The following is a 115,343-nucleotide window of genomic DNA, read 5'->3' as shown; positions in this document are numbered from 1 at the left end:
CCACTTATTTCCAAGCGTGCGAAAGAGCGTGTGTTGAGCTTGATCGAAAGCGGCGTTCGCGAGGGCGCCAAGCTTGAGCTGGATGGTCGTGGCATTTCGGTACCGGGCTTTGAGGACGGTAACTTTGTTGGGCCGACTCTGTTTTCCGGTGTCACCACCGAGATGCAAATTTATACTCAAGAAATCTTCGGCCCCGTGCTGGTGGTTCTGGAAGTCGACACCCTTGATCAGGCGATTGCCTTGGTCAACGCCAACCCGTACGGCAACGGCACCGGCCTGTTCACCCAAAGCGGCGCAGCAGCGCGCAAGTTTCAGAACGAGATCGACGTCGGCCAAGTGGGCATCAACATTCCAATCCCTGTGCCGGTGCCGTATTTCAGCTTCACCGGGTCGCGCGGCTCGAAACTCGGCGATCTGGGTCCGTACGGCAAGCAAGTGGTGCAGTTCTACACCCAGACCAAAACCGTCACCAGTCGCTGGTTTGATGACAGCAGTGTGAACGATGGCGTCAACACCACCATCAACCTGCGCTAAGCAATCACCTGTAGGAGCCAACGTGTTGGCGAAGCATTTTCCAGCGCACCGCATCAAGCGGCCTCGCCACCACGTTGGCTCCCACAGGAAAAGGAGAAAAACATGAAAATTGCATTCATCGGTCTCGGTAATATGGGTGCGCCCATGGCGCGCAACCTGATCAAAGCCGGTCATTCACTCAACCTGTTCGACCTCAATAAAACCGTACTGGCGGAACTTGGCGCGCTGGGCGCCACCGTCAGCGCGTCACCCAAGGACGCGTCCCAAGGTGTCGAGTTGGTGATCACCATGCTCCCCGCCGCTTCCCATGTGCGCAGCGTTTACCTGAACGACGACGGCGTGCTGGCCGGGATTAGCGGTGGCGTACCGGCAGTGGATTGCAGCACCATCGACCCGCAGACCATCCGTGAGGTGGCGGCGGCGGCGGCCAAACAAGGCGTGGTTCTCGGTGATGCACCGGTGTCGGGCGGCACCGGCGGCGCGCAAGCTGGAACCCTGACCTTTATGGTGGGCGCCAGTGCAGAGCATTTCGAAGTGCTGAAGCCGGTCTTGGCGCAGATGGGCAAAAACATCGTCCATTGCGGCGACGTCGGCACCGGGCAAATCGCCAAAATCTGCAACAACATGCTGTTGGGCATCTCCATGATCGGTGTCGCCGAGGCCATGGCATTGGGCAACACCTTAGGGATCGATACTGGCATTTTGGCCAGCATCATCAACAGCTCCACTGGGCGTTGCTGGAGTTCGGAGGTCTACAACCCGTGGCCGGGCATCGTCGAAACCGCTCCGGCATCACGCGGCTACACCGGCGGTTTTGGTGCGGACCTGATGCTCAAAGACCTGGGCCTGGCGACCGAAGCGGCGCGGGTGGCTCATCAACCGGTAATCCTGGGCGCGGTCGCCCAGCAGCTGTACCAGGCAATGAGCTTGCGTGGTGAAGGTGGCAAGGATTTTTCGGCGATCATCGAGTCCTATCGCAAGCCTGAGTGAACGCGGAGTTTTAAGGCCCTCAATAGGCGGGTATCATTGCGGCTATTGGCCTCGATCCCGGTGCCTTCTTGTATGTGTAAAGCCTGAATGTCGTTGAAGTTCTGGAAGTCGATGGGCATCAAGCACAGCTTGAAGCAAAGGATCGTCATGGTCTTTGCGCTGATGAGCGTGCTGGTGGCCGGGGTGTTCGCCGTAGGCATTATCGCGACGGTGCACGTCGTCGAGAAACGATTGACCACCGCCAGTCTCGGCCGGGATTTGCACCGGCTAATGGTGATGGATAACGTCGAAAACTGGAGCCACAAGCCAGAAAAGGAAGAACTATTTTACGTCGACGGTGGCGCCGGCGAGCTTGCCATGGTCGGCGATTTGACCGAGCTGACACCGGGCTTTCATGAAGTGTACCGCGGCGAAAAAGCCTATTACGCCATGGCCGAGATAGTGGGCGGTCGTCGTTATGTGCTGCTGCGTGACCAGCGCAACTTTGAAAAGCGTGAAAAAATTCTATTTGGAATCGTGTTCGTCGGTTTCATCCTCAGTATTCTGCTGGCGATCCTGTTGGGTCGACTGTTGGCGCGCCGCGTGATGGCGCCAGTGGTCAACCTCTCACGCCAGGTTCGCTACCGCGACCAAATCCTTGAACTCGCCCCGGCGTTATCGCCTAACTATGCCCGTGATGAAGTCGGCGAGCTGGCGGTGTCGTTCGACGCCACCTTGGGCCGATTGCACGCGGCGCTGGTTCGGGAAAAACTGTTCACCAGCGACGTCAGCCATGAGCTGCGAACGCCTTTAATGGTGTTGGCCAGTTCGTGCGAATTGTTGTTGGAAAGTTCTTTATTAGATGATCGGTCCCGCAATCAGGTCAGGCGCATCGCGCGGGCCAGCGCCGGGATGAGTCAGTTGGTCGAAACCTTCCTGATGCTGGCGCGGGTCGAAGGCAACGAAAGCCGGCACGGCCCGCGCTCGACGCTGTTGGACATTGCGGAAGAACTGGTCGACCTGTGGCGTAAACCGATAGCCGAAAAAGGCCTGGAACTGGTGTTCGATCCCGGCAAAACCTTGCCCACGTTGTTCAACGCAACCTTGGTGCATTCGGTGATGGGCAACCTCCTGCGCAATGCTTGGCATTACACCGACGCAGGCTTCATCCGACTGACGCTAAATCCTCATGGTTTTACCGTTGAAGACAGCGGCATCGGCATCCCCGAAAGCCTTCACGAAGCTATGTTCCAACCCTTCGTCAGAGGCGATGAACAACGCGGCGAAGGGCTTGGTCTAGGTCTTTCACTGGTACAACGTATCTGCGACAACCAGCACTGGAGTGTCACCCTCAGGAGCCTGGAGCCGAGCGGGTGCTGCTTTGAAGTTGTGCTTGATCCGGTTCCGGCTCCTTTGGTTGCTCCGGTCAAGGTGGTTTAGCTCAAGCTCGTGTGGGGTGGTCGGCCTCTTCGCAGGCAGCCTGCTCCCACAGATTTCGGCATATTAGAAGGACTTCCACAATCTCTGTAGGAGCCAACTTGTTGGCGAAAAGCCTCTTCGGTGTGCCTGGTCGACCGCCTCGCAACACGTTGTCTTCTACAGATATGCGCCTACCACAGACGTAATCGCTGCTGTTTTAAGGTTTGGCTATCAAGCAAAAACAAAATACTTCCTGACCGTCTCAACCACTTCCCAAATCCCTTTCATACCCGGCTCAACGATAAAAATATCGCCCGCACGCAGGTGAATAGGCTCCATGCCGTCCGGGGTGATGATGCAGTAGCCTTCTTGAAAATGGCAGTATTCCCACTTCACATAATCCACGCGCCATTTGCCTGGTGTGCAGATCCAGGTGCCCATGATTTTGCTGCCGTCCTCGGAGGTGTAGGCGTTGAGGTTGACGGTGTGCGGATCACCTTCGAGCTTTTCCCATTTGCAGGCATCGAGTATGGGCAGCGGGTGAGTGTCGCGAAGGACGGTAATCGGCGTAGGCATGGCAACTCCAAAAGGTGGGCGCGCGATTGATAGCGCGCGCACACCATAGGACGGTTGCCTGATCGTCAGTTGTCTGTGCTCGACATCGAGGTATCCAGAAACGCGGTGGTCAAGTCGTTCAATAACGTTTTGGCATACCCCGGCAGTACGTTGAAATCTGCCGCACAAAGCAGCAGTTTTCGATCAGCCCACGGGTCGCTCAACGGCACACTTTTGAGGTGATGGGCGTGTTGCCAGCGGTCTACCGCCGCTTGCGGGACAATCCCGAGCCCGGTGCCGCGAGCGACCATGCGCATGACGCCGGAAAATCCTTCGGCCCGCGCCCGAATGCGTAGGCGTTTGCCAGCATGCAAAGCCTGTTCTTCAAGGTAAATCGACATCGCGTTGTTGGACGCTAGCGCGATGTGATCGTAGTCCAGCGTCTGGGCAAAGCAAAGGGCTTGATGACTGCTTAGCGCATGGTCCAGTGGCATGACCAACGCCAGCGGGTCGTCGCGAAATGGCACTGTTTGCAGGTCGCTGGCATCCACTGCATCGGAAATGATACCGATGTCTGCTGCGCCCTGACGCACCGCTTCCAGAATTCTCAGGCTGGGGTGTTCTTCCAGATCAACATCGATGGAAGGATGCTTAATCAAGAAGTCAGCTAACAGTTCTGGCAAGTACTCGGTCAGCGCTGAGGTATTGCACAGCAGCCGGACCTGACCTTTGAACCCCTTTGCGTAATCGGTCAAACAAAACTGCATGCGATCAACCTGCTGCAAGATCAGCCGGGCATGCCGCGTCATTGCTTTGCCCGCTGGAGTGGGCGTAACGCCACGTCGTCCACGCTCCAGCAAGGGCGTCCCCAGTGACGCTTCAAGCGCCCGAACCCGTGCGCTAGCGGATGCCAACGACAAATGGCTGCGCGAGGCCCCGGCGGTTATGTTGCCGCTCTCGGTGATATTGAGAAATAGCCGAAGGTCAATCAGGTCGAAGCGCATGTGAATTTACCTGTAAAGATCAGCCTCCGTCTTTGCCTGAGGCAGCCTCAGTATATGGCAACTGTTCAGATACCCTCGGTCCCGCCAACATCGGCAGATGAAAACATTTATCGAAATCTACCAGCACCTCGGATGGGCGTTGTCCTTGCTGGTGCTGTGCGTCTTCATGATAGCTGGCGTAGTTAAGGGTGTGATCGGTCTTGGCTTGCCCACGGTCGCCATGGGGTTATTGGGTTTGGCTATGTTGCCGGCGCAGGCAGCGGCCTTGCTGATCATTCCGGCAACAGTGACCAACCTTTGGCAACTGGCAACTGGCGGGCAATTGCGAGCATTGATCAAGCGATTGTGGCCGATGTTGTTATTGATCTTTCTAGGGACGGGGTTGGGCACGCTCTGGTTGGGCATGGGTTTGGATCAGTCAATGAGTCGCGCGTTGGGTGGGGGCTTGGTGCTGTATGCGCTGATTGGATTGTTTCTGCCGCCGCTGCGCATCGCGCCGAGATTCGAGCTGTGGCTTGGGCCGCTGTGTGGATTGATTACCGGGTTTGTGGCGTCCGCTACCGGATTATTTGTGATTCCAGCCGTGCCTTATTTACAAGCGTTGGGCCTGGACCGCAACCCGTTGGTTCAAGCACTGGGTTTGTCGTTCACCGTATCGACGCTGGCATTGGCGGCGGGCCTGTATTGGCGCGGAGCGCTGGGCGGCGGTGAAATGGGCGCCTCGCTGTTAGCGCTGGTGCCGGCGTTATTGGGGATGATGCTTGGCCAGTGGTTGCGCCATCGCATCAGCGCCGCGCTGTTCAAGCGTGTGTTCTTTATTGGAATGGGATTGCTTGGATTACACCTGTTTTTTAATTAATGATCGGCAACAATCCAGGTTGATTCGTGCGTATTGATCAAAAGTATTTTGGCCGGTCAAGGGTTATTCCGTCGTTTACGCATCGGTATTCTGCCGTCATCCGATTTCCACTCTTCTCGATGAGAACCCCATGAAAAAGATTCTGCTATTGAACGGCGGTAAAAAATTCGCGCACTCCGATGGTTTATACAACGCTACCTTGCACAACGCCGCACTGGCCTTTCTCGACCACTCGGGCTTCGACGTTAAAGAAACACAGATCGATGCCGGTTATGACGTGGTTGAGGAAGTGGCGAAGTTTGTTTGGGCTGACGTGATCATTTATCAGATGCCGGCATGGTGGATGGGCGCGCCGTGGATCGTAAAAAAGTACATCGACGAGGTGTTCACCGAAGGTTATAGCAGCCTGTACGCCAACGACGGTCGCACCCGCTCCGACGCTTCCCAGCGTTATGGCAGTGGTGGTCTGTTGCACGGTAAGCAGTACATGATTTCCGCTACCTGGAACGCGCCACAACAGGCGTTCGACGACCCGGCTGACTTTTTCGAAGGCAAGGGTGTGGACGCGGTATATTTCCCGTTCCATAAGGCCAACGAATTTCTGGGCCTGGCGGCGCTGCCGACATTCCTGTGCGTAGACGTGATGAAGGTCCCGGCCATTGAGGCGGATGTGAAGCGTTATGAGGCGCATCTGGCAAAGGTGTTTAGCGTTTAAATCTGTGGGACCGAATTTATTCGGGAAGCGGCTGGCGCGTTTTCCTGAAATACCGCGTTGGTGCCTTCCCGAAGAAATTCGGTCCCACGGGTTTGGCGACACACGATCTTCTGTAGGCGCTGCCGAAGGCTGCGATCAGATGTTCAGTGCCTACTCTGCCGATGTCTCTGTGGGCTTGCCAACGAAAGCGTCAACGCAGCGCCCCAGTTTTCAGGTCGACATCAGCGGCGCGATTACGGGCCTCTTCGCAGCCTACTCCCACAGGATTCGTGGCTGCTTGCTATCAACCGTGTCAATGACCTCAGGGCATGAATGAATTCGGTCCCATTGGGAATCTGGCTCCACAGAAAGGGCACCGTTCTTTGGGCAAAACAACGCTAATATCTAGCCAGTTTTGAGCGGAGAACAACAGTGAAAGCCAGATCCGATGAGTTGCAGGTGTTTGTTTCTGTGATCGAAAGCGGTTCGATATCAGCCGCCGCCGAGCACGTCGGGCAAACCCCTTCGGCGATCAGCCGCACGTTGTCGCGGCTTGAGGCGAAGCTGGAAACAACCCTGATCAACCGCACCACGCGGCGTATGGATTTGACCGAAGAAGGTAAATTTTTCCTCGAAAAAGCCAAACATATCCTCGCGCAAATGGACGACCTTGAAGAACGCTTAACCCTGCGCCAACAAACCCCCGCCGGGCGCTTGCGGATCAATGCGGCGTCGCCGTTCATGCTGCACGCCGTGGTGCCCTATGTGCCCGAGTTTCGCGCGTTGTACCCCGATATCCAGTTGGAGCTGAACAGCAACGACCTGATCATCGACCTCCTCGAACAAAGGACAGACGTCGCGATCCGGATTGGCACCCTGGCCGATTCAACCCTGCATGCGCGCTCGCTGGGCAGCAGCCCGTTGAACATTCTCGCCAGCCCGGCGTACCTCAAAAAGCACGGCACGCCGACCACGGTTGAAGCGCTGGCCAATCATGCGCTAATCGGTTTCACCCAGACCCAAACCCTAAATCATTGGCCGTTGCGGCACGCCGAAGGGGATCGGCTGCAGATTCAGCCAGCGCTTTGTGCTTCGAGCGGAGAAACCCTGCGCCAATTAGCGTTGGCCGGGGAGGGCATTGTTTGCCTGTCACACTTCATGACCCACGAAGACATTCGCCTCAAGCGCTTGCAGGTGATCTTGCCCGAAGCCAACAGCGGTTATCGGCAGCCGATTCACGCGGTGTACTACCGAAACTCACAGTTAGCGCTGCGTATTCAATGTTTTCTCGACTTCATCCAGAAGAAGCTGGCAAATTACGCCGCGTGAGGCTGAGCCTTTACCGATTATTTACTGTACCGGGCTCGTTGCATGAAGCCGGTGCGGTTAGGCTTGCTCGCTATAGCCGAGCCAACTGATAGGGATGGACCTGTGGGGCGCATGAATTTTCAACCGAGACATTGGCTTGCTGTGAGTGTGCTGCTTGGCACAATAGGTCTGACAACCGGCTGCGCTAGCGACCCAGCGGAACCGCACATCAAATTTATCGAGCAGGTGAACAAAGACCTGACCACCGGGTATCAACCGGCCCATAACGAAATCACCAGTTGGGATGATACGTGGAAGTTGGGCCGGCAATCGGTGAGTGTCGCGTGGATAGCGCCCGTTAGCCATGAGCGTTTACCGCTGATTATTTATCTGCCGGGCCTTGGTGAGTCAGCCTCAGGGGGCGAGCAATGGCGCAATGCTTGGGCGCAGGCCGGGTATGCCGTGTTGTCGGTTCAGGGGCAAGCTTACGGTCCGGCGCTTTACTTGACGGGGCAAGCCCAGGCGGGCGTGTTTCGTGAATTGGCGGCTGATCGCTATTCCAACGCTTCTTTGCGCGACCGGTTGAGCACGCTGCAAAAAGTGCTAACCGAAGTGCGGGCTCGGGCGGCTAAAGGTGATGCGCAGTTAGCGTCCATTGATTGGAACCAAGTGACCGTGGCCGGTTTTGATTTGGGCGCGCAAACGGCGGCTGCGGTGGCGGGGGCGGGTCAAACCGACAGTGCAACCGGCGTTGATGTGCAGCCCAAAGCCGTACTGCTGATCAGCCCTTATGCCGAAATCCAGGCCAGGCCTGAGACGTTCGCTCGCATCGCTTCGCCGGTCTTGACGATCACCAGCCAAGACGACGAAGACCCGTTCAACTGGGTCAGCTCTAATCAGCAGCGCGAAATGGTGGGTGCGGCGGTGACCGCTGCAGGCAGCCATCGCCTGAGAATGTCGCGTGCAACGTACAAGACCTTGTCTGGCTCAGATTTGGTGCCCATTCCCACCGAAGGAAAAGCGCTCAAGGCGCCACCGAGCGAGGATCACACCCCAGGCGGGAAATCCCACGCCAAAACCAAACTCGTCGGGTCGGGCGCTCACAGTCCTGTCGGGGCTGAGCCTGTTCCAGACCCGAAACAAGTGGCATCGATTCAGGCGGTTAGCCAAGCCTTTCTCGACAGCCGCGTGAAACACAACCCGGCCGCCAGCGATTGGCTGCAGAAAACGGCACCGGGCTGGCTGGGAACTGCGGGCTGGTTGCAATAGTACATCGCTGTACGAGCCAACTTGTTGGCGAGAGGTTTTACGCGGTCAACCTGACACGGGCGCCTCGCCAACAAGTTGGTTCCTACAGACTTGTTGGCGAGCGGCGTTGCTCAATCGTCAGTTAATGATGCTCGCGAGTCGCGCGGAATTTCACATCGGGCCAGCGTTCTTCCATCAATGCCAGGTTAACGCGGGTCGGTGCCAGGTAGGTCAAGTGACCACCGCCATCAACCGCCAGGTTTTCCACGGCTTTGATCTGAAACTCTTCCAGCTTCTTCTTATCGCTGCAATCGATCCAACGCGCTGACCACACGGTGATTGGCTCGTAAGCGCATTCGACTTTGTATTCTTCCTTCAAACGGCTCGCGACCACATCGAACTGCAGCACACCGACGGCGCCGAGAATGATGTCGTTGCTGCGCGTCGGGAAGAACACCTGAGTGGCGCCTTCTTCGGCCAGTTGTTGCAAGCCCTGACGCAACTGCTTGGACTTCAGCGGGTCCTTCAGGCGTACGCGGCGGAACAGTTCCGGTGCGAAGTGCGGGATGCCAGTGAAGCCCAGGTTTTCGCCTTCGGTGAAGGTGTCGCCAATCTGGATCGTGCCATGGTTGTGCAAACCGATAATGTCGCCGGCAAAGGCTTCTTCCAACTGCTCACGCTCGGAGGAGAAAAACGTCAGCGCGTCGCCGATCCGCACTTCTTTGCCCAAACGCACATGGCGCATTTTCATGCCCTTGTCATAACGGCCGGAACACACGCGCATGAACGCGATACGGTCGCGGTGCTTGGGGTCCATATTTGCCTGGATCTTGAAAATAAAGCCGCTGAATTTCTCTTCGTTCGGCTCCACGGTGCGCTCGTTGGCGACACGGGCCAACGGTTGTGGCGCCCAGTTCACCACCGCATCAAGCACGTGATCAACCCCGAAGTTACCCAGCGCTGTACCGAAGAACACTGGCGTCAGTTGGCCGTCGAGGAATTCCTGTTGGTTGAATTCGTGACAGGCGCCTTGCACCAGTTCCAACTGATCGCAGAAGCGGTTGTACTCGTCACCCAAGTGGGCGCGGGCTTCGTCGGAATCGAGCTTTTCAATGATTTTGACGTCGGTGCGCTCATGGCCATGACCGGCGGTGTACACAATGATGTAATCGTCGGCCAGGTGATAAACACCCTTGAAATCGCGGTAGCAACCAATCGGCCAGGTGATCGGCGCCGCCTTGATCTTGAGGACTGCTTCTATTTCGTCGAGCAGTTCGATCGGGTCGCGGATGTCGCGGTCGAGCTTATTGATGAAGCTGACAATAGGCGTGTCACGCAGACGGCAAACGTCCATCAAGGCGATGGTCCGTGGCTCGACGCCTTTACCGCCGTCGAGCACCATCAGTGCTGAATCCACTGCGGTCAGGGTACGGTAAGTGTCTTCGGAGAAGTCTTCGTGGCCCGGGGTGTCGAGCAGGTTGATCATGTGATCGCGATACGGAAACTGCATGACCGACGTGGTGATGGAAATGCCGCGTTGCTTTTCCATCTCCATCCAGTCAGACGTCGCATGGCGGTCGGACTTACGTGATTTCACCGTGCCCGCGATGGAAATCGCCTTACCCATCAACAGCAGTTTTTCCGTGATGGTGGTCTTGCCCGCATCCGGGTGGGAAATGATGGCGAAGGTGCGGCGTTTCGCGACTTCGGCGGCCTGGTTGGTCATGGGAAATCGCCTGGCAGGTGATCAAAAAAGGGGGCAGATTATAGCTCAATTGGATGCAATAACCGAACCGTTCAGTCGACGCAAGGTGGCCAATTACTATCTTATGTGGGAACCTTTCGCACTGTAGAGACGTCCACTCCCCCGATACGGCCAGTATCTGGGGCTGATAAATCAACACGTTAGCTTGACGAAGCTACGCTAATGGCTTGTGTTTTCGCCGAGGTTAACCCCTTACCGGCGACCCACCCGCTGCTCTTCGCGAACGTTATTGCACTTATCAGTGCGGTCAGAAATGACCTGTTACGGCAACGCGTTCGCCGACGTAAAAAAGGAGTCCGCCTGTGGCTAATCGCTATGGCAAGGGGCTATTGGGAGGTGCAGTTGTTATTGCGCTTCTGGCCCTGCTGGTCCATTGGATCGGCATCAGTACCATCGTAAAGTACCAAGACGACCTGTGGTTCTACCTGCAAGCGCATTTGATTTTGGTCGTGGTTTCAATGTTGGCGGCACTGGTGGTCGGTATACCGGCCGGTATTGTCCTCAGCCGACCGAGCATGGTTCGTAGCGCTGAACGCTTCATGCAAGTTTTCAATATTGGCAACACCGTTCCTCCTCTCGCCGTGTTGGCCATTGCCCTTGGGATCCTCGGCATTGGCAGCGGACCCGCCATCTTCGCGCTGTTCCTCGCCTCGTTGTTGCCCATTGTGCGCAACACTTATGAAGGCCTGAAAAACGTTCAGGGCTCTCTCAAGGAAGCGGCCGTCGGAATTGGCATGACACCGCGCCAAGTGTTACTGCGCGTTGAGCTGCCCAATGCTGTGCCGATCATTATCGGTGGCGTGCGGGTCTCGCTGGCAATCAACGTCGGCACTGCGCCGCTGGCGTTTTTGATTGGCGCGAACAGTCTGGGCAGCCTGATTTTTCCCGGCATTGCGCTGAACAATCAGCCGCAACTATTACTCGGTGCGGCCTGTACCGCTTTGCTCGCGCTATTGCTTGACGGTGTGGTGACGCTAGCCAGCCGTATCTGGCTGGAACGCGGCCTGGCCCGCTGAGAGAGGAAAAACCAATGAAAAAATCATGCTTATTCATAGGCTTTGCTTTATTGCTCTCAGGTTTGGCCAGCGCCGCTGACAAACCGGTGATTCGTATCGGAGCTCGGGTATTTACCGAGCAAACGATCCTTGCGCAAATCACCGCGCAGTACCTCAGGGCCAAGGGTTATGAAGTCCAGGTTACCGGCGGGCTGGGCAGTAACCTGGCACGTAGCGCCCAGGAAAGTGGCCAATTGGACATGCTCTGGGAATACACCGGTGTGTCGTTGGTGTCTTACAACCACGTCGCTGAAAAACTCGACAGCGAGCAATCCTATGCACGGGTGAAAGAGCTGGACCTGAAGAAGGGTCTGGTTTGGCTGGCACCGTCCAAGTTCAGCAATACCTACGCGCTGGCATTGCCGAAAAAGATTGCCGACAAATACCCCCAGATAAACAGCATCAGCGACCTGACCAAGGTCTTGAAAGACGAGGCGAAGGAAGATCATATCGTTGCGCTGGATACCGAGTTCGCTAACCGCTCCGACGGCTTGGTCGGCATGGTCAAGGACTACGGCATGAACCTGAGCCGGGAGAACACCCGCCAGATGGACGCCGGGCTGGTCTACACCGCGCTGCGTAATGGCCAGGTGTTCGCCGGATTGGTCTACACCACCGACGGTCGTCTGAACGCGTTTCACCTCAAGGTGCTCGCCGACGACAAGCACTATTTTCCGGACTACACCGCGGCCCCGGTGATCCGCAAGGATTACCTCGACGCTCACCCGGACCTGGCTGCGCAGCTCAAACCGCTGGCGGAACTGTTAGACGACGACACCATGCGTGCGTTGAACGCTCGGGTGGATGTGGACCACGACAGTCCCTCCCTCGTTGCCGCAGATTTTCTGCGCGAACACCCACTTAACTGATCAAGGAGAAGACATGAACATCTTGAACACCTTCTCCCATCTGGACTGGTCGCTGATCCTGCACCTGACTTTGCAGCACATCACGTTAGTCGGCGTGGCGGTGACCTTGGCGATTATTGTCGGCGTGCCGCTGGGCGTCGTGATGACCCGCTTCCCGACGCTGGCCGGACCGCTGCAAGCCGGCGCTACCGTACTGCTGACGGTGCCGTCGATAGCACTGTTTGGTCTGTTATTGCCGTTCTATTCAAAATTCGGCCAAGGGCTGGGCCCGATGCCGGCGATCACCGCCGTATTTCTGTACTCACTGCTGCCGATCATGCGCAACACCTATTTGGCACTAACTGGCGTCGAGCCGGGCATCCGCGAAGCCGCCAAAGGCATCGGCATGACTTTCAGCCAGCGCTTGCGCATGGTTGAGCTGCCGATTGCGGTCCCAGTGATCCTCGCTGGGGTGCGCACGGCCGTGGTGATGAACATTGGTGTCATGACCATCGCCGCCACCATTGGCGCGGGCGGTTTGGGTGTACTTATTCTTGCTTCAATCAGCCGCAGCGATATGTCGATGCTAATCGTGGGCGCGGTATTGGTCAGTCTTCTGGCCATCTTCGCCGACCTGCTTCTGCAATGGCTGCAACGCACGCTGACTCCAAAAGGATTACTGAAATGAACAGTCCCAAGCAAATGATCGAGCTGCAGAACCTGACCAAGACTTTTCACACCAACGGCAAAGACGTCACCGCCGTGGATTCAGTGAGCCTGACCGTCAACGAGGGCGAAATTTGCGTGTTCCTCGGGCCGTCGGGTTGCGGCAAGAGCACCACGCTGAAAATGATTAACCGTTTGATCATGCCAACCTCCGGCACGGTGCTGATCAACGGCGAAGACACCAGCGGTCTGGACGAAGTGACCCTGCGCCGTAATATCGGCTACGTCATTCAGCAGATCGGCCTGTTTCCGAACATGACCATCGAAGAAAACATCACCATCGTTCCGCGCTTGTTGGGGTGGGACAAACAGAAGTGCCGCGACCGCGCTATCGAATTAATGGCGATGGTCAAGCTTGAGCCCAAGCAGTACCTGAGCCGCTACCCGCGAGAATTGTCCGGCGGTCAGCAACAACGGATCGGCGTGATCCGCGCCTTGGCCGCAGACGCGCCACTGTTGTTGATGGATGAGCCGTTCGGCGCGGTTGACCCGATCAACCGTGAGTCGATTCAAAATGAGTTCTTCGAGATGCAGCGGGCGCTAAACAAGACCGTGATCATGGTTAGCCACGACATCGACGAAGCAATAAAGCTCGGCGACAAAATCGCGATTTTTCGTGGCGGCAAACTAATTCAGGTCGACCACCCCGACACCTTACTGGCACACCCGGCAGATGACTTTGTAAAAAGCTTCGTTGGCCAGGACAGCACCCTCAAGCGTCTGTTGTTGGTAAAAGCCGAAGACGCGGCGGACAACGCGCCGTCGGTCAGCCCTGAAACTCCGGTCGCCGAAGCGTTGGAACTGATGGACGAGCTTGACCGCCGTTACGTGGTAGTCACCGATGCCGAAAACAAAGGCCTTGGTTACGTTCGCCGTCGCGACTTGCATCGTCAAACCGGCACCTGCGCGCAATTCTTGCTTGAGTTCAATGCCACGGCTGCTTTCGATGAGCATCTGCGGATTCTGCTGTCGCGCATGTACGAATTTAATCGTTCCTGGTTACCGGTATTAGATGCGCAGAACGTTTTCCTGGGCGAAGTCACGCAGGAGTCGATTGCCGAGTACCTGAGCTCCGGCAAATCCCGTGGGGGTAAAACCAGCATCGTTTCGCCGGCTGAGTTGGTCGCTGAAGCCTAGCTGTCTGTAGGAGCCAACTTGTTGGCGAAGGGCCATAAGCGGCGCGTCAGGGATGATGTCTCGCCAACGAGTTGGCCCCTACAGGTGTTGTATGGAGTCTCGGTAGGGAACATCAACCTGTCACACGGGGCGGTTACACAGGTCAATGCCTGACCCCTTGCGACGGACGTGTGCAAAAACGCGACATTTTTTGTTGATCTCAAGGCTATCAAGTCCTAAAGTTCGCGCCGAACGTCCATGCTGGAAACGATCCATCCGGCTCAAGTACTGACGACGAGACAGCAAGGCCAAGGGAAGCGCTTTTTTCCCATGGCCTTTTTGCTTTCGGCGATGGCCTTGGGAAGTAGGCGAACCAAAGTGGGGATACACACGGAGGACGTTCATTCGCACCCATTGATTAATCCAGTTTGCCCCGTAGGAGATCCAGCATGATCAAAGTCGAAGACTATTTTGAGCTCACCACCTTCAACAAAATGAAGGCGTTTGCCGATCAGCATGAAACCCCATTCGTGGTCATTGACACTGCGATGATCGACAAGGCCTACGATGACCTGCGCGCAGGCTTCGATTTCGCCAAGATCTATTACGCCGTCAAAGCCAACCCAGCGGTTGAAATCATCAACCTGCTTAAGGACAAGGGCTCCAGCTTCGATATCGCTTCGATCTACGAGCTGGATAAAGTCATGGGCGAGGGCGTAACGCCTGATCGCATGAGCTACGGCAACACCATCAAGAAATCCAAGGACATTCGGTACTTTTACGAGAAGGGCGTGCGGTTGTTTGCCACCGACTCTGAAGCCGACCTGCGCAACATCGCCAAGGCGGCGCCGGGCTCCAAAGTTTACGTCCGTATTCTTACCGAAGGTTCGACCACTGCTGATTGGCCGTTGTCGCGCAAGTTCGGCTGCCAGACCGACATGGCCATGGACCTGCTGATCCTCGCACGTGAGTTGGGCTTGGTACCTTACGGCATCTCGTTCCACGTGGGTTCGCAACAGCGAGACATCAGCGTGTGGGACGCAGCCATTGCCAAGGTCAAAGTGATCTTTGAGCGTCTGAAAGAAGAAGACGGCATCATCCTCAAACTGATCAATATGGGTGGCGGCTTCCCGGCCAACTACATCACCCGCACCAACAGCCTGGAAACCTACGCCGAAGAAATTATTCGCTTTCTCAAGGAAGACTTCGGCGACGACCTGCCGGAAATCATCTTGGAACCGGGTCGTTCGTTGATTGCCAACGCCGGTATTCTGGTCAGCGAAGTGGTGTTGGTCGCGCGTAAATCGCGCACTGCCGTTGAGCGATGGGTGTACACGGATGTGGGCAAATTCTCCGGCTTGATTGAAACCATGGACGAAGCGATCAAGTTTCCGATCTGGACCGAGAAGAAGGGCGAAATGGAAGAAGTGGTGATCGCTGGTCCTACCTGCGACAGCGCCGACATCATGTACGAGAACTACAAGTATGGCCTGCCGTTAAACTTGGCGATTGGCGATCGTTTGTATTGGTTGTCCACGGGCGCGTATACCACAAGCTATAGCGCCGTAGAATTCAATGGCTTTCCACCCTTGAAATCGTTTTACGTCTGACGGCTAGCGAGTCATCAAAAGCCCATGATGCTTCATGGGCTTTTTTATACCTGTCATACACGCTCAAAATCGCTAAGCTGATAAACGACTTCTTTCAAGCTCGGCACCATCATGCCCAGCGCTCGCTCAAGTTCAAGGATCGTGTTGCGTGGGTTAACGTTGACCATCAGTTGGGCTGATTCATTTAATAGCTGACTGACGCGAGTGTAATAGGCCACCATGTTGCCGGATGCCAGCATCGTATCGATGTAAAGCGTGTTTGTGGTTGCCACCGCTTTCCGTACAGATGCCAACTTCGCCTCCACGTCAGGCGTGCCAGATGTTGCAGCGGCGTGTGAGTCGGACAGCAGGTGTAAAAGGTAACCTGAATTAACGCCTTGCTGTTTAGCATAGAGCGTAGCGACCTGCTCCATAAACCTGATCGCAGGTGGCAAGATCAAGGGGACGCTGTCCAAGATGATCGAAGACGAAAAAACTCTGTCAGAATAAGCTTTCGTTGCCTCGTTAATGTGCTTCCTGATGTGCTCGATAAAGGCCACCGGGGCGGCGAGACTGAGCGTCGTTAAGCGAGCCATCAGAGAGAAGGGCGGTCCATAAAAATTAAGTTCCGAGAGTGGGACTTTCTTCTGTTCACGGCTTAATAACGTGCTGGCATGGCTGAGCTGTTCAGATACTATAATTACATCAGCCATTAAGCCGTTTAGCTTGGCATGCCGGCTAGGTAATTCTTCGAGATCAATGGGCCAGAATGTTGATCTGTTTTCAGCAACGGGAAGTAAAAAGTTCAGTGAGGGTTGTAGGTGTTGACGGTACTTTGCGTTAGACGCCATGTTTAGATTCGTAACGATAGATTCAGTCTGCTGAGACAGTGTCTGCAAAAACAGCCTGTACCGTTTCAACGTTACAGTCAAAGGGTCGCGGTTTGAGGTTAGTGTCATGTTTGAAGTTCGCGTTTGAATAGCAGTAAGGTGCGGAGGAAGGCTGCACTCAATCCTCCCTCTGCTGTGAATGATGAACCCTGAAAGCGCTGTACTATCGAATCGCGCTAAGGTAGCTCACTAGCTGCGATGCGTTATTAATAAACTGAAGGGAAGCGTCAGCGTCCTCCATCGTCGCCGCCGCGTTAATCGTCAAGAACAGGTTGACCGAAGAAACAACTTTTTTGAACTCGGCGCGGTAGAGCTTACGTTGTTCGTCCATGGTATGAACCGCGGTGAGAAACTTCATGCGCTCTATGACCAAAAGGTTACTTTTTTCGAGGACGGTAATAGCGTCAGATTTAGCGTCAATCTTTTTTCGTAGTCCATCACGCTCGGCGACCATCGACAAGTAGCTAAACGCAGCCTGTGCATCAGCTAACGTTTTTTTCATTTGGTCGAGGGCCATTTGTACCAGTGCCATTTTCGGTGGTTGCATGCCCATACCGGCGATTTTTTCCGCCGTCAAAATGGCATCTTCGCCGATGCTCATAAGGCCGACGGCCTCAAGCGTTGCCATGGCATTGGTAATGACTTTACGCTGTGCGGAAAACACGTCACGTGCTTCAGTGAGTTGCTGAATGTCAGCGATCAATTGTTCGTTCCCGCTTGCAAACTCCAACCAGTAGGCCTTTGTCTTGGCCGGGTCAAAGTGGTCACTCATGTTGCTCAAGGCTGATTCCAGTTTGCTGGCCTCTTCACCGGTTGCTTTAATGGCCCTCGCCAGGCGGGCGTTTCCACCGCTTACGGCGTCCTCTTGGTCCTCCTCGTCGTCCATTTGCGCCAGTTCTTCTTGGTAGCTGCGCACCCTTGATACGGCAAGATCGAGTTCTATGGCGATGGCTTGGCAGCTATTTTCGAGGGTGCTACGGGAGCCGATCACCACTTCGCACCATCCTCGGGATTTGGCAAGCAGGCTAGGCAGGTAATTTGTGTTTAAAGCCGCTACTTCAGCGATTGCCCGCGCGTCCCTCATCTGTTCGGTACTGCCGTTCATAACCTCCAGTTGTGGATCGTCAAATTCTGCGTTTTGTTTCATTGTAACGACGTTCGTTTTAGTGATCATTGCGTTATTCTCAGTTGTTATTAAGGCCTAAAGATTTGATTTCATCATCCGCTTCCCGGAATACATCCAGTAATGCGTCAGCGTCTTTGCCAATTGATACCCAGGGTTCTACGACGAAGCCGAAGTGCGCCGCAAATAAACGGGCTTTCATTGCGTCGTCGATTTCGTTAGCTTCTTCCAGCGATTTATTTGCATAGATCGACATCGCGTTCCAAACGGTGATCAAATTCTTAGTGGCGGTGTCAGCATCGATTACCAGTAACTCAAGGTCTTGCATATCAAGCTTGACTCTGTTCAAGTTGTACAGTGTCCTGTCTTTTATTCCTAGAGTTCCAATGTCGATTTCCTGCAAGGCTTTAAGGCGATTTCTTTCTGTTCGGATTTTTTCAGCTTCAACGCCTATGTAAATAGCCATGCCCAGACCATAGACATTCAAAGAAGACGCTGCTTTCAATGAATCCTCGACTGCTTTCTTGTATTCTTTTGTTTTCTCATCAATGTCGAGTGCTCGTTGTTCTATCACCCCAGCCAGGGATTTGATTTCCGCCGTAAGAGGTGTGTTGCTGATGGCTTGCAGTCGTTGATGAATTTCCGGGCGAACGGTTAGAGAGAGATCATTACCAAAATCGAACAGCAGCTGGTTGATTTCTTGGGCGTCTTTTTGTTTCTGTTCGACTTTTTTTAACATCTGCTTAACAAAGTGGCCAAAATCGTTTGCGGCTTCTTTGTCCGCACTGTCGAAGCCAATGTCCGGGAAGTCAGGGCCCAGTTCTGCTTGCACTCGCATCAGGTCTTCGACGGTATCAATGCCGAGGTCAGAGAGGCGCTGATTACCTTTGATTTCATCAATGGCGTTTGCAATGGCTTTGCCGAACAGCACAATATGCCCAGCAAACACTTTAAGTTCACTGCCTACTGCTTTGATCTTTACACAAATAGGGTTCCAGCGTTTCGCGTGGTTGTGGACAATGGTAAACGTGTGTTGAAAGTTTTCCAGGAGTAATCCCGGGCCCGCATAGGTTTCAAAATTGAGGTAGTTCTCTACACCCTTGAGGTCAGTGGGCAGCTGCAATCCTGCGATTTCATAGAGACGAAGCTGAACAAGTTCAGCTTTAGTCAGCGCAACACCCTTTCCTCGGGTGCTGTTTTCTGCGCGGCCAGCGGAGGCGTTGATAAAAATCTTAGGCGCGTTAATGGCATCGTCTATAAAGTCTTTAGCGTCATCGTCATAAGCTGCTTGATTCATGGTTAAGTCCTTTGTGTGAGGAGTATGCATCGATCCTGATGCAACTGGTGTAAGTGCAATGTGTTGGGTGTTTTTGGCACTTGCATGCAGACTAGGGGCTTGCTGTTAGGGCTGTCAAAAGCGAAAACAGGTCACGAGTCGTAGGACGAAATTGGGAAATATGTAGGTAATCGTCTATTACGTACTAGATACCGAAGAGGGCGTTGCGCCGCAGTGTTGTATCAACTTATGAATTAATGGCAGGCCATTAGTAAATTATTCACGGCTGTCAGGTCGTGCCGTGTTTGTGAATCGACGGATGAGAATATTTTTTGTTTAGGCGTCATAATGCGCCCCTGCGGAGTGATGAGGTCAGGTAGGAGGAAACGAAATGTAGGGTAGGAAGAGTATTTTCGTTATGACAGCGGGTGGTTATTTTCAAGACGAACAAGTTGCGCCAAACGTTCGTTATATCTTTCCGAAAATTTTCGGATTCTCTTATCTTTCGCGTCGCCCAGTGATTTACCGCTTACGCGTAAAAAATTTATATTGCCTTTTTTCAGGGCAATTTCCAGCCAGTACACGGCGCGGGTAATATTTCCTTCTTGTGCCAAAACGGCGGCGTGGCTGAACTGGCCGCGGAAGTCCCCGGCTTCAGCAGACAACTTGTACCACTCGTGAGCCGCAGGCAGGTCAAGGTCACAGTTTCGGCCGTCTTCCAGATAGCGGCCCAGCAGGTTCATGGACTTTGCATGGCCCATGTGGGCGGCCTTGCGATAACACGCTAGCGCTCGATGTTGGTCCTCAGGAATACCGCGCCCGGTCGCCAGCAGATTAGCCAGGTTATACAAGCCCCAATCTAGTCCCGCTTCGGCAGCCGTCTGGTAATGACTGGCGGCCTGTTCCCAGTCGATATCGCAACCCCAGCCATGTTCCTTGCAGCGACCGAGCATGTTGTGCGCCATGACATGGCCGTTCTTCGCGGCTATCTGAAACCACACTAAGGCCAGCGCCGGGTCTTTCTGAATGCCGGTGCCGTCCAGCAGGATTTGCCCTAGCAGCGCCTGCGCATCGACCACGTGCGACTTTGCCGCACTGAGTATTGCTTGAGCGGCTCGGGGTGGGTTTTGCGCCAACATGGCGCGAAGCTGATCGCCGTTTACCGTCTCTGTGCGTCGCAAGGTATAGGTCACCGCTTACACCTCGACCCAGCGGCGTAATAAGTTGTGGTAGGTGCCGGTCAGTTGAATCAGTGAGGGGTGATCCGGGACGTCCTGCGTCAGTTGCTGGAGTGACCTGTCCATCTCAAATAACAGCGCACGCTGGCTGTCCTCCCGAACCAGGCTCTGGGTCCAGAAGAATGAGGCATATCGCGCACCACGTGTGACGGCGTTGACCTTGTGCAAGCTAGTGCTTGGGTAAAGCACCAGGTCACCGGCGGGAAACTTTATTTTCTGAGCGCCATACGTGTCCTGAATTTCCAGTTCGCCGCCGTCGTACTCATCGGGATCGCTGAAAAACAGGGTGGACGATAAGTCAGTGCGCACTCGCTCCGGGCTGCCCTGGGCCTGGCGCACGGCGTTATCGATATGGAAATCGAAGCTGCCACCGGCGGTGTAGCAGTTAAGCAGCGGTGGAAAAACCTTGTTCGGCAATGCGGCAGACATGAACAGCGGGTTGGCCCAAAGGCGCTCCAGCAATGCGGCTCCAATCTCTTGTGCCAGCGGATGGCCTTCGGGCAGTTGCAAGTTGTGCTTGGCTTTTGCCGACTGAAAACCCGCTGTAATTTTACCGTCTGCCCAGTCCGCTTGTTCCAGTGCTAAGCGAATACGAGCGACCTCGTCGCGGTTAAAAATACCCGGAATGTGAAGAAGCATGGGAGGCGCTCTTGAGAATAAATGACGGATGCTAATGATTTGCATTGGCGTTGTAAATGCTTTTATGTATCAAATCGCGGTTTTAAAATTAAATAAGCGATCAGTTCAAATAATAATGATTCTCAATTGCTAGAGAGACTTATTTCCCCTATATTCCGCAACCTCAATTCTTTGGGGAAGGAATCCACCCATGTTGCGAAGCCCACTACACCCTTCGGCTCAGTCACCTCGGCTAGTTGCTTCTGCATTAGGCGTGGTCATGACGGCCTTCTCCGCAGCGCAACTAGTACATGCCGCCGAGGGCACTAACGATGTGGCTCTTGACACTGCGGTCTCCCTTGGCGCCACCCAGATTACCGGTGAAGGCCAAGACCAAACGGCTTATCAGGTAGAGAAGGCGTCTTCGCCCAAATACACCGCGCCGCTGGTTGATACCCCGCGCTCAGTGACGGTGGTTGCGCAGCAAGTACTCAAGGATACCGGCGCGACATCGCTGCAGGATGCGTTGCGTACCGTGCCGGGGATTACCTTTGGCGCAGGCGAGGGGGGTAACCCGCAAGGTGACCGGCCGTTTATCCGTGGCTTCGACGCTCAGGGCGACACTTACCTGGATGGCGTGCGTGACACGGGTTCGCAAACCCGGGAAATCTTTGACGTCGACTCAATCGAAGTCAGCAAAGGGCCCAACTCTGCATTCGGTGGTCGCGGTTCGGCCGGCGGTAGCTTGAATATCGTCAGTAAAGCGCCGAAAGACGCTGACTTCACGGACGGGGGCTTCACTTTCGGCTCGGATCAGACCCGCCGCTACACGCTGGATGTAAACCGGAAGTTTCTCGACACCGCAGCGTTTCGCTTGAACCTCATGAGCCACGAACAGAATGTGGCGGGCCGCGATGCGGTCAACTACGATCGCTGGGGTGTAGCGCCTTCGGTGACCTTTGGCTTGGGCACGCCGACCAGGGTCAACGTCAATTACTACCACCTTGAAAGTAACGACCTGCCTGACTCCGGCATTCCGTACGGGTACAGCTCAGCATCGGCAACTGCCGCGCACGTACACGACAAGCCAACCGATGGCGGCAACAGCAGCAACTTCTATGGCCTGAAGGACCGTGACTTCCGCAAGACCCGGACCGACATCAGTACGTTCTCTATCGAGCACGATATCAACGATGAGATGACGCTGAAGAACACCCTGCGTCATGGCAGCACCCGTCAGGATTATGTCCTCACCCAACCGGACGATAGCCAGCACAACGTCAACCAATACGGCACCGTATGGCGCCGGGCTAACACCCGGGTCAGCAGCACCGAAACCAGTACTAACCAGACTGACCTGTTTGGCGAGTTCCGGGCGCTGGGCTTCAAGAACAAATATTCAACCGGGCTGGAAGTAACCCGGGAAGAAAGTACGGTTACGGGCTACACCGTCACGCCAAACAGTAACCCGGCGGGCGGAGGATGCCGTCCTGGCGTCGTTGCCAGCGGTACCTGTACTTCGTTAAGCGACCCTAATGACAACGATGACTTCTCGGGTTCTATCGCGCGCAACTACGCAGGAACTAACACGGTGGGCAACACCCGCGCGCTGTACGCGTTTGACACCCTCGAGCTGGACCCGAAGTGGCTGCTAAACTTCGGCCTGCGTTATGACACCTTCGATACAACAGCAAAGAACACCACCACCGGCCGTACCAGTAACGAAAGTAACTTCTGGAACTGGCAAGCGGGTCTGGTCTGGAAACCGATAGAAAACGGCAGCGTTTATGTGTCCTACGCCACCTCGGCAACACCGCCGGGCTCTTCGCTGAACGAAGGGTCTGATGGCAACCCCCTGACGGCGGGTAACAGCACCCTGCAAAGTGATCTGCAGCCGGAAACGACCAAGAACTATGAGTTGGGCACCAAGTGGGATTTATTCCATGATCGCCTTTCGCTAACCGCGGCAGTCTTCCGCACGGAGAAAGAGAACACTCGGGTATTGGTGCAGAGCAATACCTACGAAAATGCCGGTGAGTCCCGTGTCGATGGATTGGAGCTGTCAGCCACCGGTAAGATCACCGAAAAATGGCAAGTCTTCGCCGGCTACAGCTACTTGAAAAGCGAGCTGGTGGATCCTGGATTGACCGGACGCAACGGCGTTGTCACCGCGAACGCGCTGTCCTCGGCGGGCAACGAAATGCCCAACACGCCGAAAAACAGTTTCAGCCTGTGGACCACCTATGAAGTGATACCAAAACTCACGATTGGTGGCGGTGCATTTTATGTCGACGACGTTTACGGTGATCCGGCCAACACCGTGTATATTCCCTCGTATACCCGCTATGACGCCATGGCCAGCTACAAGCTGACTAAAAATGTCGACCTGCAATTGAACGTGCAAAACCTCACCGACAAAACGTACTACGACAAAGCTTACGCTGCGCACTTCGCCAATCAGGCTGCCGGTCGCACAGCGCTCATGGGCGTAAATGTCCACTTCTGATACACGCTTGCTCCAACCCCGCTCACTGACGTGCGCGGGGTTTTTATATGCGGATGAGAATGTTTTCTGTTCAGGCGGCATAATGCGCCTCAGCAGATGCAACTGAGGTCATTAAGGTGTTGAAGAAAGCGCTGTTTCAAGTCCATTGGTTCTTCGGCATCAGCGCGGGTCTGGTCCTGGCGATCATGGGGATCACCGGAGCGATCACCTCGTTTCAAGATGAATTGATAGACGTGTTCAATCCCGATGCATTGCGCATTGAACAGCGTATTTCAGGGCAATTGCCGCCCTCGCAGTGGGTACAGAAACTCGAAGCCAGCACCGGAAAAGCTGTATCCGCACTCTGGGTCAGCGTGTCCGACGATAAAGCCGCGCGGGTATTGTTTACGCCACCGCCGGGTCAACGCCGTGGCGAACTGAATTATTTCGATCCCTACACCGGCATGGTGTTGGACGTTCATTTATTCGGTGAGGATTTCTTTGCGCTGATGCTGCAACTGCACCGCACGCTGGTGCTGGACGAATTCGGCAAGCAATTGACCGGCGCCAGCACCCTGATTTTGGTGTTCTTCTGTTTGTCCGGCCTCTACATGCGCTGGCCGCGCCAAGTACTCAGCTGGCGTACATGGCTGACGTTGGACTGGGCAAAAAAAGGCCGCGCATTCAAATGGGACCTGCACTCGATTTTTGGTACTTGGTGCTTGGTGTTTTACCTGGTGTCAGCGTTGACCGGCCTGATGTGGTCCTACGAGTGGTACAGCAATGGGGTGAATCTATTGCTCGGTGACGGCCCTGCAGGCGAGGTGCGCAAAGGCGGTCGTGGTGGCCGCGGACCCTCCGGGCCAGAAGGTCCGTTACCCACTGTGAATTACGACGCCGTGTGGAACAGCATTCAGCGTGTTGCGGGTCCTGAGTTGAGCAGCTGGAACTTGCGTCTGCAACCGGTTTCGGGTCAGCCCGCGACGGTCTACTACCTGTTGCGCAATGCCGAGCATCAGCGTGCCCTTAACCAGATCACCCTCGACCCAGCGACGGGCATTGTCAGCGCCCAGTCGCGTTATGCCGACAAGAGCCTTGCGGCCAGGTTATTGATCAGTAATTACGCGCTGCACGTGGGCAGCTATTTCGGGATTGTCGGGCGGATTGTCATGTCACTTGCGGCGCTGATGATGCCGTTGTTTTTTATCACCGGATGGTTGCTGTACCTTGATCGACGTCGCAAGAAACGCCAGATCGCAACCGCCCGTGGCGCGCTGACGGCGAATCCAGACAGCCGCACGCCCGCCTGGTTGATCGGTTTCGCCAGCCAAAGTGGTTTTGCCGAGCAGTTGGCGTGGAAAACGGCTGGGCAGTTGCAGGCCGCCGGGTTAGCGGTGCGTGTGCAACCGTTGGCCGAGATCACCGAGCAGGATCTACGCCAAAGCCGCAACGCCCTGTTTGTGGTCAGTACCTTTGGCGACGGCGAGGCGCCTGACGGTGCGCGCGGGTTTGAGCGGGCGTTGCTCAGTCGGTCGTTACCGCTACTGGAGCTTAATTACGCGGTGTTGGCATTGGGTGACCGGCAGTACCAACATTTCTGCGCGTTCGCTAAACGATTGCATGATTGGTTGGCGGTACACGGCGGCAGCTCGCTGTTCGCGCCGATTGAAGTTGATAGCGGAGACAGTGCATCCCTGCATCACTGGCAACAACGCCTGGAGACGTTGACTGGACGCAAGTCGGCGGCGGCGTGGCAATCGCCTGAATTTGAAAACTGGACCTTAAGCCGGCGTGAGCTACTGAACCCGAACAGCGAGGGGTCGAAGGTATTCTTGATCGACCTGATGCCGCCTGCCCTCTGTGCCTGGGAGGCAGGGGATTTGGTCGAGGTATTGCCGTGTGACAGCGTGGTACCCCGTGAATACTCCATCGCTTCGATTCCTGCGGACGGCAACTTGCAGCTGATTGTTCGCCAGGAAATACACCCGGACGGCAGCCTCGGGCTGGGCTCGGGGATGCTGACTGAACGTGCATTGTTAGGCTCATCGGTCAGTCTGCGTCTGCGGCGTAACAGCAGCTTTCATCTGCCAAGCGAGCCAATGCCGATGATATTACTGGGCAACGGAACTGGGTTGGCGGGTTTGCGCAGCTTGCTCAAGGCACGGATTGCTCAGGGGCAAACGCGGAACTGGTTGGTGTTCGGCGAGCGCAATGTAGCTCACGATTTCTATTGTCGCAAAGAGCTACAAGGTTGGTTAGCGACGGGCGATCTGGCGCGGCTGGATTTAGCGTTCTCCCGCGACCAGCCCGAGAAAATCTACGTGCAGGATCGGTTGCGTGAAGCTGGCGATGAACTGCGCAAGTGGCTGGCGGATGGCGCAGCGATCTACATGTGCGGCAGCTTGCAGGGCATGGCGATGGGCGTCGAGGAAGTGCTGGTCGAGTTACTGGGCGTTCACGAGGTCGAGCAATTGGTCGAGCACGGACGTTATCGGCGGGATGTGTATTGACTGAGCTGTTCGCTGGATCGGCGGCATGCCGAGATTAGGAAAGGCAGCAATGAGGTCTTTCTGATACACCGCGCTGCCTGCTTCCCGAATAAATTCGGTCCCACAGAGATTCGAGTCGTGCCCAAACTGGGTGTGTGGGCACGGGCTCTGTGGGACCGAATTCATTCGGGAAGCGTTCTTCCGCGACCAGTCCGAAGGGCTTGGCGAGGTGGGCCTGATACACCGCCTCGCCAGCAGGTTGGTTCTTAGAGATATTACGCGGCGTTACCCTCGACGAACTGCTCGGCGTAGTGGCAGGCAACCTGACGGTTGTCGACTACACGCAAGGCAGGTTCGTCGGTGGCGCACAGCTCGGTCGCGTAGGGGCAGCGCTTGTGGAAGGCGCAGCCGGTTGGCGGGTTGAGCGGGTTAGGCAGTTCGCCGATGATTTTGATCTTCGGCTTCAGCGGGTCCGGGTGAATGGTCGGGGTCGCGGACAGCAAGGCCCGCGTGTACGGATGCAATGGCCGGTTGTAGATCTCTTCCTTAGGGCCCATTTCCGCCGGACGTCCCAGGTACATCACCAGCACGGTATCGGCGACGTGACGCACCACTGACAGGTTGTGCGAGATGAACACGTAAGCGGTGTTGAACTCCTGTTGCAAATCCATGAACAGGTTAAGCACTTGGGCCTGAATCGACACGTCCAGCGCCGAGGTCGGTTCGTCCGCCACCAGCACTTTAGGTTGCAGCATCATCGCCCGGGCCAGCGCAATACGCTGGCGCTGACCGCCGGAGAACATGTGCGGGTAGCGGTGGTAATGCTCGGGCCGCAGACCGACCTGCTGCATCATCGCCTGCACTTTCTCCCGACGCTCTGCCCGCGACAGGTTGGTGTTGATCAGCAGGGGTTCGCCCAGTTGATCACCGACTTTCTGCCGGGGGTTAAGCGATGCATACGGGCTTTGGAACACCATCTGCACGTCACGTCGCAATTGCTTGAGTTCTGCTTTGCTGGCGCCGGTGACTTCCTGGCCGGCAATTTTTAGCGAACCGGAGGAGGGCTCTTCAATCAACGTCAAGGCGCGGGCCAGGGTCGACTTGCCACAGCCGGATTCGCCAACCACAGCCAGGGTTTTCCCGGCTTCCAGCTCAAACGACACGCCGTTGAGCGCACGAACCAGCGCGTGCCCTTTGAACAGGCCGCGTGATACTTCGTAGTGACGGGTCAGGTCGCGGGCAGTAAGAACGACGGTCATTACGCGACCTCCTGGTTCAGCGGGTAGAAACAGCGAGCGAAGCTATGGTCTTTCAGGTCCAGACCAGGACGCTGGGTCCGGCAGTTGTCTTGCACGTACGGGCAGCGCGGCGACAGAAGGCAACCTTGTGGCCGGTCATAACGCCCCGGCACCATGCCGGGCAGGGTCGCCAAGCGATCGGCGCCCATGCTGTGCTCAGGAATCGCGGCCAGCAAAGCTTCGCTGTACGGATGACCTGGAACGTCGAACAAACCCGGCACCTGGCCAATTTCTACCGCTTGGCCGGCGTACATCACGCACACGCGCTGGGCGGTTTCAGCGACCACGGCGAGGTCGTGGGTGATCAGCACCAACGCCATGTCCCGCTCTTTTTGCAGGCTCAGTAACAGGTCCATGATTTGTGCTTGAATCGTCACGTCCAACGCGGTGGTCGGTTCGTCGGCGATCAGCAGTTTCGGTTCGCCGGCAATCGCCATGGCAATCGCAACACGCTGGCTCATGCCGCCCGACAGTTGGTGCGGGTAAGCATTCAAACGGGCGGCGGCGCCGGGAATTTCTACTTTTTCAAGCAGCTCCAAGGCACGCTGGCGGGCGGCTTTGCCGTTCATGTTCAAGTGTTGACGCAAGACTTCTTCGATCTGGAAACCCACGGTGTAGCTCGGGTTGAGCGCCGTCATCGGGTCCTGGAACACCATTGCCATGTCTTTGCCAATGATGCGGCGGCGCTGGCGGTTACTGAGGGTGAGCAGTTCATTGCCGTCGAAGTTAAGCGAGTCGGCAGTGACCACGCCCGGTTTGTCGATCAAGCCCATCAGCGCCATCATGGTCACCGATTTGCCGGAACCCGATTCGCCAACGATGGCCAGTACTTCGCCTTTTTCTACGCTGATGCTCAACCCGTCTACTACCGGAATAGCGTTGGCGTCGCCGAAGCGGACGTTGAGATTCTTGATTTCTAGAAGTGACATACGAATCTCCTCAGGCGGCATTTTTGAGTTTCGGGTCCAGCGCATCGCGCAACCCGTCACCCATCAAGTTGATTGCCAGCACGCTGAGCAAAATGGTCAGGCCAGGCAGGCTTACCACCCACCAGGCGCGTTCGATGTAATCGCGCGCGGAGGCCAGCATCGTGCCCCACTCCGGGGTTGGCGGTTGAACGCCCAGGCCAAGGAAACCCAATGCCGCTGCATCAAGGATCGCCGAGGAAAAACTCAAGGTCGCCTGCACGATCAGTGGTGCCATGCAGTTGGGCAGCACGGTGATGAACATCAGGCGTGGCAGGGTGGCACCGGCCAAACGGGCGGCGGTCACGTAATCACGGTTCAGTTCGCCCATGACCGCAGCACGGGTCAGTCGCACGTAGGAAGGCAGCGACACAACGGCAATGGCGATGATGGTGTTGATCAGGCCAGGGCCGAGGATGGCGACAATCGCCACAGCCAGCAGCAGCGACGGCAGCGCCAGCATGATGTCCATCAGGCGCATGATCGACGGGCCAAGAATGCGCGGGAAGAACCCGGCCAGCAGGCCCATTAGAATCCCTGGGATCAACGACATGACCACCGAGGACATGCCGATCAGCAGCGACAGGCGCGAACCGGTGATCAGGCGCGACAACAAGTCACGACCCAGTTCATCGGTGCCCAGCAGGAATTGCCATTGACCGCCCGCCAGCCAGACCGGTGGGGTCAGCAGGAAGTCGCGGTATTGTTCGCTGGGGTCGTGTGGGGCGACCCACGGCGCGAACAAAGCGCAGAAAACGATCAGGGTCATGAACATCAGGCCGGCAACGGCGCCTTTGTTCTGCGCAAATGCGCTCCAGAATTCTTTGTATGGCGACGGGTACAGCAGGCTTTGATCGACTGCTACCGCGGGAGTAGATGTGCTCATAGGAATGATCTCAGCCGTGGTGACGAATGCGTGGGTTGGCAAAGCCGTAGAGGATGTCCACCACGAAGTTGACCACAATCACCAGGCAGGCGATTAGCAGGATGCCGTTTTGCACCACGGGATAGTCCCGGGCGCCGATGGCTTCGATCAGCCACTTACCGATACCGGGCCAAGAGAAAATGGTTTCGGTCAGTACGGCACCGGCAAGCAACGTACCGACTTGCAGGCCGAACACGGTCAATACCGGAATCAACGCGTTACGCAGGCCGTGGACGAATACCACTCGGGCAGGCGACAGGCCTTTTGCGCGGGCGGTGCGCACGTAATCTTCACGCAGCACTTCAAGCATCGAGGAACGGGTCATCCGGGCGATCACCGCCAGCGGGATGGTACCCAACACGATGGCTGGCAAAATCAGGTGGTGCAGGGCGTCGAGAAACGAACCGGGCTCGTCACTGAGCAGGGTGTCGATCAACATAAAGCCGGTTTTGGGCGGGATGTCATACAGCAGATCGATGCGCCCGGACACCGGTGTCCAGCCAAGGGTCACCGAGAAGAACATGATCAGAATCAGGCCCCACCAGAAAATCGGCATTGAGTACCCCGCCAAGGAGATACCCATGACCCCATGGTCGAACAGGGATCCTCGTTTGAGTGCCGCGATCACCCCGGCGAGCAGGCCCAGGATGCCAGCGAAAATAAGTGCCGCAATCGACAGTTCCAGCGTGGCCGGAAACAGGGCGGTGAATTCGGTCCACACGCTTTCACGGGTGCGCAGCGATTCGCCCAGATCACCGTGGGCAAGCTTGCCGACGTAATCCAGGTATTGGGCGTAGAGAGGCTTATTCAGACCCAGACGTTCCATGGCTTGGGCGTGCATGACCGGGTCAACCCGGCGCTCCCCCATCATCACTTCCACGGGATCGCCGGGGATCAAGCGAATTAAAGCGAACGTCAGCAGGGTGATGCCGAAGAAGGTGGGTATCAACAACCCCACGCGGCGGGCAATAAAACTAAACATCTTCTGGTGTACCTCATCAGCCGGTTAGGCGTGCACCGACGAAGCCCGGGTTACGAGCGACGCCGGTATTTCTTATCTACTTCACCCGTGTGGTGGCGAAGTTATTAGTGGTCAAAGGACTGATGTGATAGCCCTCGACGTTTTTGCGCATGGCAGTGAACAGTTTGGGGTAAGCCAGGCTGAGCCACGGTTGTTCTTTGTGGAACTCTTGCTGGGCTTGCTCATACAGCGCAGCACGCTCAGCAGGATTTGTTATGGCTCGGGCCTTGGAAATCGCGTCTTCGAACGTCTTGTCGCACCAGCGTGCGTAATTCTCGCCATTTTTCGCCGCATCGCAACTCAGATTTGGCGTAAGGAAATTGTCCGGGTCACCGTTGTCTCCGGCCCAGCCAGCAAACACCAGGTCATGTTCGCCATTTTTGGCGCGTTTGAGCATTTCGCCCCATTCCAGAACGCGAATATCCACCTTGATGCCAATCTGCGCCAGATCAGACTGCAACATCTGTGCCCCCACCAGCGGGTTCGGGTTCGACACTGCACCGCCGTTACGGGTGAACAGGGTCAATACCGTTCCTTCCGGCACGCCGGCTTCTTTAAGCAATGCGCGGGCTTTGTTCAGGTCACGAGGCGGGTTCTGGATGTCTGCGGCGTAGCCTAGCAGCGTTGGCGGATACGGGTTGACGCCCTCGGTCGCCTTGCCTTCGCCGAACAGTGCATGGATATAAGACTTTTTGTCGAAGGCCAGGTTGATCGCTTGACGCACGCGCGCGTCGCTCAAGTATTTATGGGATGTGTTCATGGCGACGTAGCTGGTCATCATGGCTTCCATCTCGTCGATCTTGAGATTGGGGTCAGCCTTGATGTTGGCGATGTCATCAGGTTTTGGGTACAGGGCAATCTGACACTCGTTGGCTTTTAGTTTTTGTAGTCGGGTGTTGTTGTCGAGGGTGATGGCAAAGATCAGTGCTTCGCTCGGCACTTGACCCTTCCAGTAATCCGGGTTGGCTTTATAGCGGATTTGGGCGTCTTTGGCATAGCGAACAAGGATGAACGGACCGGTGCCGATGGGTTTGCTGTTGAGGTCGGCGGTTTTACCGGACTTGAGCAGTTGGTCGCCGTACTCGGCAGAGTAGATCGAGGCGAAGGCCATGGCCATGTCGCGCAGGAAGGGTGATTCAGGGCGGGTCAGCGTAAATTTGACCGTGGAGTCGTCGACTTTTTCAACGCTCTTAAGCAGGTCGGTAAAGCCCATGCTTTCGAAGTAAGGGAAACCAATCAGTGATTTGTCATGCCAAGGGTGCTTCGGGTCGAGCTGGCGCTCAAAACTCCAGAGCACGTCGTCGGCATTCATTGTGCGGGTTGGTTTGAAATAATCGGTGGTCTGAAATTTCACGCCGTGGCGCAAGTGGAACGTGTAGGTGAGGCCATCCGGGCTGATCTCCCAGCTTTCGGCCAGGCCAGGGACCACATCCGTGGTACCGGGTGCGAAATCTACCAGTCGGTTAAGGATGGTCTCCGCTGCCGCGTCGGCGGTGACGGCGGTCGTGTATTGCACGATGTCGAAACCTTCAGGGCTGGCTTCGGTGCAAACCACCAAAGGTTTGGCTGAAACGCTGACGGCGACACTGAGCAACGCCAGTGCAATCGAGGTACGTAAAGAAAGTAATTTCAATATAAACCCTCCGCAAACATCTGAATGGTGACGCCTGTGCGGATGATCGCGGACTGCTCCGAAACCCCCGCATCAGGCGCCGTTGATGCGTTAAAGAATGTTGAATGGAATCGTGGTCACGACTCGCAGTTCCCGGATGTTGCCGTCCACCTGATTTGCCGTAGCACGGTGCGTGGTATAGCTGGCTTTGACGCTGCTTGCCTTCAACGGGCCGCTTTGCATGGTGTAAGCGGTGCCGAAACCGTATTCCTGGTGGTGTTCACCGTTCATGGCTTTCACGTCGGAATAAGCAGTGCCGGTGTAGTGAGTGCCGTCGATACCAAAACCGTGTGCCGAGTAGATGCTGAATTTCAGACCCGGTACGCCGTATTCGGCCATGTTCAACCCGTAACCAATCTGGATCGACTTCTCATTCGGTCCGTTGAAGTCGGACAGCAAGGAGTTGGCGAGGAAGATGGCGTTGGTTTCATGGGCGTAATCGAAGTACGTGTCGCCCGCGACTTGCTGATACGCAAGCGTCAAGCTGTGGGCTTGGTGAGCCAGGGTGAATGACAGGCTGTACGTATCGTTGTCGATGGCGCCGAGTTTGCTTTGGCCGCTGTCCTTGGTTTTGTAGTAGTTAAAACCAGTGCTCAGGGCCAGGACGGATGGATCGCCCAGGTCGTGGTTGACCCCGACGTAGTACTGCTTCCAGAAATCTTCCAGGTCAGACGCATAGAAACTTGCCGTCAGCGCCTTCGACGGTTTCCAGTCCACACCGGCCATGCTCAAGCGGTCGGAAGTGATACTGCGGTCAGCGTACTCAGAGCGGAACTTGGTCAGGCTTTCTTCGGTACGCGGCGATACGCGGTCGAAGCTGCCAGCCTGGAACGACAGGTTGCTCAGTTCGTCGCTCTGTACGGCGAAACCCTGAAAGCTTGAAGGCAAGGCACGGTTGCCGATAAAGGCGATCACTGGCGTATTCACTGACTGACGGCCAGCGGTCACGATGGTGTTGGACACCCGGGCCTTTATGTTGCCAAGCCCCATTTTGCTCCACTGGTCAACGGCATCGCCGCTGCTGTCTGTCAGCGTTCGGTTGCCGCCGCCGGCGATTCGCGCGTGACCTCTTTCGAGTGCGACTTCGTTGTAAATAGCGGCTTCGGTCGCGAAACCAACAACACCTTGGGTGAACCCCGAGGAGTAATCGATGATCGTGCCTTGGGTCCAGGTATTGCGGCGTGGCGTCGAGACTGTCGTGCCGTCTTTTTGATACCTGAAAAGATCGTTACGGCTACTTTCTTCTTTCGCGAAAAAGTTCTTTGTGGAACCCTTTATCGTTGAACCTTCGATGAAGCCCTTGGCGTCATCTTGAGCCTTGCTGGTGCTGACCGTTGTGCGTTCGAAATCCTGACTGACGCTTTCCGCCTGTGCCATTGCTCCCAATGTGGAGATGGACAGGGCTAATAGTGCGGTACTCGCTCTTTTCACGTTTAAGCTCCCTTACAACTTTTATAGGGCCAGTTTTTTGGTTGATCTGGCTTGGATGGTGCTCGGTGTCCGTCTCGTTCGAAGTAGTGGCAAATGCCTACAGTCAAATCGTCGGAACGGCTTTGCTCGGGACGAAGTGCTTCCTCCCGGCTTGAAACGGTTTTTATCAAGCAATAACTGACGCAAGCCCCCGAAAACTAAAGGGCTCGGGCTGCGGAGTAAATAGTCCTAAGTGCTTCAGAGTTTGTAGGAAAAGTGCATAGCGATAGTGGGCAACTGCTTTTGGCAGTTACTTGCTGAACGCTGGACAGTTTTTCCTTTCTGAAAAAATGTCACCGCGCTGGTAACAGCGCGGCGACATAGTTCTTACTTACTAACGCTCACACCGTAGAACGAGTTCAAGCCGAATGGGCTGATCTTGAAGTCCTGGACGTTGTTACGCATAGGTTGATAGACGGTCGAGTGCGCGATTGGAGTAATCGGCACGGCGTCTTTGAGAAGGTGTTGCGCCTGTTTGTACAGTACGGTGCGCTTAGCCTGGTCAGGTGTTTCTTTCGCTTGCTTGATCAGGTTGTCGTACGGCTTGTCACACCACTTCGAGAAGTTGTTACCGTCCATCGCGTCGCAACCGAACAGGGTGCCCAACCAGTTATCCGGGTCACCGTTGTCGCCGCTCCAGCCAATCAACATTGCGCCGTTTTCGCCTGCTTTGGCGCGTTTGATGTACTCGCCCCATTCGTAGGTAACGATTTTGGCTTTGATGCCGATTTTTGCCCAATCTGACTGAAGCATCTCAGCCATCAACTTGGCGTTGGGGTTGTAAGGTCGCTGAACCGGCATCGCCCAGAGGGTGATTTCGGTGCCTTCTTTGATACCGGCTTCCTTGAGCAGCGCTTTGGCTTTTTCCGGGTTGTAACCGGCGTCCTTGATGGTGGTGTCATAGGACCATTCGGTCGGCGGCATGGCGTTGACGGCCAATTGGCCCGCGCCCTGATACACAGAGTCAATGATCTGCTGCTTGTTGACGGCCATGTCCAGCGCTTGACGAACTTTCAGCTGAGCCATTGGGTTAGGTTCGTCGCTGCCTTTGATTTTTGGCATGACGTTGTAAGCGATGTACCCCAAGTTGAAGCCCGCCTGGTCAGGCATCTTCAGGTCTTTGTCGGCTTTGAGCCCGGCAAGGTCAGCTGGACGCGGGTACAGGGTGATCTGGCATTCGCCTTTCTTCAGCTTTTGCATCCGCACTGACGGGTCGGTGGTGATAGCGAAGATCAAGTTGTCGATTTTGACATCTTCAGGCTTCCAATAATCCTTGTTGCCGGTGTAACGGATGTTGGAGTCTTTCTGATAGCTCTTGAACACAAACGGACCAGTACCAATTGGCTTCTGGTTAATGTCTTGAGCCTTGCCTTCTTTGAGCAGTTGCGCGGCGTATTCAGCGGACTGAATAGACGCGAAGCTCATGGCCATGTCTTGGATGAACGCGGCATCAACCGTTTTCAGCGTGAACTTGACCGTGTGATCGTCCACTTTCTCGACCTTGGTGATGTTGGTGTCCATCCCCATGTCGGTGAAGTACGGGAATTCGGTCGGATAGGCGACGCGGAACGGATCGTCTTTGTTCAGCATGCGGTTGAACGTGAACAGCACGTCATCGGCATTGAAGTTACGGGTCGGCTTGAAGTAGTCGGTGGTGTGGAACTTCACGCCTTCACGCAGGTGAAAGGTGTAAGTCAACACGTCTGGGGAAATGTCCCAGCTAGTCGCCAAGCCTGGAATAACAGCGGTACCACCGCGCTCGAACTGACTGAGACGGTTGAACATCGTCTCGGCGGCAGCGTCAAAATCGGTTCCGGTAGTGTACTGACCTGGGTCAAAACCGGCCGGGCTGCCTTCGGAGCAAAACACCAGTGAAGTAGGAGCTGCTTGGGCGAACGGAGCGCAGGCAATTAAACCTGCGCTGAGTAGAAACGGAATGACCGCTTGTTTGAGCATGGTGGCCTCAGTTGTTGTCATTTTTTAGTAGAGGGCGCGACCTTATGAGTCGACCCTGCGGATACTTATGCAGGCGCCATACCCAAAGCAAGATGCTGGCGCCATTGAAGTGTCAAACAGTGGCACGAACGTACAGGAATGTCGCATAAATGTAATTCGACGCGCATTTGATCGTTTGCGTGGTCGTTTTTAGCAACATGGCCTGCACCGAGTAAGTGCGATCGGGCGTGTAAATTGCACCCGGTTAGAGCAAAGGTGTTACTGAATGGCTATTGGCTAAGGCTCACTCCGTAGAAGGGCGTGAGGCCAAATGGGCTGAGTTTGAAGTTTTGCACTTCTTTGCGCATTGGCTGAAAAACCTTGGAATTGGCAATCGGCGTAATGGGCACTTGTTCCTTCAAAATGTGCTGTGCTTGTTGGTACAGCTTGATTCTTTCTGCGCGATCACTGGTGACTTTGGCTTTTTTTACCAGCGCGTCGTAGGCCGGGTCGCACCATTTGGCAAAGTTGCTCCCGGTCACTGCCGCACAGCTATAAAGAACGCCGAGCCAGTTGTCGGGATCACCGTTGTCACCGGTCCAGCCATAGGTCATTACGTCATGCTCGCCGTTCTTGGCGCGCTTGATGTACTCGCCCCATTCGTAGCTGACAATCGTGGCTTTGATGCCGATCTTCGCCCAGTCGGCTTGAATCATCTGCGCAGACATTCGTGCGTTGGGGTTGGAAGCCCGTTGTACCGTCATCGCCCACAGGCTGATTTCTGTGCCCGGTGCAATGCCGGCTTCTTTGAGCAGTTGTTTGGCTTTCGTTGGATCGTACGGCGCGTCCTTGATCGTCGGGTCATAACTCCATTGGTTAGGCGGCAACGCGTTCTGCGCCAGTTGCCCGGCACTTTGGTAGACCGCCTTGATGATCGCGGGCTTATCGATGGCCATGTCCAACGCTTGACGCACTTTGAGCTGGTCCAGCGGTTTATGGGTGACGTTATAGGCCAGGAAGCCGAGGTTGAAGCCGGGCTGACTGAGGACAGTAATGTTCGGGTCTTTTTCCAGCAGTTCAATGTCTTGTGGCCGAGGGTAGCCGCTGACTTGACACTCGTTGGTCTTGAGTTTTTGCACGCGTACGGCGGCGTCGGTATTGATCGAGAAAATCAGGTTGTCGATTTTCACGTCCTCCGGCTTCCAATACGCGGTATTAGCGCTGTAGCGAATCTGCGAATCTTTCTGATAGCGCTTGAACACAAACGGTCCGGTGCCAATGGGTTTTTGATTGATGTCAGCTGCCTTACCTTCTTTAAGCAGTTGCGCGGCATATTCGGCGGACTGAACCGAGGCGAAGCTCATGGCCAGGTTTTGAATAAACGCCGCATCCACGTTGTTCAGGCTGAAACGCACGGTGAGATCATCGATTTTGTCGACGCTTTTGATCGTCGTGTTCAGGCCCATGTCATTGAAGTAAGGCGACTCAGACGGGTACGCCTTGCGAAACGGGTAGTTTGGATCGAGCAGACGGTTGAAGGTGAACAGCACATCGTCCGCGTTGAAGTCTCGAGTCGGGGTGAAGTAGTCGGTGGTGTGAAACTTTACGTTCGGGCGCAGATGAAAGGTGTATCTCAGGCCATCGGCAGAGACCTCCCAACGTGTCGCCAGCCCCGGTTCGACGTTGGTGCTGCCGCGCTCGAATTGAGTTAAACGGTTGAACACGGTTTCGGCAGACGCATCGAATTCCGTGCCGCTGGTGTATTGGCTTGGATCGAAACCAGCGGGGCTGGCTTCGGAGCAATACACCAGGGTTGTAGCCGCCTGAGTGAGCGGCGCGCAGGCTATTAAAACGGTGGCAAGCAACAAGGGTCTAAATGTGTGTCCCATGGGAGCCTCGAGTAAGTGCGGTCATCGCGTGGTCGAAAGGGCCTGACAGCCGAATAGACAACGGAGAGTACCGCACTGCTTACAGTGTTTACGGCCCAGAGTTAGTCGTGCTTGTCCGCGCGGTCCTTAACGGCGTTTAACAATGGCCCAAGCGCTGTTTGCTGACCCAGCAAGTGGTAGAAAGATTCTTTGTTTTTCTCACCCCGGAAAATGAAGTTCAGAACAGTTTTACCGTCTTTCCTTAATCGTTTTAATGCCTGCTCCGCCGCGTCATGTGCATTTTTTTGTAGATCATCCAGATCGCTTTTAGAGGTGCTACGGCGAACAAGGTAGGGGTGGTTGAAGGCCCAGTCTTTTATAATTTCGTCCTGCCATGTGCAGTCCATGGGGTGAACAAAGAACGCTGTTGCCATGGCCACTGGGTCGACTTCACCTTCGCCGTTCCAATGGGCGACCATCGCTTGGGCGACGCGTTTTACTGCTTCTTCAGCCAGCAAGGCGGCCAACTTATGAAGTGGGTGCTCCGCGTGGTCTTTGGACAGCTGCGAGTGCGATGGATCGGTGGAGCCACTGGTATTGGGGTCATCGCCGAAATGAGTCTGGGCATCGTCGATGCTGTTTCCGATCAATCCCAACATGCCTTGCATGACGGTGTTGAAAACATTGCTCAATATTCGCCCCGGTGTCCCGGTAAACCAGGCGTACATTTCGACATATTCCGATACCGGCAAACTGGCCCATTGGTCACGAGCATCCAAAAAGGCGTTGAATATGTCGAGTAGTTTCTCATCGTGATGTTCGTTTAGCAGGATCAATATGATCTGATCCCGTTCTGAACGAAACCCCGGCACGGTGGGTTTAAATCCGACGTCCTTGGTTGAAAACAAAACGTCGCCAATAGGGCCCGCCAGACTGGAAATAACATCGGTACCGCCGAAGGTGCCGGTGACTAATGGCAGGTGCCATTTACAGTCGGTTTTTGAGGTCCATGGCAGCACCGTGCTATGGCCAAGTTTGATCAAGCTCAGCTCAATGAAGTTGGAGTGAGCAAAGAAGTCTTCCAGGATGTGCAGCGCTGCACCGAACGGTTTTAAACCCTGATAATCGGGGCCCTGCGCCATCGCCTGACGCAGTTCGTCCTGCATGACCGCTACTGAGCGCTGAATGTAGCGTTTCATGGAGGTCTGTGGGTCGACCTCAAGCAGCGGGTCACCCGGCATCACCCATTGTTCAAACTCGGCATCACGCGTCGTTGGGTCAGCCGGCGTTGGGTTGGTGACTTTCGGGTTGTCGATATGTTGGCTGGGGCGGTAGACCCCCAGGACGTCTGGCGTGACCGTGTAGAACTCGGGCCTGATGGACCTCAGGTTTTTGAATTTGGCCACCGACATGACGTCCACTATCTTGGTCAATGCCTCACGGGACAGCACATTTGGAAAGTCTTTGGGCATCGTGGCGGCTCGGACGATCTTCGGGTCGAGTAATTGTGAATAATCGCGCAGCCAATTGCCGAAGTACGCCATCTGAACTTGCGACGTTTCTAGACCAACGGACCCCAGTACGGCTTCAATGGTTTGGTGGGTGTGCTTGTCCTTGCTACCGGACCCCGCCTCAAACCCTTCTCGATCACCGTGTTCATTAATAGGGCTGTTCAGGTTTGCGCTTTGTGTTTCTTGAATTCGCTCCATGGCGTTGAAGTAACAGGCGCTGATTGCAATCGGATCTGCATCGGGCGGGCAAAAGGTGGCGATCTCGATACCGCCGTCGGTCTGGTCCATTGAGCCGAAAAGTGCCATTCGATAAGCGTGACCTGAGCCTTCTTCCCGCGCTGAATCAGGGGCAACGCTAGGCGTGCCGTCGGCGTTTTTATCCGCAAGATCACCGCGCAGCACGTTATCCAGATGATGCCCGAACTCATGAAGCAAAATTGCCAGCAGCTCCCAGGAAGTGCTTGGGTCCGTTAATACGCGTTCAATCGCTGCGGGGTGGATGCGCACGGTGCGGTCCCGATTGTCATAGTCGGCCGGGTAGGTGTAAGTCGGCATGACCACATGTTTCGGGTTTTCCACGTTTCCGCTCAGCAGGGCTTTTTGAAGCGTGAAGTAAGTGTGGGCCGGGATATCGAAGCCGAACGTTTCGGCCATCATCAAGGCGAAGGCGGCTGGCGGGGTGATCCTTGCCAGGTCCGTCAGTTGATCCAGGGCGTAAGTGGTGTGCAGTTGGCCTGCCAACCCCGGCAGCGGGTGCTCGTACGGTGTGAGTTTTAGAAAACGAAGGGTCTTGTAAGCGTCGATTTTTGACGACATCAGTGTATTCATCCATGAGGTATTTAAAGCGACGTGCAGCGATGCAGCCTGTTTCAAGGCGGTTCGAAGCGCGACGTGATGGGTGGTGCGAGACAGGAGTTTACGGTTTGAGCGGCGTCTGAAAATCAGCCTTGTCAGCGGACGCTGTAGGGCGAGGGTGCAGCGTGAAGGCGCGATGTCGGCGCGAAGGTAGCGAAACGGCGGAAAGCCAGGGCCTGCCGCCGTTTTGGCGTCATTGCATCTGTACTTCGATCACGCCATCGGCGTTAACGCTGACCTGGCTTGTGCCGGCCTCAACATCCGGGGTAGGGGCCGCGTCGGAACGGGCGGCTTTCATCATCATGACCGGCGCACGCAGGTACGGTTGTGGAAAGCCTGAGGTGTTGAGGTTCAGGTTCACCAGCTTGTAGCTTTTGCCACCCAAGGCGTCGGTGACCAACTGCGCACGCGCTTTAAACGCGGTCACGGCGTCTTTGAGGAGGGAGTCTTCGCTGGCTTTTCGTGTTGGTGGGGCGATGGCGAAGTCCATGCTGCTAATTTTCATACCGTCCAGCAACGTTGCTGTGAGCTTCGACAAAGCCGCAAAGTCGGCGCTTTCAAGCCGCAGCTCGGCATGTTCGCGCCAGCCCGTGATTTTTTGTCCCTTGTCATCGTAGATCGGCGAGCTGTTGCGAGCGCCTTGTCGAATGGTCACGCCTTTGACCTCGCGAGCCTGGCCAAGCGCTTTGTTCAGCGACTCAGTAATCTCTGTGGCGAGTTTAGCCGGGTCAGTGTTCTGCGCCTCGGTAAACAACGTGACCATCATCAGGTCGCGCGGCACTTCCTGGCTGACTTCTGCGCGTACGGAAACCTGGTTGTAACGCGGCTCATCGGCCATTGCTGGGAGGCTGGCAAAGGTAACAATGCCGAGAGCAATGAGGGCAGCGGCGGGGCGAAGGCTGAACATAAAAACTCCTTGTTGAAAACATCCGAAGCGGATAGCCGTCAGACACAAACCCATCAGACTGTAAATCATCCACTCCGGTTCCTGGGGGGTATACGGACCACTGTAGAGCCAACGTGTTGGCGAAGGTCCTTCGGACCTGATCGCAGCCTTCGGCAGCTACAGAATCTGTGCATCGCCAACATCTGTGGGACCGAATTTATTCGGGAAGGCTTCAGTCCTGACACCCTGCAACCTCAAACCACACAAAGTGCCACCCAGTTTGCTGCGCGAGACAGCGCGGCGTCGAAGACGTGGCGGACCTTCCTACAGAGAGTTCGATGGGTCTGCAAAAGGGTCAGGCACGGTGATGGCACTGTGACGCTTTGACGCAGTTACGCTGTTTTTACATTTGCTTCGTTATACTGCGCGCGATTCGCCTGCATCGCTCATCAGGAGAGCTCATGCTCGCCCCGATTCAACTGCTTTCAGCCACTCGCCAGAACCTGTGGCGCCTGACCGTGATCCGTACTTTAGTGCTTGCCGCGCAAGCGGGTTCGGTAGGTGTCGCCTATCTGTTGAACCTGTTACCGCTGCCCTGGCTGCCATTGGCGATCACGCTTGGTTTTTCCATGGTGCTGTGCGTATTGACCGCCATTCGCCTGCGTACGTCGTGGCCGGTCACCGAGCTGGAATATGCCGTACAACTGGCCCTCGACATGCTGATCCACAGCGTATTGCTGTATTTCTCCGGCGGCTCGACCAACCCCTTCGTTTCCTATTACCTAGTACCGCTGACTATCGCTGCAGTGACGTTGCCGTGGCTGTATTCATTGATGCTCTCGGGCTTGGCGCTGACCAGCTACACCCTATTGCTGGTGCAGTTCTACCCCATGGGTACCTTTCCCATCGCTCGGGAGAGCATGCAGATTTATGGCATGTGGCTGAGCTTCGCATTGGCCGCTGCCGTGATCACTTTTTTTGCGGCAAAGATGGCCGAAGAGCTTCGACGCCAAGAACAACTACGTGCCGAACGTCGAGAAGAAGGCCTGCGTGACCAACAATTGCTGGCCGTGGCGACCCAAGCGGCTGGCGCCGCCCATGAATTGGGTACACCCTTGGCGACCATGAGTGTGCTAATCAAAGAAATGCGCCAGGACCATCACGATCCGCTGTTGCAGGAAGACTTGGCCGTGCTGCAAGAGCAAGTCAAGCAGTGCAAGCACACCCTGCAACAACTGGTGCGCGCCGCTGAAGCCAATCGGCGCATGGCCGTTGAAGAGCGTGACGTGACTGAGTGGCTGGACGAAGCCTTGAACCGTTGGCACTTGATGCGGCCTGAAGCCAGCTACCGCTTCCAGCTTGTGGGCCAAGGGTCGATTCCCCGACTGGCGCCACCGCAGGATCTGACCCAGGCGTTGCTCAATCTGTTGAACAATGCCGCCGATGCCTGTCCTGAAGGGTTGGAAGTGCGTCTGGATTGGGGGCTCGCAGAAATTTGCATCAGTATTCGAGACCACGGTGCCGGTGTGCCGTTGGCCATTGCCGAACAAATCGGCAAGCCATTTTTTACCACTAAAGGCAAAGGCTTCGGCCTCGGTCTGTTTTTGAGCAAGGCCAGCGTGACCCGCGCCGGGGGCTCAGTAAAACTCTACAGTCATGAGGAGGGCGGCACGCTCACCGAGTTGCGCCTGCCCCGTGACGCCCGAGGAGAAAAGCATGAGTGACGAAATTCAAGTCGAAGGCGAAGGCGAAGAGCTGCCGCATTTGTTGTTGGTCGACGATGACGCGACCTTCACCCGCGTGATGGCACGGGCCATGAGTCGGCGTGGCTTTCGTGTCAGCACCGCCAGTTCGGCCGAAGAAGGGCTGATGTTGGCGCAAAACGACATTCCGGAATACGCCGCGCTGGACCTGAAAATGACCGGCGATTCCGGGCTGGTGTTGCTGCCCAAGCTGCTGGAAATCGATCCGGAAATGCGCGTGGTGATCCTGACCGGTTATTCGAGCATCGCCACGGCTGTGGAAGCCATCAAGCGCGGCGCTTGCAATTATCTGTGCAAACCGGCCGATGCTGACGACGTTTTGGCTGCGTTGCTGTCCGAACATGCAGACCTGGACACGCTGGTGCCGGAAAACCCGATGTCGGTGGACCGTTTGCAGTGGGAACATATTCAGCGCGTGCTGACCGAACATGAAGGCAACATCTCTGCCACCGCTCGAGCCCTGGGCATGCACCGCCGGACCTTGCAGCGTAAGTTGCAAAAGCGGCCGGTCAGGCGCTGAACAGGGGCTGAACGAATGTCCTTGGACTTCGCGAAGCGCGGCGTCGATCACTTATGATCGGCCCGGCGCGTTTTTTCTATCCCAATCGAGCTTGAATAATGAATCGCAACGCCGAGTATTCTGGGGTCAATGACGCCGTTCGCGGAGAGTTCTTCCGCCGCGTCTGGAAACTGATAACGCCGTACTGGCGTAGCGAAGAAAAAGGCATGGCCTGGCTGCTGCTGGTGTCCGTGATCGCGCTGTCGCTGTTCAGCGTGGCGATCTCGGTGATGATCAACAGTTGGTACAAAGACTTCTACAACGCCTTGCAAGAGAAAAACGTAGAGGCGTTTACCCATCTGATTCTGTATTTCTGCGGTATCGCCGCCATCGCGATCCTCGGTGCGGTGTACCGTCTCTATCTGACGCAGATGCTGACCATCCGCTGGCGTCGATGGTTGACCGAGCAGCACTTTGCCAAGTGGCTCGCGCACAAAAATTACTACCAGCTTGAACAACATGGTTACACCGATAACCCTGACCAACGATTGTCCGAAGACCTGAATAGCTTCACTTCAAGTACCTTGAGCCTGGCGCTGGGCCTGATCCGCACTGTGGTCAGCCTGGTGTCGTTCTCGGTCATTTTGTGGGGTGTTTCGGGCAGTATCGTACTGCTGGGTATCACGATTCCCGGCTACATGTTTTGGGCTGCACTGTTATATGCCGCGTTGGGCAGTTGGCTGACTCACAAGATCGGCCAGCGGCTGATCAAGCTGAGCAACCAACAGGAACGCTACGAAGCTGATTTGCGTTTCGCGCTGGTCCGGGTTCGTGAAAATGCTGAAAGTATTGCCTTTTCCAATGGGGAGCCGAATGAAAATCAGCGGTTGAGTTCGCGCTTCGGCATGATCTGGACCAATTACTGGAACATCATGAAGGTCTCCAAGCGCCTGACCTTCTTCACGGCTGGTTATTCACAGATCGCCACCGTGTTCGCTTTCGTTGTCGCCTCCCCGCGTTACTTCTCGGGTGCCATCGAACTGGGCGGTCTGATGCAGATCAACTCGGCGTTCGGCAACGTGCAGGAAAACTTCAGCTGGTTCATCGACGCGTATACCTCGCTGGCCTCATGGCGCGCCACTTGCGATCGTCTGTTGAGTTTCCGTCAGGGTATGTCAGACAACGAAGCGCACAGTTCTGAGATCAAGCTGGACCGCGATGGCAATGCGCTGCGTTTTGATAACTTACAGCTGAAGCTGGCGGACGGTCGTGATCTATTGGCCGGCGCCAATCTGGACATCGCTTCGGGTGATCGCGTGATGCTCAGCGGCCGTTCGGGCAGCGGTAAAAGTACCTTGCTGCGTGCATTGGGTGGCTTGTGGTATGAGGGGCAGGGCCGTGTGCAATTGCCCGCCGAGCGCTATTTGTTCTTGCCGCAACGCCCGTATCTGCCGATTGGTACGTTGCGCGAGGCGTTAAGTTATCCACAGGCACCGGAAGCGTATCCGGCCGACCGTTATGCGCAGGTGCTGGAAACCTGTCGTCTGACTCATTTGATCCCGCGTCTCGACGAAAGTGATCACTGGCAACGCATGTTGTCGCCGGGTGAGCAACAGCGTGTGGCCTTTGCCCGTGCGCTGCTTTACGCACCGAGCTGGCTGTATCTGGATGAAGCAACGTCGGCAATGGACGAAGAAGATGAGGGCGCGCTGTATCAGGCGCTGATCGACGAGCTGCCGGGCGTGACCCTGCTTAGTGTTGGCCACCGCGCTAGCCTTAAGCGCTTCCATCGCCGGCATGTGCGGATTGATGGCGGCCAGTTGCGTGAACAACCTCAACCTGAGGCCGTCGTGTAAGAAATACTTGAATGTAACCGGGTTTTTACGCATGTTATCGTACAACCCGGTTGCGCTATCATGCGCGCTTATAAAGCTTTCTAGAGATTGATGTCGGATATGGATAATCAGAGCCCTGCGCCACGTGTTCGCAGAAAACACCGCAGCCTCGCCCAAGAGTTGGTGACTGAACTCTCCGAGCGGATCCGCGGTGGTCAACTGACGCGCGGAGACAAATTGCCGACCGAATCGGCAATCATGCAAGAACAGGGCGTCAGCCGCACAGTGGTGCGCGAGGCCATCTCGCGATTGCAAGCCTCCGGTTTGGTAGAAACCCGGCACGGCATCGGCACCTTTGTGCTGGATACGCCGAGCCCCAGTGGGTTTCGTATCGACCCGGCGACCATTGTCACGTTGCGTGACGTGCTGGCGATTCTCGAGTTGCGCATCAGCCTTGAAGTCGAATCAGCCGGATTGGCCGCGCAACGTCGCACCCCAGAGCAACTTTCGTTAATGCGAACAGCGCTGGATACGTTGATCGAAAGGGCGCAAAACGCCGCCGACGGTGTGTCATCAGACTTCCAGTTTCATTTGCAGATTGCGCTGTCGACAGGCAACCGTTACTTCGTCGACATCATGACTCACCTGGGTACCAGCATCATTCCACGTACCCGCCTCAATTCCGCGCATCTGGCCCATGACGATCAGCAGCAATACATGAGTCGTTTGAACCGCGAGCACGAAGAAATCTTCGAAGCCATCGCCCGCCAAGACTCCGACGCCGCCCGCGCCGCCATGCGCTTGCATCTGACCAATAGCCGCGAACGCCTGCGCCATGCCCATGAAGAGGCGCAAAAGCAGCAGGCTTAACTGGGCCGCGTCACTACTGTAGGAGCCGAAGGCTGCGAAGCCGGTATGGCTCTGGGATTTCATTGACACGGTTGATAGCAAGCAGCCGCGGATACGGTGGGAGTAGGCTTGCCTGCGAAGAGGCCGGTCATCGCGCCGCTGATGTCGACCTGAAACCTGGGCGTCTGCATTGACGGTTTCTTTGGCAAGCCAACAAAGACTTTTGGCAGACAAGGGAACAGTAGGCATTGAAATTCTGATCGCAGCCTTCGGCAGCGCCTATAGAAACGTGTGCAACGCCAGCATCTGTGGGACCGAATTCATTCGGGAAGGCCGCAACGCGGTGTTTCAGATAGATCGCGTTGTTTGCTTCCCGAATGAATTCGGTCCCACAGGTGCTTCACATCGATTTCGATACCTCTGATCGGCGCCGACAATCAAATTTTTAAAAGCCTATTGAGTCATTCTATTTCTAGTTGTACGATGACATACAACATCAGTTGAGAGCTGATGCGCTTCCTTCCATATTTTGCTACCCAGGGTGTTCGAATAATGAATCCACAAGAACTGAAGTCCATCCTTTCTGCAGGTCTGCTGTCTTTTCCTGTTACCGATTTCAACGCTCAGGGCGACTTCCACAAGGCCGGCTACATCAAGCGCCTTGAATGGCTCGCCCCGTACGGCGCTACCGCATTGTTCGCTGCCGGCGGCACCGGTGAGTTTTTCTCCCTCGCCGCCAGCGAATATTCCGAAGTCATCAAAACAGCGGTCGATACCTGCGCTAATAGCGTGCCGATCCTGGCCGGTGTCGGCGGCTCGACCCGCCAAGCCATCGAATACGCACAAGAAGCCGAGCGCCTGGGCGCCAAAGGCATCTTGCTGCTCCCGCACTACTTGACCGAAGCCAGCCAGGACGGCGTTGCCGCCCACGTTGAAGCCGTGTGCAAGTCGGTCAAGATCGGCGTGATCGTTTACAACCGTAACGTCTGCCGCCTGACCGCTCCGCTGCTGGAACGTCTGGCCGAACGCTGCCCGAACCTGATCGGCTACAAAGACGGCCTGGGCGACATCGAACTGATGGTCTCCATTCGTCATCGCCTTGGCGATCGCTTCAGCTACTTGGGCGGCCTGCCGACTGCCGAAGTCTACGCCGCTGCTTACAAAGCGCTGGGCGTTCCGGTGTATTCGTCGGCGGTGTTCAACTTCCTGCCAAAAATGGCCATGGACTTCTACCACGCCATTGCCCGTGACGATCACGCCACTGTTGGCAAGCTGATCGACGACTTCTTCCTGCCGTACCTGGACATCCGTAACCGCAAATCGGGTTACGCGGTCAGCATCGTTAAAGCCGGCGCAAAAATCGCTGGTTACGACGCAGGCCCAGTCCGCACGCCACTGACTGACCTCACCGCAGAAGAGTTTGAAATGCTCGCTGCGTTGATGGACAAGCAGGGCGCTCAATAATAATTACGCAGAATCAAGGCCGCTGAGCGATCAGCGGTTTTTTGCCTTTAGATTTTCGTGCCTTTTGGAGAATGTTCGTGTCTGATTCGAAACGTTTTGATAACTACATCGGTGGCGAGTGGGTTGCCGGTGCGACTTACTCCTCCAACATCAACCCATCTGATCTGTCGGATGTCGTCGGCCAATACGCTCAAGCTGACGTGGCGCAAGTCAACGCCGCCATTGATGCTGCCCGTGCCGCCTTCCCGGCTTGGTCGACGTCTGGCATTCAAGCACGCAGCGATTCGCTGGACAAAGTCGGCAGCGAAATCCTCGCCCGCCGTGAAGAGCTCGGCAACTTGCTCGCCCGTGAAGAAGGCAAAACTCTGCCTGAAGCGATTGGCGAAGTGACCCGCGCTGGCAACATTTTCAAATTCTTCGCCGGCGAATGCCTTCGACTGTCGGGTGATTACTTGCCGTCCGTACGTCCGGGCGTCAACGTTGAAGTCACTCGCGAACCGCTGGGCGTGATCGGTTTGATCACCCCGTGGAACTTCCCGATTGCGATTCCAGCCTGGAAAATTGCACCGGCTTTGGCTTACGGCAATTGTGTAGTGATCAAACCGGCTGACCTGGTACCAGGTTGCGCATGGGCCATCGCTGAAATCATCTCCCGTTCGGGCTTCCCGGCGGGTGTGTTCAACCTGGTGATGGGCAGCGGCCGTGTGGTAGGCGATGTGATCGTCAAAAGCCGCAAAGTCGATGGCGTTAGCTTCACCGGTTCAGTCGGCGTGGGTCGTCAGATCGCTGTTGATTGCATCGCGCGTCAAGCCAAAGTACAGCTGGAAATGGGCGGCAAAAACCCACAGGTCATTCTCGACGACGCTGATCTCAAGCAAGCGGTCGAGCTGTCGGTACAGAGCGCGTTTTATTCAACCGGTCAACGCTGCACGGCGTCGAGCCGCTTCATCGTAACGGATGGCATCCACGACAAGTTCGTTGAAGCCATGGCCGAGCGCATGCGTTCGATTAAAGTGGGTCACGCACTGAAATCCGGTATTGATATCGGTCCAGTCGTGTCCAAAGCCCAGCTGGATCAAGACATGAGCTATGTCGCCATCGGTCAGCAAGAAGGCGCACGTTTGGTTTCGGGCGGTGAATTGGTCACCTGCGACACCGAAGGCTACTTCTTGGCGCCAACGTTGTTTGCTGACAGCACTGCCCAGATGCGTATCAGCAAGGAAGAGATTTTTGGTCCAGTGGCGAACATCGTTCGTGTTGCTGATTATGAAGCTGCACTGGCCATGGCCAACGACACCGAGTTCGGTCTGTCGGCGGGTATTGCCACCTCTTCGCTGAAATACGCGAACCACTTCAAGCGTCATTCCCAAGCCGGGATGGTGATGGTCAACCTGCCAACAGCGGGTGTTGATTACCACGTACCGTTTGGTGGCCGTAAAGGTTCTTCCTACGGTTCGCGCGAGCAAGGTCGCTACGCGCAAGAGTTCTACACCGTGGTAAAAACTAGCTACGTCGGTTCGTAGGACCCGACGCCAATCCCTGTGGGAGCTGGCTTGCCTGCGAATGCCTCAACGCGGTTTTCCTGATACACCGCGTCGCGCTTGTTCGCAGGCAAGCCAGCTCCCACGGGATGAACTGAAACACCGGCAACTTGATTACCCGCAAAAAAAAATAATAGTGGGAGTACTGTTACATGCCACACGCCAAGCCGACTCACGTCCGCTATTTGATTCTGCTCATGCTGTTTCTGGTGACCACGATCAATTATGCCGACCGTGCAACCATTGCTATCGCGGGCTCAAGCCTGCAAAAAAGTCTCGGCATCGATGCCGTTACCCTCGGTTTTATCTTTTCCGCATTTGGTTGGGCCTACGTGGCTGGCCAGATTCCCGGCGGATGGCTGCTTGACCGGTTCGGGTCGAAAAAAGTCTATGCGCTGAGTATTTTCACGTGGTCGCTGTTCACCGTGCTGCAAGGCTATGTCGGTGAATTCGGCGTCTCCACGGCCATCGTCGCGCTGTTCATGCTGCGGTTCCTGGTGGGGCTGGCTGAAGCGCCGTCCTTTCCCGGTAACGCACGGATCGTGGCGGCCTGGTTCCCGACGGCTGAACGCGGCACCGCATCGGCCATCTTCAACTCCGCACAATATTTCGCCACGGTACTGTTCGCCCCGCTGATGGGCTGGATCGTTTACAGCTTCGGCTGGCAGCACGTGTTTGTGGTGATGGGCGGTGTCGGTCTGGTGTTTTCCGCGATCTGGCTGAAAGTTATCCACAGCCCGCGCAATCACCCGATGATCAACGAAGCCGAGTTCAACCATATTGCCGACAACGGCGGTCTGGTCGACATGGATCAGGACAAGGGCAAAGGCGCCAGCGGCGGCCCCAAGTGGGACTACGTTCGTCAGTTGCTGACCAACCGGATGATGCTCGGTGTTTACCTGGGCCAGTACTGCATCAACGGCATTACCTACTTCTTCCTAACCTGGTTCCCGGTGTACCTGGTTCAGGAGCGTGGGATGACGATTTTGAAAGCCGGCTTCATTGCTTCGCTGCCGGCGATCTGTGGGTTCATCGGCGGCGTATTGGGCGGGATCATTTCTGACTACCTGCTGCGCAAAGGTCATTCGCTGACCTTCTCCCGTAAGCTGCCGATTATCGGCGGGTTGCTGCTGTCGACGACGATTGTTGCGTGCAACTACGTGGACATCGAATGGATGGTGGTCGGTTTCATGGCCCTGGCCTTCTTCGGCAAAGGCGTCGGAGCATTGGGTTGGGCTGTGGTTTCCGATACCTCGCCAAAACAAATCGCCGGTTTGAGCGGTGGTTTGTTCAACATGTTCGGCAACATTGCGTCGATCACCACCCCTATTGTGATTGGTTACATCATCAGCTCAACCGGCTCGTTCAAGTGGGCACTGGTGTTCGTCGGCGCCAACGCGCTGGTGGCGGTGATTAGCTACCTGTTCATCGTCGGAGAGATCAAACGCGTCGAATTGAAAGAGCCGCCACTTAAGGGCCCAGCAATCGGCGATGGCGCCGAAAAGCTTTCTCAAGCCAAATCCTGAGGAAACCGTGATGAACCTGATTCAACATGCCGATTCGCCACGCTACATTCAGTTGAATGCCCTCGATAACGTAGTTGTCGTGGTCAACGATCAAGGTGTGCCTGCGGGCACCCAGTTCGACAACGGTTTGGTAACGCTGGATAACGTGCCGCAAAGCCACAAGGTCAACTTGGTGGACATCGCCGAAGGGGAGCCCATCATTCGTTATGGGCACACCATCGGTTTTGCCTTGCAGGCGATCCCGCGCGGCAGTTGGGTCAGGGAAGATCAACTGCGCATGCCGACCGCGCCGCCACTGGACAGCCTGCCGTTGTCCACCGATGTGCCGGAACAAGCCGAGCCGCTGGAAGGCTTCACCTTCGAAGGCTATCGCAACGCTGACGGCACCGTCGGTACGCGTAATATTCTGGGTATCACCACCACCGTGCAATGCGTCACCGGGGTGCTTGATCATGCGGTCAAGCGCATCCGTGACGAGTTGCTGCCTAAATACCCGAACGTCGATGACGTGGTGGCGCTGACCCACAGTTATGGCTGTGGCGTGGCGATCACGGCAAAAGATGCCTACATCCCGATCCGTACCGTGCGCAACTTGGCGCGCAACCCGAACCTGGGCGGCGAAGCGCTGGTGATCAGCCTGGGTTGCGAGAAATTGCAGCCGGGGCAAGTCATGCACGAAAACGATAGCTCGGTTGACCTCGACGATCCGTGGCTGTATCGGCTTCAGGACTCGAGCCACGGTTTCGTGGAAATGATCGAGCAGATCATGGACATGGCCGAGACCCGCTTGAAGAAACTCGATCAACGTCGTCGCGAAACCGTGCCGGCGTCCGAGCTGATTTTGGGCATGCAGTGTGGTGGCAGTGATGCGTTTTCTGGCATCACTGCTAACCCCGCACTGGGCTACGCCTCGGACCTGCTGTTGCGCGCCGGTGCGACGGTGATGTTTTCCGAAGTCACCGAAGTGCGTGATGCAATTTACTTGCTGACCTCCCGCGCTGAAACCGTCGAAGTGGCGCAAGAACTGGTTCGCGAAATGGACTGGTACGACCGTTACTTGGCCAAGGGTGAGGCAGATCGCAGTGCCAACACCACGCCAGGTAACAAAAAGGGCGGGCTGTCGAATATTGTCGAGAAGTCCTTGGGCTCCATCGTCAAATCCGGGCGCAGCGCGATCAACGGGGTGCTTGGCCCTGGCGAACGCTTCACGCGTAAAGGGTTGATTTTCTGTGCAACGCCAGCCAGTGATTTTGTCTGCGGTACGTTGCAACTGGCTGCCGGAATGAACATGCACGTGTTCACCACTGGGCGCGGTACGCCGTATGGCTTGGCGATGGCGCCGGTGGTGAAGGTGTCGACGCGCACCGAACTGTCACAGCGCTGGCCAGACCTGATCGACATCGACGCAGGCCGCATCGCCACCGGGCGCGCCACCATCGAAGACCTGGGTTGGGAGCTGTTCCACTTCTACCTGGACGTTGCCAGCGGCAAGAAAAAAACCTGCGCCGAAGCGCTGCGTTTGCACAACGACATCACTTTGTTCAACCCGGCGCCTATTACGTAATACCGGCGATTGAACAGCAGGAACGAGGGAGCACCTCGTTCCTGCATCTCCATGCCCCACCGCGACAACGCTTGATCGATGACCCCTAATAAAAATAAAGAAGGTACAACGATGCAGACCGAGACCCTCGTTCGCCCGGCAATTGCCGCTGGCGTTTCTACTGCGTTGCCGACCCGGCGGCGCTATTTCATGTTGGCACTGGTGCTTATCGCAACAGTGATCAACTACGTCGACCGCATCAACATTTCCATCGTCGCGCCGTTCATGGCCAAAGACCTCGGTTTCGACAAGATCGAAATGGGGCTGATCTTTTCCGCGTTTGCCTGGACCTATGCCTTCGCGCTGTTGCCCGGTGGCTACATGGCTGACCGCTTTGGCTCACGAATTACCTACGGCATTTCGCTGGTGGTCTGGTCCATCGCGACGGTGTTTCAAGGGGCCGTCAGCAACTTCAGCATGCTCTTCGGTTTGCGTTTGACCATCGGCGCCATGGAAGCCCCAGCGTTTCCGGCCAACAGCCGAGCGGTGACCTTGTGGTTCCCGACCCGCGAGCGAGGGTTGGCCACCAGTATCTATGTCATGGGCCAATACATCGGCACCGCCCTGTTTTCCGGGTTGTTGCTGTGGATTGCCACCACGTACGGCTGGAAGCAGGTGTTCTATGTCACTGGCGGCGTAGGGGTGATCTTCGGCGGTATTTGGTACTGGAAATACCGGGACCCGCTGGCGGACAAACACCTGAGCAAAGAAGAGCTGACCTACATCGAAGAGGGCGGCGGTCTGGCCCAGAGCAGTAAAGAACGTACGCCTTTCAATTGGAAACTGGTACGTCAGCTGTTTACCTACCGAAAGATTTGGGCGATCTGCATCGGCAAGTTCGCCAGCTCTTCGGCGCTGTATTTCTTCCTGACCTGGTTCCCGACGTACCTGATGGAAGAGCGCAAGATGACCATGGTCAAGGTCGGCATCTTTGCTGCGCTGCCCTACATCGGCGCTACCGTCGGTGTGTTACTGGCAGGCTATTTCTCGGACCTGCTGATCCGTCGCAACTTCTCGATGTCCTTCGCTCGCAAGGCGCCGTTGGTGATCGGCTCGGCGCTGGGCATGTCCATCGTGTTGGTCAACTTCGTGCAATCCAATGAGCTGTGCATCGCGATTCTGACCGTTGCCTTTTTTGCTCAAGGTGTTTCTGCAGCGTCTTGGGCGGCGGTCTCGGAAGTAGCGCCCAAAGAATTGATCGGCTTGACCGGTGGCGTCACCAGTCTCTCGGCCAACCTGGCAGGCATCGTGACCCCGATCATGATCGGCTTCATTGTTCAAAGCACCGGCTCGTTTGCCTGGGCATTCAACTTCATCGGGCTGGTCGCGTTGATGGGCACTTTGTCCTATTCACTGCTGCTGGGCCGTTTACACCGTATCGTGCTCAAACCCGTCTAAGGCTGAAACAAGCGTCGGGCGCGGCTCGACGTTATCCAACAGAGGAATTGTTTGATGGCTAATCCACGTTTGCTGCAAGTCGGCCCACTGACTGACCGATTCAATCAACAATTGGCCGCAGCCCATGACGTCCAGCAACTTTGGACCCAGGCAGACCCGGTCGCCTTTCTCAAGGAGCGCGGCGCCGAGTTCGACATCGTTATTACCTCGGCTCGCTTTGGTTGTTCAGCGGCGCAATTGGCGGCGATGCCCTCCGTGAAAGCGATTTGCAGCTTTGGTGTGGGTTATGACGCAATCGCCGTAGGCGCCGCCCATGCGCGTGGGATTCAGATTAGCAATACGCCGGACGTCCTCAATGACTGTGTTGCCGACCTGGCCATGGGCCTGATCATCGACAGCGCCCGCAAGATTGCCCTCGGCGACCGCTTTGTTCGCGACGGCTCATGGGGCGCCAAGCCTTTCCCGTTGGGCCGCAGCGTGACCGGAAAAAAACTTGGCATCGTTGGCTTGGGGCGCATCGGCAAAGAAGTGGTCAAGCGTTCCAGCGGCTTCAGCATGGAAGCGCGTTATCACAACCGTAAACCTGATGCGACCAGCCCCCTTCAGTACGAAGCGGACTTGATCGAACTGGCGCGTTGGTCGGACTTCCTGGTCCTGACCTGCGTTGGTGGTCCTTCGACCCATCACCTGATCAGCACCGACGTGCTCGAAGCACTGGGCGAAACCGGCACGTTGATCAACGTTGCGCGGGGCACGGTGGTTGATGAAGACGCATTGGTCGCCGCGCTGGTCAACGGCAAACTCGGCGCCGCCGGGCTGGACGTTTTCGACGTAGAACCTAAGGTGCCAAGCGCTTTGCTTGAACTGCCGAACGTCGTGCTATTGCCGCACATTGGCAGCGGTACCGAAGAAACCCGTTTGGGCATGGAAGCGGTGGTGTTCAGCAATTTGAAGGCGTTCCTGGAGCGCGGCGAGGTTGTAAACGCGGTCTGATGCACCGTCTTCTGTGGGATCCAATTTTGGGGGGGGCAGTTCAAATCTGTGGGACCGAATTTATTCGGGAATGGATTTCAAATCCACTGAGTCCGTGTTTGACACTACGCCTTCCCGAATAAATTCGGTTCCCACAGCGGCGGCACCAGACGCGCAGTCCAAAAGCCCGGATGCTTGTTGGCGCTCCTCCCCGCTGGTCCACGTCCCCTGAACTTTTGCCGTCGCGCTGGCTTCCCAATTTCTGTGGAGGCTAGCCTGATGCAGCCTCCCTTTTGAACACTGCATAGCTGCACACTCGGGGAGCATTCCATGCGAGCACTTACTTACCACGGCGCCCATGACGTAAGGGTTGATACCGTTCCAGATCCGGTCATACAAGATGCGGACGACATCGTTTTGAAAGTCACGGCCACGGCTATTTGCGGCTCCGATTTGCACCTTTATCGGGGCAAAATTCCTGCTGTGGAGCATGGCGATATCTTTGGCCATGAATTCATGGGGGTGGTTGAAGAAGTGGGCTCGCAGGTCACGGCAGTGAAGAAAGGTGATCGGGTTGTGATCCCTTTTGTGATCGCGTGTGGCAGCTGCTTTTTCTGTCAGCAGGATCAGTTCGCCGCCTGTGAAACCACCAATACCGGGCGCGGCGCGATTATGAACAAAAAGTCGATCCCACCTGGCGCGGCACTGTTTGGGTTCAGTCATTTATACGGTGGCGTGCCAGGCGGCCAAGCTGAGTATGTGCGGGTGCCTAAGGCCAACGTCGGCCCTTTCAAAGTGCCGGGTACATTGGCCGACGAGAAGGTGTTGTTCTTGTCCGATATTTTGCCCACCGCATGGCAGGCGGTGTTGAACACTGGAATCGGTAAGGGCTCAAGCATCGCGATTTATGGCGCTGGGCCGGTGGGGTTACTCAGCGCGGCGTGCGCACGCATGCTGGGCGCCGAAAAGATTTTCATGGTTGACCATCATTCGTATCGCTTGGAGTACGCTCACAGCACCTACGGCGTTATTCCAATCAATTTCGATGAGGACGATGATCCTGCCGACACCATCATCCGCCAAACGCCGGGGATGCGAGGCGTGGATGGTGTGGTCGATGCTGTGGGTTTCGAGGCCAAGGGCAGCACCACTGAAACGGTATTGGCCACGCTCAAGCTCGAAGGCAGTAGCGGCAAAGCCCTGCGTCAGTGCATCGCCGCCGTGCGTCGCGGCGGTACGGTCAGCGTGCCGGGCGTCTACGCAGGGTTTATTCATGGGTTCATGTTTGGCGACGCCTTCGATAAAGGCTTGACCTTCAAAATGGGCCAGACCCACGTGCAGCGCTATTTGCCCGAACTGCTGGAACATATCGAAAGCGGCGCGCTGACACCGGAAGCCATCATCACTCACCGGTTGTCCCTGGAGGATGCGGTGGAGGGTTACAAAATCTTCGACAAAAAAGAAGAAGATTGCCGCAAGGTGATTTTGACACCGGGCATGAGTTCGCATCTCAGCTAACGCCAGACCTCTGTAGGCGCGAACTTGTTGGCGAAGGTTCTAATGCGGTGTTTCTGAGACACCGCTTCGCCAACAAGTCGGCTCCTACGGATTTAGTTGGTCGCTGTCTCAGTGATACGTCGCCGATGGGGGAGAGTAGTCTTGCAGTCGTGCGCCGATGACCATTTCACTGATCCAGTTATGCCGCATCGAGCGGTAGGCGCGTCGTGCATCGACGCCGTTGAAGACGGTAAGACCTTCAATACCGCGTCGCTCTAACGTTTGTTAAACAGCCCGGGCCATCCTTCCGGTTGAGCGGTCGCATTTACCCGCTGCGAAGAAGAAAGCAGGCTCCGCTAAGTTCACTGTTGTCTGATGAGTGGATATGGCTAATTTATTAGTTAACTAACGTTGCGGCAATATGCACTGTTTGTTTTTTAAGTTGTCATGCAAATTGCACGGAGCACTTTCAAGTGGGTACGGGTAACTCATTGTTTTTATGTGTATTTAATCTTCTGTTGGAATAGGCATGGAAGATGCTAAATGCCTTGAGTGAGCAATATTGCTCTGACACTTATCAGCCCGAGCAGGCGACCCCGCATATAAGTTGCCACTTTTTCTTTGGAGAACCGTGATGAATGCTATCGACATGCTTGTTCAAGACCATGTACGGGTCAAGGAAATTCTCACTCAGCTCAGTGAGTCGTCGGATCGTGCGCTTAAAAAACGCGCCGACCTGTTAACCAAGCTGGAAATGGAATTGATTATCCATACACAGCTCGAAGAAGAGATTCTGTACCCCGCGTTTAAAGCCGCCGGCAGTAAAGAACAGGACATTATGTATTACGAGGCCAAGGAAGAGCACCGCACCGTCGACTCTCTGGTGCTGCCGGATTTAAAAGTCACCGACCCAAGCACACCCGAATTTGCTGGGCGAGTCAAAGTCGTCAAGGAATTGCTGGAGCACCACATCGAAGAAGAGGAGGAGGAAATGTTTCCTCAGTGCGAGGAGCTTTTGGGTAAGGAAAAACTCGAGGAGATCGGTAAGGAAATGGAAGTGATGAAAGCTCAGTTGAAGAAGTCGTTGATGGCGGACATGAAGGCGGCGTGATGAGCCTGATTAAAAAGGGCGTTCACGGAACGCCCTTTTTATAGGTGCCTTATTCGGACACTTTCTTCTCTATTTTTGCAGCGAGATTGCGGTCGAGGGTTTCCTCGTCGCCCAGCGCCTCATATTTTTTGCGCAACGCTCTTAGCTCTTTGTGATCCATTTTATCCAGGCTGAGAAGGGCGTTTTGCGCATCGGTGGTCGCTCGCAGCAATTCATCTATCTTGATGTGCAGCACGTCGTTATCACGATTTTGGGTATTTTGAATCACGAATACCATCAGAAACGTAATAATGGTGGTCGAGGTGTTAATAATCAGCTGCCACGTGTCGTTGTAGTGAAAGTATGGTCCCGTCATCCCCCAAATCAGAATCATCACAAGCGCCGCCAAAAATGTTTTGGCGCTGCCGGCCCACTTCGACAAAGCCTGAGAAAACGTCGAAAATTTCATGGATATAACCTTTAATTCAGAGGGGTGAATTAAAGACATCGTGCCTTGGCTGAAATTTCTCTTTAGCGAAAAAGTTCCAGGCGCCTCACCGAGCGCCTGAAACTTGCCGTGTTTCTGGATGACGGAGTGTCAATTACTCTGAATTTTCTGCATCGCCTGGGTCGTTAACGAAATGCACTCACGGGCACCGTCGTCGTTATTTCGGGCAAATGCCGCTTCGGCTCGGTGCAGCGTAGAGTCGATATCCCCCCTGACCTGATCGTTCATCCCCGGATTACTCGACTGAGCGTCTCTTACTTTTTGGAGGTTGATCTGGCAGAGACTGCTTTCGTTTCCGGCAAAAACCGGGAGCGCCAATGTGGTTGCAGTTAGGAACAAGCCAATCAGTACACAGCGCTTCATGGAAACTCCGAAGGCATGACGGCCAAATGGCCTGAACGATTTTGATTATAGCGGGTTGAGTTCGGTTCCCGTCAGAGATCTAAAGCGCGTTAGATAGAAAGCGACCCGGATTAGCGTTGGGCGCAGGTAACGCTATAGTTGTTATTTTGCGGCCCCGAGCACTTCGGGTATGCAGGCGTATTTCATGAGGCTGATCTCGCGAGGAGAAGCGACATGGCGGATATTGCGTTGATAGATACGATCTCCCAATGCATCGCAGCAGCGGCCGGACTGGGCACCGCTGCTTTTGCGTTAGTCGATACTACAAAAGCGTTCGGTGGTGGGGTCTCTAACTGTGGGTTTTCGGAGATCGAGCGTGTCGTGGCGTTATTTTTCCCAAAGGGAGAATTTAATGAAACCACTATCACGCCGCAAATGGCTTCATCTCTAGGTTCACATCAACTGATGTTAACGCTGCGTGCTAATTGGCTAAACGGCACGGCGCTGGAGGGTCAAAAAGCCATCGCGAAATCGTTGCTTAAGCTCCGGTTCAGCACCGCCACCGCTGGCGCTTACGCGACGGCGACCGGCATGAACGCCGAAGTGCTGGCCTCCTTGGCGGAGAAGATAAGCAACGGCACCGGGCTTACCTTAAGAGAAGGCGACGCATGGGCACGTTTCGATTTAATGCTCACCGCGATACTCGATCAAGGCTACGAACGCGGCGACCAAATTTACCGGAACAGTGCCAAAGCACTGTCGGTCGTGGTTTCAATCGGGTTGGCCGTCGTCGGCTTTTATGCGTACGACCAGTCCTTCAAATCTTTGGGCGTAGCACTGCTTGTGGGATTGGCCGCCACCCCGGTCGCCCCTGTCGCCAAAGACCTGACGAGTGCTATCGCTGCAGGTGCCAAGGCCGCCGAGGCGTTCCGTAAATAGGGCCAATGCCATGACGTGGTTTCTTGATTTACGCGCTGACAGCGTAGGTGGCATCCCGGCCAGCGAGGTTATCGTCCGCCAGGGATATGGGCATTACCCAAACTTCGACGAGTTAGTCAGGCAAGCGCGAGGGCACGACGTGCTATTCGCCACCCACGGTTTTAATGTGAACCGCAATGACGGCATTGAAAGCCTGACCGGGTGGGAGCGATTATTGGAGTTGGGGCCAAATACCCTGTTTGTAGGGGTTCTATGGCCGGGGGATTCACGCTGGGTGCCGGTTCTGGATTATCCCTTTGAAGACAGCGAAGCCATAACCAGCGCGGGTTTGTTGGCCGCGTTTGTCGACCGTCATTTCGGCGCCGCTACCAGCCTGTCTTTTGTTTCCCACAGCCTCGGGGCACGGGTCATTTTAGAAACCATCACCCAAATGAAGCTGCCAGTGACCCAAGCAATTTTGATGGCCGGCGCCATCAACGACAATTGCCTGAACACACAATACAAGGCGACGGCGGGCAAGTTGAAGACGCTGTCGATACTGGCCTCCCTTGAAGACCACGTACTGGCAGTCGCCTTTCCCCTCGGCAATCCCTTGGCGGGCGTGGTCGACAAGGGTCATCCCTATTGGCAGGGCGCCCTGGGCCGCGACGGCCCCGACTTGCCATGCCCCGACAACGTAGACCCCCACTGGGAAATCCCGAACGAATGGAAATACGACCACAGTGATTACTTGGGAGGAATTCCACCGAAGCTATTAGCCGCCGTGGACCTGCCGCCGGCACGGACATTTAGGCTGCAATCCAAGCCAGCTTGGTCGGCAGGGTTTGTTTCGTATCGGTTTAGGAAGGGGTTGGGGCGGTGATATAGCCCACGCATAACCGGTGATGAGAGGGAGGCGGAGATAAATCCGCCTCCCCCCGATGCAGTTAAGTGCTTACAGGAAGTTGTAGGTGTAGTTGAAAATCAGGCGAGTCTGGTCTTGGTTCGCGACCCCTGTGCCGCCTGCGTGGTAGCTACCCGTACGCAGCGTCGTACCGAAGCCCTTCAGGTAGCCACTCTGAAACACGTAGTCCACACCTGCGTCGCGTTCCCATTCTGTGTGATTCACACCGTTAAGTGTCTTATCTTTAATGTTATCGCCACGCAAATAGCTAACAAAAGCGCTCAACCCAGGGACGCCGACCCGTGCGAAGTCGTACGTGTATTGACCGAACGAAGTGTCTTCACCTGCTCGAATGAAACTGCCGATCACTGAGTTGGTGTATAGGTAGAAGCTGGTACCGCCGTTGTCTTCGCTGTTGGAACCGTTAGTTGCCAAAGACTTGCCGTTGTTGGTGACGTTACCTTGGTTCAGCATTACGAAGCCGCCGTCATCGCTGACGCTCTGATAGCCAAGCATAAATTTGCTGCCGCCCAACTGGTAAGTAAACATGGTGCTCCAGGTGACGTTATCAACTTCATTGGCGTGCTTGGCATAACCACCGTTGTTGTTGAACGCGTAACCGGCCGTGCCGCTGCTGTTTTTGCCGTCAGAGCTGCTGCTAAAGTAGCGCAAATCAGTCTTGAAGGACTGGTCGTCACCCAGTGGCAATACGTGGATCAAGCCAAAGAAGTTCTGGGTATAAAAGTCTTGCAGGTTCGCGCGGTAATACTGCACGGTCAGGTCTTTGGTGACTTTGTAGTCGGCACCCGCGTAACGGAATTGGTTGCTGCCTTCGGTTGCGCCTGCAACTGACAGCGAGGTGCTGTTGGTCGATGCACGGCCAGTGGAGTGTTCCAGTTGACCCGCGTTCAGCGTCAGGTTGTCGATTTCTCTGGAGGTAATCATGCCGCCGTCGAAGTTCTGCGGCATCGTGCGGCTGTCGGTCGCCATCATGATTGGCATCTGAGGAAACAGAGCGCCACCCACGTGTAATTCAGTTTTGGACACGCGGAATTTGACGTTTGCGTCCCCTCGGGCCACGTCGTCCTGAGCCGAGTTGTCGCTGTCACTTGGCCAGAATGAGTTACCTGTGCCTGGGTGGTGACCTGGGCCGCCATCAAGGTGCAGACCGTAGATCAGTTGAGCATCGACCCCGACCCCGATTAGCCCTTGGGTAAAGCCGGATTTATAGTCGAGCTTGAGAGTTTCAACAGTTTCGCGCTGGTTGATCCCATTAGCGGAGTGATCATCGTTCTCGTAATAATAGGTACGTGAACTGAGGGAAAGTTTGCTGTCTTCCAGAAACCCTTGTGGCTTCGCAGCATCATCTGCTTGAACGTGTAGCGACAGTGCGGCCAGTGCAATAGCTGCTGCGAGTTTTTGCTTGTTCAATGTAGTGCTCCTTTGGTCTATTTTTATAATATTTGCTGTCCGAATCTGCGTGCGGATAAGCGGTACATAAGCGTTTGGTATTTTACAGCCGCGGTTAGTTGGCAATTAAGTGTGTTGCCAACCACTCAGAGCACTGGAGGCCTTATTCGGAGAATCCACGGAACGATCAAAACCGTCGGGGATAACGCTCCATACGGTGGCTCGATAAAAGAGATGCTCGAACCAACTGCATTGGCTCGAGCAGATAACTTACGCCGAAGGTAAAGCGGAGCCTTGATTGGAACCCGTCACATCATGGTTCTGAACCCCGGGTCCAGCAGTGATTTCTCGAGCAACTGCCCAAACGATAATGGCAGCGACAATGTCAAAAATCGCCAACACCACGAACAAAGGGCTGTAGCCGATCTGTGTCACCAGAACACCGAATACCGCCGTGAATGCAGCAGCCCCCAAGTACCCAAACATGCCGCCCATGCCGGTAGCCGTCGCCACTTCGTTTTTACCGAATGAGTCTGAAGTAATTGAGTACAGCGCGCCCGAAAGCGTCTGATGGGCAAAACCGCCTACACACAGTAGAGCAATCGCGGCGTAGGCACTGTCCACCAACCCAATACAGGCCGGTCCGATCATGCAAGAACAGCCGAACAGCAAAACCATCTTCCGTGACGTAAACAGCGATACGTTGCAGTAACGATGAAACAGTGGGCTCAGGTAACCACCCAGCACACAGCCAAGGTCTGCGGCCAGAAAGGGTAGCCAGGCAAACATGGCAACTTCCTTGATGTTCATGTGCCGTTCGGTCATCAGGTACAGGGGAATCCAGGCATTGAATGTCTGCCAGGCTGGCTCCGACAGAATGCGTGCTGAGGCGATCGCATAAAAGTTACGGCTGCGAATGATCGTCTTCCAGTTCCCTTTTTTCGACGTGGCATCTTTAAAGTGGGATTCCTGCCCGGCCAAGATGTAATCACGTTCGGTATCGCTCAATCGTTGTTGATCACGCGGATGCTTGTACAGCAGCAGCCAGACGGCACTCCAGACCAGCCCCAACCCACCAACCATCAGAAATGCCAGTTGCCAGCCGCTTTGCAGAATGGCCCATACCACCAATGGCGGCGCGAGCAGCGCACCAATCGAGGATCCAATATTGAACCAACCGATAGCGACCGAACGCTCCTTGGCTGGAAACCATTCGGTGGTGGTCTTGACCCCGGCGGGTATGCCCGCGGCCTCGGTGAGCCCAAGCAAGGCGCGAACGAATGCCAGGCTCTGCCAGCCCGTAGCGAATGCAGCTGCGGCACAGGCTGCCGACCAGGCAATGGCAAACACTGCGAAACCCATCTTGGTACCGATGGCATCAAGGATGTAGCCAGCCACTGGCTGCATAAATGCGTAGGCCAGTTGCCAGGCGACGACGATGTGCGAGTACTGCTCGGTCGAGATACTTAGCTCGTTCATCAGCGTTGGAGCCGCGACCGACAGGGTGTTCCGGGCCAGATAATTGACAATCAAACCAGCCGTCACGAGGCCGACCATCCACCAGCGGATGCCTTTGATTTTCATCCCTTCACCTTAATTATTATTGGATTTGAAGTGTGCGGCATCCCTCCGCGTATCCAGGATGTCGAGTGTATGACGAGCACAATCAGGCCCCTCGCGAAGACCGCCTCAAACAGCAGGCGAGGCTCTGCGGGTGGGTAAACCGATCAGATCGAAAATTGGAAAATCGATTGGAAAAACAGCCTCGTGGGATGCATCCATGATGGGCAACACTCACTGTATTATTTTTATAATAACGGACCTGTATGTTGTAGGTCGTCGTACATCTTTGCCATTTATAGCCAATATCGTATTTATGTGTCAACTGACTTTTTGCACCTTGGATTATATAAATCCGTATTCATAGCATCAATTATGGTCAGAAAAAGCGCACTCTGCGTGTTAACGCGTCGGTTATTCGTAACGCGTTGACAACATAAGGGAGCATGTCGATAATCCACCTGTTGTACGACAACGTATGTCAATAAAAATAACTCGAGCCAATCTGCCATGACGACTTCAACGATCAGTGCGCGCCCACCTTTCAATCGTCTTCTGCTAACAGGTGCCGCCGGTGAGCTAGGCAAAGTACTTCGCAAGCGCCTGAAGCCTTTGACCAGCGTTTTGCGTCTCTCCGACATTGTTGACATTGCGCCAGCGGTGGATGAAAGCGAGGAAATCCGTTATTGCGATCTTGCTGACAAGAAAGCCGTTGATGAATTGGTTCAGGGGGTCGATGCGATTCTGCATTTTGGCGGTGTCTCGACCGAACGGTCTTTTGAGGACATCCTGGGCGCCAATATTTGTGGGGTCTTCCACATCTATGAAGCGGCCCGTCGGCATGGGGTTAAGCGAGTCATCTTTGCCAGTTCCAATCACGTCATCGGCTTCTACCCGCAGGGGCAGGGTCTGGACGCCCATTCCTTGCGCCGTCCGGACAGTTATTACGGTTTGTCCAAGTCTTATGGCGAGGACATGGCCAGCTTTTATTTCGATCGCTACGGCATAGAGACCGTGAGCATTCGCATCGGCTCTTCTTTCGTAGAACCGCAAAACCGCAGGATGCTGAGCACCTGGTTGAGCTATAACGATCTGACTCAATTATTGGAACGTGCCTTGTACGCACCGGATGTCGGCCACACGGTGGTCTACGGCGTTTCCAACAATCAAACCACGTGGTGGGATAACCGTTACGCCGCGCACCTGGGCTTTAACGCTCAAGACAATTCCGAAGCGTTCCGTAGTCAGGTCGAAGCACAACCCTTACCGGCTGCAAGCGACCCCATCATGCTTTACCAGGGCGGCGCCTTTGTTGCACTCGGCCCCTTCGGCGACGATTAAAATCCTCCGTTGGATGCCCTTCCCGAATTCGCCAATGGAACCGCCATGGACGCTGAACTGATTCTCGACGCACGTAATGCCACTGGCGAAAGCCCAGTGTGGAACTCTCGGGAACAGGCGCTCTACTGGGTTGATATTCCTGCCCGGCGGCTACATCGCTGGGACCCGGAAAAAGGTCAGACGCACAGCTGGGAAACTGCCGAGATGCTCGCCTGCATCGCCTCCACTCCCACCGGCAACTGGATCGCGGGGATGGAGAGCGGCTTGTTCATGCTCGACGCCAGCCTTGATGGAAAACTGAACAGCACCCGACTGACAGACGTGAACCACGCGCACCCAGGCATGCGCTTCAACGATGGTCGTTGTGATCGTCAGGGGCGTTTCTGGGCAGGCACCATGGCGCTCGATATGGCCACGGGTTCGGCGGCGGGTGCGTTGTATCGTTACGTGTCCGGGCAGCGCGAACCTCTCAACCCCCAACTGACAGGTTTTATGATTCCCAATGGCCTGGCATTCAGTCCTGACGGCAAGACGATGTACCTCTCCGACTCCCACCCGTCAGTGCAACTGATCTGGGCCTTCGATTACGACACGCAAAGCGGCACCCCACATAACCGCCGGGTGTTCGTCGATATGAACCAACAACCTGGTCGCCCTGACGGTGCCGCAATCGACGCCGAAGGTTGCTATTGGATCTGCGCAAACGATGCCGGGCTGATTCACCGCTTTACACCCGATGGCAGGCTGGATCGCTCCATCGGTGTGCCAGTGAAAAAGCCGACGATGTGTGCGTTTGGGGGGAGGGAGCTGGACACGCTGTTTGTTACTTCAATTCGCCCGGCTGGGGATTTGAGTGAGCAGCCGTTGGCGGGAGGTGTTTTTGCTGTGCGGCCGGGGGTTAAAGGCATGGCGGAGCCTGTGTTCGAAAGGTAGTCGCGCTAGCGCTCGAATTACAAAAAGGCTTCTACACCGCGCTCAATCCGACAGTCACTTTTGCTGGCTCGGCTAGGTATGCGTCTACGACTGTACGAATTGATGTATTTCCTCGCGCGATCTCAGCTACCTGAGTCGGATATAGGCTTCCCTTGAGCCCTGACCCCAAACAACCGGTCGGCTATCTGCCGTCCTCGCTCCAGTCCTTCCTCCGTCAACCAAATCGATTTGTTCTTGTTCACCGGGTTACTGATGAAACCAAGTTCATGCAATCGGTTCATTATCTCGAAGTCGAACCCCTTCCAAGCATTGCCTCTGTCAAAACTGAAGGTTGTCAGCAGGGCAAGCACGGTTTCTTCAATCAGTTTGTCGTCGTATTTCATGATCGTTTCTCCGCTCGTGTTCATTAGACTCTTCGTAACCCCGACAGCTTAAACCGACGAAGCCGCTGTTGGCAGCCACCCGTAGAATTCTTGGCAGTCGGTTTTGGCCGTCGCGACCAAGCTGTAAAGTGCAGCGCTGGCCTTCGCGCTTTTAGATGATTCGCTGAACAACCAGTCCTCTCTTCAGATGATGAAAGGGCGGTCCCCGCTCGGCGGCGTTGATGTCGAAACAATAAAGGGTATGCGCTGGATTACGGGGGCTTGCTGAGGAAGGCGAGCCCAATATCAAAGTCGATGGATCTCGCCATTTATCGGCATGAACCCGGATCGACTCATCCACTCTCGATGCTTCAGATGCAGCAAAGCCCGCACTGGGCGGGCTTTGATGGTGTTTCGTTTGGTGGGCCGGGGTAATCTGAACCTGTTATTTAACCTAATGATTTTAAATGATATTTTCAGTTTATTTTTTGTTGTGGAATACCCTTTGGAATACCGTTTGTCCTGTCATATCTCAATCAGCAGTGTGATGTCTAAATTGGTTCGATCACGACCCTTGTCTCGACCACGCGGGATTTGGACCGGAGACCAATGCCGATACCGGGTGTGAGAGCGCCTGGTTATCGGCTTGTGCTGTTAATCGTGGTTGTGAGTGGGGCTTTGGATAGATGAGTTTCTTTTGCGAGGTTTTTTTACCAGGCCCGTTAGGCTGATGCCTGCAGAGACTCTGGGACGATGGTCGAGCAAGTCTTCTTCTGCTGCTTGGGAATCGGGATGGGGCATGTCTTTTTCAAGATGGGACGATGCATTGTCGTGGGGAGCTGTCTCCATCCAAGTATCTGCGGAGTGAGCGTCTATGTGGGTGGGGTCCTTAGCCGTGAGTACTAAGTCAATCCGAGGGTGTGATGGAGGTTGAAGTTCCGAACCCACGCGAGGTGCACGATTAATTGCACTTTCCTGAATTCCAGTACGCGATTCTTGAGCGCTGTGGGAGGTGTCTGCCGCTCTCGCCCCTGATGCATGGCGGGTAAAATGTGTTTCCATCAAACCCCGCTCCGACTCCATCATGATAAGGCGCTCCAGGACTTGAGGTCGTTTCAGTTGGTGTTTCTTGGCGAGATCATCGAGCAGGCTTATCACTGTTTTCGAAAGCTCAACGTTAACTTGTTTCTTGCCCGCCGCCACTGTCCTCTCCCCATACTGCTGTCGGCTCCATCGCTTTCTAATCTCGTTGATGATGGCTTTTTGCTCAGCGGGCCCATACTCGGCTTGATCGAAGAACATAAGTAGTTCTTGGTAATTGCTAATAGGGTCGCGTCGTGAAAGTCCGGACGAACGATATTTTTGCAGCCACTCCCAGGCACATCTGCAGCGCTGGGGCCCTTCTTTCTTGTCTTCAAACCACTCGAAATCACAGTCCTTTGCTTTGTGCCGAAGCCAATCATTGCGAAGACGTTTGATGGCGTCTGCTTTATCCGCAATATCGACATCCCAGAGATCGAGCAAGGCGATGAGATGGTCTCTGCCAGTGAGGTGTACCAGCTGAGATAGTCTCAAACCAGTGATGCGTTTGATCCTGTCTAGCAGCCATTGATACTGGCGTTCACCTCTGTCAATCCACTGGAAGCAGTCATCTGGGACCAAGGATCGGTCTTTCCCTCTATTTATTCCCTCAAGCAGATTGGCATTGCGCTTCAAGGCGCGGGTGATGGCGCTCCTCATTGTGGTGCCATTGCAGGTGGCGGGTTCTAGCTCGACATTTTGGTAATGATAAAGGCACAGCCATATCCAAATGTCGTGACGATTATTCTGTTTAGGCTCTCTTAACAGTTTGGACAGCTCGTCGGACTTATCCGCTGTCAAGACAAAATCGCTATTTTTTTTCATTTTTAACACTATTAGTAATCATTTTTATTAGCATTATTGCTATTTGTATCTGAAATTCTAGCAAAATTCTAGGTGTATTCAGCGTTTCTTCTATGGATATTCAAGGACGAATCTCTGTTAATTCTATGAGTATTCTAGGTGTTATTTTATATTTTATAGTCAATGAATAATGGCACATTCTTGGGTTTTCGTTCTGTGTACTACCGTGATTTTTATAGTGAGAATTTGAGAGTTATCATGATGGCGTCGGTGGTGCTTTTTCGTCCTCCCGGGGGACTGCGCACTCACGGAGATTGGCGGTGCGATGAAGGCCTTTTGGTGTATTCGCAAATCAGGGTGAGGCGCGGGGATTCTGATATCGCTTACTGCCGCGATCGACTTATCTATCCGTAATATTTGACGCGCGGCTGAGGCAACGGCGTAGACAACCACTGGTCTATCTGAGGATCCGGTGAACGTAAGCGCCCGGCCAACACACCTTCCTGATCCCAGCGCTTAGGGCGATGGTGGACACCTATTTAAGTGGGCACCATTTTTAGCCTATTAAGCGGATGCGCCATGCAACAACGACACTCTTACCCCAAATCCCTCAAAGCCCAAGTCGTCCAGGAATGTTTGCAGCCTGGCGCATCCATCGCAAGCGTTGCGCTGGGCCACGGGATCAACGCCAATCTGGTGCGCAAATGGATACCGCTTTACCGTGACCTGGGTGGTGAGAACCTGCCAGCTTTCATTCCTTTAACGTTAGAGCCGAACGTCCAAACGCGTGCCTATCCTACGATCAAAATTGACGTCCCATGCGGGCATGGACAGCTTGTCGTGAGCTGGCCGGCTAACGATCCTGGAGGTTTGTGTGAGGTTCGTCCGGGGGCGAACTCGATGATCCGCATCGACACCATCTGGCTCGCCACCGAGCCCAAGGAAATGCGCGCCAGCACTGAAACCGCGCTGGCGCGGGGCGTAGCGGTGTTCGGTGCGGCGAAGCCGCACTGTGCTTATCTGTTCGCCAATCGCCGCGCCAATCGCATGAAAGTGTTGGTGCATGACGGTGTAGGGTTTTGGCTTGCCGCTCGACGCTTGAACCAAGGACGCTTCTTTTGGCCGGGCGTGCGGCACGGCTCTGAAGTCGAGTTAGATGCCGAGCAACTTCAAGCCTTGGTGCTCGGTTTCTGAGGCGAAGGCTTTATGAAGGTGTGTTGTCCAGACGGCTACGAACCAAATGTCTGCGTTCAGCATTCGCTCGAAAACAGCGCCTTGAAAAAGAACTCATCGCGGGTTTTGCTATCGCCAGCGCGTTGCAACAGCACGAGAGCTAGGACTGCTGCCAAGTTCCCACCGTGACCTGGGAGGAACCCTTCAAATTTTGCGACAGCTTGCGTTGCAGTGATCTCGCCGGACTGGGTGGACTCCCAGATGGCAATGACTTGAGTCGCCGCTTTTACGTCGCTCTGCGCATAGTGGTCTTCCAGCATTTTCAGGCCGCACATCCATGTGCCGGCCACCACTACGTTAAGTACCAGGGCCATGGCCGCTTTACGTGACCAGAAAACTTTCTTTTCAGCGCTGTTAGCCTATGGGGCTGCTGCAGCCATTACGAATACCTCTGATGGATTGGTGAGACGTCTGTCGTCACTGACCAGTCCAAATTACTGGAGGCGGAACGGGTGCGCGAGCCAAAGCATGGGCTTGAATTTCAGTACCGCACTGAGGAAGGCTGCCGCTCGAATCTCGCGACAAAATCCTGGAACCGATCAATTTGTTGCTTCAATCCATGAATGGCTCTAGCGGCGGGGTGCTTGAACATCAAATCGCCGTCATCGAAATCGTGATGAAAATCCACGTCGTTCGTTAAGCCCGTCACTGAACTGAATTCAGGCATGCTTTTAACCTCTCTGGATCCTCTCACGACCTCCCAAAACCAAGCGTTAAATTGATTGTGCTGGAACAGGTACAAGCTCCCACTTAGTTGGCGAAGCCGCCCACTCGAAGCTAACCGGATGCATTCCAAAACATCTTCGGGAACCTCGGCAATCGACGTCAATGAGTTTCTCGCTAGGCCTGACCAACAGACATGTTCCATGAACTGCCTAAGTGGCTGGAATGAAGCGATTAATAATTCTGCAGTCTTGATCTCTTCTGTCAGGTTGTAACTGCCCTGTTGCGATGTGTTGTGGCGCGAGCGCGATGACAAATTGTGCTGATACTCTGCATTCCTTTTCCACGTAGTTAGCTGACGTCCCGGAAAAAGCTCTGGGCTGCGGTCGATCATTCGATGACAGGTTGGACAAAGCGAGATTCCGTTCTCGAAGGCATTTCGGTCTGTGCCGGCGGGAAGATCGTCGTACCGAGCTGAGCCAGGGCGAAGTCCGTAAATGTGTGCCGCCTCGCTGAAATGCTTTTCGCAGCCGGTCTCTGGGTTGAAGGAATTCGTCTGGATCCCGCAGAATGGTGCGGAGCAGTAATTCCCCACGGACTGCCGTAGCTTCGTTTTCACCGGTCCACTGAAGCCAGCTGTCGTTACGATATCTTCCATTGCATTCCCCTCCAGCGTTCGGCCGGCAGTTTCTTTGGTGTAGATCAAAACCCAAGCCGAAGCCCAGCAGGCATGCCGTGAAATGGGAGATCATTGACGTACCTTTCAAATCGCCGGATCTGAAGATACAGCTCCCGCATCGCTCTCCCCGTTGAAAATGAAAAACTCAGATCCTCTGTACCATCAGAGTCAACGACCACGATCTGGTAGTGAAAATCGACCCAGTACGGCGTGTCGTTTAAGAGAGCAAACTCGGGCATGGTCCTCACCGCCTGGGCCCCTCGCACGATCTCAGACGCCCAACTCCGAAATGGAGGATGTTGAAAAAAGAACACAGGGACTTTATTCCGATACTGACCGAGAGCCATGGCTCCCGCCCGAATTGAGTTCAACACCTCGGTAGAAACCGGCAGGACCGACGTAGATCTGTTTTTACCATTCCCGCTGTAATACAGGTCGTGCATAAAAATAAGGAATGGGGCAAATAGCCCGAGGAACTCGCTCACGATCGGGAACTCGGCACGCAGGTCATAGGCCGGTGGGATCATTGATGGTGGAAAAGCTCGCGATTGAACGCTGTTCTCGTTCTCGGCTTCTGCTTTCCATAGAAAGATCAGCTCAGCCGGAAACAGCTCCGGACACCGATCAATCATCCGATGGCACACTCTGCAGAGCGATATGCCATTCGCGTAGCAGTGTGGGTCCATTCCCAGAGGGAGGAGGTGAGATCGGGCCGAGCCAAAGCCATGCCCATAGATGTGCGCAATCTCGCCTAGGATGACGACACCAGCGTTGTAATAGGTAAGAGGATCTCGGCAGAACGGGGCGGAACATTTGCGGCCGGATGCTTCGCGTATCTGTTCTTTTATCGTGTCGAGAAAGCCAGTGGCAGGCATTGTTGCTCCGAATTCGTTGCTGGGCACCGGGGGTGCCTGGGCTGATTGAATTCATTCTGCCACACGCTTGCTCGGGGTCGAAGGGCGCGCCTAGTGACGCCAGTGTCGCCAAGTACAGTGCAGGCGATGCAAGTGCTAATTCAAACCACCCAAGAGGTCTGGAACAGCTAGGTCGTTCCTGCCGCGGTGTACATAGCGAGTATCTTCTTACCCGACACCCCAATCCTCTGAACGGAATAAGAGGAGCCAGTTCATGAGGATCATTCGCCTGAAAGACGTCAAACACTCCACCGGCTTAGGTCGGTCCACGATCTACAAGTACATCAGCGAGGGAAGCTTTCCGAAGCCCGTGTCGTTGGGCGACCGGGCTGTTGGCTGGGTTGAAAGCGAAGTGACCGGCTGGGTCTTGGCCAGGATTGAGGCGCGTGATACCCACGAGTCTCTCACTGCTGTGTCACAGCTAAAGGTCGCGTGATCGACTGACGGGCCGAGCTCGCGCTCACTCATGCGGTCGATGTCCATGTTGACTGCGTGCCTCCAGGCAGTGGTTTATTTCCAGAGTATTGAAGTCATCGAAACAGTTCTATTCTTCCCGCGCTCTCTGGCAGTTTGCCACCCCACCCCCTCGTACGAGGGGGTGGGAGGTTTCGGTATAGTATTATTTATACAATCTCTTCATGTCTCACCCGTTAAGTCATAACGCCACAATACCTTCCTCTCAAAAGGTGGGTGCCATCAGCCATGCAGCGTCAGGACAAGCGGTAACAAGATCAGCGCCTAACGCTGAGCCAAGGTCTGCTCTCAGAGGCAGATCGATCGTAAAAAAATACCCAGTCCACTGAGTTTATGAACTCACTCAGCGGATCAGCCCCATGGCATACCTAAGCAAGCGTCACTCCCGCAACAGCAATCTCCACCTGCATCACGAGAAAACCTTTAGGGGGCTGCCTGTGATGAAGTCTCGCGGCCCCCTCATTACTGAATACCTAGAGCGGCTTTATGAAACCACTCAGTTGGCGCTGAGCGATCACCGCAGAGTGTTCGCGCTACGTTTCGACCTACGTTTCCCAGATGACTATCTGCCACCCGCATCAGGCAACGCCGTCATATCCAGGTTTGTGGATTCCTTGACCGCCAAGATTGATTGCGCACGAGAGCGCTCCAGGCGCCTGAATGGCACTGCACATCAGACACGGGTCCGATGGTGTTGGGTTAGGGAGATAGGTCAGGAGGGACGGCCGCATTACCACTTCGTATTACTGCTCAACAAAGATGCGTACCACACCGTGGGGCGCTTCAATTCAGAAAGAGAGAATCTATATAGCCGTCTTCAGTCAGCATGGGCGAGCGCGCTGAGAGTTTCTTTCGAAGACGCTGATGGACTGGTGCATGTCCCTACCAATCCTAGGTACTTCCTTTCTCAGGATGACCGTGTGGAGATGGAGGATTACTTTTATCGGGTCAGCTATCTCTGCAAGGCCGCTACTAAGGATTACGGCAGTCGAAGCCGGGCATTTGGTTGCAGCAGAGGCTGAGCCCTTAGTCGGACGTGACGTCCAGAGGCGCTGTTTAGCTCACCCCAATTACTCATTCACCCCATTCCTCGGTAGGTACTGCCATGATCATTTCTTTGATTGATCCACGATTTCCGTTATCTCGATCCAACGCTGCCATCGTCATCAGTCGGTTAGTGCAAGCCATCGCCCTTACGCAAGATCCGGCTTACCGTACTACCCTGGATGCGAGTGGTTGTGAGCAGGTGGCGGTGACGGTGCAATCTAGGCTGTGTGAATGCTTGCCGCGTATCAGCGAGCATTACGCCAGCTACCGTGACGATGAATATCAAGACATTTACTGGACGGCTTATAGGGAGGTTGGGCTTGAAGACAGTCCGGTAGGGCTGGTCTGCATGAACGCTCATGAAACAGGTTATCTAACCACTCCCTCGGCAATCAATGCGCTGGTCGATAGGGTTCGGCAACTGGTGGACTCTCGCGATGATAGTAGGCATGAGCTCTACTTAATCGCCTGATCGCATCGACACTGCCCCTCGTTTACAGGGTAAATTGCACCGGCGTTGCCCTGAATGCACCCATTTCACCATTGGCGCATCATAACCAGACGATGAATCGTGTGAGGCAATAATCGGCCCAGGTCCAGTCATGCTTAAGGTTCCCTGCGTTAGCAGTTTGGGCTTTATAGGATCCAGCTCGCGCTGACCACCGATTGGGCCTGCATTGGAAATTTGAGTGAGATTGAAAATAGAGAGAAATACCTTCGATGAGTTCTTGGAACATTGGTACAAAGGTGCTTTAAGAACCAAAGAATGGACCAGCCTTTCTACAATCACTTTCGTCTGCATTAGGTCAACGACCAAAGATTGTTATTTGGTCTTTATGAATCCGGCGGAGAGAAAACGCTGAGTGCGATTACTGGAAACTTTCAGATCACGCACCGGCCGCTTTGGGTCAATTCAGTTGAAAAATAGACCTCCTGTCTGGCCTGCGGCAAAACGGAATTATCGGCCATCGGGAGGAACCGCAGCATGATTGGACGATCATCGAGGGAGCGATAGAGACTGTTTACTCGGTTACCATTGACAATGACATACTGCGTCTGACGGTCAAAAAGCGAATGCGAGCAACGCTGCTGGCTATTTGTGATGAGCTAAAGCGCCGCCGTCATAAAGCCATTCGGGTTCAGGAGCAATGGCTTAACCGAATAGTCATTGGGTATTTCAATTACCACGCGGCCGGGAAACCTAATAAGTCTCGGCGGTTTTCGTTCGGCGGTACGTCCGTCTAATGGCAGCAAGCTCTCAAGCGACGCAGTCAGCGTAACCGGCTTCGGTGGTCACGCCACGGACGCCTTGCCGATCTCTATATATTTGGACCCAGGGATGCACATCCTTACCCGGCATGGCGTCACGCAGCCAAGGCAGGAGTCGTATGCGGTAGTTCCGCACATACGGATCAGTGCGGGGGGTAACTGATGGCCTACCGCGACCGTCCTATCGCAGCCGCTGCGTGACCCAGACCTTAGAGCTGCTGCAACACCTAGATCTCCTACGTCTACTGTGGGCCAGCTCTGGCGTGCCTTTGAGGCTCTATATTGATGTAAAAGCCTTCGCCTGCCGTGGCTTGGATACTAGAGTGGTATGGTCCATTGAAATCTACTATAGTGGGCAAATTTGCTAGATTGTACGTACTTCTTGGTAATGCTTTTGTAATAGATCGCAGCTCAAAATCGGTGTCGCGTAACTATAGTTAAGATGGTTAAAAATCTTTTCTAATAGAGATGTCGAATTTAAGTGTATAAGAAGCTTCGACAATTATGTTTAAAGCTCTATGAATTGTATTTTTAATTTAGGTGTATGCGTAGATGAACGTCTTTGAAGTAAAAAAAAATGAAAATGGTAAAATAGTTGATTTTCTCGATGGTGTTGAACTTGACGCAACTCCCGAAGAATTCGTCCGCCAGTCGTATCTGCGCATATTGCACTTTGAATATCAGTACCCTGTCAATCTCATGGCCAGAGAGGTTTCGATATATTACGGCAGTAAGGAACTGAAAGACCAACAGGGGCATCCCGTCAGGGCTGATATTGTTGTATATCGTACCGCAAAGGCAAAGGCAAATAAGGATCAAGGGTCAATATTTCTCGTAGTTGAGTGCAAAGCGCCAAATATAACCTCAGGCTACAATCAATTAGTCTCCTATATATTCAATACAAGCGCCGAAGGCGGGGTTTGGTACAATGGTGATGCCCCCCAATATTATAGACGCCTAAGCAGTCCGACGAATGAATTGATCGACTGGACCGGCATTCCTCGGAAGTCTGAGGCTTGGGATGCGTTAGGCCAACGGAAAAAAGAAGATTTAAAGCGCCCTATGGATATTAAGGGTATGCTACGTCAATGTCATAACAAGCTTCATGGACGCGGGGTTGATGGTGATGAAGACGATCTCACCATGGATATGGTGAGACTAATCCTCGCTAAGGCTATGGATGAAGAAAAGTCGGGTGAGTATTGTGAATTCTATTGCACTCCAGAGGAATATAGATCTGAGGAAGGTCAAAGGGCAGTAGCTAAACGAATATTTAGTTTGTTTAAAGAAGTGGTATCAAGTAACCAAGATGTTTTTTCCGAGCATGAGAAAATTTCAGTTGGTCCACGTGCCATATGCGATGTTGTAATTGAACTGCAAAGGTACCGGCTACTGAGTGATCTGAATGAATCTGATGATTGGGATATCATGGGGCATGCGTATGAGCAATATACAGCAACCTACCTAAAAAGAAAAAGAGGGCAATTTTTTACAAATAGATTAGTTGTCGATTTCCTGTGTGAGTCCGTGGCGCCGAGCTATCAGGATATAATACTTGATCCTGCGGGCGGGTCGGGTGGTTTTCTCACTGGAGCCATGCGATATGTGCGGAAAAAAATATTGTCGTCCAAGGACACTGCGATTGCGAAACAACGACAACTTGATAAGCATCGAACTAATCTATTTATGGTTGAAATTAGCAAAAGACTAGTAAAGATTGCCAAAACAGCCATGATTTTGAACGGTGACGGTCACACGGGTATGACTCAAGGTGATTCGCTCGATGATATATCTAAATTGAATGAAAACGTTCTGGCCCGTTGCGGAATGGCTAAGCCTACCGTAATTCTTACCAATCCGCCTTTTGCAGGAGCTTCTGAGGGGCGCGTTACTGATCCCCGCGTTCTTGACAATTTCGCAACGGGCATCAAGTGGACTAATAGAGGAGGGGAATACTCGCCAACCGGTGAAAGAAATACAGAGGGGGTTCCACCAGAAATGCTTTTCTTTGAGCGCTGTCTCAACTGGATTGCGCCTGGAGGTAAAATCGGAATCGTGATGCCGAAAAGCTTTCTTGATACGCAGACTTATTTTCCTGCCAGAAAGTTAATGTTTGACGGATATAAGCTGCTTGCTGTGGTAAATTGCCATAAGGATACATTTCAACCGCATACAGGCGTTAGAACGTGTTTGCTTATCATCGAGAGATTGCAGGTCGGTAAGCGGCCGTCATTTAATTATCCCATATTTCTGGCTATATCAAAGAAAATTGGCCAGGATAGTGAGGGCTTTCCAATATTTAAACGCGACAATGAAAACAATTATACCGATGAAATCGACCATGATTTCAATGACATACTCAAAGATTATGTGGATTTTAATCAGGGTTCACTAGTTGAATCAGAGTACCGGTTTTCAATTAATCGGTCAGAAATTGATCCGCAATTGAGAATTAATCCCCAGTTTTATCTGCCTAACTTAAATGAAACGATAAGGCAGATAGAGTCTATTGACGGGATTGACGGCTGGTCAGTAACAACGCTTGGTCAGATCACTAGCAATGTTAAGATTTTCAAAGGGCCCAGACTCAAGAGTGAGAATCTCCTTGTTGAGAATACAGGTGAAGGAATAGAACCTTACTACACCCCTTCTGCTGTATTGCAGGAAAAATCCGAAAGCGCAAAACTGCTCAATGTCAAATTGGCTTCCCCGAAGCAGATATCAACTATCAACGCTGTCCGGGTTTATCGGGGAGATATTGTAATTACTCGCTCAGGTACTATTGGAAGGGTCTCTTACATAACGCAGCGTCTTGATGGTGCTATTGTATCGGATGATTTGATTAGAGTTCGTATTGCTGATGAAGATGTTAGATTCTACGTATATCAGTTTTTACAGTCGACCAAAGCATTAAATCAAATGCTGAAAAATGAATATGGCGCGGTTCAACAGCATCTTGAACCGGTTCATATATCAAATATGTTGATTCCAATCCCGGATGACTGGCAAGAAGTATCTGAGATTGTCAAAAAGGCGCGCACTCAAACTACTATGCGGGAATTTCTAGAGGCGGGAAATATAGGTCTAGAGCAAGCTACTGATTTTCTATTAGAAAGTCTAATAGAGCGCGGTAAAGAAAAGCAGTCTCCTGGAAAGATTTTATAGTTGAATCTGAGATTGGTTGGTCCATAGGTGATCGCAAGGTGGTTGACGTTGCCTTGCGCTCATTTACGTCTTTGTTTGTTAATTATTAAGCTTGATTGGATTCTGATGTGATATAAATTGTTTCAGCGTGCCATTGGTTCGTAAGCGATCCATTATCTACACATTCAAAGCCGCCATTTGATAGCTGACGCTGTGCTCCCGATCTTTCAATGGAGCCAGCGCTATGCGACCCGATGCCAAAGTTGAAAAAGTCTACCTCTACCCCAAGCCAGTGGACCTCCGAAAGTCCATTGACGGCTTGCAGCTTCCAGCTCGACGCCTCTATCTTGACCTTTATATAGGCTTTGGGCTCTCGTCAATGCTGCCGACTATTGAAAATTGCTAAGAATAATGAGATATCACGGTGTGCTATCATCATACTGGGTCGAGCGACGATGAAAATGGATTATGCGAAATATATTGAAGACGTTACGGACGACATAAAAACCTGTATCGGTGATATGGCGTGTCAGCCTATTTTATTCGTGGGCTCCGGCTTTACCAAGCGTTATCTGGGCGGCCCGAACTGGGAGGAACTGCTCAGGGATCTGGCTGGACGCTGTCCGGAAATCCGGCAGTTCGCCTACTACAAGCAGCGCTACCCAGACTTCGTTGATATTGGAACTCAGTTTTCTGAAAAATTTAATGACTGGGCATGGGGTGCCGGACAAGGTCAATTTCCTCAAGAGCTCTTCGACGAAGCCAGCTCTCCTCAGATTTACATCAAGCATACCGTTGCAGAGATCTTCAAAGACCTGATTGCGTCCGGTGATCATAGGCTGGCTGGGGAGATCGAGCTTCTCAAGAAGATTCGGCCACACTCGGTAATTACTACCAACTACGATCAGTTGCTTGAAGGATTTTTCCCAGAGTACGAGGCAATAGTTGGACAGAAGATCCTTTATGCCAACCATTCGAGCATTGGCGAAATATTCAAGATTCATGGCTGCGCATCTCAGCCCGAGAGCATCGTACTGACACGGGCAGACTATGATGAATTCGTGAAGAGGAAGAAGTACCTTTCTGCAAAACTGCTGGCGTTCTTCGCGGAGCACCCATTGGTGTTCATTGGCTATCGCGCTGAGGATTCGAACATCAAAGCGATTCTCGCGGATATAGATGAAATTCTCTCGGAGGATGGCAAGCTAATCCCGAATATCTACATCTTGGAGTGGGATGATCGGGAAATGACCGAGGAGTACCCTCGACGCGAACGTCTCATTCCCGTTTCAGACCACCGCAGCGTAATTATCAAAAGTGTAGTTGCGAGGGACTTCAGTTGGGTATACTCCGCCTTCGGCGCAGTTGAAGCGCTACAAAATGTTAACCCGCGACTGCTTAGAGCGCTGCTGGCGCGCACCTACCAGCTAGTAAGAACCGATATCCCACGCAATCCGATCCAGGTGGACTATCGAGTGCTTGCGAATGTGACTGAGGCCGATGGAGAACTAGCCAAGCTTTATGGTATAGCAGATGGTGCCGATGGGTTGGCATTTAATCTCAATTTTCCATTCTCCCTTACTGCCCTAGGCCAAGCCATGGGCTACAAGTACTGGCACGCCTGTGATCGGCTCATGACAACCATCGCCGAAGCGACTGGCGTTGATATAAAGAGTTTCGACAACAAGTATCACTTCGCGATCATGAACGGCTCTGAGGTCCAATCGCACCGATATTCGGATTCCTGTAGAGAACTTTTGGACAAAGTCCGATCAGGTGACGAATATGCGTCGGAGGTCGTCCGGGAAGCTGAACAGAAGGGACGTCGGTGACAACAAGAATTCCTCATCAGTCATTTGCTAACGCCTGGCCTCCTGTCGCGGTTCAACGCATTAAGCACCGGTGAGCAACTTACAAAGACTTAACCAGTCGTCACTGTCCTATTCGCATCGTTGATCGGGACAGTGTACGATGTCCGGTATCTAATTAGGCTGCCTTCCTTCCTTACACCAACTCTCCCATTCCTCAAGTTGAGCATTGTTGATTAAAGCCTCTTCTCCCGCATCCTTGCGATAGGCTTTAGCCCAGCTCCCCTCGCATTGGTCGACTTCTGAGTCTACTGAGCTGGTGGGGACCGAGCCTTTAGCCGGCGCGACAGCCCCGCCGTTTTCTGGCCCCGTCCCCTTGAGGTATGCAACCACTCTTCCGTCTGCGGCATTACCTACGTAGTAGCCACGGTGTATCACCACAGGCGTGGAATCCATCTGCTGAATTTGTCCCGCATATTCATCGGTTGAATTCCAGAGGCCGCTCGCGCTTTGTGTCTCAAAGCCGCAAACCCCTTGGCGGCATATAACAGTTGCGCGACTGTCTAGGAGCTTTGTACTGCCGTCATCCATCTTGTAAGGCAGGCGAGCAGGAACGTCTGCCTCTGTACAGTCCAGCCAATTTTTATCCCGTTGGCTGACCGGGCAATCTTGTACTTCGTTCAATTGCCAGGAATAAGCCGCTGTGGCGCCAAATAAACTTCCGAGTAGTATCAAAGCCGAAATCCATTGTTTGAGTATCATCGCAGACTCACTAAGTTGTAGATCAGGACTGTTTGATTCGACGTGCCGTAACTCTTACGGCTAGGGCACGCAGATGGCGTCGGCAATTATAAGTGCGGACGATTGCTCTTTACGCTTGATCGATGATTCGCTCAACACATTCGTCGTAATATTTTAAAATTAATCGCTGGGTCGTCCAGCTATCTTTAAAGCTGTCTAAGATTACAGTTCGAATATAGTGCCTTGTGCTGATGAATTGCCTTGCGCACTTAATACATTTATAATGGTCTGCTGTATCGAGGATTGGAACTGAGAGGTTGTTGCATTTATTGCACGAGAGCGATTGTCGTTTAAGTAGATTAATTAATATTAATTTTGAAGGCTCCATTTTACGGCTTTGCGCTACTAGGTCGACGGCAAAAAAATTCTTTATACGTTCAAGCATACTTGGCTCAGGAAAGTCTAGGGTGTCTTTAAGCTGTTCTCTAAGTTCTTCGGAGCTTTTTTCGAATGCTTGTTCCTTCAATGCACTTACAGCTTCTCCCAAGAGTGCCTCCAAATCCTCGATGTCGGTTTGCGAAAAGAATTCTGGGGGTAAATTAATTGCATGACCTACTTTAATCAACGCATTAGCTGTTTCCGGCTTAAGGACGTGTTGTATCGATTCAATTTTAGCGTTCAGGTCAGATCCCGACGCCCCAAGATCAATTAGCAGCCATTCTGCTTCCTCAAGCCGTTTAAATATGTAGGTAAACATTCTAGGCCCTTATCAGGTCGAGGTTCTGGAGCAAGAGTGGCTGACACATGCCAGAATACCCTGCGATGATCTGGTACGTTCCCCTCTCCCTAATATGCCCACCTTTCCGTTGCAGAACCTTTGGTGACGGCGTTTCGTTTCTCGCATGAAAAATCCCTTTGCGTACTGCGGGCATAAATAGAAGGAAAACAACTCTATAGGTTGATTCTCAACCTATAGAGTTCTTCATGTCAATGAGGTGATGCCCAACCATTTAGGTCGGATTGGGAGGGCGTCGTGACAGAGATCCATCAGCAGCAATTGGCAGGTCGGGTAGGGCGTGCCATTTCTAAGCAGCGCATACGTTGCGGACTGACGCAGGAGGAGGTCGCTGAGCGGTTGGGCGTGGGCAATGAAGCGGTTTCGCGCATCGAACGAGGCGTGGTAATTCCCAATATTGCCCGTCTGATAGCGTTTGCGTCGATCTTTGGTTGCGAGGCGGCAGAACTATTGACCGAGGCCAGCTCGCGCCCGGACGATCAGGCGACCCGGATTAGCCAGTTGTTGAAACCTCTGAGTCAGGAGGATCGGCAGTTGATCGTGGATCTGGTTGAACACCTGACTAAACGTCTAGCGAAAGCTTGAACGCCAGATCTTCTCGTTTAGCTGTGGTGCGTTCAGGTATCGGTGTACTGATCGAACTGGGCACCACAGCGTAAGCAAAGATAGTTATGGTGGCCGAACTGATACTTCTGCACATCTCTTGCAAACGTCGTCATGGCTGTGTAGCCAGATGTCGCACTGGAGACGCTCTCACCTATCAGGTCGAGTAACTGCATGAGCAGGCTTTCATGTTTGATTCCTGAGTCGACCTCTGAATGTTGAATGTGTGCCTGGCGAACGCCGAGCAGAAAACTATCAATGGTTCCGATCAGCAGGACTGCCGTGCTGGCGGCATCCTTGGACAGTACAGCCTTTGACTCGCAGATTAGGCAGCGTAGGGGCATGGTGTAACTCCGTAAAGATTTAACCACTGAGATAATGCGCAAAACTTGGGAGGCATGAGCCTCCCTTTATGCTGTGAACGCTTCAGGCCACCAGTTGCAGGGCGGCGTTAAGCGCTCGATTTTTGATGGCGGCACCTTGGCCGAACCATGCGGTGTCCATCCGGTACTCGTTGTTACGAGCGCGGCGTTCGTGATCGACATATTCGGTAACCGCGTTGAGCAAGCCCCAAGCGGTACCCTTTGCCGCTTCGAGTTCAGCGCCCCGGCCATGCCCTTCATACATGCTCAGCACCTTGGTTAAGGCCCTTTCATTCGAGATGCCGGGCCGCTCTGGGTTAGCTGCCATGCCTTCACACAGCACGCTACGCAGATAGTCCTTGGCTTCATGGGCTTTGACGGGGCGGGCGGCGAGCGTACGCATGCGATACATGAAGTCGTCCCACTGAGAAACGGTGACGCCTAACTGCTGTTTAACGGCACGTGGATCGAAGCGAGTACTGTGCGGCACCTTGATCGCCTGGCTGGCGCCATTGACTGCAATCGTCAGGGTGTTATTGCAGACGACGCGGACGGTGGTCGGCGTTGCGGTAGTGGCCAGCGTGCCGTCGCAGGAAGTCGCCAACAGCAGGTATCCATTGACCACGTCATTACCCTTCAGCACGGCTGACTGTCCGGTCCGCGCCAACGCCCAGAGCTTGCGCCCGCCCTTCAGCACCCCGGCAGTTTCCAGCTCATAACCCGAGCGCTCTGTCAGATCCCGATAGAACTCCAGGACATCACGCGGCTGTACTACCTGGTAGCGTTGCGACACAACGGATAACGCGGCTTTTGTATCTGAGCGATACAGCACTTTTTGTTCGGGAAAGGTATGGATGGTGCCTAGATGGCCGGCGGCGTCAGCCATGAAATGTACCGGCGACTCTTGGATCTGCCAGCTCATGCCCGCTTCTTGCTGCCAGACTTCCAGCGGTTGTTTGGCCGAGAGCTGATTACCTAGGCCATGCCAAGGCGTTCTGCCGACGTAAGCTATTTGTTCGATGAGATGTGCCATGAAGAGCTTCCTTTACGTTTGCGCACGGCGAAGCCGCTGAGTGTTCAGCAGGGATCAGCCTGCGTGCTGGATTTGACAGAGAGGAGTTAGTGATGGATCAGGCGTGGAAGTGCAGTTGCTTCAAGCGAGGTAGGTTCACTGTAACGGGGAGATCAAGCGTGATGACGTCCGCTGAACGACAATCCACAGTTGAGACAACGGTAATTGTCTAAAACTCGCTCATCGACGACCTCGCCAAGTTTTGCACCAGCGATACATCCGGTTGCCGCTCCGGCTAACCCACCGAGAATGGCACCTGCCATCCCGCCAATGGCGACTCCTGGAGGTCCCGCCATTATACCGATAACAGCGCCAACCTCGGCCCCGGCCATGGCCCCGGTGACTCCTTGGGCGGCGCCACCTACAGTGCCGATGAGGGCACCGATTTTCCTTGCGGTATCTTTGGTTGATATTGAAGTGGAACGGCAGCGTGGACACTGGGTGATCATGAGAGGTTTCCTATAAAGAGATTGTCGAGAAAAGCCATTGCACAGGCATAGAGCTCTATAAAGCAGGTCGCTTAGGCGATCTGCTTTAGTGATGTATTGTATTGCTGAGTTCTGAGGGACTCATTGCGTGTGAATGCAGAGTCGTAATGTATGACTGAGACTTTTTTGATTCGAACGCATCAGATAGGTTGTTACCGTCACATCACATCCCTGGCCATCGTCTTCGAATACGTCCGTGATGAGCATCCAGAGAGGGCGTTGAAATAGGGCTCACCGAGGGGGGGGCGGTACTTAGCGGCGTCGTCTATTTCACGGGAAGTTGTGTGTCCGGATTAGTGCGAGAAGGTCCAGTAGGCCTGCTGCGTAATTGCATGGACTTGACCACCTGATTGCATTGCTACTGACCATTCAATTGCCCCCGTTCTGACCAAGCGTTTGCATTCGACTTGACCAGCACACGCCTTATTGACGACCGGCAGAGAACGACCCAAAGCTGCGCCTGGTGGTGCGCAGGTTGATTTGCTATCGGAGGATCGATAAACATCTTTCTAAAACTTCCCTGTTATTGATTATCACAACGCTTAGTCTTTTTCTTGCACGAGTGATGTTCTGAAATAGCATCTTAGATACGTGGTAATATGTTTGAGCTTTATAGTAAAGCTCTCCATTAAGATCATATGAGAAATATTGATCGATCATGACTGCGACGCCTTCGAATTCCTGACCTATAACTTGGTGTGATGTTTGCTTTGTGGTCGCATAATAACTTTCGTGATGCTCATTTCCATATTGTGATGGCGTAAATCTCAGCACCTCCCACCCGCAGTGATCCAAAGCTGTCAAATACCGTTTTGCATCTTCTGAATTTTCAAAATAATTGATATCTATGTTGTGTTGGTTCGATGCGGTTACGCTTCTTTTATTGTTGAATAAACCCTTTAGGAAGTTCGCTAGTTCTTTATTCGTTCGAATTTTTTCAGATAGCGTATGCGTGACTAAACCTGCAATGCTATTGATCTCGGCATCAATATTACTTTTTTCCTCCCAAGCAGACAGTGTTTGAAGCTTGTCATAGGAGAAAATGCAGGTTCCATTTGAGGCCCAGATTTTAGAAACTATATCCTTCAGTTGGTTCGGGTAAATACGCTGTGTTTCATCAATTATAATAGCATCGTAATTCGTTAAGTCGTATCGGCGGTAGTTCTTTATAGGAGTGATATTCCAACCGCATCTTATTAATTCTAGCTGCCCTGCATTTAGTTGGCCGCAATGAATGATAAGGATGCTCTTAGATCTCTCGGATAATTTTTTAAATATGTCATATACGAGCAATGTCTTACCAGTGCCTGCGCTGCCTATAATAGAAACGAATCTCGTCGTCTTCGGCTCATCGAGACGCTGTAGGATTTTATTTCTGATTTCTTCCTGTTGGTGTGTCAAAAAATACTCGTCTTGTAAGAACTTCCGAGTTGAGTTAAAGGGGGATACTAAATAGTCAGAAGGATCGAAAAGGTCGTCAACAACCTCAGTACGATCTACCTGCTGTGACTCCATTAAAGCTTTAAGATCGCTGAAATTGATTGGTGTAAGCGTTTTTTCATGAGTCAGATAATATAACGTTTTTACATCTGACACGAAGGTGAAGCAATGCACTTGTCTGCCGACGCTCGATAAATAATAATTATTTCTCACTAGCTGAGTTTTTATCTTTTCTTCTTGGCAAGTTCTCTTAAGTTCAATGTTAATTATGTAGTCTTTTCCGAATCTCAGCAGGTCAAATTCTTTACCAATCTGGGGTATTTTGTAGCTGATGTAATACGTATCGTAGACTCCGGCGCTGCCCGGCAATGAACATAGCTGCTTGATAAGATTTTTAAGATCTTCTAATTCTGATGGTTTGATATTGATCTGGTGAAGATTTAATAGGTTGGCAAATAGTGCTGGCGCCAAAGAAGTGTGAGCTTGTGCGAGAGAAAGGATATTTATGTACTTCAAGGCGCACCTCTGCTGAGTTATATGGTTTATTTTTCTCGCTAGTAAGGCTATAAGAACCTGAGTTCAAATTAGCCCGTTAAAAAGCTTTCGAGAAGCTGATCTCTACCTATCTAGTTTCACCGTCAGGACCGGTTTATCCATGGGTTTGAGGCATAGTGCCACTATGACTAATGTGAAGGTATCCAGCAAGTATTGTCGGGGAAGATTGAGAAGGTTACTCAACTGAACTCTGGTTGGTAACTAGGACTGAAAGCCGCATCCAAATGCTCAACCACGTGTGGCCCCTTTTAGTTGCAGCTGGCGCACAGATCCAAGATCTGGGAGCTGTGTCCAACGGCCGCCACTACAAACGTGGGGCTTCGGTAGCATTTTTCACATGAGACCGACCGCTTTTGGCTGATTCTGTTGAAAAAATCGGGTTTTTAAAAATGCCGAAAAGATAATCGATGATAGTGCTTTTTAGCCCGCTTCTACGTGAAATCGCGGCCTGAAAACATCTGCAAGTGATCTGGAATTTAATCTCCGACGCGTACTTTTTTCTCGTTGCCCCTAAGGCCGACTGTTTTCAACAGAATCGGCCGATATCTGCCTGCCGCTACCGGCGGCAACGAACAGCTCTCTGCGGATCTTGGTTACTAAGCATGCTGGCCAAATCCGATGCAAACGAGTGGTCAGTACCGATGCAATCAGGTGGTCATATAGAGTGCAATTTCGCAAGCTGCTACATTTCCCGTTTAACGCATCGATACTACTTTTAGACCTCTGGTCCCTTGAATGGCCGAAACTGACAAGTTGCCAGTAGCGGCATGCTGTATGTGTTCGCTCCACCAGATCATCATGGGGCGCCTTCTCTCAATGTAATCTGCGCGATTGTAGGCGCTACGCACCTCATCTTTGTCTACGTGGGCAAGTGCGACCTCGATCAGCTCGGGGTCCCATCCCTGTTCGTTCAGAATGGTGCTCGCCATGGAGCGCATGCCATGACTCACCAACCGACCTTCAAAACCCATTCGTTTCAGTGCCATGTTTGCTGTCTGGCTGTTGCAATGATCCCGTGGGTCTCTATCGGCTGGAAACACGTACTCTCTGTGTCCGCTGTAGGGCTTGATCGTTTCTAGCAAAGCAATCGAATGTTCGGTCAGCGGTATGACGTGGGCACGTCGTTTCTTCATACGCTCCGCTGGAATCGTCCAAATTTTCTTATCGAGATCGATTTCAGCCCAAGAGGTCGTGGCTGCCTCGGCGGGACGGGTCATGGTGTGAAGTTGCCATTCGATGAGGCAGCGTGTCGTTCTTTTTATGCTCGCGTTCGCGATGGCAACCATGAGTTCTGGCAACTCCTCAGGGCGGAGAGCGGCCATATTCTGCTTTTTCGGCTTCTTGAAAACAGCCCGGATGCCACTCAGCGGATTGGCAAAGATCATTCCGGAGTTCACGCCGTAGGTCATGATCTCGTTAAGGCGCTGGGTCAGTCGCTTCACTGTCTCCAGGCTACCTTTTGTTTCCAGCGGGCGTAGTAATTGGATGACTACTGGAGCGTTAACCTGCGAGATTGGTGTTGTTTTCAACAATGGAAAGACATGCAAGGTGAGTGAGCGCCAAATGTCCTCGGCATAAGCCTTGGTGACAGAGTCTTTTTTCAGTTCAAACCATGCAGACGCGACGTTCTCGAACGTGTGTTCGGTTGCCTCCCTTTTTGTTTGCTCAAGCGCGCTACGTTGTTCTTTTGGGTCTATACCCTGAGCCAGAAGTTCTCTAGCTTCGACAGTCCTCTTCCTGGCTTGCGCGAGGGAGAGTTCTGGGTAGGTGCCGAGTCCCATATTGATACGATTTTTGGTAATCGGCTGCCGATAGTTGAAGTTCCATAGCGTAGAGCCATTGATCCTCACGCGCAGCTGTAAACCGTCCCCATCACTGAGGACGTAATCCTTGTCTTTCGGCTTTACCGCTTTGAGCTGGCGGTCAGATAGGCGGGTGGCTTGAGCGCACATGAGGAGTTCCATGACATCAATTGGTATTCCAAAAATTACCACCGAAGAGCCTGGAATACCATCTGGAATACCTACGGATATAGATTCTGTCGGACATCCGCGGACGCTAATAGACGCTAAGCCCCTGTATTCACTAGATTTCAGGCACAAAAAAAGACGTCCTTGGACGTCTTTAGATGTAAAAGTGGTGGAGCCGGGGGGATTTGAACCCCCGTCCGCCAGTACTCCGCTGTCGGTACTACATGCGTAGCCGTGTCTATTAAGTTAACCCTCAGCGACCCGACTGGCAGGGTGCATTGGGCGAGTTGTGTAAGTTTTAGCCGATTCGTCCACAACGTACTGCACGGCGATCCTGTTCTGCATGACAATCACTTCGAGTTTACAGGCATCCTCTAGTGATTGCTGGTACCGAAGTAACCAGAAGCTCAGGCTCTAGTCGTCGCAATTAAGCGGCGAGTGCGAATTCCTGGCCGTAGTTTTCGTCATTGGCAACTATAAAAGTTGCAACAGTGGATTTACGAGTTCTGTTACCAACTCGGCATGCACCTAGAGTTTCGCAACCAGCGTCGAATCCTAATCGGCCCCGATAGCAACCGCGTGAGCAGTCAGGTGGCGGAGTCTACCCCAATGAACGGAGTCCGTCGACCTCTCCTGTCTGGCAGCGCTGCTGAAAAACAGGCCAGCCAGGGGCTGGCCGTGTGCGTGTGCCCAAATTATTTCGCGCCGCTACCGTCGCCATTACCGGTATCGGTTTTGTCGTTTTGTTCGATTGCTTTGGTAGTGAGTTCGATACATTTCTTGTCATCACCGGCCTTGTGGGCGGCCATGGCTGATTTTTGAGTTTCTTCAAGGTTCATCTTCTCGTCATTACCCAGGTTGGTGCTCGACGACAAGCTGTCCTTGATGGTCTGCAGATTCGCTCCACACAGGTCTTCAGCGGCGAATACCGGGGAAGCCAACAGTGCGGCAGTGAGGAACAACCCTGTGAGTACGGTACGCTTCATGTGTATCTCCTAAGCCTATGGACTCGGAATAGCCGGTCGATGAGGCCGTCCGAGGTCTGTTATAAGCCCGTTCGTAAAGGGCCTACAGAGATGGACTGTTGCAGTTCACAGGGGTTCTATTATTTCTGCTATCTCATGTGAAAAAGCCATCTTTAGACGGTTTGGCACCATGAAAGGGCGTTTTTCAGCCCCTCACGACGGTTAAAGCGACTTAGGCTGAGTCACTCGATCTACCAGATAAACCAGCCCGTGGTAATCGATGCCGCCATGTTGGGACAGCCCGATTTCACACGTGCGGCTGGTTGAAATGCCTTCGTTGCAGAACTGCACTGCTTCTTTCAGCGTACGCAACGAGTGCGCGTTCAGTTCCGGCGTGGTGAAGCCTTTGTCGCCAGCGAACCCGCAACAGTGAATGCCTTCGGGAATGACCACGTTGACGCTGCACAACCGTGCCAATTCGATCAATGCCTGACTTTCGCCCAAGTGCTGGGTGCTGCAGGTCACGTGTACGGCAATCGGCTCTTGCTGTGGCGTGAAGTGCAATTTATCCAGTAGGTGGGTGCGGATGAAACGCACGGGGTCATACAGATCCAGGCGTGTGTCTTTGAGGTCCTGGACCAGGCGCAAAGTGCAAGGGCTGGTGTCGCAATAGATCGGGTCGAGCCCGCCACGGCTGGCCGTTAACAAGGCGGTGAGCAGTTCTTGGCGTTTGTGTTCGGCCTGTTCGTTATAGCCTTTGGACGCAAACGGCTGGCCGCAACACAGGCTGTCTTGATTGTCCGGGAACACCACCTGATAACCGGCTTTTTCCAGCAAGCCTTGGGTTTTTTCCAGCAGCGACATTTGTTCGCTATCGCTGGCTGCCGGGCCCATGACCCGCGAGACACAGGCTGCCAAATACACAACCCGAGGACGCAGATCGGTCACCGGCGGACTGAAGCGAATCGCCCGTTCCGGTTGCGGCATGGCGGCGGTCCACAAGGGCACACGTCCGTCTGATGCTTTGGTCAGCGCAGCAGAGAGTTTTGCCAGGCGGGGTGCGCCCAGAAACATTCTTGCGCCGTTGGCCACGTGCAGGGTAAAGCGTGCGCCTTGCAAGGTGGTTTTGAAATGCTCGGCCAACCAATTGGCGGTTTTGCCATGGGTGGCGTCTCGACTGCGCAGCTTCTTGACCAGCTCACCGGTATTGATCCCCACCGGGCAACGTTGCGCACACAGGCCAGTGGCCGCGCAGGTGTCGATGCCTTGGTAGTGGTAGTCCCGTTCCAGCTCGGTGGTGTCGATGCCTGCGCGTTTCTTCGCTTGAATATCACGCCAGATAACGATGCGTTGCCGTGGGCTGAGTGTCAGTCCCTTTGACGGACACACCGGCTCACAAAAACCACACTCGATGCATTTGTCGACGATTTCGTCCGCAGCAGGCAGCGGCTTCAAATGCTTCAAGTGAATCTGCGGGTCATTGCTCAACACGACGTCCGGGTTAAGGATGCCGTTAGGGTCGAGCAGGCGTTTGAGTTGCCACATCAATTGATAGGCATCGCTGCCCCATTCCAGCTCAACAAACGGCGCCATGTTGCGACCGGTGCCGTGCTCCGCCTTCAATGAGCCGCCAAACTCCACGGCCACCAACTGCGTGACGTCTTCCATGAAAGCCTGATAGCGCGCGACTTCCACGGGGTTCTCAAAGCTTTGGGTGAAGACGAAGTGCAGGTTGCCTTCCAGCGCATGGCCAAACAGGATCGCCTCGTCGTAATGGTGTTTCTCGAACAGCCCGATCAAGCGCCGGACGCCAATCGCCAACTGCTCGACCGGGAAGGTCACGTCTTCGATGATCACCGTGGTGCCGGTTTTACGCACCGCGCCGACGGCCGGAAAGGTGTCTTTGCGGATGGCCCACAGGCGCGCGTTTTCCAGCGGGTCTTCGGTGAAATCGACCTGCTTCTCCACCGCAAACGCGGTCAACGAGGCCATGATCTGGACGAGTTGTTCGTGCAGCAGCAGTTGCGACGCTGCGCGGGACTCGATCAGCAAGGCGCAGGCGTTTTCCGACAGCTCACGTACGAACCCAGGCATGCCCGGTTTGTTCTGCACCGAGCGCATGCTCCGGCGATCCAGCAGCTCGACAGCGGCCACCGGCTGGGTTTTCAGAACGGTTACCGCGTTGCAGCAGGTCTCGACGTCTGGGAACACAATCAGGGCTGACGCTTTAAACGGATGATCGATAACGGTGTCGTAGGTGACGGCGCTGATAAATCCCAGCGTGCCTTCGGAACCGACCAGCAAGTGGCTGAGAATATCCAGCGGTTCGTCGAAATCCACCAGCGCATTCAGCGATAGACCGGTGGTGTTTTTCAGCCGGTATTTGTGGCGAATTTTTGCAGCTAATTCAGGGTTGGCTCGGGTCTCGCGGCCCAATCGCGCGAGGTTTTCCAGCAGGTCTGAATGGCTGTCGCGAAACGCGGCGACACTGCCTGCGTCCTCAGTGTCCACTCGGCTGCCATCCGCCAATACCAAGCGAATGCCCGCCAGGGTGTAATAGCTATTTTGCGCGGTGCCGCAGCACATGCCGCTGGAATTGTTAGCAACGATGCCGCCGATTTTGCAGGCGTTTATCGACGCTGGGTCCGGGCCGATTTTGCGTCCGAATGGCGCGAGCCAAGCGTTGGCCTGAGCGCCGATAACGCCGGGTTGCAAACGAATCTGCGTGCCTTGCCCGCGAATCTCTCGACCGTTCCAGTTGTCTCCCAGCACCAGTAACACCGAGTCACTGATGGCTTGGCCCGACAAACTGGTGCCCGCCGCACGGAATGTCACCGGAACACGTTCGGTCTGGGCCAGTTTCAGCAGTGCTACCACTTCGTCTTCGGACTCGACGCGGATCACCAGTTTTGGGATCAGCCGATAAAAGCTGGCATCGGTGCCGAAGGCGAGCGTCGACAACGGATCGTCGAAGCGCCTGTTCTGCGGGATCAGTCGTTCGGCTTCGCGCAAAAATGCGGCGGGCAGACTCATGCGTCCTCCAAAATCAGTACGATCAAGTCTTTCGGGCCGTGGGCGCCGTAAGCCAGGATTTGTTCGATGTCAGCGGTTTTCGACGGGCCGGACACCAGCAGGGCATTGGTCGGCATGTTGTCCGCCCACTGCTGCTTTTGCTGGACCTGATAAAAGTTCTCGTAAATCTCGCTGGCCTTGAGCAGGGCGAAATGCACGGGTGGTACCAAGCTCATCAGGCGTGGCTCTTCGCGGGTCGGCCAGATAATCAGGCTGCCCGTCGCGGCAATCGCGCCCAAAGTCGTCGTGAAACTGGCCGGGGTGTCATCGAACAACTCGGTTTTCCAGGCTTCTATGGGCTGGTCATAAGCCTTGAGCGGCGGCAGTTCAGGGTGGATCGACCAGTGCTCGCTGATCCGCCGACCGTGGGGCGTTTCAGGGGCTATCAGCAGGCTCGGCAATTGCCGGTCGCTGACCAACTTCCCGAGCAACTGCGGCCATGCGTTTTCGGTGCTGAGGTGGATTTCGGTATGCACCGCCTCCATCAGTTTGCGCAGTTGCGCGACCCGCAGCTCGGGGGCGTAGCTCCACGGCGTGGTGACCAGGTCTTCGTCGAAATTATCGGCAATCGGCGTCGCGCCGGTCAGGCTGTTACGCAGCTTGTTAAGGATGTTCTGTCTGGCGCTCATTATTTGTTCTCACCCTGTTTGGCCAAATGCTCGCGGGCCAGTTCATGCAATGAGCGCGCAGCCGGTTTCGGCGCGCTGTGATTTTGCGTCCAAGGGCCGATGTTGCCAGGCGTCAGGTTGCGCAAGCGGGTGGCGAAGAAACCGAATGCGCGGTAAATCATTGGCGAGCTGTTGAGCCATGCCCAAGCGTTCCAGACGAAGCGTTCTTTGCGCGAGTATTTGCTGCCTTGGCCGCGCATGACTTTGTGCGGGTCGTCCGGGGATTTGACGTTTTCTTCCCGCAGGCGACGCAACAATGCCGGGATCGGGATTTTCACCGGGCACACTTCGCCGCACGCGCCACACAGCGACGAAGCGCTTGGGTGATCCGGGACTTTCTTCAGGCCGACCATGTGCGGCGTGATGATTTTGCCGATCGGGCCGGGGTAAACCTCGCTGTAGGCGTGGCCGCCGATGCGGGTGTAAACCGGGCAATGGTTCATGCACGCGCCGCAGCGGATGCAGTTCAGCGTCTGGCGCAGTTCACTGTCGGCAAAGGCCTGGCTGCGACCGTTATCCAGCAGCACCAAATGCACTTCTTGCGGGCCGTCCAGTTCGTGGGCTTTGCGCGGGCCGGAGATCATGTTGACGTAAGTGGTGATCGGAATACCCAGCGCCGAGCGGGTCAGCAGTGACAGTAACGGCACCGTGTCGCGTAGGTTTTCCACGACTTTTTCAATCCCGGTGACGGCAATGTGCACCGGCGGGACCGTGGTACACATCCGGCCATTGCCTTCGTTTTCCACCAGCAACAGCGTGCCGGTTTCGGCGATGGCGAAGTTCACACCAGAGACCCCGATGTCCGCTTCAAAGAATTTCTGACGCAGGACCCTACGACCGATCTGGATCAGTTGATCAACGTCATTGGTGTAGTCCACGCCGAGTTTTTCGTGGAACAGGTTGCCCACTTGAACCGCGTTTTTGTGAATCGCCGGCATGATGATGTGCGACGGTTTTTCGTGGTCGAGCTGGACGATGTATTCGCCCATGTCGGCTTCCAGGCACTCGACGCCGCGAGCCTCAAGAAAGTCGTTCATCTCCATTTCTTCGCTGACCATCGACTTGCCTTTGATCACCTGTTTGGCTTCATGGGCCTGGACGATCGAGAGAACAATGGCGTTGGCTTCATCTACTGTTTCTGCCCAGTGCACGATCACGCCGTTGCGGGTCAGGTTGGTTTCAAGCAGTTCCAGCAAGTCGGGCAGTTTGGACAGCGCACGGGCTTTGACCGCATTGCCCAGCTCACGCAGGCGTTCACGTTCGTCGGCATCGCTGAAGGCCACGGCACGCTTGGTCATCAGTGAGTCCATGGCGGTGCGGAAGTTTTTACGCAACTGTGGGTCGCCCAAGGCTTTGTGGGCACGGGTGCGGAAGTCTTCTTCGACTTCGACGACAGGAATTCGCGTATGGGTGTTCATTGCCCACCTCCAGTGCGTTGCCACAGGAAACTGGCCAAGTGCTGGCCGCGCAGTGATTCCCGCTGTTTTTCCAGCGAGCCGTTGATGTTCATCAAGCAGCCGCAGTCGGCCGTCACCACTTGGTGCGCGCCGGACTCTTTCAGCGAGCGGGTTTTGTCCGCCACCATCGCCCCTGAAATGTCTGGCATGCGCACGCTGAACGTACCGCCGAAACCACAGCATTCGCTTTCATGGCCGTGGTCGACCCGCTCCACGTTGCTCATTTGCGAGAGCAGCGTTCTGACGTGCAGGTGGGTGTTCATTTCCCGGCGTGCGGAACAGGACGTGTGCAGTGCGACTTTGGTCGGTGCGCCGTTGTCGTGCAGTTGAACTTTGCACACGAACAGCAGAAATTCGGCCAACTCATAGGTGCGAGCAGCCAGGGCATGGACTTGTTTCAGTGTTTCCGGCTCGTCCTTGAACAAGTCGGGATAGTGCTCGCGCAGCATGCCGGCACAGGAACCCGACGGCACGACAACGGGATAGTCGCCAGCAAATAACGCCAGTTGCGAGCGCGCTACCTCACGGGCCTGGTCGGTATAGCCGGAGGTGTACGCCGGTTGTCCGCAGCAGCTTTGTCCTTGGGGGAACTCAACCCGAATGCCTTCGCGTTCGAGCAAGTGGATCGCGTCCATGCCGGCTTCTGGGTAAAACAGGTCGACCACACAGGTGCCGAACAGGTAAACCCGCTCGGGCTTCACGTCAGGGTATTGGCGTGGTGCGGCGCGTGGCGGTGCGACACGGGTCGCATTCGGCACGGCGTTGTAATAAAGCTCGCTCATCAGGCGGTTTCTCCGGGTGGGCCCGGTTATCCGTCCAGCGCAGCGACTGAAAGATGAATCGCTGAAACTTTCTGCCGCGTTGCAGACCGGGTTATGAATGGTTGGCGCCGGGTGGTTAGTCCGGCGCCAGGTCGTTGCAGGGTGCAGTTACGGGTGGTGCGTCTTGCTATTAATCAGGTACTCAGATCACCAACATGCCGGTGAGCCAGTAAGCCTGGATCAACGTAATGCAACCGACGATGGCAGCAAAGAACAGGCTGTGTTTGAGGGTAAACCTAAACAGGTCGGATTCTTGGCCAACCAGACCGGTAGCCGCGCAAGCGACTGCAATCGATTGTGGCGAGATCATTTTGCCGGTCACGCCGCCCGATGAGTTCGCTGCCACCATGAGCACGTCACTGACGCCTAATTGGTGAGCCGTTGTGGCTTGCAGTGAGCCGAACAGGGCATTGGAAGACGTATCGGAACCCGTCAGGAACACGCCCAGCCAGCCGAGGAACGGCGAGAAGAACGGGAACGCAGCGCCGGTAGATGCCAGTACTAACGCAAGGGTGGTGGACATGCCCGAGTAGTTCATCACGAAGGCAAACGATAGCACCATGCCAATGGAGATGATCGCCCAACGCAACTCCATCAATGTTTCTTTGAACGTGCTCAGACCCGTTTGCGGCTTGATCCGTAGCACAATCATCGACAGCAGCGCCGAGATCAAAATAGCAGTGCCGGAGGCGGCAATCATGTCGAACTTGAACACCGCAGGCATCACGGTTGGGTTGACGACGACCGGTGCGACTTTGTAGACCAGTTGATCAAGGTGCGGGACTGGAATAGCGATGGTCCAGGCTTGCAGCGCACCACCTGCGGCGAACAATGCTTTGAACGGTTTGAGCGTCCAGATAGTGACGACGACGGTCAGAATCAGGAACGGGGACCATGCCTTAAAGATCTGGCCGCCGTTGTATTCCGACGCGATTGAGGTGCGTGGCAGACCAAAGCCGCCTGGGCTGCCGACAACTACTGCCGACGAGGTTGCACCGGCCATGGTGGCACCGGCAGTGCGTTTTGGCTGCCAGACTTTCAGGAACAAGGTCAGAGAAATCAGGCTGGCCAGTGCGGACACGATGTCCGGCAGTTCTGGGCCGATGAAGTTCGACGTAAAGAACTGGCAAACCGCGAAGCTGCCACCGGCAACCAACGCTGCTGGCCAGGTTTCTTTGACGCCGCGCTTGCCGTCCATGATGAACATCAGCCAGAACGGTACGAACAGCGACAGCAGCGGCAATTGACGGCCGGCCATTGCGCCGATTTTGAATGCATCAATCCCGGAAACCTGCCCGGCAACGATGATTGGGATACCCAGTGCACCGAACGCAACAGGCGCGGTGTTGGCAATCAGGCACAAGCCTGCAGCGTACAGTGGGTTGAAGCCAAGACCGACCAACAGTGCTGCGGTAATCGCTACCGGAGCGCCGAACCCTGCCGCACCTTCAAGGAAGGCACCAAAGCAGAACGCGATGAGCAACACTTGTAGGCGTTGGTCATCGGTGATGGTCAGTACAGAACTGCGGATGATTTCGAACTGGCCGCTCTTGACGGTCAGTTTGTAGAGGAATACGGCTGCAACAATGATCCAGGCAATGGGCCACAGGCCATAACCAAAGCCATAAATGGCAGAAGCAATTGCCATGTCAGTCGGCATGTGGAAAGCGAAAATCGCAATCAACACTGACAGCAGCATGGTGATCGTGCCCGCAACGTGCCCTTTAAGCCGAAATACGGCCAGTGCCGCGAAGAAAAACACGATGGGAATGACTGCTGCGATGGCCGAAAGGCCAAGACTGCCAAGTGGGGTGTACAGCTGTTGCCAGGTTTGCATAGGTGGAGGCCCCTAATTATTGTTGGTCAGGCCCGGTGCCCTGTGTCGCTTGTAGGTCGCATGTTGATTCGGGCCAGCAGTGAGCATAGCTGCCATCGAACCGATGCTGACAAACGAGTTGCGCAGTTCACCAGTCAAACCTTTCGTTATGGCGAAAGGCATTGCGACGCCGTGGAGAGTGTCCTTCGAACGTCGGCATTGGATAATTGGTAATACCAATTTACAATGTCTGGGCGCTAGGTTAGAAGCGTTACTACGGGTGTGTCAATTTGCCCTGCTAATACTTTCGTCGATTTACTGAAAATAATCCGCTGATGGGCTGTTTTCGGTGGTTTCTGAAGGGTGCCAGCGCTGTGGCTATCGGCGAGAATAGGCAATCTCGGTAAATGTCCGGGGGTTTGGAGAGCGTTATGGGGTTTGATCAGGTGCGTCAGCGGCGTTTGTCTGACGATATTGTCGAACAACTCGAAGGAATGATTCTTGAGGGCACCTTGAAGTCGGGCGAGCGCTTGCCTGCCGAGCGTGCCTTAGCTGAACAGTTTGGTGTGTCTCGCCCGTCTTTGCGTGAGGCAATCCAGAAGCTCACCGCTAAAGGGCTGCTGATCAGTCGTCAGGGCGGCGGTAATTATGTGGTCGAGAATCTTGGGTCCACGTTTAGCGATCCGTTGCTGCACTTGCTGGAAAGCAACCCAGAGGCTCAACGTGATTTGCTTGAATTCCGGCAAACGCTCGAAGCGTCGTGCGCCTACTACGCTGCTCAGCGTGCCACCGACCTTGATCGCGATCGTCTGAGGGCGGCATTCGAGTTGCTGCAAAGTTGTTATTCTCGGGTCGGCGAGGTTAGCCGTGCCGAAGAGGGCGAAGCCGATGCCAATTTCCACTTGGCTATCGCTGAAGCCAGCCATAACGCGGTTCTGCTGCACACGATTCGCGGCTTGTTTGATTTGCTCAAGCGTAACGTAGTGACCAACATCGGCGGCATGTACAAGCAGCGCACCGAGACCCGCGACATGCTGATCAATCAGCACCGTGAGTTGTACCTGGCGATCATCGAAGGTCGGGCGGACGACGCCCGCGAGGTTTCCAGTCGTCATCTGTTGTACGTTCAAGAGGTGCTCGAAGAGGTGCGGCAACAAGTGCAGCGAACGGCGAGGGCGGAGCGGCGCAAGGGGGTTTGAGGAAAATCAGGGTTGTCTGAGCTGACGCTTTCGCGAATGAATTCGCTCCCACACAAAGACGCAAATCTACTGCGGGAGCGAATGCATTCGCGAAGGGTGCAACACGGTTCTGCGTCGAACTCAGTCGTCCTTACCCTTGCTCCGAACCGCACGTTGCAGCTCGCGGTCAGAGTCGCGCTCACGCTCGGTATGGCGCTTGTCGTATTCCTTCTTGCCTTTGCCCAGCGCGATTTCGCACTTGATCAAATGCGCTTTCCAGTAAATGGAAAGGGCTACGCAGGAATAGCCTTTTTGCTGGACCGCCGTGTTGAGCTTTTCGAGCTCTCGGTGGTTGAGCAATAGTTTTCGGGTACGTGTCGGGTCAGCGATGACGTGTGTACTAGCGGTCGTCAACGGCGAGATATGGCTACCCATCAGCCAAGCCTCACCGTCCTTGAGCAGCACATAACTGTCGACCAACTGCACCTTGCTGGCACGCAGACTTTTTACTTCCCAGCCAGCCAGGACCAGACCGGCCTCGAACTTGTGTTCGATGAAGTAATCGTGACGCGCTTTTTTATTTTGCGCGATGGTCCCTGTGGGGTGTTTCTTGAGCTTAGCCATAGGGGACGCAGTATAGGGAGTCAGTGCGCTGTCGGCTACGGTGAACCTGCGTGCTTGAGCACCTTGATTGAATCCCGGACAATGTGCGCTCGATATTCATCCATTGCTCCAGTGGTTTGAGCATTGCACGTTGGCATCAGGCCAAATTTTCGTGAATGATGCAGACGCAATTTATTTGGAAGTGACGCTGACATGACTACCCATATTCAACGTTCAGCCCTGCTGCCTTACCCGGCTCAGGCGCTTTATGACTTGGTAAACGATGTCGCTCACTACTCGGAATTTCTGCCGTGGTGTTCTTCGGGCGTGGTACTGGACGTCAGCGATGTGCACATGCGCGCCCGGGTAGAAATCGCCAAAGGGGGGCTGAGCCAGCATTTTGTGACGCGCAACACGCTGGTGGCGGGGCAATCGATTGAGATGAATCTGGAAGAGGGGCCTTTCAGTCAGTTGCATGGCGTCTGGACGTTCAAGCAGTTGGGTGAGAAGGCCTGCAAGATTAGTCTCGATCTGTCGTTCGATTACGCGGGGCCGATCATCCGGGCGACCTTGGGACCTTTGTTCAATCAAGCGGCCAACACCTTGGTCGACGCGTTTTGTCAGCGGGCAAAACAACTGCATGGCTGAGGCAATGATCACAATCGAGGTGGTCTATGCCGCTATCGATCGGCAAATGCTGCTAAGTCTTGACCTGCCCGCCGGAACCACGGTGCGCAGTGGGTTGTTCGCGTCCGGCATTGGTAAACACTTTCCCGAGCTGGACCTGATGCACTGTCCGGTAGGAATATTTGGCAAAGTATTGAGCGGCGCGGATACCCACGTACTGCAGGCCGGTGATCGAATCGAGATCTACCGACCGCTGCTGGCTGACCCGAAAGAAATACGTCGGTTGCGCGCTGCCAAAGCGGCGTTGGCCAAGAGTAAGGGCGATACACCGTAGGTCGCCTGGATTTACCGATTATCGGCAGACGTAAAAAAGCCCGGCGAACCGGGCTTTTTTATGGGTGTTGCGGCAACGTCACTGTGGCGACGTTTGCAGCGGTACCTGGGTCGGCACCGGTACGGACTCGACTTTATCCACATCATTTTGGATCTGTTCAAGCAACGAGCCCGGTTTTGGCGGCTCGTCGGCTTTAGGTGTTTCACCCTTGCCTGGCTCTACAGTCGTGTCGCTGTGCTTGCCAAGAATGGCTTCGTCACGGCTTACGCCCGGCTTGAAATCACCGGAAAGACTGGCCAGTTGGTCATTGGCATTAAAAATAAGCGTCATGCGCTCCTGTTGGCGTTCACCACCCCCAGGCTGCAGGCTATAAAGATAATCCCAACGATCCGTATGGAAGGTGTCAGTCAGCAAGGGATTGCCCATAATAAACCGTACTTGCCGACGGGTCATTCCCGGGCGTAACTGGTCTATCATGTCCTGCGTGACGACATTGCCTTGCTGGATGTCGATTTTGTAAACCCCGGGGATTGAACAACCGGCGAGTGCGATCAGTCCCACGAAGGTGAAACTGGCTAGCAGGAGCTTGGTGTTTTGCATCGGTGGGCGACTTCCACTATCTTGGCTGGGGGAAACAAAACCCCGATCATACCCGCAATAAGAGAAGCTGCGAAGCAGCATCCGCGAGAAAGCTGACCATGGTTGAAAATAGCGAACTACGCAAAGCCGGACTTAAAGTGACCCTGCCACGGGTCAAAATTCTACAGATGCTCGATTCCGCCGAGCAACGTCACATGAGTGCCGAGGACGTTTACAAGGCGCTTATGGAAGCCAACGAAGATGTTGGCCTGGCCACGGTTTACCGTGTACTGACTCAGTTCGAAGCTGCTGGATTGGTGGTTCGCCACAATTTCGACGGCGGTCATGCTGTATTCGAACTGGCTGACGGCGGCCACCACGACCACATGGTCAACGTGGAATCCGGTGAAGTGATCGAATTCTTCGAAGAAGAAATCGAAAAGCTCCAGAAAGGGATTGTCGAAAAGCATGGGTACGAGTTGGTGGACCACAACTTGGTGCTCTACGTGCGCAAGAAGAAGGTTTAACCCTTCCGGCAGCTACGACAAAGGCGACCCCAGGGTCGCCTTTGTGCTGTCTGGTGTTCAGCTTTTTGGCGTTCAAACCTTAGCGGTGATAACCATCTTTTTCGCGTGGGCAAGGGATTCCTTGGTCAGGTCGATGCCGCCGAGCATGCGTGCCACTTCTTCGATGCGTTCATTCTTACTCAGCTTTGACACCGCGGTGCGTGTCACTTCGCTGTCGCGCACTTTATGCACGAACAGATGTTGGTGGCCCTGCGCAGCCACTTGCGGCAAGTGGGTGACAGTCATCACTTGTCCGCGGTCGCCTAAACGACGCAAGAGCTGGCCAACGATTTCTGCGGTAGGTCCACCAATTCCGACATCGACTTCGTCGAATACCAGCGTCGGCACCCGCGAGGTTTGCGCGGTAATCACCTGAATTGCCAGGCTGATACGGGACAGCTCGCCACCCGAGGCCACCTTGGCCAATGCTTTGAGCGGCTGACCTGGGTTGGCGCTGACCAATAGCTCGACCTGTTCCAGGCCATTGGGCAGCAACTCTTTGCCGGTGTTGGGCCGTAGTTCGATGCTGAACCGTCCGCCGGGCATCCCGAGCCGTTGAATTTCCTGCTCGACGGCCGACGCAAGGTTTGGTGCCGAGAGTTGACGCAGGTCACTCAGTTCCCGCGCCTTGTCCTGATAATGACGGGCATAGGACGTCAATTCATTTTCGAGACGTTCAATGGATTCATCGCTTGCGTTGAGCGAATCAATCTCGTCCAGTAGCCGTTGCTGGAGCGCGGCAACATCCGTGGGTTGAATGCGGTGTTTGCGTGCCAGGGTGTAAATGATATCCAGGCGCTCTTCCAACTGCTGAAGGCGCGCCGGATCGGCATCAAAATGGTCCAGAAAGCGATTCAGTTCGCCCACGGCTTCTTCAACCTGAATCTGCGCACTGGACAGCATGCTCGCGGCTTCACTCATGGCGGTCGGCGAGCTGGTGACAGCGCTCAAGCGGTTCAGGCTGGCAGTCAGCGCAGTCAAGACATTGCCTGAGTCGTTTTCACTGCATTGCTCAACGACCTGTCGGCAAATGCTCAGCAGGCTTTCGGCGTTGGTGAGGGTTTTGTGTTCTTGCTCTAACTGCTCCAGTTCGTTTTCACCAAGACCCAGGCTTTCCAGCTCTTCAAGCTGGTAGCTGAGCAGTTGATGACGCGAGCGTTGTTCGTCGCCGGAGTTGGACAGTCGTTCCAGCTCTTGTCGCGCCTGACGCCAGCGTTGCGCCGCCAGCTGGACCTGCCGGGCAAGGTCGTTGGCACCCGCGTATTCGTCGAGTAAACGGCGGTGGGTGTCAGGTTTCAGCAGTGATTGATGTTCATGCTGGCTATGAATGTCGATCAGAAATTCGCCGAGCGCCTTCAAATCACCTTGGGGGCAGGGCGTTCCATTGATATAGGCGCGCGAGCGACCTTCGGCGGTAATCACCCGGCGCAGGATGCACGGACCCTCGTTGTCCAGGTCACGCTCTTGAAGCCAGGCGCGCGCTTCGGGAATGTCGGTCAGGTCGAACGTGGCAAGAATATCGGCTTTGTCAGCGCCGGGGCGGACCACGCCACTGTCGGCGCGGTCGCCCAGCGTCAGGCCTAGCGCATCGAGCATGATCGATTTGCCGGCGCCGGTTTCGCCAGTAATGACACTCATGCCTCGGTCCAGCTCGAGATCGAGATGTTCGACGATGGCATAGTTATGAACGGACAGGTGCACCAGCATAGAGGCGGCTCCCAAGCAATTTGTCTGGTTATTTATACAGTGTTTTGTTTCTGGCTGACAATGCCCACCGTTAGCTCGATTTGGATGATTTAACGCGGTTTTAAGTCCGTTGAGCGATTTTGTGCAGTCAGGCGCTGACGAAACTCAGCGTGGTTGCACGCTTCAATGCCCTTGAAGCTGAAAATTAAGACCCCATATAGCGGGACAGAAGCGTGAGTTGAGCTCACGGATGTAATTGAAAGGAGAAATCTATGGCTGACGAACAGAATCTGGATACGCAGACTCAAGATCAGACCGCTGAAGCGGTTTCGGGTGATGACATGTTGGCGCGTGTGCAAGGGCTTGAAGAGCAGCTGGCTGCCGCGCAGGACCAATCCCTGCGAGTTGCTGCGGATCTGCAGAATGTCCGCCGTCGTGCCGAGCAGGATGTAGAAAAGGCTCACAAGTTCGCCCTGGAAAAATTCGCAGGCGATCTGTTACCGATCATCGATAGCCTGGAGCGTGGTCTGGACTTGTCCAGCCCGGACGATGAAAGCATCCGTCCGATGCGCGAAGGTATTGAGATGACGCTGAAAATGTTCCAGGACACCCTGAAGCGTTATCAGTTGGAGTCTATTGATCCACACGGCGAACCGTTCAACGCTGAACACCATCAGGCGATGGCCATGCAGGAAAGTGCAGAGGTCGAACCTAATAGCGTGCTCAAGGTGTTTCAAAAGGGTTATCAGCTCAACGGTCGCCTGCTGCGTCCGGCCATGGTCGTGGTTAGTAAGCCTGTTGCGCCGGTAAGGCCATCGATTGATGAACAGGCTTGAAATCAGCCATCAGGCCCCCATTTAGAAGTCATGCGTTTAAGTGCTACCGCAATTTGTAAACGCAGTTGCGGCAACCAAATCCAAGTTTCAGGAGAAAGTAAACATGGGCAGAATCATCGGTATCGACCTGGGGACCACCAACTCGTGTGTTTCCATTCTCGAAAACGGCAATGTTAAAGTTATTGAAAACGCCGAAGGCGCGCGCACCACGCCTTCTATCGTGGCTTATGCAAACGATGGCGAAATTCTGGTTGGCCAATCCGCCAAGCGTCAGGCAGTGACCAATCCGCACAACACGTTGTATGCAGTAAAGCGTTTGATCGGTCGCCGCTTCGACGAAGAAGTTGTGCAAAAAGACATTCAAATGGTCCCGTACAAGATCGTCAAAGCTGATAACGGCGATGCTTGGGTCGAAGTGAACGGTCAAAAAATGTCGCCTCCTCAGATTTCGGCTGAAATTCTGAAGAAGATGAAGAAAACCGCCGAAGACTACTTGGGCGAAGCAGTGACTGAAGCGGTTATTACCGTGCCGGCTTACTTCAACGACAGCCAGCGTCAGGCGACTAAAGATGCCGGCCGTATTGCGGGTCTGGACGTTAAGCGCATCATCAACGAACCAACCGCAGCCGCTCTGGCTTACGGCATGGACAAAGCGAAGGGCGATCACACCGTCATCGTTTATGACTTGGGCGGCGGTACATTCGACGTTTCGGTTATCGAAATTGCTGAAGTTGATGGCGAGCACCAGTTCGAAGTATTGGCCACCAACGGCGATACGTTCCTGGGTGGTGAAGACTTCGACATTCGTTTGATCGACTACCTCGTTGACGAATTTAAGAAAGAAAGCGGCATGAACCTTAAGGGTGATCCGCTGGCTATGCAGCGCCTGAAAGAAGCTGCTGAAAAAGCCAAAATCGAGCTGTCTTCCAGCCTGCAGACCGACGTTAACCTGCCGTACATCACTGCAGACGCAACCGGTCCTAAGCACTTGAACGTGAAAATCTCTCGCGCCAAGTTGGAAGCACTGGTTGAAGACCTGGTTAAGCGCACGATCGAGCCTTGCCGTATCGCGTTGAAAGACTCGGGCATCGAAGTCGGCAAAATCGACGACGTGATCCTGGTCGGTGGCCAGACACGTATGCCGCTAGTGCAGAAGCTGGTGACTGAGTTCTTCAGCAAAGAAGCGCGTAAAGACGTTAACCCGGACGAAGCGGTTGCAATGGGTGCTGCTATCCAAGGCGCGGTATTGTCTGGCGACGTTAAAGACGTATTGCTGCTGGACGTTAGTCCGCTGACCCTCGGTATCGAAACCATGGGCGGCGTGTTGACTGCGCTGATCGAAAAAAACACCACGATTCCTACCAAGAAATCCCAAGTGTTCTCGACTGCCGATGACAACCAAGGCGCAGTGACCATTCACGTTCTGCAGGGCGAGCGTAAGCAAGCGGCGCAGAACAAATCGTTGGGCAAGTTCGACTTGGCCGACATTCCGCCAGCTCCACGCGGCGTGCCTCAGATCGAAGTCACCTTCGACATCGATGCCAACGGTATCTTGCACGTAGGCGCCAAAGACAAGGCAACGGGCAAAACCCAGTCGATCATCATCAAGGCCAACTCCGGTCTGTCTGAAGAAGAAATTCAACAGATGGTGCGTGATGCTGAAGCCCATGCTGAAGAAGACAACAAGTTCGTTGAGCTGGCCGCTGCCCGCAACCAAGGTGATGCACTGGTCCACTCGACTCGTAAAATGATCGTCGATGCTGGCGAGAAAGTAACTGCGGAAGAAAAAACCGCCATCGAAGCTGCGCTGACTGCTCTGGAAGCTGCCGTTAAAGGCGACGACAAAGCGACCATCGAAGCCAAGGTTGAAGAGTTGTCCAAGTTGACGGCTCCGGTTGCTCAGAAAATGTACGCCGAAGAAGCCGCGAAGCCGCAAGGCGCGGGCGACGCTCACGCTGAAGAGCCTGCAAAAGCCGACGACGTCGTCGATGCAGAGTTCGAAGAAGTGAAAGACCACAAGTAAGCGCAAGCCTACTTGAAAGCCAGTTGACCGCAGTCAGGCGGTCACTGGTAGGATGTCGCCGCGCGGGAGCTTGCTCCCGCGTTGGCGTGTCTGGAATAGACGATTTTTTCAGGCTGGCGGGTTTGACCCGAAAGCCATGCGGCAAAGTCAGACGCTCCTGTGGCTGACCTGTGTTGTCCTTTTTCCCTCGGTAGACGCGTGCGGCCGGCCGGCTGGCCGTTGTGCGAAAAGCCAGGGTGGTTGAATCGACGTGAGTTGGGTCCGGGTCAGTATCGGGCTCAACGAGTTTGGCAAAACTCAGGAGGGTTTTGCCGGACGTCCTCTAGAGTGCGGAAGACTTATGGCAAAGCGTGACTATTACGAGATATTGGGTGTGGAGCGCGGCTCCAGTGAAGCGGACCTGAAAAAGGCTTATCGCCGTCTCGCGATGAAACACCACCCAGACCGCAACCCCGACGACAAAGCGTCCGAAGACATGTTCAAAGAGGCCAATGAGGCCTACGAAGTGCTTTCCGATACCAGCAAGCGCGCGGCTTACGATCAGTATGGTCATGCGGGTGTTGAGTCAGGCGGCGGTGCCGGTTTCGGTGCTGGCGGTGCAAACTTCTCCGATATCTTCGGCGACGTATTCAGTGACTTCTTCGGCGGTGGCCGTGGCGGCGCGCGTGGTGGCGCTCAGCGTGGCAGCGACTTGCGCTACACCCTCGAGCTGAACCTCGAAGAGGCAGTGCGCGGTACTACCGTCAGCATTCGCGTACCTACCTTGGTCAACTGCAAGCCGTGCGACGGTTCGGGAGCCAAAAAAGGTTCTGCGCCGATTACGTGCCCGACGTGCGGTGGTATTGGCCAGGTGCGCATGCAGCAGGGTTTCTTCTCTGTGCAGCAAACCTGCCCGCGTTGCCACGGGCACGGCAAGATCATTTCCGACCCGTGCGAGTCGTGCAAAGGCGAAGGCCGAGTTGAAGAATACAAAACACTGTCGGTGAAAGTGCCGCCTGGCGTGGATACCGGCGATCGCATTCGTCTGTCGGGTGAAGGTGAGGCAGGCACCCAAGGCGGGCCGACCGGTGATCTGTACGTTGTAATCAATGTGCGCGAACACGCGATCTTCCAGCGTGACGGCAAGCATCTTTTCTGTGAAGTGCCTATCAGCTTCGCCGATGCCGCATTGGGCGGTGAGTTGGAAGTGCCGACGCTGGACGGTCGGGTCAAACTGAAAATCCCGGAAGGTACGCAGACCGGTAAACAGTTCCGCTTGAAAGGCAAAGGTGTAGCCCCGGTACGTGGCGGCGGCGCAGGCGACTTGATGTGCCGTGTTGCAGTCGAAACCCCGGTCAACCTGGGCCGACGTCAGCGTGAGTTGCTCGAAGAGTTCCGTGCAACCCTTGAGGGCGATAGTTCGCATTCACCTAAAGCCAGTGGCTGGTTTGAAGGTGTTAAGCGTTTCTTCGGCGATTTGTAAGGGCTACCAAGAGGGTTGGGCATGCGACGTATTGCAGTTATGGGCGCCGCTGGGCGCATGGGTAAAACCCTGATTGAAGCCGTTCAGCAAGCGCCTGGCGCAGGTTTGACGGCGGCGGTCGACCGTCCAGACAGCTCGTTGGTGGGCGCGGATGCAGGCGAACTTGCCGCGTTGGGTCGGATCGGTGTTCAGTTATCGGGTGATTTGGCCAAAGTGGCTGACGAGTTCGATGTGCTGATCGACTTTACCCACCCGTCGGTGACCCTGAAAAACCTGGCGTTTTGCCGCAAGGCAGGCAAAGCCATGGTTATCGGCACCACCGGATTCACGCTGGAAGAGAAGCAGCGTCTGGCTGAGGCGGGGAAGGATATCCCCATCGTGTTTGCAGCCAACTTCAGCGTCGGCGTCAATTTGTGCCTGAAACTCCTGGATACGGCTGCTCGAGTGCTGGGTGATGATGTTGATATCGAAATCATCGAGGCGCATCACCGGCACAAGGTCGATGCCCCTTCAGGTACCGCGCTGCGCATGGGTGAAGTCATCGCCAGTGCGTTGGGTCGAGACTTGGAGAAGGTTGCGGTTTATGGTCGTGAAGGCCAGACCGGCGCGCGTGATCGCCAAAGCATTGGCTTTGCGACCATTCGCGCCGGCGACATCGTAGGTGATCACACGGTGTTGTTCGCGGCAGACGGAGAGCGCGTGGAAATCACGCACAAGGCGTCGAGTCGCATGACCTTTGCCAAGGGCGCCGTTCGTGCCGCCCTGTGGCTCAACGATCAACCGCCTGGTCTGTATGACATGCAAGACGTGCTGGATCTGCGTTAATTATTCTTGAGGCAGCGAAAATCTGGTGGGAGCGAACTTGTTCGCGAAAGCAGCGGCGCGGTGTTGCAGTTGAACCGACTCGTTAGATTTGCGAACAAGTTCGCCCCCACATAAAGATTTTTGCCGGCTCGCAGAAAGTTCGGCCGATGTTTTTCATGGGTTTTGGCCCCGTTTTTACCCGCCTTGCGCTGTTCCGTCGTATTCCCCTGTCTTTCAGACTCATTGGCGGTAGACCAAAACACCTCTTTTCTGTAACCTACAGCTTTAGTGTGTCCACTAAAAGCGCGCAGATAATTCGAGAAGAAGCGGGGTGACGTGTCTACGTCATTCCGCTTTTTTACAACCTGCGAACGCCCTTTCAGGCTTTATTTACCGGGAGGTCTTCTTGACTAAGCCAGCCATACTCGCCCTTGCTGATGGCAGCATTTTTCGCGGCGAAGCCATTGGAGCCGACGGTCAAACCGTTGGTGAGGTGGTGTTTAACACCGCAATGACCGGTTATCAGGAAATTCTTACCGATCCTTCCTATGCCCAACAGATTGTTACCCTGACTTACCCGCACATCGGCAACACCGGTACGACGCCGGAAGATGCCGAGTCTGACCGCGTTTGGTCGGCCGGGTTGGTTATCCGCGATTTGCCGCTGGTAGCGAGCAACTGGCGCAACACGATGTCCCTGGATGACTACCTGAAATCCAATAACGTGGTGGCGATTGCCGGTATCGACACCCGTCGCCTGACCCGCATCCTGCGTGAGAAAGGCGCACAAAACGGCTGCATCATGGCTGGCGACAACATTTCCGAAGAGGCTGCGATCGAAGCCGCACGCGGCTTCCCAGGCCTGAAAGGCATGGATCTGGCGAAAGTGGTCAGCGTTAAAGAAAGCTACGAGTGGCGTTCGGGGGTCTGGAATCTGGCGACTGACAGCCACCCAGAGATCGCTGCCGCTGATCTGCCTTACCACGTAGTGGCGTTTGACTACGGCATCAAGCTGAACATTCTACGTATGTTGGTTGATCGTGGTTGCCGCGTCACGGTGGTCCCGGCGCAAACCCCGGCCAGCGACGTGTTGGCGCTCAGTCCCGACGGGATCTTCCTGTCCAACGGACCTGGCGATCCTGAGCCGTGCGATTACGCGATCAAGGCTATCCAGGAGCTGCTGGAAACCGAGACGCCGATCTTCGGTATCTGCCTGGGTCACCAGTTGCTGGCACTCGCTTCCGGCGCCAAGACCCTGAAAATGGATCACGGCCACCACGGCGCGAACCACCCGGTCCAGGATTTGGACACCGGTGTCGTCATGATCACCAGCCAGAACCACGGTTTTACCGTCGACGAAAGCACCTTGCCGAGCAACGTGCGCGTGACTCACAAGTCGCTGTTCGATGGCACCTTGCAAGGCATCGAGCGTACCGACAAGTCCGCGTTCAGCTTCCAGGGTCACCCTGAAGCGAGCCCGGGACCTACCGACGTTGCACCCCTGTTTGATCGCTTTATCGACGCTATGGCCAAGCGGCGCTAACCGGCTGACTTGAGATTTAGCACGCAGAGGGTTGGGCTGAGCCCAGACGAAAGTGTCTGGCTGATCCGCCCAACGCCCTGAGACAAATGTTCAAGACGGCTTGCCGACTGACCCAAGGATTTGAGTGACAACCCCATGCCAAAACGTACAGATATAAAAACCATCCTGATTCTCGGCGCCGGTCCCATCGTGATCGGCCAGGCCTGTGAATTCGACTACTCCGGCGCCCAGGCCTGCAAAGCCCTGCGCGAAGAGGGTTATCGCGTGGTTCTGGTGAACTCCAACCCAGCCACCATCATGACCGACCCGTCGATGGCCGACGCGACCTACATCGAGCCGATCAAGTGGCAGACGGTTGCCAAGATCATCGAGAAAGAGCGTCCAGACGCTCTGCTGCCAACCATGGGCGGCCAGACGGCATTGAACTGCGCACTGGACCTGGAGCGCGAAGGCGTTCTGGAGAAGTTCGGTGTTGAGATGATCGGCGCCAACGCCGACACCATCGACAAAGCTGAAGACCGTTCGCGCTTCGACAAGGCGATGAAGTCCATCGGCCTCGACTGCCCGCGTTCCGGCATCGCCCATACCCTTGAAGAAGCGTACGTTGTGCTGGAGAAGCTGGGCTTCCCCTGCATCATCCGCCCATCGTTCACCATGGGCGGCACCGGTGGCGGTATCGCGTACAACCGCGAAGAGTTCGAAGAAATCTGTACACGCGGTCTCGACCTGTCACCGACCAAAGAGCTGCTGATCGATGAGTCGCTGATTGGCTGGAAAGAGTACGAGATGGAAGTGGTCCGCGACAAAAAGGACAACTGCATCATCGTCTGCTCCATCGAAAACTTTGACCCGATGGGCGTCCACACCGGCGACTCCATCACTGTTGCGCCAGCTCAAACGCTGACCGACAAGGAATACCAGATCATGCGTAACGCCTCGTTGGCGGTACTGCGTGAAATCGGCGTTGAAACCGGCGGCTCCAATGTCCAGTTCGGCATCTGCCCTGACACTGGTCGTATGGTTGTGATCGAGATGAACCCGCGGGTTTCTCGCTCCTCGGCCCTGGCCTCCAAAGCCACCGGCTTCCCGATTGCTCGGGTCGCAGCCAAGCTAGCCATCGGTTACACCCTCGACGAATTGCAGAACGAAATCACCGGTGGCAAGACCCCGGCATCGTTCGAGCCATCGATCGATTACGTCGTGACCAAATTGCCACGCTTTGCCTTCGAGAAGTTTCCGAAGGCTGACGCTCGTCTGACCACGCAAATGAAGTCGGTCGGCGAAGTCATGGCCATCGGCCGGACCTTCCAGGAGTCCCTGCAGAAAGCCTTGCGCGGTCTGGAAGTGGGCGTCAACGGTCTGGACCCTAAGCTGGACCTGACCAACCCGGAAAGCATGACCGTGCTCAAGCGCGAACTCACCGTGCCGGGCGCCGAACGCATCTGGTATGTGGCAGACGCCTTCCGTGCCGGTATGACGGTTGACCAGATCTACAGCATGAACATGATCGATCGCTGGTTCCTGGTGCAGATCGAAGACCTGATCAAAGAAGAAGCCAAAATCAAAACCTTGGGTCTGGCGACGATTGATCGCGACCTGATGTTCCGCCTCAAGCGCAAAGGTTTCTCTGACGGTCGTCTGGCCACGCTGCTGGGTGTTACTGAGAAAAACCTGCGGCGTCATCGTCACAAGCTCGAGATATTCCCGGTCTACAAGCGCGTTGACACCTGCGCGGCCGAGTTCGCGACAGACACTGCTTACCTGTACTCGACCTACGAGGAAGAGTGCGAAGCCAATCCTTCGACCCGCGACAAGATCATGATTTTGGGCGGCGGTCCTAACCGTATCGGTCAAGGCATCGAATTCGATTATTGCTGTGTCCACGCGGCACTGGCACTGCGCGAAGACGGGTACGAGACCATCATGGTCAACTGCAACCCGGAAACTGTGTCCACTGACTTCGACACCTCGGACCGTCTGTACTTCGAGCCTGTCACCCTGGAAGACGTGCTGGAAATCGTCCGCGTCGAGAAGCCTAAAGGCGTTATCGTCCAGTACGGTGGTCAGACCCCATTGAAGCTGGCCCGTGCGTTGGAAGAAGCGGGCGTGCCGATCATCGGCACCAGCCCTGACGCCATCGACCGTGCGGAAGATCGTGAACGCTTCCAACAAATGGTCGAGCGCCTGAACCTTCGTCAGCCGCCAAACGCGACTGTGCGCAGCGAAGAAGAAGCGATTCGTGCCGCCGGCAAGATTGGTTACCCGCTCGTCGTGCGTCCGTCCTACGTATTGGGCGGCCGAGCGATGGAAATCGTCTACGAAGAAGACGAATTGAAACGTTACCTTCGCGATGCAGTAAGCGTGTCCAACGACAGCCCTGTGCTGCTGGACCACTTCCTCAACTGCGCCATCGAAATGGATGTCGATGCAGTTTGCGATGGTACCGATGTTGTGATCGGCGCCATCATGCAGCACATCGAACAAGCCGGCGTTCACTCCGGTGACTCCGCCTGCTCGCTGCCTCCGTACTCGCTGCCTGCGCATATCCAGGACGAGATGCGTGAGCAGGTCAAGAAAATGGCCCTCGAACTGGGTGTGGTCGGTTTGATGAACGTACAGTTGGCGCTGCAAGGCGAAGACATCTACGTCATCGAAGTCAACCCGCGCGCGTCGCGTACCGTGCCGTTCGTATCGAAGTGCATCGGCGTTTCGCTGGCAATGATCGCTGCACGGGTCATGGCTGGTAAGACGTTGAAGGAAATTGGTTTCACCAAAGAAATCATTCCGAACTTCTATAGCGTGAAAGAAGCCGTTTTCCCTTTCGCCAAGTTCCCCGGCGTTGACCCTATCCTTGGCCCAGAGATGAAGTCTACCGGCGAAGTGATGGGCGTGGGCGACACCTTTGGCGAAGCATTTGCCAAGGCCCAAATGGGCGCCAGTGAAGTATTGCCGGTCGGCGGTACTGCGTTTATCAGCGTCCGTGACGACGACAAGCCTTTGGTGGCTGGCGTCGCACGCGACCTGATCAAGCTCGGCTTCAAAATCGTTGCAACCGCGGGCACGGCTAAAGTCATCGAGGCGGCAGGTTTGGAAGTGCGCCGTGTGAACAAGGTGACCGAAGGTCGTCCGCACATTGTCGACATGATCAAAAATGACGAAGTCACGCTGATCATCAACACCACTGAAGGCCGTCAATCGATCGCTGATTCTTACTCCATTCGTCGAAACGCCTTGCAGCACAAGATTTACTGCACGACGACCATCGCTGCGGGCGAGGCTATCTGTGAAGCGCTCAAGTTCGGTCCAGAGAAGACCGTGCGTCGCTTGCAGGATCTACATGCAGGATTGAACGTATGACTAAATACCCAATGACCGTCGAGGGCGCGCGCGCTCTCGAAGAGGAATTACATCACCTGACCAAGGTGATTCGTCCCAAGCTTAGCCAGGACATCGGCACTGCTCGAGAGCTGGGCGACCTCAAGGAAAACGCTGAGTACCATGCCGCTCGTGAGCAGCAGGGCATGGTTGAAGCACGTGTTCGTGATATCGAAGGTCGTCTGCAGAACGCAGTCGTCATCGATGTGAAAACCATTGCCCACACCGGCAAGGTGATCTTCGGCACGACCGTAGAAATTGCAAACGTAGAAACTGACGAGCGTGTGCGCTATCAGATCGTCGGCGAAGACGAAGCTGATATCAAACAGGGCAAGCTATCGGTGGGCTCGCCTATCGCTCGCGCCTTGATTGCCAAGGAAGAGGGTGATGTGGTCATCGTCAAGACGCCGGGTGGCGTGATTGAGTACGAGATTGTCGAAGTCAGTCACCTTTAACCGCGGTCGCCCGCTACGTGCGGGCGCAATCATCTGGCAAGTCGCTCAAACGCTCTGGGTGGGCGGTCTTGTACTGCTGCATCTAGCGATGTTGACGGTGCTTGATCAGGCAGGGCTGGCGCCGTTACTGATTGATGAGGTTGCAAATCTGTCGGGAGCGTTGCTGGTAGGTTTCGCGGCTTTTTGCGCGGCGTTGCAGATGATTGTGCTGGTACAGGTCGAGCGCCTGTCAAGTCTTTGGCTTGATGTGCGCGGGCAATTGTTGGTGATTGCGACCTTGGCTTCAGCCAGCCATTACGTGCTGTATCGATGGTTGCCGGACGCTGTGCGTTGGCAATTGTTGAGTTACCTGGTGTTAGCGTTGTCCGGTCTACTGCTGGTTATTCAGCCGATACCGGGTGAAAGTGGCAGGGCGCACAATGCACGCCCTTGACCTCTTATACAGTTATACGGCGCGGTGTACGTTGGACAGTAGCTTGTTTACCTTGGCGTTCTTGCGATAAATCAACGCCATTTTACCGATGATTTGTACTAGGTCTGCCTTGCCGACTTTGCATAACTCTGCAATGAGCGCCAGGCGGCTTTCGCGGTCGAGGATGTTGAGCTTGATTTTAATCAGCTCGTGATCGCTCAATGCGCGTTCTAGTTCGGCTACAACACCTTCAGTCAAACCATTGTCAGCCACAGTCAATACCGGTTTCAGATGGTGACCAATAGATTTGTACTGTTTCTTCTGCTCTTGAGTGAGCGGCATAATCTGACCCCTGCGTCTGATCTTGTAAAAAGCGGCGGCCAGTTTACCCGAGCGAGTCCGGGACCGCCCAGTTAATCACGACTCGTTTATTTTTTGAGGTGGCCCGTGGCCCGTTCCAAAACAAGCCATAACTGGTTGAGAGAACACTTCGATGACCATTACGTCAAAATGGCGCAAAAAGATGGCTACCGTTCGCGCGCCAGTTACAAGCTGCTAGAGATCCAGGAGAAGGACCGACTGATCCGTCCGGGAATGACCGTAATCGACCTCGGTGCTGCGCCTGGTGGTTGGTCGCAAGTCACCAGTCGTCTGATCGGTGGTCAGGGGCGTTTGATCGCTTCGGACATTCTTGAGATGGACAGCATCCCGGATGTGACCTTTATTCAAGGTGACTTCACCGAGGATGTTGTGCTGGCACAAATCCTCGAAGCGGTCGGTAATACACAAGTAGACCTTGTGATTTCCGATATGGCCCCCAATATGAGTGGACTGGCTGCTGTTGACATGCCGCGCGCGATGTTTTTATGCGAGTTGGCGCTTGATTTAGCTGGTCGGGTCTTGCGCCCAGGTGGCGATTTCCTGGTCAAGGTTTTCCAGGGCGATGGTTTCGACGTGTTCCACAAGTCGGTTCGCCAAGTGTTTGACAAGGTCCAGATGCGCAAGCCGGCGGCTTCCCGTGATCGGTCCCGTGAGCAGTACTTGTTGGGTCGTGGATTCCGCGGCATTAAAGGGGCTGAAAGCGATGAGCGGCTTTGATGTAGAGGCGATAGCTTTTATTTAATAGCCTGTCAGCGAAGCATAAACGAACATCGTGTAGTCAAAGTTTCACAAAGGGTTACAGACGGCGCCTGCAACACCCGCAGGTAATGTAGTAAGTTAGGCCGGTGAAATCATGCGAGGCACGCTCCTGCGTGGAGCTTGCTTCAGAGGGTAGCTAATTGAACGATATGGCAAAGAATCTGATCCTGTGGTTGATCATCGCCGCTGTCCTCGTGACAGTGATGAACAACTTCTCCAGTCCAAACGAGCCGCAAACCCTCAATTATTCCGAGTTCATCCAGCAGGTTAAGGATGGCAAGGTCGAGAAGGTTGCCGTAGACGGCTACGTCATCACCGGTAAACGCGCTGATGGCGACACCTTCAAGACCATTCGTCCTGCAATTCAGGACAACGGCCTGATTGGTGACTTGGTTGATAACAACGTGGTTATCGAAGGTAAGCAGCCAGAGCAGCAGAGCATTTGGACTCAGCTATTGGTAGCAAGCTTCCCGATCCTGGTGATCATCGCCGTCTTCATGTTCTTCATGCGGCAGATGCAGGGTGGTGCTGGCGGTAAAGGCGGGCCGATGAGCTTCGGTAAGAGTAAGGCACGACTGCTCTCCGAAGATCAGGTCAAGACCACGCTGGGCGATGTTGCCGGTTGCGATGAAGCCAAAGAAGAAGTTGGCGAGCTGGTTGAATTCCTTCGCGATCCGGGCAAGTTCCAACGTCTGGGCGGACGAATTCCTCGTGGCGTATTGATGGTCGGACCTCCGGGTACCGGTAAAACCTTGCTCGCCAAGGCAATCGCCGGCGAAGCCAAGGTGCCGTTCTTCACCATTTCCGGTTCTGATTTCGTTGAAATGTTCGTGGGTGTCGGCGCAAGTCGTGTCCGTGACATGTTTGAACAAGCCAAGAAGCATGCGCCGTGCATCATCTTCATCGATGAAATCGACGCAGTCGGTCGGCATCGTGGTGCAGGCATGGGCGGTGGTCATGACGAGCGCGAACAAACACTTAACCAGTTGCTGGTTGAGATGGACGGCTTTGAAGTGAATGACGGCATCATCGTCATTGCTGCCACAAACCGTCCTGACGTACTTGACCCGGCTTTGCTGCGTCCAGGCCGTTTCGACCGTCAAGTTGTGGTTGGACTACCCGATATTCGCGGTCGCGAACAAATTCTCAAAGTTCACATGCGTAAAGTGCCCATGGGCGAAGACGTCAACCCAGGTGTGATCGCCCGTGGTACGCCAGGCTTCTCCGGTGCTGACTTGGCCAACCTGGTCAACGAAGCGTCGCTGTTCGCTGCTCGCACCGGTAAACGCATCGTTGAGATGAAAGAGTTCGAACTGGCCAAAGACAAGATCATGATGGGCGCCGAGCGCAAGTCCATGGTCATGTCCGAGAAAGAAAAGCGTAATACCGCGTATCACGAAGCGGGTCACGCAATTGTTGGTCGAGTCGTGCCTGAGCATGATCCGGTCTACAAGGTGTCGATTATCCCTCGTGGTCGGGCGCTGGGTGTAACGATGTTCCTGCCTGAGGAAGATCGCTACAGCCTGTCCAAGCGCGCGCTGATCAGCCAGATTTGTTCGCTTTATGGCGGGCGTATCGCTGAAGAGATGACGTTGGGTTTTGACGGTGTTACTACCGGTGCATCTAACGACATCATGCGGGCCAGTCAAATTGCCCGGAACATGGTCACCAAATGGGGCCTGTCCGAGAAGCTAGGCCCGTTGATGTATGCCGAAGATGAAAATGATATGTACTTGGGTCGAGGCGGTGGTGGTCAGAACTCTAGCGTCTCAGCCGAGACTGCAAGACTTATCGATTCGGAAGTTCGTAGCATCATTGATCAGTGCTACGGCTCGGCCAAGCAGATCTTGACCGATCACCGTGACAAGCTGGACGCCATGGCTGATGCGTTGATGAAGTATGAAACCATCGATGCGGAACAGATCGACGACATCATGGCGGGTCGTGCTCCTCGCGAACCTCGTGATTGGGGTCAGGGCGGCTCGGGTACTGGTACTCCGGTAGCTCCGCTGGACCCGCGTCCAGAAGCGCCTATCGGCGGTCCTGCTGCTGAACTCTAAGGTCTGACATGACTTCTGCGCTGTACCCAACCCGGTTGCCTTGCGGCAATCGGGTTCTTGATTTAGCCCATACGCATGTTATGGGCATCCTGAATGTCACTCCTGACTCCTTCTCCGATGGCGGTCGTTTCAGTCATCGCGATGCCGCGTTGCGCCATGCCCAAGCAATGGTCACGGCGGGTGCGACGCTTATTGATGTGGGTGGTGAGTCCACTCGGCCTGGCGCGCGAGTGGTATCCCCGCTTGAAGAGCTTGAGCGAATTGCACCGGTGGTCGAACTTATAAGTCGAGAGCTGGATGTGATTATATCGGTCGATACCTCCACTCCTGCGGTGATTAGGGAAACGGCTCGCTTGGGTGCCGGACTCATCAACGACGTCCGCTCGTTGCGTCGAGACGGTGCTTTGGATGCTGCGGCTGCTACCGGTTTGCCTGTGTGCCTGATGCACATGCGCGGTGAGCCGGGGGATATGCAGGACAATCCTCGGTATCAGGACCTTATGGCTGAAGTGCGGAGCTTTCTGGTCGAGCGGATGGAGCAGTGTGCAGGGGCTGGAATTCCTCATGAGCGAATCATTCTTGACCCGGGTTTTGGCTTCGCAAAAAATCTCCAGCACAACCTGAGCTTGTTTAAGCATATGGAAGATTTGCATGCCCTGGGAAGGCCGTTGTTAGTCGGCGTGTCGCGCAAGAGCATGATCGGGCAGGCCCTTGGGCGCCCTGTCACAGAACGACTTTCTGGTGGCTTGGCCTTGGCCGCGATGGCCATGATCAAGGGTGCGCGCATTTTGCGTGTGCACGATGTTGCCGAAACCATCGACGTGGTGCGCATGATTGCCGCTGTCGAGTCGGCTGAATAAGAATGAGGGAGCATCTATGACTAGAAAATATTTTGGTACCGACGGTATTCGTGGTCGAGTAGGTCAGTTCCCGATCACTCCGGAGTTCATGCTTAAACTCGGTTGGGCTGTCGGGATCGCGTTTCGCCGACTAGGTGCTTGCAGGGTTTTGGTGGGTAAAGACACGCGAATCTCAGGCTATATGTTCGAATCAGCGCTGGAAGCCGGTCTTTCTGCTGCAGGCGCAGACGTCATGCTGCTAGGGCCTATGCCTACGCCGGCGATCGCCTATCTGACCCGAACCTTTCACGCCGAAGCGGGCATCGTGATCAGCGCTTCGCACAACCCGCA

97 protein-coding genes and 1 other RNA gene (2 of these 98 cut by a window edge) are annotated in these 115,343 nt (G+C 54.6%); 53 read left to right on the top strand and 45 right to left on the bottom strand.

All coding sequences use genetic code 11. The annotated features are described in order from the left end of the window. From RHM59_RS13125 to RHM59_RS13115, 3 genes are all read left to right on the top strand, one after another. Nucleotides 1-534: the end of a CoA-acylating methylmalonate-semialdehyde dehydrogenase gene (locus tag RHM59_RS13125; RefSeq protein ID WP_322167544.1), read on the top strand. It extends 1,005 nt beyond the left edge of the window; 534 of the gene's 1,539 nt are visible here — the last part of the coding sequence; its start codon lies beyond the left edge, outside the window; the stop codon is at nucleotides 532-534. A 102-nt stretch (nucleotides 535-636) separates the two neighbouring features. Continuing rightward, nucleotides 637-1,524: a 3-hydroxyisobutyrate dehydrogenase gene (gene mmsB, locus RHM59_RS13120; RefSeq protein WP_322224240.1), complete on the top strand. Its 888-nt coding sequence runs from the start codon at nucleotides 637-639 to the stop codon at nucleotides 1,522-1,524. 111 nt (nucleotides 1,525-1,635) lie between these two features. Beyond that, nucleotides 1,636-2,943, top strand: coding sequence for a HAMP domain-containing sensor histidine kinase (locus RHM59_RS13115; protein WP_322286701.1), 1,308 nt, complete (start codon nucleotides 1,636-1,638; stop codon nucleotides 2,941-2,943). A 210-nt stretch (nucleotides 2,944-3,153) separates the two neighbouring features. Here RHM59_RS13115 and RHM59_RS13110 read toward each other — a convergent pair whose 3' ends face one another. Both RHM59_RS13110 and RHM59_RS13105 read right to left on the bottom strand, forming a co-directional pair. Then, nucleotides 3,154-3,498: a cupin domain-containing protein gene (locus RHM59_RS13110; protein WP_322167546.1), complete on the bottom strand. Its 345-nt coding sequence runs from the start codon at nucleotides 3,496-3,498 to the stop codon at nucleotides 3,154-3,156. A 65-nt stretch (nucleotides 3,499-3,563) separates the two neighbouring features. After that, on the bottom strand, nucleotides 3,564-4,481 hold the full coding sequence (locus RHM59_RS13105; protein ID WP_322167547.1) for a LysR family transcriptional regulator: 918 nt from the start codon (nucleotides 4,479-4,481) through the stop codon (nucleotides 3,564-3,566). Nucleotides 4,482-4,578: 97 nt separating this feature from the next. Between RHM59_RS13105 and RHM59_RS13100 the strand changes: the two genes are divergently transcribed. The 4 genes from RHM59_RS13100 (at nucleotide 4,579) to RHM59_RS13085 (ending at nucleotide 8,611) form a co-directional block, all read left to right on the top strand. Further along, on the top strand, nucleotides 4,579-5,340 hold the full coding sequence (locus RHM59_RS13100; RefSeq protein ID WP_322224238.1) for a sulfite exporter TauE/SafE family protein: 762 nt from the start codon (nucleotides 4,579-4,581) through the stop codon (nucleotides 5,338-5,340). A 130-nt stretch (nucleotides 5,341-5,470) separates the two neighbouring features. Continuing rightward, on the top strand, nucleotides 5,471-6,055 hold the full coding sequence (locus RHM59_RS13095) for an NAD(P)H-dependent oxidoreductase (RefSeq protein WP_322167549.1): 585 nt from the start codon (nucleotides 5,471-5,473) through the stop codon (nucleotides 6,053-6,055). Between the two features lie 411 nt (nucleotides 6,056-6,466). Further along, a complete protein-coding gene (locus tag RHM59_RS13090; RefSeq protein WP_322224236.1) occupies nucleotides 6,467-7,363 on the top strand; it encodes a LysR family transcriptional regulator in 897 nt (298 codons plus the stop codon). 111 nt (nucleotides 7,364-7,474) lie between these two features. After that, nucleotides 7,475-8,611 (top strand): alpha/beta hydrolase, encoded by a 1,137-nt coding sequence (locus RHM59_RS13085; RefSeq protein WP_322224234.1) that lies wholly within the window; start codon nucleotides 7,475-7,477, stop codon nucleotides 8,609-8,611. A gap of 121 nt (nucleotides 8,612-8,732) precedes the next feature. Here RHM59_RS13085 and RHM59_RS13080 read toward each other — a convergent pair whose 3' ends face one another. Beyond that, nucleotides 8,733-10,316: a peptide chain release factor 3 gene (locus tag RHM59_RS13080; protein WP_322167552.1), complete on the bottom strand. Its 1,584-nt coding sequence runs from the start codon at nucleotides 10,314-10,316 to the stop codon at nucleotides 8,733-8,735. A 341-nt stretch (nucleotides 10,317-10,657) separates the two neighbouring features. Between RHM59_RS13080 and RHM59_RS13075 the strand changes: the two genes are divergently transcribed. The 5 genes from RHM59_RS13075 (at nucleotide 10,658) to RHM59_RS13055 (ending at nucleotide 15,710) form a co-directional block, all read left to right on the top strand. After that, entirely contained in the window at nucleotides 10,658-11,371 is a 714-nt protein-coding gene (locus RHM59_RS13075) for an ABC transporter permease (protein ID WP_322224233.1), read from the top strand. A gap of 14 nt (nucleotides 11,372-11,385) precedes the next feature. Beyond that, nucleotides 11,386-12,279 (top strand): glycine betaine ABC transporter substrate-binding protein, encoded by an 894-nt coding sequence (locus RHM59_RS13070; RefSeq protein ID WP_322224230.1) that lies wholly within the window; start codon nucleotides 11,386-11,388, stop codon nucleotides 12,277-12,279. A gap of 13 nt (nucleotides 12,280-12,292) precedes the next feature. Further along, nucleotides 12,293-12,946 (top strand): ABC transporter permease, encoded by a 654-nt coding sequence (locus RHM59_RS13065; protein ID WP_322167555.1) that lies wholly within the window; start codon nucleotides 12,293-12,295, stop codon nucleotides 12,944-12,946. 14 nt (nucleotides 12,947-12,960) lie between these two features. Beyond that, entirely contained in the window at nucleotides 12,961-14,121 is a 1,161-nt protein-coding gene (locus RHM59_RS13060) for an ABC transporter ATP-binding protein (protein ID WP_322170713.1), read from the top strand. 428 nt (nucleotides 14,122-14,549) lie between these two features. Further along, the gene (locus tag RHM59_RS13055; RefSeq protein ID WP_322167556.1) at nucleotides 14,550-15,710 is read left to right on the top strand and encodes a type III PLP-dependent enzyme; all 1,161 of its coding nucleotides are present in this window, start codon (nucleotides 14,550-14,552) and stop codon (nucleotides 15,708-15,710) included. A gap of 53 nt (nucleotides 15,711-15,763) precedes the next feature. On the opposite strand, the gene RHM59_RS13050 is transcribed toward RHM59_RS13055, so the two are convergent. The 5 genes from RHM59_RS13050 to RHM59_RS13030 form a co-directional block, all read right to left on the bottom strand. Further along, nucleotides 15,764-16,540, bottom strand: coding sequence for a hypothetical protein (locus RHM59_RS13050; protein WP_322224228.1), 777 nt, complete (start codon nucleotides 16,538-16,540; stop codon nucleotides 15,764-15,766). A gap of 202 nt (nucleotides 16,541-16,742) precedes the next feature. Beyond that, nucleotides 16,743-17,753 (bottom strand): alpha-xenorhabdolysin family binary toxin subunit B, encoded by a 1,011-nt coding sequence (locus RHM59_RS13045; protein WP_322224225.1) that lies wholly within the window; start codon nucleotides 17,751-17,753, stop codon nucleotides 16,743-16,745. Nucleotides 17,754-17,763: 10 nt separating this feature from the next. Then, a complete protein-coding gene (locus RHM59_RS13040; RefSeq protein ID WP_322167559.1) occupies nucleotides 17,764-18,999 on the bottom strand; it encodes an alpha-xenorhabdolysin family binary toxin subunit A in 1,236 nt (411 codons plus the stop codon). 395 nt (nucleotides 19,000-19,394) lie between these two features. After that, nucleotides 19,395-20,171, bottom strand: coding sequence for a tetratricopeptide repeat protein (locus RHM59_RS13035; RefSeq protein WP_322167560.1), 777 nt, complete (start codon nucleotides 20,169-20,171; stop codon nucleotides 19,395-19,397). A 3-nt stretch (nucleotides 20,172-20,174) separates the two neighbouring features. After that, on the bottom strand, nucleotides 20,175-20,855 hold the full coding sequence (locus tag RHM59_RS13030) for a Fe2+-dependent dioxygenase (protein ID WP_322167561.1): 681 nt from the start codon (nucleotides 20,853-20,855) through the stop codon (nucleotides 20,175-20,177). Between the two features lie 190 nt (nucleotides 20,856-21,045). Here RHM59_RS13030 and RHM59_RS13025 point away from each other — a divergent pair, with 190 nt between their 5' ends. Both RHM59_RS13025 and RHM59_RS13020 read left to right on the top strand, forming a co-directional pair. Continuing rightward, a complete protein-coding gene (locus RHM59_RS13025) occupies nucleotides 21,046-23,340 on the top strand; it encodes a TonB-dependent siderophore receptor (RefSeq protein ID WP_322224222.1) in 2,295 nt (764 codons plus the stop codon). Between the two features lie 116 nt (nucleotides 23,341-23,456). Continuing rightward, the gene (locus RHM59_RS13020) at nucleotides 23,457-25,829 is read left to right on the top strand and encodes a PepSY domain-containing protein (protein ID WP_322224220.1); all 2,373 of its coding nucleotides are present in this window, start codon (nucleotides 23,457-23,459) and stop codon (nucleotides 25,827-25,829) included. A gap of 254 nt (nucleotides 25,830-26,083) precedes the next feature. Here the strand turns inward: RHM59_RS13020 and RHM59_RS13015 are convergent, their stop codons facing one another. From RHM59_RS13015 to RHM59_RS12970, 10 genes are all read right to left on the bottom strand, one after another. Then, entirely contained in the window at nucleotides 26,084-27,067 is a 984-nt protein-coding gene (locus tag RHM59_RS13015) for a peptide ABC transporter ATP-binding protein (RefSeq protein ID WP_322167564.1), read from the bottom strand. Further along, entirely contained in the window at nucleotides 27,067-28,035 is a 969-nt protein-coding gene (locus RHM59_RS13010; protein ID WP_322167565.1) for an ABC transporter ATP-binding protein, read from the bottom strand. Before RHM59_RS13010 ends, RHM59_RS13015 begins: the two co-directional genes overlap by 1 nt. A 10-nt stretch (nucleotides 28,036-28,045) precedes the next feature. Then, nucleotides 28,046-28,957 (bottom strand): ABC transporter permease subunit, encoded by a 912-nt coding sequence (locus tag RHM59_RS13005; protein ID WP_322167566.1) that lies wholly within the window; start codon nucleotides 28,955-28,957, stop codon nucleotides 28,046-28,048. 10 nt (nucleotides 28,958-28,967) lie between these two features. Further along, nucleotides 28,968-29,978: an ABC transporter permease subunit gene (locus tag RHM59_RS13000; protein WP_322167567.1), complete on the bottom strand. Its 1,011-nt coding sequence runs from the start codon at nucleotides 29,976-29,978 to the stop codon at nucleotides 28,968-28,970. 76 nt (nucleotides 29,979-30,054) lie between these two features. Continuing rightward, nucleotides 30,055-31,650, bottom strand: a complete 1,596-nt coding sequence (locus RHM59_RS12995) for an ABC transporter substrate-binding protein (RefSeq protein ID WP_322224218.1) — start codon at nucleotides 31,648-31,650, stop codon at nucleotides 30,055-30,057. A gap of 90 nt (nucleotides 31,651-31,740) precedes the next feature. Beyond that, the gene (locus RHM59_RS12990; RefSeq protein WP_322224216.1) at nucleotides 31,741-33,120 is read right to left on the bottom strand and encodes an OprD family porin; all 1,380 of its coding nucleotides are present in this window, start codon (nucleotides 33,118-33,120) and stop codon (nucleotides 31,741-31,743) included. Between the two features lie 366 nt (nucleotides 33,121-33,486). Beyond that, the gene (locus RHM59_RS12985) at nucleotides 33,487-35,115 is read right to left on the bottom strand and encodes an ABC transporter substrate-binding protein (protein WP_322167570.1); all 1,629 of its coding nucleotides are present in this window, start codon (nucleotides 35,113-35,115) and stop codon (nucleotides 33,487-33,489) included. A gap of 269 nt (nucleotides 35,116-35,384) precedes the next feature. Then, entirely contained in the window at nucleotides 35,385-36,983 is a 1,599-nt protein-coding gene (locus RHM59_RS12980; RefSeq protein WP_322167571.1) for an ABC transporter substrate-binding protein, read from the bottom strand. Between the two features lie 101 nt (nucleotides 36,984-37,084). Beyond that, nucleotides 37,085-38,671 carry an HET-C-related protein gene (locus RHM59_RS12975; protein ID WP_416195094.1) on the bottom strand — a complete coding sequence of 529 codons (1,587 nt, stop codon included), beginning with the start codon at nucleotides 38,669-38,671 and terminating at the stop codon, nucleotides 37,085-37,087. An 850-nt stretch (nucleotides 38,672-39,521) separates the two neighbouring features. Next, on the bottom strand, nucleotides 39,522-40,235 hold the full coding sequence (locus RHM59_RS12970) for an SIMPL domain-containing protein (protein ID WP_322224214.1): 714 nt from the start codon (nucleotides 40,233-40,235) through the stop codon (nucleotides 39,522-39,524). Between the two features lie 440 nt (nucleotides 40,236-40,675). Between RHM59_RS12970 and RHM59_RS12965 the strand changes: the two genes are divergently transcribed. The 12 genes from RHM59_RS12965 to RHM59_RS12910 all read left to right on the top strand — a co-directional run bounded on the left by RHM59_RS12965 (nucleotide 40,676) and on the right by RHM59_RS12910 (nucleotide 56,272). Then, entirely contained in the window at nucleotides 40,676-41,938 is a 1,263-nt protein-coding gene (locus RHM59_RS12965) for an ATP-binding protein (protein ID WP_322224212.1), read from the top strand. Further along, nucleotides 41,931-42,497 (top strand): response regulator transcription factor, encoded by a 567-nt coding sequence (locus RHM59_RS12960; protein WP_322167575.1) that lies wholly within the window; start codon nucleotides 41,931-41,933, stop codon nucleotides 42,495-42,497. Before RHM59_RS12965 ends, RHM59_RS12960 begins: the two co-directional genes overlap by 8 nt. Nucleotides 42,498-42,595: 98 nt before the next feature. After that, complete coding sequence (locus tag RHM59_RS12955) at nucleotides 42,596-44,332, top strand: ABC transporter ATP-binding protein/permease (RefSeq protein WP_322167576.1); 1,737 nt, start codon at nucleotides 42,596-42,598, stop codon at nucleotides 44,330-44,332. Nucleotides 44,333-44,431: 99 nt separating this feature from the next. After that, nucleotides 44,432-45,181 (top strand): FadR/GntR family transcriptional regulator, encoded by a 750-nt coding sequence (locus RHM59_RS12950; protein WP_322167577.1) that lies wholly within the window; start codon nucleotides 44,432-44,434, stop codon nucleotides 45,179-45,181. Nucleotides 45,182-45,712: 531 nt separating this feature from the next. Beyond that, nucleotides 45,713-46,624: a 5-dehydro-4-deoxyglucarate dehydratase gene (kdgD, locus tag RHM59_RS12945; protein WP_322167578.1), complete on the top strand. Its 912-nt coding sequence runs from the start codon at nucleotides 45,713-45,715 to the stop codon at nucleotides 46,622-46,624. Nucleotides 46,625-46,701: 77 nt separating this feature from the next. Continuing rightward, the gene (locus RHM59_RS12940; RefSeq protein ID WP_322224211.1) at nucleotides 46,702-48,147 is read left to right on the top strand and encodes an aldehyde dehydrogenase family protein; all 1,446 of its coding nucleotides are present in this window, start codon (nucleotides 46,702-46,704) and stop codon (nucleotides 48,145-48,147) included. 170 nt (nucleotides 48,148-48,317) lie between these two features. Continuing rightward, nucleotides 48,318-49,691 (top strand): MFS transporter, encoded by a 1,374-nt coding sequence (locus RHM59_RS12935; RefSeq protein ID WP_322167580.1) that lies wholly within the window; start codon nucleotides 48,318-48,320, stop codon nucleotides 49,689-49,691. Between the two features lie 10 nt (nucleotides 49,692-49,701). Continuing rightward, nucleotides 49,702-51,255, top strand: a complete 1,554-nt coding sequence (gene garD, locus RHM59_RS12930; RefSeq protein ID WP_322167581.1) for a galactarate dehydratase — start codon at nucleotides 49,702-49,704, stop codon at nucleotides 51,253-51,255. A 111-nt stretch (nucleotides 51,256-51,366) separates the two neighbouring features. After that, nucleotides 51,367-52,692: an MFS transporter gene (locus RHM59_RS12925; protein WP_322224209.1), complete on the top strand. Its 1,326-nt coding sequence runs from the start codon at nucleotides 51,367-51,369 to the stop codon at nucleotides 52,690-52,692. A gap of 54 nt (nucleotides 52,693-52,746) precedes the next feature. Continuing rightward, nucleotides 52,747-53,685: a 2-hydroxyacid dehydrogenase gene (locus tag RHM59_RS12920; protein ID WP_322224206.1), complete on the top strand. Its 939-nt coding sequence runs from the start codon at nucleotides 52,747-52,749 to the stop codon at nucleotides 53,683-53,685. Between the two features lie 309 nt (nucleotides 53,686-53,994). Then, on the top strand, nucleotides 53,995-55,182 hold the full coding sequence (locus tag RHM59_RS12915; RefSeq protein ID WP_322167583.1) for a zinc-dependent alcohol dehydrogenase: 1,188 nt from the start codon (nucleotides 53,995-53,997) through the stop codon (nucleotides 55,180-55,182). 613 nt (nucleotides 55,183-55,795) lie between these two features. Then, nucleotides 55,796-56,272: a hemerythrin domain-containing protein gene (locus RHM59_RS12910; RefSeq protein ID WP_322167584.1), complete on the top strand. Its 477-nt coding sequence runs from the start codon at nucleotides 55,796-55,798 to the stop codon at nucleotides 56,270-56,272. Between the two features lie 49 nt (nucleotides 56,273-56,321). On the opposite strand, the gene RHM59_RS12905 is transcribed toward RHM59_RS12910, so the two are convergent. Both RHM59_RS12905 and RHM59_RS12900 read right to left on the bottom strand, forming a co-directional pair. Continuing rightward, entirely contained in the window at nucleotides 56,322-56,720 is a 399-nt protein-coding gene (locus RHM59_RS12905; RefSeq protein ID WP_322167585.1) for a low affinity iron permease family protein, read from the bottom strand. A gap of 129 nt (nucleotides 56,721-56,849) precedes the next feature. After that, nucleotides 56,850-57,122 (bottom strand): hypothetical protein, encoded by a 273-nt coding sequence (locus tag RHM59_RS12900; RefSeq protein WP_322167586.1) that lies wholly within the window; start codon nucleotides 57,120-57,122, stop codon nucleotides 56,850-56,852. 213 nt (nucleotides 57,123-57,335) lie between these two features. Between RHM59_RS12900 and RHM59_RS12895 the strand changes: the two genes are divergently transcribed. Together RHM59_RS12895 and RHM59_RS12890 are read left to right on the top strand one after the other, a co-directional pair. Further along, the gene (locus RHM59_RS12895; protein ID WP_322167587.1) at nucleotides 57,336-58,040 is read left to right on the top strand and encodes a hypothetical protein; all 705 of its coding nucleotides are present in this window, start codon (nucleotides 57,336-57,338) and stop codon (nucleotides 58,038-58,040) included. Nucleotides 58,041-58,050: 10 nt separating this feature from the next. Beyond that, nucleotides 58,051-58,902: an alpha/beta hydrolase gene (locus RHM59_RS12890; protein ID WP_322167588.1), complete on the top strand. Its 852-nt coding sequence runs from the start codon at nucleotides 58,051-58,053 to the stop codon at nucleotides 58,900-58,902. Nucleotides 58,903-58,974: 72 nt separating this feature from the next. Here the strand turns inward: RHM59_RS12890 and RHM59_RS12885 are convergent, their stop codons facing one another. Next, nucleotides 58,975-60,354 carry an OprD family outer membrane porin gene (locus tag RHM59_RS12885; protein WP_322167589.1) on the bottom strand — a complete coding sequence of 460 codons (1,380 nt, stop codon included), beginning with the start codon at nucleotides 60,352-60,354 and terminating at the stop codon, nucleotides 58,975-58,977. 249 nt (nucleotides 60,355-60,603) lie between these two features. Next, a complete protein-coding gene (locus tag RHM59_RS12880; protein WP_322167590.1) occupies nucleotides 60,604-61,917 on the bottom strand; it encodes an MFS transporter in 1,314 nt (437 codons plus the stop codon). Between the two features lie 486 nt (nucleotides 61,918-62,403). On the opposite strand from RHM59_RS12880, the gene RHM59_RS12875 reads away from it, so the two are divergent. Together RHM59_RS12875 and RHM59_RS12870 are read left to right on the top strand one after the other, a co-directional pair. Then, complete coding sequence (locus tag RHM59_RS12875; protein ID WP_322167591.1) at nucleotides 62,404-63,234, top strand: NAD(P)-dependent oxidoreductase; 831 nt, start codon at nucleotides 62,404-62,406, stop codon at nucleotides 63,232-63,234. A gap of 45 nt (nucleotides 63,235-63,279) precedes the next feature. Then, the gene (locus RHM59_RS12870) at nucleotides 63,280-64,167 is read left to right on the top strand and encodes an SMP-30/gluconolactonase/LRE family protein (RefSeq protein WP_322224203.1); all 888 of its coding nucleotides are present in this window, start codon (nucleotides 63,280-63,282) and stop codon (nucleotides 64,165-64,167) included. Nucleotides 64,168-64,289: 122 nt separating this feature from the next. Here RHM59_RS12870 and RHM59_RS12865 read toward each other — a convergent pair whose 3' ends face one another. Next, nucleotides 64,290-64,550 carry a DUF6429 family protein gene (locus tag RHM59_RS12865; protein ID WP_322224201.1) on the bottom strand — a complete coding sequence of 87 codons (261 nt, stop codon included), beginning with the start codon at nucleotides 64,548-64,550 and terminating at the stop codon, nucleotides 64,290-64,292. Nucleotides 64,551-65,183: 633 nt separating this feature from the next. Continuing rightward, nucleotides 65,184-66,434 carry a hypothetical protein gene (locus RHM59_RS12855; RefSeq protein WP_322224200.1) on the bottom strand — a complete coding sequence of 417 codons (1,251 nt, stop codon included), beginning with the start codon at nucleotides 66,432-66,434 and terminating at the stop codon, nucleotides 65,184-65,186. 558 nt (nucleotides 66,435-66,992) lie between these two features. Between RHM59_RS12855 and tnpB the strand changes: the two genes are divergently transcribed. Continuing rightward, nucleotides 66,993-67,607: an IS66 family insertion sequence element accessory protein TnpB gene (gene tnpB, locus RHM59_RS12850; RefSeq protein ID WP_322224198.1), complete on the top strand. Its 615-nt coding sequence runs from the start codon at nucleotides 66,993-66,995 to the stop codon at nucleotides 67,605-67,607. Between the two features lie 56 nt (nucleotides 67,608-67,663). On the opposite strand, the gene RHM59_RS12845 is transcribed toward tnpB, so the two are convergent. The 3 genes from RHM59_RS12845 to RHM59_RS12835 all read right to left on the bottom strand — a co-directional run bounded on the left by RHM59_RS12845 (nucleotide 67,664) and on the right by RHM59_RS12835 (nucleotide 69,890). After that, the gene (locus RHM59_RS12845) at nucleotides 67,664-67,960 is read right to left on the bottom strand and encodes a hypothetical protein (RefSeq protein WP_322224196.1); all 297 of its coding nucleotides are present in this window, start codon (nucleotides 67,958-67,960) and stop codon (nucleotides 67,664-67,666) included. Between the two features lie 167 nt (nucleotides 67,961-68,127). After that, on the bottom strand, nucleotides 68,128-68,967 hold the full coding sequence (locus RHM59_RS12840) for an HNH endonuclease signature motif containing protein (RefSeq protein ID WP_322224194.1): 840 nt from the start codon (nucleotides 68,965-68,967) through the stop codon (nucleotides 68,128-68,130). A 44-nt stretch (nucleotides 68,968-69,011) separates the two neighbouring features. Then, a complete protein-coding gene (locus RHM59_RS12835; protein WP_322224192.1) occupies nucleotides 69,012-69,890 on the bottom strand; it encodes a hypothetical protein in 879 nt (292 codons plus the stop codon). A gap of 226 nt (nucleotides 69,891-70,116) precedes the next feature. Between RHM59_RS12835 and RHM59_RS12830 the strand changes: the two genes are divergently transcribed. The 5 genes from RHM59_RS12830 to RHM59_RS12810 all read left to right on the top strand — a co-directional run bounded on the left by RHM59_RS12830 (nucleotide 70,117) and on the right by RHM59_RS12810 (nucleotide 77,668). Next, complete coding sequence (locus RHM59_RS12830; protein WP_322224190.1) at nucleotides 70,117-70,338, top strand: AlpA family transcriptional regulator; 222 nt, start codon at nucleotides 70,117-70,119, stop codon at nucleotides 70,336-70,338. Nucleotides 70,339-70,735: 397 nt separating this feature from the next. Further along, the gene (locus RHM59_RS12825) at nucleotides 70,736-71,398 is read left to right on the top strand and encodes an inovirus Gp2 family protein (RefSeq protein ID WP_322224188.1); all 663 of its coding nucleotides are present in this window, start codon (nucleotides 70,736-70,738) and stop codon (nucleotides 71,396-71,398) included. 83 nt (nucleotides 71,399-71,481) lie between these two features. Then, nucleotides 71,482-71,895: a hypothetical protein gene (locus tag RHM59_RS12820; RefSeq protein ID WP_322224186.1), complete on the top strand. Its 414-nt coding sequence runs from the start codon at nucleotides 71,482-71,484 to the stop codon at nucleotides 71,893-71,895. 1,349 nt (nucleotides 71,896-73,244) lie between these two features. Beyond that, nucleotides 73,245-75,857, top strand: a complete 2,613-nt coding sequence (locus RHM59_RS12815) for an N-6 DNA methylase (RefSeq protein ID WP_322224184.1) — start codon at nucleotides 73,245-73,247, stop codon at nucleotides 75,855-75,857. A 434-nt stretch (nucleotides 75,858-76,291) separates the two neighbouring features. Then, nucleotides 76,292-77,668, top strand: coding sequence for an SIR2 family protein (locus tag RHM59_RS12810; RefSeq protein ID WP_322224182.1), 1,377 nt, complete (start codon nucleotides 76,292-76,294; stop codon nucleotides 77,666-77,668). Nucleotides 77,669-77,818: 150 nt separating this feature from the next. Here RHM59_RS12810 and RHM59_RS12805 read toward each other — a convergent pair whose 3' ends face one another. After that, on the bottom strand, nucleotides 77,819-78,406 hold the full coding sequence (locus tag RHM59_RS12805; protein WP_322224180.1) for a hypothetical protein: 588 nt from the start codon (nucleotides 78,404-78,406) through the stop codon (nucleotides 77,819-77,821). Nucleotides 78,407-78,515: 109 nt separating this feature from the next. Then, nucleotides 78,516-79,142 (bottom strand): hypothetical protein, encoded by a 627-nt coding sequence (locus tag RHM59_RS12800; protein WP_322224178.1) that lies wholly within the window; start codon nucleotides 79,140-79,142, stop codon nucleotides 78,516-78,518. 276 nt (nucleotides 79,143-79,418) lie between these two features. Here RHM59_RS12800 and RHM59_RS12795 point away from each other — a divergent pair, with 276 nt between their 5' ends. After that, entirely contained in the window at nucleotides 79,419-79,766 is a 348-nt protein-coding gene (locus RHM59_RS12795; RefSeq protein WP_322224176.1) for a helix-turn-helix transcriptional regulator, read from the top strand. A 32-nt stretch (nucleotides 79,767-79,798) separates the two neighbouring features. Here RHM59_RS12795 and RHM59_RS12790 read toward each other — a convergent pair whose 3' ends face one another. The 12 genes from RHM59_RS12790 to RHM59_RS12735 all read right to left on the bottom strand — a co-directional run bounded on the left by RHM59_RS12790 (nucleotide 79,799) and on the right by RHM59_RS12735 (nucleotide 94,491). Next, on the bottom strand, nucleotides 79,799-80,128 hold the full coding sequence (locus RHM59_RS12790) for a hypothetical protein (RefSeq protein WP_322224174.1): 330 nt from the start codon (nucleotides 80,126-80,128) through the stop codon (nucleotides 79,799-79,801). 82 nt (nucleotides 80,129-80,210) lie between these two features. Continuing rightward, nucleotides 80,211-81,179 carry a DUF932 domain-containing protein gene (locus tag RHM59_RS12785; protein ID WP_322224172.1) on the bottom strand — a complete coding sequence of 323 codons (969 nt, stop codon included), beginning with the start codon at nucleotides 81,177-81,179 and terminating at the stop codon, nucleotides 80,211-80,213. Nucleotides 81,180-81,331: 152 nt separating this feature from the next. Further along, entirely contained in the window at nucleotides 81,332-81,667 is a 336-nt protein-coding gene (locus RHM59_RS12780; protein ID WP_322224170.1) for a hypothetical protein, read from the bottom strand. Nucleotides 81,668-82,189: 522 nt separating this feature from the next. Further along, on the bottom strand, nucleotides 82,190-83,662 hold the full coding sequence (locus tag RHM59_RS12775) for a DNA/RNA helicase domain-containing protein (RefSeq protein ID WP_322224168.1): 1,473 nt from the start codon (nucleotides 83,660-83,662) through the stop codon (nucleotides 82,190-82,192). Between the two features lie 734 nt (nucleotides 83,663-84,396). Beyond that, a complete protein-coding gene (locus RHM59_RS12770; protein WP_322224166.1) occupies nucleotides 84,397-85,653 on the bottom strand; it encodes an integrase domain-containing protein in 1,257 nt (418 codons plus the stop codon). 185 nt (nucleotides 85,654-85,838) lie between these two features. Next, nucleotides 85,839-86,238, bottom strand: a transfer-messenger RNA (tmRNA) gene (gene ssrA / locus RHM59_RS12765). Nucleotides 86,239-86,366: 128 nt separating this feature from the next. Beyond that, entirely contained in the window at nucleotides 86,367-86,657 is a 291-nt protein-coding gene (locus RHM59_RS12760) for a hypothetical protein (protein WP_322167602.1), read from the bottom strand. Nucleotides 86,658-86,858: 201 nt separating this feature from the next. Then, the gene (locus RHM59_RS12755) at nucleotides 86,859-89,669 is read right to left on the bottom strand and encodes an FAD-binding and (Fe-S)-binding domain-containing protein (protein WP_322224164.1); all 2,811 of its coding nucleotides are present in this window, start codon (nucleotides 89,667-89,669) and stop codon (nucleotides 86,859-86,861) included. Then, entirely contained in the window at nucleotides 89,666-90,337 is a 672-nt protein-coding gene (locus RHM59_RS12750) for a lactate utilization protein (RefSeq protein WP_322224162.1), read from the bottom strand. The genes RHM59_RS12755 and RHM59_RS12750 overlap by 4 nt, the downstream gene beginning before the upstream one ends. Continuing rightward, a complete protein-coding gene (locus RHM59_RS12745) occupies nucleotides 90,337-91,794 on the bottom strand; it encodes a LutB/LldF family L-lactate oxidation iron-sulfur protein (RefSeq protein ID WP_322167605.1) in 1,458 nt (485 codons plus the stop codon). The genes RHM59_RS12750 and RHM59_RS12745 overlap by 1 nt, the downstream gene beginning before the upstream one ends. After that, nucleotides 91,791-92,615, bottom strand: coding sequence for a (Fe-S)-binding protein (locus RHM59_RS12740; RefSeq protein ID WP_322224160.1), 825 nt, complete (start codon nucleotides 92,613-92,615; stop codon nucleotides 91,791-91,793). The genes RHM59_RS12745 and RHM59_RS12740 overlap by 4 nt, the downstream gene beginning before the upstream one ends. A gap of 181 nt (nucleotides 92,616-92,796) precedes the next feature. Next, on the bottom strand, nucleotides 92,797-94,491 hold the full coding sequence (locus RHM59_RS12735) for a lactate permease LctP family transporter (RefSeq protein WP_322167607.1): 1,695 nt from the start codon (nucleotides 94,489-94,491) through the stop codon (nucleotides 92,797-92,799). Between the two features lie 410 nt (nucleotides 94,492-94,901). Between RHM59_RS12735 and RHM59_RS12730 the strand changes: the two genes are divergently transcribed. Then, on the top strand, nucleotides 94,902-95,669 hold the full coding sequence (locus RHM59_RS12730; RefSeq protein ID WP_322167608.1) for an FCD domain-containing protein: 768 nt from the start codon (nucleotides 94,902-94,904) through the stop codon (nucleotides 95,667-95,669). A gap of 120 nt (nucleotides 95,670-95,789) precedes the next feature. On the opposite strand, the gene smpB is transcribed toward RHM59_RS12730, so the two are convergent. Further along, a complete protein-coding gene (gene smpB / locus RHM59_RS12725; RefSeq protein WP_322167609.1) occupies nucleotides 95,790-96,272 on the bottom strand; it encodes an SsrA-binding protein SmpB in 483 nt (160 codons plus the stop codon). Nucleotides 96,273-96,464: 192 nt separating this feature from the next. Between smpB and RHM59_RS12720 the strand changes: the two genes are divergently transcribed. Both RHM59_RS12720 and RHM59_RS12715 read left to right on the top strand, forming a co-directional pair. Continuing rightward, complete coding sequence (locus tag RHM59_RS12720; protein WP_322167610.1) at nucleotides 96,465-96,899, top strand: type II toxin-antitoxin system RatA family toxin; 435 nt, start codon at nucleotides 96,465-96,467, stop codon at nucleotides 96,897-96,899. Further along, nucleotides 96,892-97,212, top strand: coding sequence for an RnfH family protein (locus RHM59_RS12715; RefSeq protein ID WP_322167611.1), 321 nt, complete (start codon nucleotides 96,892-96,894; stop codon nucleotides 97,210-97,212). Before RHM59_RS12720 ends, RHM59_RS12715 begins: the two co-directional genes overlap by 8 nt. Nucleotides 97,213-97,290: 78 nt before the next feature. Here RHM59_RS12715 and RHM59_RS12710 read toward each other — a convergent pair whose 3' ends face one another. Continuing rightward, nucleotides 97,291-97,812, bottom strand: a complete 522-nt coding sequence (locus tag RHM59_RS12710) for an outer membrane protein assembly factor BamE (RefSeq protein ID WP_322167612.1) — start codon at nucleotides 97,810-97,812, stop codon at nucleotides 97,291-97,293. 98 nt (nucleotides 97,813-97,910) lie between these two features. Between RHM59_RS12710 and fur the strand changes: the two genes are divergently transcribed. Continuing rightward, nucleotides 97,911-98,318: a ferric iron uptake transcriptional regulator gene (gene fur / locus RHM59_RS12705; protein WP_297836013.1), complete on the top strand. Its 408-nt coding sequence runs from the start codon at nucleotides 97,911-97,913 to the stop codon at nucleotides 98,316-98,318. 72 nt (nucleotides 98,319-98,390) lie between these two features. On the opposite strand, the gene recN is transcribed toward fur, so the two are convergent. Then, entirely contained in the window at nucleotides 98,391-100,064 is a 1,674-nt protein-coding gene (gene recN, locus RHM59_RS12700) for a DNA repair protein RecN (protein ID WP_322224158.1), read from the bottom strand. A 251-nt stretch (nucleotides 100,065-100,315) separates the two neighbouring features. On the opposite strand from recN, the gene grpE reads away from it, so the two are divergent. From grpE to RHM59_RS12660, 8 genes are all read left to right on the top strand, one after another. Further along, complete coding sequence (gene grpE, locus RHM59_RS12695; RefSeq protein ID WP_322167614.1) at nucleotides 100,316-100,879, top strand: nucleotide exchange factor GrpE; 564 nt, start codon at nucleotides 100,316-100,318, stop codon at nucleotides 100,877-100,879. 103 nt (nucleotides 100,880-100,982) lie between these two features. Continuing rightward, a complete protein-coding gene (gene dnaK, locus RHM59_RS12690) occupies nucleotides 100,983-102,902 on the top strand; it encodes a molecular chaperone DnaK (RefSeq protein WP_322167615.1) in 1,920 nt (639 codons plus the stop codon). 340 nt (nucleotides 102,903-103,242) lie between these two features. Beyond that, nucleotides 103,243-104,364, top strand: a complete 1,122-nt coding sequence (dnaJ, locus tag RHM59_RS12685; RefSeq protein ID WP_322167616.1) for a molecular chaperone DnaJ — start codon at nucleotides 103,243-103,245, stop codon at nucleotides 104,362-104,364. A gap of 21 nt (nucleotides 104,365-104,385) precedes the next feature. Continuing rightward, a complete protein-coding gene (dapB, locus tag RHM59_RS12680; RefSeq protein WP_322224156.1) occupies nucleotides 104,386-105,189 on the top strand; it encodes a 4-hydroxy-tetrahydrodipicolinate reductase in 804 nt (267 codons plus the stop codon). A 385-nt stretch (nucleotides 105,190-105,574) separates the two neighbouring features. Next, nucleotides 105,575-106,711, top strand: coding sequence for a glutamine-hydrolyzing carbamoyl-phosphate synthase small subunit (gene carA, locus RHM59_RS12675; protein WP_322167618.1), 1,137 nt, complete (start codon nucleotides 105,575-105,577; stop codon nucleotides 106,709-106,711). Nucleotides 106,712-106,846: 135 nt separating this feature from the next. Next, entirely contained in the window at nucleotides 106,847-110,068 is a 3,222-nt protein-coding gene (gene carB / locus RHM59_RS12670; RefSeq protein WP_322167619.1) for a carbamoyl-phosphate synthase large subunit, read from the top strand. After that, nucleotides 110,065-110,541, top strand: coding sequence for a transcription elongation factor GreA (gene greA / locus RHM59_RS12665; RefSeq protein ID WP_299833840.1), 477 nt, complete (start codon nucleotides 110,065-110,067; stop codon nucleotides 110,539-110,541). The genes carB and greA overlap by 4 nt, the downstream gene beginning before the upstream one ends. A 28-nt stretch (nucleotides 110,542-110,569) precedes the next feature. After that, nucleotides 110,570-110,974, top strand: coding sequence for an MFS transporter (locus RHM59_RS12660; RefSeq protein WP_416194782.1), 405 nt, complete (start codon nucleotides 110,570-110,572; stop codon nucleotides 110,972-110,974). A 12-nt stretch (nucleotides 110,975-110,986) separates the two neighbouring features. On the opposite strand, the gene RHM59_RS12655 is transcribed toward RHM59_RS12660, so the two are convergent. Further along, complete coding sequence (locus tag RHM59_RS12655; protein WP_322167621.1) at nucleotides 110,987-111,295, bottom strand: YhbY family RNA-binding protein; 309 nt, start codon at nucleotides 111,293-111,295, stop codon at nucleotides 110,987-110,989. Between the two features lie 105 nt (nucleotides 111,296-111,400). On the opposite strand from RHM59_RS12655, the gene rlmE reads away from it, so the two are divergent. From rlmE to glmM, 4 genes are all read left to right on the top strand, one after another. Continuing rightward, the gene (rlmE, locus tag RHM59_RS12650; protein ID WP_322167622.1) at nucleotides 111,401-112,051 is read left to right on the top strand and encodes a 23S rRNA (uridine(2552)-2'-O)-methyltransferase RlmE; all 651 of its coding nucleotides are present in this window, start codon (nucleotides 111,401-111,403) and stop codon (nucleotides 112,049-112,051) included. A gap of 191 nt (nucleotides 112,052-112,242) precedes the next feature. Beyond that, a complete protein-coding gene (ftsH, locus tag RHM59_RS12645; protein ID WP_322167623.1) occupies nucleotides 112,243-114,153 on the top strand; it encodes an ATP-dependent zinc metalloprotease FtsH in 1,911 nt (636 codons plus the stop codon). Nucleotides 114,154-114,161: 8 nt separating this feature from the next. Then, nucleotides 114,162-115,013 carry a dihydropteroate synthase gene (gene folP, locus RHM59_RS12640; RefSeq protein WP_322224154.1) on the top strand — a complete coding sequence of 284 codons (852 nt, stop codon included), beginning with the start codon at nucleotides 114,162-114,164 and terminating at the stop codon, nucleotides 115,011-115,013. Nucleotides 115,014-115,029: 16 nt separating this feature from the next. After that, nucleotides 115,030-115,343: the start of a phosphoglucosamine mutase gene (glmM, locus tag RHM59_RS12635; protein WP_322167625.1), read on the top strand. Its footprint extends 1,024 nt past the window's final position; the window shows 314 of its 1,338 coding nt (coding positions 1-314); its start codon is at nucleotides 115,030-115,032; its stop codon lies off the right edge, out of view.

It is taken from the genome of Pseudomonas sp. MH10, assembly GCF_034353045.1.
Taxonomy (GTDB): domain Bacteria; phylum Pseudomonadota; class Gammaproteobacteria; order Pseudomonadales; family Pseudomonadaceae; genus Aquipseudomonas.
The sequence above is the reverse complement of the archived record's forward strand: the minus strand, read 5'-3'. Positions and strand labels throughout refer to the sequence as shown.

Excerpts from the sequence above, each read along its gene's own strand:
- RHM59_RS12810 (WP_322224182.1), top strand. The coding sequence starts at position 76,292 with ATGAAAATGGATTATGCGAAATATATTGAAGACGTTACGGACGACATA.
- RHM59_RS13065 (WP_322167555.1), top strand. The coding sequence starts at position 12,293 with ATGAACATCTTGAACACCTTCTCCCATCTGGACTGGTCGCTGATCCTG.
- RHM59_RS12845 (WP_322224196.1), bottom strand. The coding sequence starts at position 67,960 with ATGGCCCTGGTACTTAACGTAGTGGTGGCCGGCACATGGATGTGCGGC.
- RHM59_RS12760 (WP_322167602.1), bottom strand. The coding sequence starts at position 86,657 with ATGAAGCGTACCGTACTCACAGGGTTGTTCCTCACTGCCGCACTGTTG.
- RHM59_RS13085 (WP_322224234.1), top strand. The coding sequence starts at position 7,475 with ATGAATTTTCAACCGAGACATTGGCTTGCTGTGAGTGTGCTGCTTGGC.
- RHM59_RS12730 (WP_322167608.1), top strand. The coding sequence starts at position 94,902 with ATGGGGTTTGATCAGGTGCGTCAGCGGCGTTTGTCTGACGATATTGTC.
- RHM59_RS12790 (WP_322224174.1), bottom strand. The coding sequence starts at position 80,128 with ATGCCCCTACGCTGCCTAATCTGCGAGTCAAAGGCTGTACTGTCCAAG.
- RHM59_RS12855 (WP_322224200.1), bottom strand. The coding sequence starts at position 66,434 with ATGAAAAAAAATAGCGATTTTGTCTTGACAGCGGATAAGTCCGACGAG.
- RHM59_RS12755 (WP_322224164.1), bottom strand. The coding sequence starts at position 89,669 with ATGAGTCTGCCCGCCGCATTTTTGCGCGAAGCCGAACGACTGATCCCG.
- kdgD (WP_322167578.1), top strand. The coding sequence starts at position 45,713 with ATGAATCCACAAGAACTGAAGTCCATCCTTTCTGCAGGTCTGCTGTCT.
- RHM59_RS12740 (WP_322224160.1), bottom strand. The coding sequence starts at position 92,615 with ATGAGCGAGCTTTATTACAACGCCGTGCCGAATGCGACCCGTGTCGCA.
- RHM59_RS13110 (WP_322167546.1), bottom strand. The coding sequence starts at position 3,498 with ATGCCTACGCCGATTACCGTCCTTCGCGACACTCACCCGCTGCCCATA.
- recN (WP_322224158.1), bottom strand. The coding sequence starts at position 100,064 with ATGCTGGTGCACCTGTCCGTTCATAACTATGCCATCGTCGAACATCTC.
- RHM59_RS12890 (WP_322167588.1), top strand. The coding sequence starts at position 58,051 with ATGACGTGGTTTCTTGATTTACGCGCTGACAGCGTAGGTGGCATCCCG.
- dnaK (WP_322167615.1), top strand. The coding sequence starts at position 100,983 with ATGGGCAGAATCATCGGTATCGACCTGGGGACCACCAACTCGTGTGTT.
- RHM59_RS12720 (WP_322167610.1), top strand. The coding sequence starts at position 96,465 with ATGACTACCCATATTCAACGTTCAGCCCTGCTGCCTTACCCGGCTCAG.
- garD (WP_322167581.1), top strand. The coding sequence starts at position 49,702 with ATGAACCTGATTCAACATGCCGATTCGCCACGCTACATTCAGTTGAAT.
- fur (WP_297836013.1), top strand. The coding sequence starts at position 97,911 with ATGGTTGAAAATAGCGAACTACGCAAAGCCGGACTTAAAGTGACCCTG.
- RHM59_RS12960 (WP_322167575.1), top strand. The coding sequence starts at position 41,931 with ATGAGTGACGAAATTCAAGTCGAAGGCGAAGGCGAAGAGCTGCCGCAT.
- ftsH (WP_322167623.1), top strand. The coding sequence starts at position 112,243 with ATGGCAAAGAATCTGATCCTGTGGTTGATCATCGCCGCTGTCCTCGTG.
- RHM59_RS12875 (WP_322167591.1), top strand. The coding sequence starts at position 62,404 with ATGACGACTTCAACGATCAGTGCGCGCCCACCTTTCAATCGTCTTCTG.
- RHM59_RS12970 (WP_322224214.1), bottom strand. The coding sequence starts at position 40,235 with ATGTTCAGCCTTCGCCCCGCCGCTGCCCTCATTGCTCTCGGCATTGTT.
- RHM59_RS12965 (WP_322224212.1), top strand. The coding sequence starts at position 40,676 with ATGCTCGCCCCGATTCAACTGCTTTCAGCCACTCGCCAGAACCTGTGG.
- RHM59_RS12920 (WP_322224206.1), top strand. The coding sequence starts at position 52,747 with ATGGCTAATCCACGTTTGCTGCAAGTCGGCCCACTGACTGACCGATTC.
- RHM59_RS13030 (WP_322167561.1), bottom strand. The coding sequence starts at position 20,855 with ATGCTTCTTCACATTCCGGGTATTTTTAACCGCGACGAGGTCGCTCGT.
- RHM59_RS13095 (WP_322167549.1), top strand. The coding sequence starts at position 5,471 with ATGAAAAAGATTCTGCTATTGAACGGCGGTAAAAAATTCGCGCACTCC.
- RHM59_RS12710 (WP_322167612.1), bottom strand. The coding sequence starts at position 97,812 with ATGCAAAACACCAAGCTCCTGCTAGCCAGTTTCACCTTCGTGGGACTG.
- RHM59_RS13115 (WP_322286701.1), top strand. The coding sequence starts at position 1,636 with ATGGGCATCAAGCACAGCTTGAAGCAAAGGATCGTCATGGTCTTTGCG.
- carB (WP_322167619.1), top strand. The coding sequence starts at position 106,847 with ATGCCAAAACGTACAGATATAAAAACCATCCTGATTCTCGGCGCCGGT.
- RHM59_RS12880 (WP_322167590.1), bottom strand. The coding sequence starts at position 61,917 with ATGAAAATCAAAGGCATCCGCTGGTGGATGGTCGGCCTCGTGACGGCT.
- RHM59_RS12865 (WP_322224201.1), bottom strand. The coding sequence starts at position 64,550 with ATGAAATACGACGACAAACTGATTGAAGAAACCGTGCTTGCCCTGCTG.
- RHM59_RS12905 (WP_322167585.1), bottom strand. The coding sequence starts at position 56,720 with ATGAAATTTTCGACGTTTTCTCAGGCTTTGTCGAAGTGGGCCGGCAGC.
- RHM59_RS12870 (WP_322224203.1), top strand. The coding sequence starts at position 63,280 with ATGGACGCTGAACTGATTCTCGACGCACGTAATGCCACTGGCGAAAGC.
- RHM59_RS13005 (WP_322167566.1), bottom strand. The coding sequence starts at position 28,957 with ATGAGCACATCTACTCCCGCGGTAGCAGTCGATCAAAGCCTGCTGTAC.
- tnpB (WP_322224198.1), top strand. The coding sequence starts at position 66,993 with ATGCAACAACGACACTCTTACCCCAAATCCCTCAAAGCCCAAGTCGTC.
- RHM59_RS12770 (WP_322224166.1), bottom strand. The coding sequence starts at position 85,653 with ATGTGCGCTCAAGCCACCCGCCTATCTGACCGCCAGCTCAAAGCGGTA.
- RHM59_RS12745 (WP_322167605.1), bottom strand. The coding sequence starts at position 91,794 with ATGAACACCCATACGCGAATTCCTGTCGTCGAAGTCGAAGAAGACTTC.
- RHM59_RS13080 (WP_322167552.1), bottom strand. The coding sequence starts at position 10,316 with ATGACCAACCAGGCCGCCGAAGTCGCGAAACGCCGCACCTTCGCCATC.
- RHM59_RS12925 (WP_322224209.1), top strand. The coding sequence starts at position 51,367 with ATGCAGACCGAGACCCTCGTTCGCCCGGCAATTGCCGCTGGCGTTTCT.
- RHM59_RS12735 (WP_322167607.1), bottom strand. The coding sequence starts at position 94,491 with ATGCAAACCTGGCAACAGCTGTACACCCCACTTGGCAGTCTTGGCCTT.
- RHM59_RS12800 (WP_322224178.1), bottom strand. The coding sequence starts at position 79,142 with ATGTTTACCTACATATTTAAACGGCTTGAGGAAGCAGAATGGCTGCTA.
- RHM59_RS13105 (WP_322167547.1), bottom strand. The coding sequence starts at position 4,481 with ATGCGCTTCGACCTGATTGACCTTCGGCTATTTCTCAATATCACCGAG.
- RHM59_RS12830 (WP_322224190.1), top strand. The coding sequence starts at position 70,117 with ATGAGGATCATTCGCCTGAAAGACGTCAAACACTCCACCGGCTTAGGT.
- RHM59_RS12955 (WP_322167576.1), top strand. The coding sequence starts at position 42,596 with ATGAATCGCAACGCCGAGTATTCTGGGGTCAATGACGCCGTTCGCGGA.
- RHM59_RS13100 (WP_322224238.1), top strand. The coding sequence starts at position 4,579 with ATGAAAACATTTATCGAAATCTACCAGCACCTCGGATGGGCGTTGTCC.
- dnaJ (WP_322167616.1), top strand. The coding sequence starts at position 103,243 with ATGGCAAAGCGTGACTATTACGAGATATTGGGTGTGGAGCGCGGCTCC.
- grpE (WP_322167614.1), top strand. The coding sequence starts at position 100,316 with ATGGCTGACGAACAGAATCTGGATACGCAGACTCAAGATCAGACCGCT.
- RHM59_RS12815 (WP_322224184.1), top strand. The coding sequence starts at position 73,245 with ATGAACGTCTTTGAAGTAAAAAAAAATGAAAATGGTAAAATAGTTGAT.
- RHM59_RS12900 (WP_322167586.1), bottom strand. The coding sequence starts at position 57,122 with ATGAAGCGCTGTGTACTGATTGGCTTGTTCCTAACTGCAACCACATTG.
- RHM59_RS13010 (WP_322167565.1), bottom strand. The coding sequence starts at position 28,035 with ATGTCACTTCTAGAAATCAAGAATCTCAACGTCCGCTTCGGCGACGCC.
- RHM59_RS12655 (WP_322167621.1), bottom strand. The coding sequence starts at position 111,295 with ATGCCGCTCACTCAAGAGCAGAAGAAACAGTACAAATCTATTGGTCAC.
- RHM59_RS12820 (WP_322224186.1), top strand. The coding sequence starts at position 71,482 with ATGATCATTTCTTTGATTGATCCACGATTTCCGTTATCTCGATCCAAC.
- RHM59_RS12805 (WP_322224180.1), bottom strand. The coding sequence starts at position 78,406 with ATGATACTCAAACAATGGATTTCGGCTTTGATACTACTCGGAAGTTTA.
- RHM59_RS13040 (WP_322167559.1), bottom strand. The coding sequence starts at position 18,999 with ATGAATCAAGCAGCTTATGACGATGACGCTAAAGACTTTATAGACGAT.
- dapB (WP_322224156.1), top strand. The coding sequence starts at position 104,386 with ATGCGACGTATTGCAGTTATGGGCGCCGCTGGGCGCATGGGTAAAACC.
- greA (WP_299833840.1), top strand. The coding sequence starts at position 110,065 with ATGACTAAATACCCAATGACCGTCGAGGGCGCGCGCGCTCTCGAAGAG.
- RHM59_RS13000 (WP_322167567.1), bottom strand. The coding sequence starts at position 29,978 with ATGTTTAGTTTTATTGCCCGCCGCGTGGGGTTGTTGATACCCACCTTC.
- RHM59_RS13055 (WP_322167556.1), top strand. The coding sequence starts at position 14,550 with ATGATCAAAGTCGAAGACTATTTTGAGCTCACCACCTTCAACAAAATG.
- RHM59_RS12785 (WP_322224172.1), bottom strand. The coding sequence starts at position 81,179 with ATGGCACATCTCATCGAACAAATAGCTTACGTCGGCAGAACGCCTTGG.
- RHM59_RS12910 (WP_322167584.1), top strand. The coding sequence starts at position 55,796 with ATGAATGCTATCGACATGCTTGTTCAAGACCATGTACGGGTCAAGGAA.
- RHM59_RS13045 (WP_322224225.1), bottom strand. The coding sequence starts at position 17,753 with ATGATCACTAAAACGAACGTCGTTACAATGAAACAAAACGCAGAATTT.
- RHM59_RS12780 (WP_322224170.1), bottom strand. The coding sequence starts at position 81,667 with ATGATCACCCAGTGTCCACGCTGCCGTTCCACTTCAATATCAACCAAA.
- RHM59_RS12980 (WP_322167571.1), bottom strand. The coding sequence starts at position 36,983 with ATGGGACACACATTTAGACCCTTGTTGCTTGCCACCGTTTTAATAGCC.
- RHM59_RS13070 (WP_322224230.1), top strand. The coding sequence starts at position 11,386 with ATGAAAAAATCATGCTTATTCATAGGCTTTGCTTTATTGCTCTCAGGT.
- RHM59_RS12750 (WP_322224162.1), bottom strand. The coding sequence starts at position 90,337 with ATGAGCGCCAGACAGAACATCCTTAACAAGCTGCGTAACAGCCTGACC.
- RHM59_RS13015 (WP_322167564.1), bottom strand. The coding sequence starts at position 27,067 with ATGACCGTCGTTCTTACTGCCCGCGACCTGACCCGTCACTACGAAGTA.
- RHM59_RS12715 (WP_322167611.1), top strand. The coding sequence starts at position 96,892 with ATGGCTGAGGCAATGATCACAATCGAGGTGGTCTATGCCGCTATCGAT.
- RHM59_RS12840 (WP_322224194.1), bottom strand. The coding sequence starts at position 68,967 with ATGGAAGATATCGTAACGACAGCTGGCTTCAGTGGACCGGTGAAAACG.
- RHM59_RS12975 (WP_416195094.1), bottom strand. The coding sequence starts at position 38,671 with ATGGAGCGAATTCAAGAAACACAAAGCGCAAACCTGAACAGCCCTATT.
- smpB (WP_322167609.1), bottom strand. The coding sequence starts at position 96,272 with ATGGCTAAGCTCAAGAAACACCCCACAGGGACCATCGCGCAAAATAAA.
- folP (WP_322224154.1), top strand. The coding sequence starts at position 114,162 with ATGACTTCTGCGCTGTACCCAACCCGGTTGCCTTGCGGCAATCGGGTT.
- RHM59_RS12985 (WP_322167570.1), bottom strand. The coding sequence starts at position 35,115 with ATGCTCAAACAAGCGGTCATTCCGTTTCTACTCAGCGCAGGTTTAATT.
- RHM59_RS12915 (WP_322167583.1), top strand. The coding sequence starts at position 53,995 with ATGCGAGCACTTACTTACCACGGCGCCCATGACGTAAGGGTTGATACC.
- RHM59_RS13050 (WP_322224228.1), bottom strand. The coding sequence starts at position 16,540 with ATGGCGTCTAACGCAAAGTACCGTCAACACCTACAACCCTCACTGAAC.
- mmsB (WP_322224240.1), top strand. The coding sequence starts at position 637 with ATGAAAATTGCATTCATCGGTCTCGGTAATATGGGTGCGCCCATGGCG.
- RHM59_RS12895 (WP_322167587.1), top strand. The coding sequence starts at position 57,336 with ATGGCGGATATTGCGTTGATAGATACGATCTCCCAATGCATCGCAGCA.
- RHM59_RS12825 (WP_322224188.1), top strand. The coding sequence starts at position 70,736 with ATGGCATACCTAAGCAAGCGTCACTCCCGCAACAGCAATCTCCACCTG.
- RHM59_RS13025 (WP_322224222.1), top strand. The coding sequence starts at position 21,046 with ATGTTGCGAAGCCCACTACACCCTTCGGCTCAGTCACCTCGGCTAGTT.
- RHM59_RS13060 (WP_322170713.1), top strand. The coding sequence starts at position 12,961 with ATGATCGAGCTGCAGAACCTGACCAAGACTTTTCACACCAACGGCAAA.
- RHM59_RS12950 (WP_322167577.1), top strand. The coding sequence starts at position 44,432 with ATGGATAATCAGAGCCCTGCGCCACGTGTTCGCAGAAAACACCGCAGC.
- RHM59_RS12935 (WP_322167580.1), top strand. The coding sequence starts at position 48,318 with ATGCCACACGCCAAGCCGACTCACGTCCGCTATTTGATTCTGCTCATG.